The 106,813-nt window shown below is 37.7% G+C and carries 103 protein-coding genes and 1 tRNA gene; 45 read left to right on the top strand and 59 right to left on the bottom strand.

All coding sequences use genetic code 11. The annotated features are described in order from the left end of the window. The coding region (locus U859_RS31665; RefSeq protein WP_162799989.1) for an IS3 family transposase at nt 1-129 on the top strand (129 nt) is incomplete at its 5' end. A gap of 69 nt (nt 130-198) precedes the next feature. Here the strand turns inward: U859_RS31665 and U859_RS0118545 are convergent. The 3 genes from U859_RS0118545 to U859_RS0118535 form a co-directional block, all read right to left on the bottom strand. Further along, entirely contained in the window at nt 199-816 is a 618-nt protein-coding gene (locus U859_RS0118545) for a porin family protein (RefSeq protein ID WP_025144821.1), read from the bottom strand. 72 nt (nt 817-888) lie between these two features. Continuing rightward, nucleotides 889-2,106, bottom strand: a complete 1,218-nt coding sequence (gene chrA, locus U859_RS0118540) for a chromate efflux transporter (RefSeq protein ID WP_025144820.1) — start codon at nt 2,104-2,106, stop codon at nt 889-891. Nucleotides 2,107-2,157: 51 nt separating this feature from the next. Further along, nucleotides 2,158-2,493, bottom strand: coding sequence for a tetratricopeptide repeat protein (locus U859_RS0118535; RefSeq protein ID WP_025144819.1), 336 nt, complete (start codon nt 2,491-2,493; stop codon nt 2,158-2,160). Nucleotides 2,494-2,622: 129 nt separating this feature from the next. Here U859_RS0118535 and U859_RS0118530 point away from each other — a divergent pair, with 129 nt between their 5' ends. The 6 genes from U859_RS0118530 (at nt 2,623) to U859_RS32040 (ending at nt 8,263) form a co-directional block, all read left to right on the top strand. After that, the gene (locus U859_RS0118530; protein WP_025144818.1) at nt 2,623-3,360 is read left to right on the top strand and encodes an electron transfer flavoprotein subunit beta/FixA family protein; all 738 of its coding nucleotides are present in this window, start codon (nt 2,623-2,625) and stop codon (nt 3,358-3,360) included. 101 nt (nt 3,361-3,461) lie between these two features. Continuing rightward, nucleotides 3,462-4,430, top strand: a complete 969-nt coding sequence (locus U859_RS0118525; RefSeq protein WP_025144817.1) for an electron transfer flavoprotein subunit alpha/FixB family protein — start codon at nt 3,462-3,464, stop codon at nt 4,428-4,430. Between the two features lie 51 nt (nt 4,431-4,481). Next, nucleotides 4,482-5,096, top strand: a complete 615-nt coding sequence (locus tag U859_RS0118520) for a bifunctional nuclease family protein (protein WP_025144816.1) — start codon at nt 4,482-4,484, stop codon at nt 5,094-5,096. Nucleotides 5,097-5,280: 184 nt separating this feature from the next. Continuing rightward, on the top strand, nt 5,281-6,660 hold the full coding sequence (locus U859_RS0118515; protein ID WP_025144815.1) for a nucleoside permease: 1,380 nt from the start codon (nt 5,281-5,283) through the stop codon (nt 6,658-6,660). 18 nt (nt 6,661-6,678) lie between these two features. Then, a complete protein-coding gene (locus U859_RS0118510; RefSeq protein ID WP_084153106.1) occupies nt 6,679-7,800 on the top strand; it encodes a DUF3667 domain-containing protein in 1,122 nt (373 codons plus the stop codon). Between the two features lie 247 nt (nt 7,801-8,047). Next, a complete protein-coding gene (locus U859_RS32040) occupies nt 8,048-8,263 on the top strand; it encodes a hypothetical protein (RefSeq protein WP_162799988.1) in 216 nt (71 codons plus the stop codon). Nucleotides 8,264-8,600: 337 nt separating this feature from the next. On the opposite strand, the gene U859_RS0118495 is transcribed toward U859_RS32040, so the two are convergent. The 12 genes from U859_RS0118495 to U859_RS0118440 all read right to left on the bottom strand — a co-directional run bounded on the left by U859_RS0118495 (nt 8,601) and on the right by U859_RS0118440 (nt 22,369). Next, complete coding sequence (locus U859_RS0118495; protein ID WP_025144812.1) at nt 8,601-9,890, bottom strand: citrate synthase; 1,290 nt, start codon at nt 9,888-9,890, stop codon at nt 8,601-8,603. 133 nt (nt 9,891-10,023) lie between these two features. Then, complete coding sequence (locus tag U859_RS0118490; RefSeq protein WP_025144811.1) at nt 10,024-10,554, bottom strand: DUF3347 domain-containing protein; 531 nt, start codon at nt 10,552-10,554, stop codon at nt 10,024-10,026. Nucleotides 10,555-10,651: 97 nt separating this feature from the next. Further along, nucleotides 10,652-11,203 (bottom strand): hypothetical protein, encoded by a 552-nt coding sequence (locus U859_RS31225; protein WP_025144810.1) that lies wholly within the window; start codon nt 11,201-11,203, stop codon nt 10,652-10,654. 153 nt (nt 11,204-11,356) lie between these two features. Further along, nucleotides 11,357-11,857: a hypothetical protein gene (locus U859_RS0118480; RefSeq protein WP_025144809.1), complete on the bottom strand. Its 501-nt coding sequence runs from the start codon at nt 11,855-11,857 to the stop codon at nt 11,357-11,359. Between the two features lie 116 nt (nt 11,858-11,973). Next, nucleotides 11,974-12,903, bottom strand: coding sequence for a tRNA (adenosine(37)-N6)-dimethylallyltransferase MiaA (gene miaA / locus U859_RS0118475; RefSeq protein ID WP_025144808.1), 930 nt, complete (start codon nt 12,901-12,903; stop codon nt 11,974-11,976). Then, the gene (locus tag U859_RS31220) at nt 12,903-13,685 is read right to left on the bottom strand and encodes a hypothetical protein (protein ID WP_025144807.1); all 783 of its coding nucleotides are present in this window, start codon (nt 13,683-13,685) and stop codon (nt 12,903-12,905) included. Before U859_RS31220 ends, miaA begins: the two co-directional genes overlap by 1 nt. A gap of 54 nt (nt 13,686-13,739) precedes the next feature. Then, on the bottom strand, nt 13,740-14,102 hold the full coding sequence (locus tag U859_RS0118465; RefSeq protein ID WP_025144806.1) for a hypothetical protein: 363 nt from the start codon (nt 14,100-14,102) through the stop codon (nt 13,740-13,742). A gap of 53 nt (nt 14,103-14,155) precedes the next feature. Further along, nucleotides 14,156-15,250 (bottom strand): MBL fold metallo-hydrolase, encoded by a 1,095-nt coding sequence (locus tag U859_RS0118460; RefSeq protein ID WP_025144805.1) that lies wholly within the window; start codon nt 15,248-15,250, stop codon nt 14,156-14,158. A 131-nt stretch (nt 15,251-15,381) separates the two neighbouring features. After that, entirely contained in the window at nt 15,382-16,908 is a 1,527-nt protein-coding gene (locus U859_RS0118455) for a SusD/RagB family nutrient-binding outer membrane lipoprotein (protein ID WP_025144804.1), read from the bottom strand. Between the two features lie 10 nt (nt 16,909-16,918). Next, nucleotides 16,919-20,224 carry a SusC/RagA family TonB-linked outer membrane protein gene (locus U859_RS0118450; RefSeq protein WP_029985940.1) on the bottom strand — a complete coding sequence of 1,102 codons (3,306 nt, stop codon included), beginning with the start codon at nt 20,222-20,224 and terminating at the stop codon, nt 16,919-16,921. 278 nt (nt 20,225-20,502) lie between these two features. Then, the gene (locus U859_RS0118445) at nt 20,503-21,660 is read right to left on the bottom strand and encodes a FecR family protein (RefSeq protein ID WP_025144802.1); all 1,158 of its coding nucleotides are present in this window, start codon (nt 21,658-21,660) and stop codon (nt 20,503-20,505) included. 121 nt (nt 21,661-21,781) lie between these two features. Then, nucleotides 21,782-22,369 carry an RNA polymerase sigma factor gene (locus tag U859_RS0118440; RefSeq protein WP_025144801.1) on the bottom strand — a complete coding sequence of 196 codons (588 nt, stop codon included), beginning with the start codon at nt 22,367-22,369 and terminating at the stop codon, nt 21,782-21,784. A 693-nt stretch (nt 22,370-23,062) separates the two neighbouring features. On the opposite strand from U859_RS0118440, the gene U859_RS0118425 reads away from it, so the two are divergent. Continuing rightward, nucleotides 23,063-24,079, top strand: coding sequence for a LacI family DNA-binding transcriptional regulator (locus U859_RS0118425; RefSeq protein WP_025144800.1), 1,017 nt, complete (start codon nt 23,063-23,065; stop codon nt 24,077-24,079). Between the two features lie 21 nt (nt 24,080-24,100). On the opposite strand, the gene U859_RS31215 is transcribed toward U859_RS0118425, so the two are convergent. Continuing rightward, nucleotides 24,101-25,033, bottom strand: a complete 933-nt coding sequence (locus U859_RS31215; protein ID WP_025144799.1) for a helix-turn-helix domain-containing protein — start codon at nt 25,031-25,033, stop codon at nt 24,101-24,103. 99 nt (nt 25,034-25,132) lie between these two features. Between U859_RS31215 and U859_RS0118415 the strand changes: the two genes are divergently transcribed. Further along, nucleotides 25,133-27,205: a TonB-dependent receptor plug domain-containing protein gene (locus tag U859_RS0118415; protein WP_025144798.1), complete on the top strand. Its 2,073-nt coding sequence runs from the start codon at nt 25,133-25,135 to the stop codon at nt 27,203-27,205. A gap of 26 nt (nt 27,206-27,231) precedes the next feature. Then, entirely contained in the window at nt 27,232-28,302 is a 1,071-nt protein-coding gene (locus tag U859_RS0118410; protein ID WP_025144797.1) for an HmuY family protein, read from the top strand. A gap of 253 nt (nt 28,303-28,555) precedes the next feature. Here the strand turns inward: U859_RS0118410 and U859_RS0118405 are convergent, their stop codons facing one another. The 4 genes from U859_RS0118405 to U859_RS0118385 all read right to left on the bottom strand — a co-directional run bounded on the left by U859_RS0118405 (nt 28,556) and on the right by U859_RS0118385 (nt 32,224). Continuing rightward, nucleotides 28,556-28,735: a hypothetical protein gene (locus tag U859_RS0118405; RefSeq protein ID WP_010602585.1), complete on the bottom strand. Its 180-nt coding sequence runs from the start codon at nt 28,733-28,735 to the stop codon at nt 28,556-28,558. Nucleotides 28,736-28,918: 183 nt separating this feature from the next. Next, the gene (locus tag U859_RS0118395) at nt 28,919-29,503 is read right to left on the bottom strand and encodes a biliverdin-producing heme oxygenase (RefSeq protein WP_025144796.1); all 585 of its coding nucleotides are present in this window, start codon (nt 29,501-29,503) and stop codon (nt 28,919-28,921) included. 86 nt (nt 29,504-29,589) lie between these two features. After that, nucleotides 29,590-30,009 (bottom strand): response regulator, encoded by a 420-nt coding sequence (locus U859_RS0118390; RefSeq protein WP_025144795.1) that lies wholly within the window; start codon nt 30,007-30,009, stop codon nt 29,590-29,592. Between the two features lies 1 nt (nt 30,010). Beyond that, the gene (locus tag U859_RS0118385; protein ID WP_025144794.1) at nt 30,011-32,224 is read right to left on the bottom strand and encodes an ATP-binding protein; all 2,214 of its coding nucleotides are present in this window, start codon (nt 32,222-32,224) and stop codon (nt 30,011-30,013) included. Nucleotides 32,225-32,371: 147 nt separating this feature from the next. Here U859_RS0118385 and U859_RS0118380 point away from each other — a divergent pair, with 147 nt between their 5' ends. Further along, complete coding sequence (locus U859_RS0118380) at nt 32,372-32,740, top strand: response regulator transcription factor (RefSeq protein ID WP_029985936.1); 369 nt, start codon at nt 32,372-32,374, stop codon at nt 32,738-32,740. Nucleotides 32,741-32,743: 3 nt separating this feature from the next. Here the strand turns inward: U859_RS0118380 and U859_RS0118375 are convergent, their stop codons facing one another. From U859_RS0118375 to U859_RS0118365, 3 genes are read right to left on the bottom strand one after another with little or no spacing between them, the layout of a single operon-like run. Then, nucleotides 32,744-33,550, bottom strand: a complete 807-nt coding sequence (locus U859_RS0118375) for a mechanosensitive ion channel family protein (RefSeq protein WP_025144792.1) — start codon at nt 33,548-33,550, stop codon at nt 32,744-32,746. A gap of 19 nt (nt 33,551-33,569) precedes the next feature. Next, the gene (locus U859_RS32035; RefSeq protein WP_162799987.1) at nt 33,570-33,722 is read right to left on the bottom strand and encodes a hypothetical protein; all 153 of its coding nucleotides are present in this window, start codon (nt 33,720-33,722) and stop codon (nt 33,570-33,572) included. A gap of 18 nt (nt 33,723-33,740) precedes the next feature. After that, nucleotides 33,741-34,109, bottom strand: coding sequence for an STAS/SEC14 domain-containing protein (locus U859_RS0118365; protein ID WP_025144791.1), 369 nt, complete (start codon nt 34,107-34,109; stop codon nt 33,741-33,743). Nucleotides 34,110-34,251: 142 nt separating this feature from the next. Between U859_RS0118365 and U859_RS0118360 the strand changes: the two genes are divergently transcribed. Further along, on the top strand, nt 34,252-35,370 hold the full coding sequence (locus tag U859_RS0118360) for an alpha/beta hydrolase (RefSeq protein ID WP_025144790.1): 1,119 nt from the start codon (nt 34,252-34,254) through the stop codon (nt 35,368-35,370). A 91-nt stretch (nt 35,371-35,461) separates the two neighbouring features. On the opposite strand, the gene U859_RS0118355 is transcribed toward U859_RS0118360, so the two are convergent. Continuing rightward, a complete protein-coding gene (locus U859_RS0118355; protein ID WP_025144789.1) occupies nt 35,462-36,232 on the bottom strand; it encodes a Ku protein in 771 nt (256 codons plus the stop codon). 128 nt (nt 36,233-36,360) lie between these two features. Between U859_RS0118355 and U859_RS0118350 the strand changes: the two genes are divergently transcribed. Continuing rightward, nucleotides 36,361-38,631 carry a glycosyltransferase family 4 protein gene (locus U859_RS0118350; protein WP_025144788.1) on the top strand — a complete coding sequence of 757 codons (2,271 nt, stop codon included), beginning with the start codon at nt 36,361-36,363 and terminating at the stop codon, nt 38,629-38,631. A 436-nt stretch (nt 38,632-39,067) separates the two neighbouring features. Here the strand turns inward: U859_RS0118350 and U859_RS0118345 are convergent, their stop codons facing one another. Then, nucleotides 39,068-40,540, bottom strand: coding sequence for a glycoside hydrolase family 130 protein (locus U859_RS0118345; RefSeq protein ID WP_025144787.1), 1,473 nt, complete (start codon nt 40,538-40,540; stop codon nt 39,068-39,070). Nucleotides 40,541-40,688: 148 nt separating this feature from the next. On the opposite strand from U859_RS0118345, the gene U859_RS0118340 reads away from it, so the two are divergent. After that, nucleotides 40,689-41,765 (top strand): sensor histidine kinase, encoded by a 1,077-nt coding sequence (locus U859_RS0118340; RefSeq protein WP_025144786.1) that lies wholly within the window; start codon nt 40,689-40,691, stop codon nt 41,763-41,765. Here the strand turns inward: U859_RS0118340 and U859_RS0118335 are convergent. Beyond that, the gene (locus tag U859_RS0118335) at nt 41,758-42,849 is read right to left on the bottom strand and encodes a metallophosphoesterase family protein (protein ID WP_025144785.1); all 1,092 of its coding nucleotides are present in this window, start codon (nt 42,847-42,849) and stop codon (nt 41,758-41,760) included. The two genes, U859_RS0118340 and U859_RS0118335, sit on opposite strands and share 8 nt — an antisense overlap. A 220-nt stretch (nt 42,850-43,069) precedes the next feature. Between U859_RS0118335 and U859_RS0118330 the strand changes: the two genes are divergently transcribed. Beyond that, a complete protein-coding gene (locus U859_RS0118330) occupies nt 43,070-44,272 on the top strand; it encodes a DUF763 domain-containing protein (protein ID WP_025144784.1) in 1,203 nt (400 codons plus the stop codon). A 311-nt stretch (nt 44,273-44,583) separates the two neighbouring features. Here the strand turns inward: U859_RS0118330 and U859_RS0118325 are convergent, their stop codons facing one another. Next, nucleotides 44,584-45,582, bottom strand: a complete 999-nt coding sequence (locus U859_RS0118325) for a PorP/SprF family type IX secretion system membrane protein (protein ID WP_025144783.1) — start codon at nt 45,580-45,582, stop codon at nt 44,584-44,586. Beyond that, nucleotides 45,582-47,954, bottom strand: a complete 2,373-nt coding sequence (locus U859_RS0118320) for a gliding motility-associated C-terminal domain-containing protein (protein ID WP_162799986.1) — start codon at nt 47,952-47,954, stop codon at nt 45,582-45,584. Before U859_RS0118320 ends, U859_RS0118325 begins: the two co-directional genes overlap by 1 nt. A gap of 452 nt (nt 47,955-48,406) precedes the next feature. Between U859_RS0118320 and U859_RS0118315 the strand changes: the two genes are divergently transcribed. Beyond that, entirely contained in the window at nt 48,407-48,817 is a 411-nt protein-coding gene (locus U859_RS0118315) for an organic hydroperoxide resistance protein (RefSeq protein ID WP_025144781.1), read from the top strand. A gap of 414 nt (nt 48,818-49,231) precedes the next feature. Then, entirely contained in the window at nt 49,232-49,720 is a 489-nt protein-coding gene (locus tag U859_RS0118310) for a hypothetical protein (protein ID WP_025144780.1), read from the top strand. Nucleotides 49,721-49,779: 59 nt separating this feature from the next. On the opposite strand, the gene bioB is transcribed toward U859_RS0118310, so the two are convergent. From bioB to U859_RS0118280, 6 genes are all read right to left on the bottom strand, one after another. Next, nucleotides 49,780-50,781, bottom strand: a complete 1,002-nt coding sequence (gene bioB, locus U859_RS0118305) for a biotin synthase BioB (protein WP_025144779.1) — start codon at nt 50,779-50,781, stop codon at nt 49,780-49,782. 109 nt (nt 50,782-50,890) lie between these two features. Then, the gene (mgtE, locus tag U859_RS0118300; protein ID WP_025144778.1) at nt 50,891-52,240 is read right to left on the bottom strand and encodes a magnesium transporter; all 1,350 of its coding nucleotides are present in this window, start codon (nt 52,238-52,240) and stop codon (nt 50,891-50,893) included. A 92-nt stretch (nt 52,241-52,332) separates the two neighbouring features. Further along, nucleotides 52,333-52,635, bottom strand: coding sequence for a type II toxin-antitoxin system RelE/ParE family toxin (locus tag U859_RS0118295; protein WP_025144777.1), 303 nt, complete (start codon nt 52,633-52,635; stop codon nt 52,333-52,335). Further along, complete coding sequence (locus U859_RS0118290) at nt 52,628-52,879, bottom strand: type II toxin-antitoxin system ParD family antitoxin (protein WP_025144776.1); 252 nt, start codon at nt 52,877-52,879, stop codon at nt 52,628-52,630. Before U859_RS0118290 ends, U859_RS0118295 begins: the two co-directional genes overlap by 8 nt. Before the next feature lie 61 nt (nt 52,880-52,940). Further along, nucleotides 52,941-54,062 carry a magnesium/cobalt transporter CorA gene (corA, locus tag U859_RS0118285; RefSeq protein ID WP_025144775.1) on the bottom strand — a complete coding sequence of 374 codons (1,122 nt, stop codon included), beginning with the start codon at nt 54,060-54,062 and terminating at the stop codon, nt 52,941-52,943. Between the two features lie 3 nt (nt 54,063-54,065). Next, on the bottom strand, nt 54,066-54,677 hold the full coding sequence (locus tag U859_RS0118280; protein WP_025144774.1) for a WbqC family protein: 612 nt from the start codon (nt 54,675-54,677) through the stop codon (nt 54,066-54,068). Between the two features lie 39 nt (nt 54,678-54,716). On the opposite strand from U859_RS0118280, the gene U859_RS0118275 reads away from it, so the two are divergent. Together U859_RS0118275 and U859_RS0118270 are read left to right on the top strand one after the other, a co-directional pair. After that, nucleotides 54,717-55,589, top strand: coding sequence for a lysophospholipid acyltransferase family protein (locus U859_RS0118275; protein WP_025144773.1), 873 nt, complete (start codon nt 54,717-54,719; stop codon nt 55,587-55,589). A gap of 5 nt (nt 55,590-55,594) precedes the next feature. Then, a complete protein-coding gene (locus U859_RS0118270; RefSeq protein WP_025144772.1) occupies nt 55,595-56,608 on the top strand; it encodes a glycosyltransferase family 2 protein in 1,014 nt (337 codons plus the stop codon). A 345-nt stretch (nt 56,609-56,953) separates the two neighbouring features. Here U859_RS0118270 and aroQ read toward each other — a convergent pair whose 3' ends face one another. Then, a complete protein-coding gene (aroQ, locus tag U859_RS0118265; protein ID WP_025144771.1) occupies nt 56,954-57,370 on the bottom strand; it encodes a type II 3-dehydroquinate dehydratase in 417 nt (138 codons plus the stop codon). 61 nt (nt 57,371-57,431) lie between these two features. Between aroQ and xerD the strand changes: the two genes are divergently transcribed. Continuing rightward, the gene (xerD, locus tag U859_RS0118260; RefSeq protein WP_025144770.1) at nt 57,432-58,331 is read left to right on the top strand and encodes a site-specific tyrosine recombinase XerD; all 900 of its coding nucleotides are present in this window, start codon (nt 57,432-57,434) and stop codon (nt 58,329-58,331) included. 190 nt (nt 58,332-58,521) lie between these two features. Here xerD and prmC read toward each other — a convergent pair whose 3' ends face one another. Further along, complete coding sequence (gene prmC / locus U859_RS0118250; protein WP_025144769.1) at nt 58,522-59,391, bottom strand: peptide chain release factor N(5)-glutamine methyltransferase; 870 nt, start codon at nt 59,389-59,391, stop codon at nt 58,522-58,524. 81 nt (nt 59,392-59,472) lie between these two features. On the opposite strand from prmC, the gene ribD reads away from it, so the two are divergent. The 4 genes from ribD (at nt 59,473) to U859_RS0118230 (ending at nt 63,010) form a co-directional block, all read left to right on the top strand. Beyond that, the gene (gene ribD, locus U859_RS0118245) at nt 59,473-60,528 is read left to right on the top strand and encodes a bifunctional diaminohydroxyphosphoribosylaminopyrimidine deaminase/5-amino-6-(5-phosphoribosylamino)uracil reductase RibD (protein WP_025144768.1); all 1,056 of its coding nucleotides are present in this window, start codon (nt 59,473-59,475) and stop codon (nt 60,526-60,528) included. Further along, a complete protein-coding gene (locus U859_RS0118240) occupies nt 60,525-61,391 on the top strand; it encodes a DMT family transporter (RefSeq protein WP_025144767.1) in 867 nt (288 codons plus the stop codon). The genes ribD and U859_RS0118240 overlap by 4 nt, the downstream gene beginning before the upstream one ends. After that, nucleotides 61,378-61,992: an IMPACT family protein gene (locus tag U859_RS0118235; RefSeq protein ID WP_025144766.1), complete on the top strand. Its 615-nt coding sequence runs from the start codon at nt 61,378-61,380 to the stop codon at nt 61,990-61,992. The genes U859_RS0118240 and U859_RS0118235 overlap by 14 nt, the downstream gene beginning before the upstream one ends. Before the next feature lie 157 nt (nt 61,993-62,149). Then, nucleotides 62,150-63,010, top strand: coding sequence for a nucleoside phosphorylase (locus U859_RS0118230; RefSeq protein WP_025144765.1), 861 nt, complete (start codon nt 62,150-62,152; stop codon nt 63,008-63,010). Nucleotides 63,011-63,218: 208 nt separating this feature from the next. Here the strand turns inward: U859_RS0118230 and U859_RS0118225 are convergent, their stop codons facing one another. Next, nucleotides 63,219-63,614, bottom strand: a complete 396-nt coding sequence (locus U859_RS0118225; RefSeq protein WP_025144764.1) for a DUF1398 domain-containing protein — start codon at nt 63,612-63,614, stop codon at nt 63,219-63,221. A 3-nt stretch (nt 63,615-63,617) separates the two neighbouring features. Further along, nucleotides 63,618-64,667 (bottom strand): aldose epimerase family protein, encoded by a 1,050-nt coding sequence (locus tag U859_RS0118220; RefSeq protein ID WP_025144763.1) that lies wholly within the window; start codon nt 64,665-64,667, stop codon nt 63,618-63,620. A gap of 76 nt (nt 64,668-64,743) precedes the next feature. On the opposite strand from U859_RS0118220, the gene U859_RS0118215 reads away from it, so the two are divergent. From U859_RS0118215 to U859_RS0118200, 4 genes are all read left to right on the top strand, one after another. After that, nucleotides 64,744-65,895 (top strand): galactokinase, encoded by a 1,152-nt coding sequence (locus tag U859_RS0118215; RefSeq protein WP_025144762.1) that lies wholly within the window; start codon nt 64,744-64,746, stop codon nt 65,893-65,895. A gap of 94 nt (nt 65,896-65,989) precedes the next feature. Next, complete coding sequence (locus tag U859_RS0118210) at nt 65,990-66,520, top strand: RNA methyltransferase (RefSeq protein ID WP_025144761.1); 531 nt, start codon at nt 65,990-65,992, stop codon at nt 66,518-66,520. 122 nt (nt 66,521-66,642) lie between these two features. Then, nucleotides 66,643-67,305, top strand: coding sequence for a YdeI/OmpD-associated family protein (locus tag U859_RS0118205; protein ID WP_025144760.1), 663 nt, complete (start codon nt 66,643-66,645; stop codon nt 67,303-67,305). 236 nt (nt 67,306-67,541) lie between these two features. Beyond that, nucleotides 67,542-68,825: an OmpA family protein gene (locus tag U859_RS0118200; RefSeq protein WP_025144759.1), complete on the top strand. Its 1,284-nt coding sequence runs from the start codon at nt 67,542-67,544 to the stop codon at nt 68,823-68,825. A 262-nt stretch (nt 68,826-69,087) separates the two neighbouring features. Here U859_RS0118200 and U859_RS0118195 read toward each other — a convergent pair whose 3' ends face one another. Continuing rightward, nucleotides 69,088-70,386: a DEAD/DEAH box helicase gene (locus U859_RS0118195; protein ID WP_025144758.1), complete on the bottom strand. Its 1,299-nt coding sequence runs from the start codon at nt 70,384-70,386 to the stop codon at nt 69,088-69,090. Nucleotides 70,387-70,713: 327 nt separating this feature from the next. On the opposite strand from U859_RS0118195, the gene U859_RS32030 reads away from it, so the two are divergent. Together U859_RS32030 and U859_RS0118185 are read left to right on the top strand one after the other, a co-directional pair. After that, nucleotides 70,714-70,875 (top strand): hypothetical protein, encoded by a 162-nt coding sequence (locus tag U859_RS32030; RefSeq protein ID WP_162799985.1) that lies wholly within the window; start codon nt 70,714-70,716, stop codon nt 70,873-70,875. A gap of 927 nt (nt 70,876-71,802) precedes the next feature. Next, complete coding sequence (locus tag U859_RS0118185) at nt 71,803-72,828, top strand: LD-carboxypeptidase (RefSeq protein ID WP_025144757.1); 1,026 nt, start codon at nt 71,803-71,805, stop codon at nt 72,826-72,828. Between the two features lie 92 nt (nt 72,829-72,920). Here U859_RS0118185 and U859_RS0118180 read toward each other — a convergent pair whose 3' ends face one another. After that, nucleotides 72,921-73,574, bottom strand: coding sequence for a PepSY-associated TM helix domain-containing protein (locus tag U859_RS0118180; protein WP_037505598.1), 654 nt, complete (start codon nt 73,572-73,574; stop codon nt 72,921-72,923). 1 nt (nt 73,575) lies between these two features. Then, nucleotides 73,576-75,099, bottom strand: a complete 1,524-nt coding sequence (locus U859_RS0118175) for a DUF2271 domain-containing protein (protein ID WP_025144755.1) — start codon at nt 75,097-75,099, stop codon at nt 73,576-73,578. A gap of 248 nt (nt 75,100-75,347) precedes the next feature. On the opposite strand from U859_RS0118175, the gene U859_RS0118170 reads away from it, so the two are divergent. From U859_RS0118170 to U859_RS0118145, 6 genes are all read left to right on the top strand, one after another. Further along, on the top strand, nt 75,348-76,493 hold the full coding sequence (locus U859_RS0118170; protein ID WP_025144754.1) for a methionine aminotransferase: 1,146 nt from the start codon (nt 75,348-75,350) through the stop codon (nt 76,491-76,493). Nucleotides 76,494-76,512: 19 nt separating this feature from the next. Next, on the top strand, nt 76,513-77,316 hold the full coding sequence (locus U859_RS0118165; protein ID WP_029985933.1) for a nitrilase family protein: 804 nt from the start codon (nt 76,513-76,515) through the stop codon (nt 77,314-77,316). Between the two features lie 231 nt (nt 77,317-77,547). Next, nucleotides 77,548-78,582 (top strand): N(4)-(beta-N-acetylglucosaminyl)-L-asparaginase, encoded by a 1,035-nt coding sequence (locus U859_RS0118160; protein WP_025144752.1) that lies wholly within the window; start codon nt 77,548-77,550, stop codon nt 78,580-78,582. Between the two features lie 33 nt (nt 78,583-78,615). Continuing rightward, nucleotides 78,616-79,494 carry a YegJ family protein gene (locus tag U859_RS0118155; protein ID WP_025144751.1) on the top strand — a complete coding sequence of 293 codons (879 nt, stop codon included), beginning with the start codon at nt 78,616-78,618 and terminating at the stop codon, nt 79,492-79,494. Between the two features lie 20 nt (nt 79,495-79,514). Beyond that, nucleotides 79,515-80,282 carry a copper homeostasis protein CutC gene (locus U859_RS0118150; RefSeq protein ID WP_029985931.1) on the top strand — a complete coding sequence of 256 codons (768 nt, stop codon included), beginning with the start codon at nt 79,515-79,517 and terminating at the stop codon, nt 80,280-80,282. A gap of 289 nt (nt 80,283-80,571) precedes the next feature. Further along, nucleotides 80,572-81,096 (top strand): hypothetical protein, encoded by a 525-nt coding sequence (locus tag U859_RS0118145; RefSeq protein WP_025144749.1) that lies wholly within the window; start codon nt 80,572-80,574, stop codon nt 81,094-81,096. Nucleotides 81,097-81,789: 693 nt separating this feature from the next. Here U859_RS0118145 and U859_RS0118140 read toward each other — a convergent pair. Further along, nucleotides 81,790-82,776, bottom strand: coding sequence for a D-alanine--D-alanine ligase (locus tag U859_RS0118140; RefSeq protein ID WP_025144748.1), 987 nt, complete (start codon nt 82,774-82,776; stop codon nt 81,790-81,792). 210 nt (nt 82,777-82,986) lie between these two features. Here U859_RS0118140 and U859_RS0118135 point away from each other — a divergent pair, with 210 nt between their 5' ends. From U859_RS0118135 to U859_RS0118105, 7 genes are all read left to right on the top strand, one after another. Next, nucleotides 82,987-83,757 (top strand): PASTA domain-containing protein, encoded by a 771-nt coding sequence (locus U859_RS0118135; protein ID WP_025144747.1) that lies wholly within the window; start codon nt 82,987-82,989, stop codon nt 83,755-83,757. Between the two features lie 18 nt (nt 83,758-83,775). Further along, nucleotides 83,776-84,831: an endolytic transglycosylase MltG gene (gene mltG, locus U859_RS0118130; protein ID WP_025144746.1), complete on the top strand. Its 1,056-nt coding sequence runs from the start codon at nt 83,776-83,778 to the stop codon at nt 84,829-84,831. Then, the gene (locus U859_RS0118125; protein ID WP_025144745.1) at nt 84,831-85,235 is read left to right on the top strand and encodes an acyl-CoA thioesterase; all 405 of its coding nucleotides are present in this window, start codon (nt 84,831-84,833) and stop codon (nt 85,233-85,235) included. The genes mltG and U859_RS0118125 overlap by 1 nt, the downstream gene beginning before the upstream one ends. A gap of 12 nt (nt 85,236-85,247) precedes the next feature. Beyond that, nucleotides 85,248-86,237, top strand: a complete 990-nt coding sequence (locus tag U859_RS0118120; protein WP_025144744.1) for a YihY/virulence factor BrkB family protein — start codon at nt 85,248-85,250, stop codon at nt 86,235-86,237. Nucleotides 86,238-86,331: 94 nt separating this feature from the next. Then, a tRNA-Ser gene (locus U859_RS0118115) sits at nt 86,332-86,416 on the top strand. A 72-nt stretch (nt 86,417-86,488) separates the two neighbouring features. Beyond that, nucleotides 86,489-86,935, top strand: coding sequence for a kinase (locus tag U859_RS0118110; RefSeq protein ID WP_025144743.1), 447 nt, complete (start codon nt 86,489-86,491; stop codon nt 86,933-86,935). Continuing rightward, nucleotides 86,925-87,680, top strand: a complete 756-nt coding sequence (locus tag U859_RS0118105; protein ID WP_025144742.1) for a tRNA(His) guanylyltransferase Thg1 family protein — start codon at nt 86,925-86,927, stop codon at nt 87,678-87,680. The genes U859_RS0118110 and U859_RS0118105 overlap by 11 nt, the downstream gene beginning before the upstream one ends. Before the next feature lie 369 nt (nt 87,681-88,049). Here the strand turns inward: U859_RS0118105 and U859_RS31210 are convergent, their stop codons facing one another. Genes U859_RS31210 through U859_RS0118090 form a run of 3 tightly spaced genes read right to left on the bottom strand, consistent with a single transcriptional unit; the run spans nt 88,050 to nt 89,283 of the window. Continuing rightward, a complete protein-coding gene (locus U859_RS31210) occupies nt 88,050-88,361 on the bottom strand; it encodes a hypothetical protein (protein ID WP_025144741.1) in 312 nt (103 codons plus the stop codon). Next, nucleotides 88,337-88,618 carry a hypothetical protein gene (locus tag U859_RS0118095; protein WP_025144740.1) on the bottom strand — a complete coding sequence of 94 codons (282 nt, stop codon included), beginning with the start codon at nt 88,616-88,618 and terminating at the stop codon, nt 88,337-88,339. Before U859_RS0118095 ends, U859_RS31210 begins: the two co-directional genes overlap by 25 nt. A 47-nt stretch (nt 88,619-88,665) precedes the next feature. Then, nucleotides 88,666-89,283, bottom strand: coding sequence for an SRPBCC domain-containing protein (locus tag U859_RS0118090; protein WP_240183070.1), 618 nt, complete (start codon nt 89,281-89,283; stop codon nt 88,666-88,668). A gap of 160 nt (nt 89,284-89,443) precedes the next feature. Here U859_RS0118090 and U859_RS0118085 point away from each other — a divergent pair, with 160 nt between their 5' ends. Further along, nucleotides 89,444-90,418: a GlxA family transcriptional regulator gene (locus U859_RS0118085; protein WP_025144738.1), complete on the top strand. Its 975-nt coding sequence runs from the start codon at nt 89,444-89,446 to the stop codon at nt 90,416-90,418. Between the two features lie 78 nt (nt 90,419-90,496). Here the strand turns inward: U859_RS0118085 and U859_RS0118080 are convergent, their stop codons facing one another. From U859_RS0118080 to U859_RS0118020, 13 genes are all read right to left on the bottom strand, one after another. After that, nucleotides 90,497-91,198 carry a sulfite exporter TauE/SafE family protein gene (locus tag U859_RS0118080; RefSeq protein WP_025144737.1) on the bottom strand — a complete coding sequence of 234 codons (702 nt, stop codon included), beginning with the start codon at nt 91,196-91,198 and terminating at the stop codon, nt 90,497-90,499. After that, nucleotides 91,195-91,623, bottom strand: a complete 429-nt coding sequence (locus tag U859_RS0118075; RefSeq protein ID WP_029985927.1) for a FixH family protein — start codon at nt 91,621-91,623, stop codon at nt 91,195-91,197. Before U859_RS0118075 ends, U859_RS0118080 begins: the two co-directional genes overlap by 4 nt. Before the next feature lie 106 nt (nt 91,624-91,729). Continuing rightward, the gene (ccoG, locus tag U859_RS0118070) at nt 91,730-93,100 is read right to left on the bottom strand and encodes a cytochrome c oxidase accessory protein CcoG (protein ID WP_029985926.1); all 1,371 of its coding nucleotides are present in this window, start codon (nt 93,098-93,100) and stop codon (nt 91,730-91,732) included. Next, complete coding sequence (locus U859_RS0118065) at nt 93,084-94,052, bottom strand: cbb3-type cytochrome c oxidase N-terminal domain-containing protein (protein ID WP_025144734.1); 969 nt, start codon at nt 94,050-94,052, stop codon at nt 93,084-93,086. Before U859_RS0118065 ends, ccoG begins: the two co-directional genes overlap by 17 nt. Continuing rightward, complete coding sequence (locus tag U859_RS0118060) at nt 94,039-94,221, bottom strand: hypothetical protein (RefSeq protein ID WP_025144733.1); 183 nt, start codon at nt 94,219-94,221, stop codon at nt 94,039-94,041. The genes U859_RS0118065 and U859_RS0118060 overlap by 14 nt, the downstream gene beginning before the upstream one ends. A 3-nt stretch (nt 94,222-94,224) precedes the next feature. Next, the gene (ccoN, locus tag U859_RS0118055; RefSeq protein ID WP_025144732.1) at nt 94,225-96,366 is read right to left on the bottom strand and encodes a cytochrome-c oxidase, cbb3-type subunit I; all 2,142 of its coding nucleotides are present in this window, start codon (nt 96,364-96,366) and stop codon (nt 94,225-94,227) included. A 72-nt stretch (nt 96,367-96,438) separates the two neighbouring features. Continuing rightward, the gene (gene ccoS / locus U859_RS0118050) at nt 96,439-96,618 is read right to left on the bottom strand and encodes a cbb3-type cytochrome oxidase assembly protein CcoS (protein ID WP_025144731.1); all 180 of its coding nucleotides are present in this window, start codon (nt 96,616-96,618) and stop codon (nt 96,439-96,441) included. Continuing rightward, nucleotides 96,615-98,999 carry a heavy metal translocating P-type ATPase gene (locus U859_RS0118045; protein ID WP_025144730.1) on the bottom strand — a complete coding sequence of 795 codons (2,385 nt, stop codon included), beginning with the start codon at nt 98,997-98,999 and terminating at the stop codon, nt 96,615-96,617. The genes ccoS and U859_RS0118045 overlap by 4 nt, the downstream gene beginning before the upstream one ends. 12 nt (nt 99,000-99,011) lie before the next feature. After that, nucleotides 99,012-100,358, bottom strand: coding sequence for an oxygen-independent coproporphyrinogen III oxidase (gene hemN, locus U859_RS0118040; protein ID WP_025144729.1), 1,347 nt, complete (start codon nt 100,356-100,358; stop codon nt 99,012-99,014). Next, nucleotides 100,358-100,786 (bottom strand): hypothetical protein, encoded by a 429-nt coding sequence (locus U859_RS0118035; RefSeq protein ID WP_025144728.1) that lies wholly within the window; start codon nt 100,784-100,786, stop codon nt 100,358-100,360. The genes hemN and U859_RS0118035 overlap by 1 nt, the downstream gene beginning before the upstream one ends. Before the next feature lie 267 nt (nt 100,787-101,053). Continuing rightward, nucleotides 101,054-102,085 carry a response regulator gene (locus tag U859_RS0118030; RefSeq protein ID WP_025144727.1) on the bottom strand — a complete coding sequence of 344 codons (1,032 nt, stop codon included), beginning with the start codon at nt 102,083-102,085 and terminating at the stop codon, nt 101,054-101,056. Between the two features lie 10 nt (nt 102,086-102,095). Continuing rightward, nucleotides 102,096-103,298 (bottom strand): PAS domain-containing sensor histidine kinase, encoded by a 1,203-nt coding sequence (locus U859_RS0118025; RefSeq protein ID WP_025144726.1) that lies wholly within the window; start codon nt 103,296-103,298, stop codon nt 102,096-102,098. 57 nt (nt 103,299-103,355) lie between these two features. Then, entirely contained in the window at nt 103,356-105,137 is a 1,782-nt protein-coding gene (locus U859_RS0118020; protein WP_025144725.1) for a hypothetical protein, read from the bottom strand. A gap of 375 nt (nt 105,138-105,512) precedes the next feature. Between U859_RS0118020 and U859_RS0118015 the strand changes: the two genes are divergently transcribed. Further along, on the top strand, nt 105,513-105,878 hold the full coding sequence (locus U859_RS0118015) for a hypothetical protein (protein WP_025144724.1): 366 nt from the start codon (nt 105,513-105,515) through the stop codon (nt 105,876-105,878). 13 nt (nt 105,879-105,891) lie between these two features. On the opposite strand, the gene U859_RS0118010 is transcribed toward U859_RS0118015, so the two are convergent. Then, nucleotides 105,892-106,731 carry an AraC family transcriptional regulator gene (locus U859_RS0118010; protein ID WP_025144723.1) on the bottom strand — a complete coding sequence of 280 codons (840 nt, stop codon included), beginning with the start codon at nt 106,729-106,731 and terminating at the stop codon, nt 105,892-105,894. Between the last annotated feature and the right edge of the window lie 82 nt (nt 106,732-106,813).

Raw genomic sequence — 106,813 nt, 5'->3', positions numbered from 1 at the left:
TACTTGTCAGTAGAGGAGTTAAAGAATGATATTGATGAGTACATCGATTACTATAACAACAATAGGATTAGGTTGAATCTAAAAGGAATGAGCCCGGTTGAATACCGAGCTCAAATCCTAAATAATTAATTATTAAGTTTGTCTAAACTTTTGGGGGCAGTCCACTTTCATCTGAGGCATTTTTTATTTAATGAAATTCTACAAGCTAAAAAGGAACCCCGCATTTAAACTTGATCTTCCTGTTCTGATGCGGTAACCTTGGTTTTGTTTAAACAGATCAGTAATACCCGATTGACCGTCAGCTTCTAACAATACCTTTACCTTACTGGTTATCGGTAATTTTACCCCAATCCCCAAATCGAAACCAATATCCCGGTTGTGCACAAAATCTTTTAAATCTGTACTGAACTTTGATTCTTTCGCATCTAACAAAATACCAAAATATGGCCCAAAGTTTAAGTACCAGTTTCTTTTCTTTCCAAAATGCCAGTTGGCCATTACAGGAATGGTTAAGTAATTAATCTCGTAATTGGTTACAAAACTCTGCCCGTTATCCAGATTGGTTAAATAGCCATTGTCCCATCCTTTTTGGTCATAACCAATTTTAGCTTTAATGCTCCACCTGTCTGAAAAAAAATAATCCCCTACAGCAGTTACGTTAAAGCCACTTCTGAAATCGCTATTGGTCTGCGTACTCGTTGTAACAGTAGCTGCATTATAGCCGACGTGCAATCCTACTTCAAAACTGTTTTTTTCCTGGGCCTGGGTAGTTACCCCTAGCCCGCTTAATAATAGAAGCGTTAATAGTTTCCTCATAATTTATCTGATTTTAAATTTTGCCGAAGATATAACTAAATCTTCTTTATTAGAAAACAGCGTTTAAGAATACTAAAAAATATAAGCAAGCAGGATTCCGGCCAGTACAATAACTGGCGGACTTACTTTCGTAAAGTTGAGTAGTAAAAATGTAGCCACCATAATACCCAAAAAGAGCCAGTTAAATCCCATTGGAATTAATAGCAGTACAAATGCAGCAATAATGAAACCTACACTTACTGCGTTGATTCCTGATAGGCTATGACGGATCCTCGAAATCTTTTTCAGGTCATCCCAAAAAGGTACAATAAACAAAACCAGGATCAATCCAGGCAAATTGATACCGATTACGCCAATTAATCCACCTAAAATCTGTCCCCACATGCCATACCCAAAATTTTTCATGCTCAGAGCCCCAAGATAACTCGTAAAAGAAAATGTAGGTCCGGGTAAGGCTTGCTGAAGGGCAAAACCCGATAGAAATCCTGATGAAGGCAAATAATGTTTCATCTCTACAAACTCGGTAAACATCAATGGAACAAGCACCTGCCCTCCTCCAAACACCAATATTCCGTTACGGTAAAAATTTTCGAGTAAACGGATGGGTAAACTAAAAGGTGATGTTCTATTGATAATGGCACCAACCAATGCAAATAACAGCAAAGCACCTAAAAAGTAGATCATCTTTTTGGGGTTAATGTTCGAAAAAAGCTTAACCCTCAGTTCTGTTTCTTCTTTTGGAGTTTCGATGGCTGAAGAAATCATTCCACCGATTAAAATAGATAGTGGAAATACATATGCATTCCTTAAAACCAGCGTAGCAATTACCGAAGCAATGGCTAAAAAGATAGAAACCTGTGAGGATAACACCTTTTTACCCAGTTTCCATGCTCCGTAAGCCACAATGCCTAAAGCTATGGGCTGGATATATTCTAAAATATCGTTAAATTTTTGTTTTTGATCCAATAAGGCATAACTAATGGCTGCAAAAGTCATAATTGCCGCCGTAGGCAAAATCCAGATCAAAAAGGTAATAATAGCCAATTTTAGCTTACCAACTTTCCAGGCAATCCCTACCAGTGTTTGTGTAGATGCCGGTCCTGGTAAAACCTGAGCCAGTGCATTTAGTTCTAACAGCTCTTCTTCGGAGATAAACTTCGTACTTTGAACAAAATACTTTAGCAACAATGCCAGGTGTGCCTGTGCGCCACCAAAAGAAGTGAAGGTAAAAAAAATTACATTTCGGATAAACAGCCACTGTCTTTTAGCAGCGATGGGTTTGGTTTGCATTAATTCAAAAACTAATAACTGTTAACTGAAAATTGACAACTGGAAATGTGCTTAATCATCTTCATAATCTAATCCGGCAGCCGAGTTGTAGGCACCTTGTAATTCAGAGAAGGCATGCATATCCCGTTTATTCCGGGCCACTTGCATTCCTTTCTGGTAGGTTTCGATCGCTTTCTCTTTTTGCCCGTCTTTTTCCAGTAATTTACCTAAATGATAATAAGTTCCTACATAATCAGGATGTTTATCGGTTAACTGAAGGTAAAAAGAATAAGCCTTTTCTTTATCATTTAGATTGTTATACTCTGTGGCTAAGGCATATAGTATAAACGGATCGTTAGCATCGCTTTCTAAAAATTCCAATAACTTACTTAAACGGGTAGATGACATTTTATTTCCTTGCTTTTTTAATTAAATTTGCAGAAAGACCTTATATAATAATGATATCATATATGAATCGATTAACAGCGAACAATTATAGTCCTGGATCGTTCATTAAATAAAAACCACTATTAACATATGAAAATATTAGTTTGTATCAGTAACGTGCCAGACACGACGACAAAAATAACTTTTACTAATGATAATACCGAATTCAATACGTCGGGAGTGCAATATATTGTTAATCCTTATGATGAAATTGCTTTATCAAGAGCCATCGAGCTAACCGAAGGCGGTAAAGGAACAGTAACCGTAATTAACGTAGGCGAAGCAGCCAACGATCCAACCATTAGAAAAGCGCTGGCAATTGGTGCAGATGATGCCGTTAGGGTAAATGCAGCTCCCAGAGATGCTTATTTTGTTGCTAAACAGATTGCTGAATATGCTAAAGATAAAGATTTTGACATCATTTTAACCGGCCGCGAATCTATTGATTATAACGGTAACCAGGTTGCAGCTATGGTTGGCGAATTTTTAGATATTCCATCGGTATCAATCATTAAAAAATTAACTTTCGAAGGCGATACCGCAACTATTGAAAGAGAAATTGAAGGCGGTAAAGAAGTATTAACCGTTTCTGGCAAATTTGTGGCAAGCTGTGCAGAAGGTGTGGCCGAGCCAAAAATACCGAACATGCGTGGTATCATGAGTGCCAGAACAAAACCATTAACAGTGGTTGACGCGGTTGCTATTGAAGAAGTAAGTAAAGTAACGAAATATGAAACTCCTGCTCCACGTGGTACGGTAAAGTTAATTCCAGCCGATCAAACAGAACAGTTGATCAGCTTGTTACATAGCGAAGCTAAGGTGATATAGTTGGCAGTTAGAAGTTTTCAGTTGTTAAATAAAGAGATAATTAATAGTATCAATTTCATTATAAATAAAATTCCCCTTTCAGGGGATTTAGAGATAAATATATGTCAGTATTAGTATATGTAGAGCAAGCTGAGGGTAAATTCAAGAAATCTGTTTTTGAAGCCGTTTCTTATGCCAAAGCCATTGCCGATCAACAATCAACTCAGTTAACCGCTATTTCTATTGGTGATGTTGCAGAAAGTGAATTAAAGGAATTAGGCAAATATGGCGCGTCTAAAGTGCTAAATGTAAGCGCCGATCAGTTAAAAACTTTCGTAAACCAGGCTTATGCCAGCGTTATTGCTGCTGCAGCCGAAAAAGAAGGTGCTGATATCGTTGTTTTATCTAACTCATTCTCAGGAAAAGGTTTGGCGCCGCGTATTGCAGTAAAACTTAAAGCAGGTTTGGCTGACGGAGCTGTTGAATTACCTAGTAATGATGGTAAATTTGCGGTAAAGAAAACAGCTTTCTCTGGTAAAGCATTTGCCATTACCGAATTAACTTCTGCTAACAAAGTAATTGCTTTAAATCCAAATGCTTTTGGTGTTAAAGAAAATGCAACTGATGCCGTTATAGAAACCTTTGCTGCAGATATTAAACAATCAGACTTAGGTACTTTAATTAAAGATATTGTAAGGGCTACTGATAAAGTTTCGTTACCGGATGCAGAGCTGGTAGTATCAGCAGGCAGAGGTTTAAAAGGACCAGAAAACTGGGGAATGATTGAAGAGCTTGCCGCTTTATTGGGCGCAGCTACGGCTTGTTCTAAACCAGTTTCTGATGCAGACTGGAGACCTCACTCAGAGCACGTTGGTCAAACCGGTATTGCCATCAGTCCGAACTTATACATTGCAATCGGTATTTCTGGTGCCATCCAGCATTTGGCAGGTGTAAGCTCATCTAAAGTTATTGTAGTAATCAACAAAGATCCTGAAGCACCTTTCTTTAAAGTGGCTGATTATGGCATTGTTGGCGATGCTTTTGAAGTGGTACCAAAATTAATTGAAGCATTAAAAGCACATAAGGGATAATTTCTTATAGACCTTACAGGTTTTAAAAACCTGTAAGGTCTTACCATTAATATGAAAAAAGTAAAATTAGATATTGTAGGTTTATCTTACAGCCAGACTCAATCTGGTGCTTATGCCCTTGTTTTAGGAGAAGTAAATGGTCGCCGTCGTTTGCCAATAATTATTGGTGCTTTTGAAGCACAGGCCATTGCCATAGAAATTGAGAAAATGACTCCTAGTAGGCCATTAACACATGATCTGTTTAAGTCGATGGCTGATACTTTTCATATCAACATCCAGGAAGTGATTATTTACAACCTGGTTGATGGTGTTTTTTATGCAAAGCTGATCTGCAGCGATGGCAAAAACACCCATGAGGTTGATGCCCGTACCTCTGATGCTATTGCTTTGGCCGTGAGGTTTAATGCCATGATCTATACCTACGAATTTATACTTGCTTCTGCGGGGATCGTAATCGAAGGAAATGATTTTCTTTTCCTCGAAAATATGGATTCGTTAACAAAAGAACCCGAAGCAGACAGCTTGCCAAGTGCTGGCAAACAACCAGGCTTTGGCGATCTTACGCTGGAAGAACTTCAGCAAAAACTACAGGAAGCCATAGCAGAAGAAGCTTACGAGAAAGCCGCAAGGTTACGCGATGAACTTAATAAACGCGGAAAATCTTAATTTTTCTTTAAAAATATCCAACAGATCAATATCCCATCAGATTTTCCTAAAAAATCAATAAATAAAAAGCTAAATACCAAAATGAGCTACATTGTTTAAAATAATTTAAGCTCATTTTGGATTATCATTCAAAATAGTTCTATATTCAGCTTTTACTTTCAATAAATCAAACTAAACTATTATTATGAACGTTAAGTTTCGCTTAACTATAATGAGTTTCATGCAATTCTTTGTATGGGCTGCCTGGTTAATTACGATTGCAAATTACTGGTTTGGAACCAAACAATGGGACGGTGCAGATTTTGGGATCATTTTTTCTACCATGGGTATTGCATCCCTATTTATGCCAACCATAACAGGTATCATCGCCGATAAATGGATAAATGCAGAAAAACTCTATGCCATTTTACACATACTTTATGCCGCTACTATGTTCTACCTACCTCAGGTAGAAGATCCACATACTTTTTTTTGGGTGATATTGGTAGCCATGTGTTTTTACATGCCAACCATTGCCTTAAGCAATTCGATCAGTTACACCACTTTAAAAAATGGCAATTTCGATGTCGTAAAGAACTTCCCTCCCATTCGGGTTTGGGGAACCGTTGGTTTTATTGCGGCCATGTGGATAACCAATTTAACAGGCAACAAAGCAAGTGCAAATCAATTTTATATTGCAGGCGTGAGCGCTTTATTATTGGGTCTATATTCTTTTACGCTTCCTGCATGTAAGCCTTTAAACTTAATCAGTGAGAAAAAAACATTTGCTCAAAAGTTGGGATTAGAGTCGTTTAAACTTTTTGCCGATTACAAAATGGCATTGTTTTTCATTTTCTCTATGTTTTTGGGGGCAGCCTTACAACTCACAAATGCCTATGGTGACGTCTTTTTAGATGAATTTAAATTATTCCCTGTTTTTGCTGATTCCTTTGTAATTAAGTATTCTACCATCATCTTATCTATCTCACAAATATCAGAAACATTGTTCATCCTCGCCATTCCATTCTTTTTGAAAAGGTTTGGGATTAAATGGGTAATTGCAATTGCCATGTTTGCCTGGGTGTTACGTTTTGGTTTATTTGCCTTTGGCGATCCATCGGCCAATCTATGGATGATTATTACCTCGTGCATTGTATATGGTATGGCTTTCGATTTTTTCAATATATCGGGTTCGCTGTTTGTAGAAACTTCTACCACACCAAAAATACGTTCATCAGCACAAGGTTTATTTATGATGATGACCAATGGTTTTGGTGCCGTATTTGGCAGTTTAATATCAGGCTGGATGATCAGTAAATATTTCACCACTTATTACACTAATATCGGTTCCTTATCAAAATATGTAAAAAGCGAAGCGGATAACGAGCATTTACTTAAATTTTTAAAAAATAAAGGCATTAGCATATTGCAGAATGGTGATTTAAGCAGGGCCTTAGATGTAAAAGATTGGCACAATATCTGGCTATCGTTTACCATTTATGTTTTAGTAATTGCTGTTGTTTTTGTGGTTATTTTTAAACACAAACATACCCGTGCAGAAGTAGAAGCCATTAATCATTTATAATAAAGTACATTTCATCTCATGTCAGCTGGTAAGTATAGAAAAGAACATAATTGCTTAAACTGCGGTTCCCATGTCGAGAAACACTACTGCAGCTCCTGTGGCCAACCAAATTTAGAATTAAGAGAAAGTTTCTGGACTTTTATTAGTCATAGCATTGCTCATTATTTTCACTTCGACAATAAATTCTTTCAGACGCTATCTCCTCTGTTAACAAAGCCCGGACAGGTTACGCTCGATTATTTAGCTGGTAAAAGAGCCCGCTACATCAATCCGGTGAGCATGTACATCTTTGTATCCATTGTATATTTTTTGGTGGTTTATTCGCCAAAACATGTAGAAAAGGATCCAGAACATGATGATATCAGTATTGAAAGCAAAAAAGGCGATGATATAAGTGATAGTGTAAAAAATGCGCTGAAACTTACAGGAGTATCTAAAACTATTGCAGATAAAGCCACAAAATCGATTAACAAGGCAATTCAAAAGAAAGCATTTATAAAATTAGGCTTTGCTGATCAGGAAAAAGAATTAAGCAGGCTTAAATCAGAAAACATAACGCTTAAATCTGATTCTATTTCGGATATACTGGAAGAATATAATGAGATCCATATTGAAAGGAACGATAGTACCTATGCAGCCTATTTATCTCGTCAGAAAAAATTACCTGTGGCTGAGCAAGACAGTTGGTATGAAAGGTTGATCAAAAAACGGGCGATTACCATTGGAGAGAAATCGGAAGTGATCCAGGAAACTTTAGAGCATAACCGCCCAAAGCAATACTTTTTATTGATGCCTTTACTGGCATGGTTTATTATGCTCAATTTCAGAAAAAACCATATCTATTATTTAGATCACCTGATTTTTACCATTCATGGGATGATGGTTTATTTTATCATTTCGATTATTACCCAACCTATTATGAAACATGTGTTTGGGGAGCATTCTATAGTAAGTAATATTCTTGAGGTTGTTGTAACCGTATATTTGTTTTGGTACATGTTTAAGGCACTTACTGTTTTTTATCAACGTAAAACCTGGAGTACAATTTTTAAAATCTTCTGGATTTTAATTTTGTATGCTGTTGCTTTTAAGCTATCAGAAATGGCAATGATCAATTTGATTTATTACGTAGCTACTTAACAGAATCGCTATTTCGAGGATTATTTATTTAATGCACATGGCGTTTTCTTTTGCAAATGGTGTGCTGCGAGGGATCGTCATTCCCAACCTGATTGGGAATCGTAATGTAATAAGCTTTAAGATTAGCTTCGCTGAGCACTTTGGGATTACCGCCTGCACCTATCGTGTGGACACAAATTACTGAAATTATTTTTAGTGCTCTCTGCCGCACGGCATCAAACTTTTGAGGCATCAAAAGTATGCAAAAATGCTTCATCAATCCAGCAATGAGCCTTTGCTCAATCTCATGCGCATCAAAAAAACAGCGGCACTTTGTTTTGTGTTCAATACTTTTTTTAAAAAAAATCCATCGAAAATGAACACAAAACCACTGCGTTTCAGGTTTGGTGCTGCCAATTTACCTAAACTGCAACTGTTTTTTTTGATTTCCCCGGCTCTTGGGATTGACAGCGTCCTTGGTTAAATTCCGTGCTTTATTAAAGTGGGTTATCAAGATGCCTAAACTATTTTTAAAAGAAATGTGATCACACATTAATTCTATGTGAAAAAAAAATATGAATTTTAGAATTATAACCTAAATAAGTGGCCTGTATTCTAAAAGACCACTTTAGATCCAAAAAAAAATGCAAATTACGTCGATTTTACTTCACAGCTATTCAAAAAATCTAACTTAAAAAAGCTCTCTCCTCAGACTTCGGAATTATGCTGCAGTCGATATAAGGATCAGCCGATAAAAAAAAATAAATGCACAAAAAAACCACCCGATATTTTCGAGTGGTTTTTTTATGCGTTTATTGCAATTATTTTCTGTCTTTAAGCTCAACAAATTCTCTATCAGTTTCGCCAACATAAATCTGACGAGGACGACCTATCGGCTCTTTGTTCTCATGCATTTCTTTCCATTGTGCAATCCATCCAGGTAAGCGACCTAAAGCAAAAAGAACGGTAAACATCTCTGAAGGGAAGCCTAAAGCACGGTAAATAATACCTGAATAGAAATCTACGTTTGGATATAATTTACGGTCGATAAAATACTGATCGGTTAAAGCTGCTTCTTCCAGTTTTTTAGCGATCTCTAAAATAGGATCATCAATACCTAAATTTTCTAAGATATCATCACATGCTTTTTTAATGATTTTAGCTCTTGGATCAAAGTTTTTGTAAACCCTGTGTCCAAAGCCCATCATACGGAAAGGATCATTTTTATCTTTCGCTTTAGCAATCCATTTCTCTGTATCACCACCATCAGCTTTGATCAGCTCGAGCATATCAATAACAGCCTGGTTTGCTCCACCATGTAGCGGTCCCCAAAGTGCAGCAATACCTGCAGCGATTGAAGCATATAAATTACAGTCAGATGAACCTACAATACGTACCGTAGATGCCGAACAGTTTTGCTCGTGATCTGCATGCAGAATCAGTAATTTGTTCATCGCATTTACAACGATCGGGTTTACATCATAATCTTCAGTACGTTGGCCAAATGTCATCCAAAGGAAATTGGTAACATAATCATATTTATTTTTTGGATAAATAAGCGGGTGGCCCAATGATTTTTTATAAACAAAAGAAACAATGGTTGGGAATTTAGCCAATAACTTAATAATGGTTAAATCCTGCTCTTCTGCGGTTTGATTTGGCTTTAAACATTCAGGGTAAAATGTAGAAAGTGAAAATATTAATGAACCCAATTGCCCCATCGGATGCGATCTTGACGGATAACCATCAAAGAATTTTTTCATATCCTCATGGATCAGGGTATGTTTGCTGATATCGGCCTGTAAATCTTCCAGTTGTTTTTGCGTTGGAAGGTCGCCGTAAATAATCAGATAAATCACTTCTAAGAAACTTGATTTTGCTGCAAGTTCTTCAATAGAATAACCCCTGTATTTTAAAATGCCTTTTTCACCATCTAAAAAAGTGATTTTACTTTTTGTAGAACCCGTATTTTTAAAACCAGTATCTAAAGTTACAAAGCCTGTAAGATCTCTTAGTTTTGAAATATCAATGGCCTTCTCATCTTCTGTTCCTGTTATTACTGGCAATTCTATTGTCTTACCATCAACTTTAATCTCTGCAATATCTGACATATTATTGTATTGTGTTTATAGCTTTCTAAATTATATAAAATTAATATACATGCATAACAAATCTGTTAAATTAATATGAATAATTGGTCAAAATGACGTAACAATCATGCTTAATTATACATCTTTTGAAATTTTATTTTGCCTTGATCTCCTCAGCCACTCTTCCACACTCCAGCATTTCTTTACCATAATAAGGATTCCTGATTTCTTTTTCAGTTGATAACCAGTCGCCTCCATCTCCTTTGTTTGCCATGGGGCAATGCTGAACATAAATAGTGCCTTTTTCAATTTCGGCTCCTTTTAACAAAGCGATTAAATCGGCACTTAAAACGGTAAAATCTTTCCGTTGCGAAATGAGGTCACTGCTCGCTGCAATTTTACTGGCAACAGCAGCTGTTGGTTCACAGCCTTTATAGGCAGCCAAACTGGTTTGTAACTGAACAGCAGATTTTTGGGCATTTGCAGCATCAGATTTTACCAGCGCGTCTTTTAAAACCACGTATTGGTTAAAAATTGCTGATTTCTGTTTGTCTTTTATTGCAACTTCGTTTTTAACTGCAACTGAATCTGTTTTTGTCGAGTCTGTAGCTGCTGTAGAATTTTTATTTGCCTGGTTGCAGGCCATTAAAGCAGTAAGTATGGCTATTCCGAATATTCTTTTCATTGTATTTGGTTTTCGGCTCAAAATAGCAATTAAAATATTAAATCAATAAAAAAGTCCCGATTTTCATCGGGACTCGCAAGATATTATGATGTTTTAATTATAATTTGAAATTATATCCCAGTCTAAGGTTAAACTGTCCTGTTTTCATGAAGTAAAGATCAGAAGCGCTATTGTTTACATAACCTTCGTATTTTACACCAAGATCCAGGCCGTTTTTCCATTCGTAACCTAAACCACCAGTATAAATAAAGTTCATGTTGGCGCCGTCTTTAATGGCCAATCCAGATCCTAGCTCAGTGCTTAAATACATTCTTTCAATCGGGAATACCCTAACACCACCTAATAAAGGAATAAATTCGAACTTAAGCGGACTTCCTTTCCATTTCAGTCTGGTATAACCACCAGAAGCAGTAAGCGCTACATAAGGACTTAAATCATACTGAAGTCTTACGTCTGCACCATAACCATAATCCATTTCAGAACGGTCAGGAAATAAACCACCATTTACGCCAACACCAATTTTGAAAGCCATGCCGCTTCCGGTTGTCATTGGCTGTGTCGAATCCATTGTTTGTGCTTTTAAATTTGATGTGGTTAAAATTGCCAATGCGGTTAAGCTTGTTGCAAAAAGTTTAGTAATTGTTTTCATTGTCAGATATTTTAAGTTATTAATTAAGGGTTTAATTCATATACGTTAAAATATCATTTGTGGATTTTGATATTTTCATTTTTTTCAGAATGTTATGAAATAAAAAAAGCCCCCTTAAAAAGGAGGCTTTCAGTATTATTTGGAATTAGCTGTTTACAAGCTGAATCCGTAAGCTAAACGAATACCGGCAAATCCAATGCTACCATTATTTGAATAACCTTCATATTTCGCGGCTAAATCTAAGCCATTACTCCATGCGTAACCAATTGCTGGAGAATAAACAAATGATGTTCCAGAACCTTTGTTTGTTCCAAAGCCTGCACCAAGTTCTGCTAAACCATAAGCACCGGCACCAGAATCATTAAAGAAGTATTTTGCTCCAGCTTTAACAGGGATAACACCAAAACTTCCACCTCCGTAAGAGTCTTTAATAGAAAAGTTATTGTATCCTGCAGTCACAGGAATAGACAGTTGTTTATCAACATTAAATTGATACCTAATATCTCCACCTAACACCAAACCGTACCCAGTAGATGTACCAGCGCCAACATTTAGTCCTATTCCTAGATTACGAGATTGTGCATTTGCATTGGTAGAAAAGAATAATGCCACTACAGCTGCTGAAGTAGCAATGATTTTAGTAATTGTTTTCATTTTAAGGATGATTTTGAGTTAAAACTAATATGCTTCAACAAACACAAAGGTTGTGCCAAAAGGGCTTTTTCAAGGTATTTCACCTCATAAACCAACCTTAAGATGACTAATCTATATTAATTTAATTGAACTGAAACTTTTTCTAAAATCAACTGTTTTAAATGGTTTGTTGAAGCAACTGCATCAAGCCAGATAATGTTTACATTGTCCTTTTCCATCTTTCTGAAAAACGTATTTTGCCTTTTGGCGTACTGGCAAATGGCAATGCCCAGTTTAAGTTTTAACTCCTCTAAGGTAAACAGCCCATCCAGGTAATTCACAATAAACTTATATTCCAATCCGTAAAAAATTAAAGTTTCTTTACTGATACCATCCTTAATTAACTGTTCTACCTCTTCGATCAGTCCAGAGGCAAACCTTTCATCTAACCGCTTCAGGATTTTAGCCCTCGTGAATTCCACTTCATTTTTCAAACCAAAAATGATGGGTTTAATTTCTGGCCTTTCAACTGTTTCCAACTTATGGTCTTTTAAGTACTCAGCTATTTCTAAAGCCCTGATTAATCTCTTTTTTGAAGATAAATCAACGTGATCAGTATTTTGATTTTTATCACTTTGTATTTTCAAAATCAGTTCATCTTTGGATAATAAATCCAGCTGATCTCTCAACTCCTGATTAACGGGTATTGCCGTAAAAGTTTGATTTTGAAGTAAGCTATGGATGTACATTCCCGTGCCACCGCAAAGGATAGGAATTTTTTGTTGCTCGGTTATAATTTCAAAAGCTTTGTAAAAATCGTTTTTAAAGGCATCTACATGGTAACGCTCGCCTGGTTCTAAAATATCGATCAAATGATAAGGAATAATTTTTCCGTTTATCTCATATTCCTGCAGGTCTTTACCCGTACCAATATCCATGCGTTTAAAAACCTGGCGGCTATCTGCACTGATAATTTCTCCACCTAAGGCCTCTGCAACCTGCACAGCAAGTTTTGTTTTACCTGATGCTGTTGCACCTAAAATAATGATGAGGTTATGGCTGTTCATTAAAATTTAAGGATGAATTTTAAACTTCCTGTATTGAATACTTCTGTAGCTGAAAGCTGGTTATCCTTTTTTAGTTGTCGGTTTAAATTTTCGTCGAGTATATAAATTTGAGGTTCCAGGATGGTGGTTTGTATAAACCCTAAGGTAAGGTAGGCCTCTCCTGCCGACCAATCGCAATCTGCATAAGTCATCAGATCATTGGGTTTATAGGTTTCTGCAAAATAAGTAATCAACTTACTTAATCCACCGGTAATGGAGTGGCCAGCTTTAACGCCAAACCGGATCAACTCTGCAGATTTGTAATTTTCGGTATGATTCATTTTTCTCAGTGCAGAAAAAGTGGCGACCGCAACAAGTTCATCTTTTTCAAACAAACCGATTTTATAACGGCTGCTCACGGGGCCTTGCAAATGGTTTTCGATTAAAAAAGCATCAGCAACAGGTTTGGTAATTTTAGCAGCCTTTGTTTTTCTACCATGAATCCTGATATTCTGCCCAAGTAACGATTTTATCCTGGCCACAACATGATCAGGCCTTGACAGCCAAACATCTTCCCAAAGGTGAATGAGTTTGATATTTTTTCGGCAATATTTTTCTTTAAGTCTGATTAAATCATCTGGTTTGAACTGATTATCTAAATGAACCAAATTGATCAGCAATTTTTTATCCACCTCTAAGAGCTGAAATTCATCAACCAAAAAAAAATGGCATTCAATTTTATGGTTAGCCAATGCTAAACTTAATTGTTGATGCCAGTTATAATCAGGATTTAAAATGTTCAATCAGCAGAAGGTTATGGAGAAAAATTATCTGCTGCAAATTTAACCATCAAATTTCTAAATCCATTCTTTTTCTTTAAAGTTGGTATGGATAATTTCGACCAGGGTTTCTACTTCCTTTAATTTAGTATCGTCCAATTGCGCAATTTTTAATCCATCGGTATTTTCACCGAAAGAAGTAAGTTGTTGGTTGGTTGAAGAGAATTCGCTTGTATTGACCTTAACTTCTACCTCGTTCCCGTTAATATAAACACCTGTAAAAAAGCGTTCTGTAACCTTTTCACCGTCTAACTCTATATTTTTCTCGCTATATAAATCGTAGCCGGTTTCGGAGTTTTCGTGTACCGTGTATCCCCTCGTAGCGTAAGGTTGTATTCCTGCCCTAATGGTTTGAAAAATTTCTACAAGATCAGTTTTCATAATTCGATTTGAGTTTAGAAATTAAACACCAGTAGTACGTTATTGTTTAGTTTTTATTCTGTTAACCACCATTTCTCGCTAGGGAAATTTCCATTTAATAGAACGGTTTCACCTAATTTTGGGGTTACTAACGGAAAAGTTTTTACCGATGCAGCTGCAACAACACGTTTGATAGGTTCGTTCCACGGGTGCATGGCGAGGCTAAATTTACCCCAATGCACGGGCATCAATACCTTAGCTTTTAAATCGATGGCAGCCTGCACCGTATCTTCAGGAAACATGTGAATATAAGGCCAATATGCATTATACTGACCGCATTCTAATAGTGCCAGATCAAACGGACCAAATTCCTCTCCTATTTCTGCAAAGTGTGTATCGTAGCCTGAGTCGCCGCCTAAAAACAGTTTATAGTTAGCAGTTTGCAATACGAAGGCTGACCAAAGGGTCTGATTTCTTTTAAATTTCCTACCGGTAAAATGCCTTGCAGGAACAGCAGTTATGGTCAGATTGTTGAATAAAGTAACAGACTGCTTCCACCCTAATTCATTTATTTTTTCTGTTTGAATCCGCCATCGCTCTAAATGAGCACCTACTCCCAAAGAAGTCACAATGGTTTTGGCCTGTGGTGCAATTTTTAAGATACTTTGATAATCCAGATGATCGTAATGATCATGCGTGATCACCAGGATGTCAATATCTTTAAAATCTTCGGCATTTACCACATCAGTTCCTTTAAAAGCTTTACTACCTATAAACGAAAATGGTGAAGGTGTTTGACTAAATACCGGGTCGACCAAAATCCTCAACCCCTCTACCTTGATCAGGTAAGAAGAATGACCGAACCAGATGATTTCTGGAGCATCGCTTTTTGGCTTTCCTGAGATATCGGGCGTTACAAAAGGGAGTGCTTTATCTGGCGATTTATTGGGATGCTTTTCAAAAAAGAATGCTTTTAAAATTTTAAAAAAGCTTACACCCTCGGGCTGCATTGGAGTAAATGACAGATTTTGCAAAGCGCCTTCCCTATAATTGGGCAATTGGTGGATTTTCGTTAACCTTTGATTTTTGGGTAAACGGCCAAAAACCGGGAGATTGATGATTACAAAAAATGCAATAACCAGAACTAAGATGATATACAATGCGATCATTTCGATTAAAATAAAAAACCAAAGTAGGAATATGCTTTTAAAAAAACGGGGGCGCTGATATATTTGACGAATGGATTACTTCTTACAAAAAAGTCCTTCCGGATTTGGAAGGACTTTAGAAAGCGTAAAATTTATTTTAAAAGCCACATTACTCCATCTGTTCTATCATTTCCATCGTATTGCCTGTTCAAAGCAGTTTTTAAATTTTCCAAATTATAATTGTATTCTTCACCTGGATAAGTATAACGAACAGGGATGTTGTTTTTATCAAAAGGATTGGTACTTGTTGCCGGATTAACAGGTAATTTCGGATAACCAGACCTCCTGAATTCATAATAAGCATCATAAGGATATTGCATAAAGTACATCAAATACTTTTGTATTGCAATCTGCTTTAATTGCTTATCGGAAGCTGCAGAAAAGGCAACGTTTACGTCGGCAAGGTAAGTTCCAATGTATGCCGGGGTAATCTTTTTACCGCTGTGGTATTTCACATCATCAGGTGTAACATTTACAACAAAATTCATGGCCTGTTTTACGCCTTCTTCGTAATAATTTTTAGCCGTTCCGGTTGCCCAACCCCTTACAATTGCCTCTGCAATAATAAAATTCTGCTCAGCAAAGCCTATACGTACCAAAGGTTCGCCAGGAGCATAACCTGTATAGCGCAAATTAAGCTGTGAATACTTTTTAGAAGTATATGCGGCTGATACACTAGAAAATACAGCTGTTGGGTCGGTACCTATATAGGCATCAGCATCGCTGGGTAATTTTCCTTCTGTTTGTAATTTATATACCGATGGCGCGGCATAGTAAAACAACCTGTAATCGTTATATTTTTTCAAAGTATCTGTCATTACAGAGGAAACCATAGCATAACTCGTAAACTTACTTATCGTACTATTGAACCAGTAAATTTGGTTTGCTTTATCAGAAAATACCAATTGCAGGTTATCACTATTGCTGCGTAATAAAGGTTGGGTGGTTAAAATTTGAGCAAAGCTTTCTTTAATTTTTAAATCAGGGTCGGTTTCTTTTTTAGATAGACTGATTAATACTTTTAAGCGAAAAGCATTAACAACCCTTCTCCAATTATCTACATTACCATTAAAAACAGGATCTCCGGTAAAGTTTTTCGCTGCTGCAAAAGAATTTGCCGATGTTTCTAAATCTTTTAATACTTGTTGCATTACCTGCTTTTGAGTATCGTATTTGGGCTGTGTATTTCCAGTTTCGCCATTCAATGCTTCCGAATAAGGAATATCTCCTACATTTAATGATAAATAATATAATTTATAGGCCTTAATAAACATACCCAAACCAGTGTAAGCTGGTTTATCAGCCGCGGCCGCTGCATTGATCATTTTTTGAACATTGGTTAATATCGTTATGGTACCAAAACCTGCACTTCCATAATTATTATACTGCTCGCCCTGTGGTAATTCTCCCCAGGCCATCTGTTTACTGGTCATTGCCGAAGATGTTTTATTTCCTTCAGATGGACGTGTAATGTTTAAAATCAGGTTGGTGGCTAATAAAGAAGCTGTGGTAGTAACAGGCGAATTTGGATTGGTATTGATTTCATCAAACTTTTTACACGATTGAAAAAGTATTAAGTTCATCAGCACCAAAAAGAATATTTTATGATATGTTTTCATTTTCGTTGTTTTAAAAGTTAGCTTTTACATTAAAACCCATATATCTTATTGAAGGTGAATTCAGGTTATCTCCTCCAACATCCGGATCTGAGAATTTCCACTCCTTAGTCCATAATAACATGTTCTGACCAACAAAACCTATAGACGCACTCTTCATCCCCGCGTGTTTGATAAATTTTGCCGGGATATTATAGGTTAAGGAAAGCTCCCTTAACTTAAAGAAGGTTTGGGTAAAGTAATCCTGTACACCACGGTAGTTCCTTGAGTAATCCTCATACGATATAACATCGGTACTTGGTGCAAACACACGGGTATCAGTAAGAATATTACCGTAAGTATCTCTGGTAGTTGTTCCTGAAACTACTTTAACACCATCGAGTTTAAAAGTTTCTTTACCGTTTACTACTTCATCATATCTCCAGCTGTTATCGCTATCAATATGAGTACCCGAGCTCCACATGTATCCCACCATATTATTGTAAGCCTTACCACCAACCCTTCCATCAAATGAAAAAGACAGGCTCAGGTTTTTATATTTGAAGGTATTGTTAAAACCCCATATCCAATCGGGATCTGAATAGCCCAATACAGTAGCACGTGGACTATCAGTAGGATATCCGTTTTGTAAAATTAGTTGTCCGTCTGGTGCCCTGTCATATTCATTGCCACTTACCCAGTCGTACCTGCTCCCTTCGGTAACCCATTGTTGTTTACTTGAGTAAACCGGATCTAATTTGGCATAATACCGTCTGTTAGTCGACCAGTTCAATCCCGTATTCCAGCTAAAATTACCGTTAGATATTATCGTTCCGTCGGCCGATAATTCTACTCCTTTTCTTTTTAACTCTTCTTTTGTATTGATTAATACGCTGTTAAAGCCAGAACTACTGCTTACCGTTGATGAAATTGTTCTATTGTAATATAAGGTGTTAAAATAGGCTGCATCGAGATGTATTTTATTCTTTAAGAATGCGAAAGCTGCACCATATTCATAACTTCTATTGGTTTGTGGTAAAATATCTGCCCCTCTAATTGAAGTAGGATAACTGCTTGTGCTTGCTCCATTCCAAACATTAGTATTAATGCTGTAGCTATTGTTTAAGTCATAAACGCCTAGATCAAATTTTGTTTTTGTCCATGAACCGCGTAGTTTGGCCATATCTACCCAATTTGGAAATTTAATTAATTCAGAAACAATAAAACTGCCCGAAACCGATGGATAAAAGAAAGAACGTTGTTGCGAAGATAAGGTAGATGACCAGTCATTTCTACCGGTTACATCTACAAAAGCAATGTTTTTATAAGAAAATGAAGCTTTTCCGTAGAAACTATTTACCTGTTTTTTGCCAATTTGACTGTCCTTATCAGCTATTTTGTAATAGGATGTACTTTTAACTGGATCTACAGAGGCTGAGAGCGCGTAAAAACCCGGCACTGTTATTCCATTCTGGGTTTCTACATTAAGGTAATTTTTTTCTCTGTAATATATTGACCCACCTATTAAACCATCAACCCGAAAATCGCCAATTTTTCCATTAGCCGTTAATATTAAATCGTTATTAATGTTAAATGCATCGGTTTTGGTTATACTATAGTAACCTTTTTTATTCCAGCCACCTACCGCACTAATGGCATTTCTGTATTCATTGGTTTGCGAGTAGGTATCAATGCCAGAGCGGAAAATAGCCTTAAACCAGGGTTTAATATCATAGCTCGCATTAACATATCCGTTGGTTAGGTTATAATCATCGCTACGCAAAATTTCGTTCGCAATAAAGTAAGGATTATCATACCAGGTATTTTCCATCCAGTTTTGCAATATGTTTTCTTTACCGGCAACCCAATAATTTTTATAATCGCGTACATCATATTCAGTTCCCGACCATACCACCAGGTTATATAAATATCCGCCACCACCATAGCCTGTACCTATATTGTTAGGGAAATACCTTTTATTAAAAGTAAAACCACCGTCTAAACTAAAATTGCCTGCTTTTATATCGCCGGAGATACTGGCAATAATTTTATTCAGTTTGGTGTTTGGATATTGCCCCTGGTTATACACATGAGAAAATGAAGCACGCATACTTCCGTTTTTACCGGATTGACTGATGCTCAAATTGTTATTTAAAATAAAGCCCTGTTGTAAAAAATTGGCCAGATTATCTTTTCCTTTTGATACCAATGGCATATCTTCGAATTTATATGTACTGGGGTTATATTGACTTGCTGTTCTGCCAATATCCAGTTTATCTCCCCAAACATAATCTCCTACGCCATACTTTCCTCCACTGCCCGAACTATAGGAAGATTGCACCTCAGGAAAGGCCAAAAAGCCAGACGAAAACATGTTACTGCTATTAAAACCTACCACGAGGCCTCCTTCTTTATTTCCTCGTTTGGTAGTTACCATAATTGCACCATTACCGCCCCTGTTGCCATATAAAGCAGATGCTGTTGCTCCTTTCAAAACGCTGATGTCTAAAATATCATCAGGAGAAATATTATCGATAGATAAACTGGTGTACGGCACTCCGTCAACAACCAATAATGCGTTAGCACCCCGAAGCTCAATGGAGGGATTGGCCGCAAACTCTGTGCTGTTTTTAATATTTAAACCGGCAACTTTCCCGGTTAAGGATGTGGCTACATTCACTCCTTTAGCCGATGTTAATGTATTACCTTCTACTTTTTGTACCGCGTAGCCTAATGATTTCTCAGAACGTTTTATACCTAAAGCTGTAACCACCACGTCGGTTAAATTACTTACAGTCGGTACTAAAGAAATGTTGTAATTTTTACTATCTCCTACAATAATTTCCTGAGAAGTGTAACCGATATATGAAACGACCAGGGTTGCACCTTTCGATGCATTTAAAGAGAACATACCGTTTGCATCAGTTGTTGCACCGATTTTTGACTCTTTTACCAAGATACTTGCTCCTACAATTGGCTGACCAGTTTCGTCGGTAACTTTTCCGTTTATGATTTCAAAAAAAACCGACTTATACACAAGATCATCGTTTTTTTTTCTTAACACTATCGTTTTATCGAATATTTTATAACTAAGCGGTTGATTTTTGAGACATAAGTCCAAAATCTGCTCAACAGGTGAATTTGTGACATTAACAGTAACTTTCTGCGTTTTAGAAAGTTCTAAATTATCGTATAAAAAAACATACTCGCTTTGTTTTTCTATCGACTTGAAGATGACCTCCATTGAAACATTTTTTTGTTTCAATGTAATATTCTGACTGTAAACACTTGCGCTTACCTGGCAGAGGCTTGCTAATAAAAATATTGTTGTTAATTTCATCACCAATATTAATTGTGCAGGTTTACACCGCATCTTAAATACGGTGTTTAAGAAAGTACTAAAATTCATGATTGAATTTGGGGTTAAAACATTATAGCTTAGATAACTTATTGTATTCTGCGTACAGACTGATCTGGCACAGAACTCGTTCATCTCTAACTGCAACAGGAAATGGTACGAACATCTCTTGTCTCCTTTATTAGAGAGATAACTTGAATGGTTTTTCTGTGTATATTATTTCTTCATATCTTTTCGGTTAATAGTTTGTTGGTTTGGTTTTATTTAGGGTTTACAGTGATCTGGTTGTGCTCTATCTGACAATGAATGCCCGAATAAGAAAGCATCTCGATAAGTTTTGAGGCATTAATGCTTCTTGGTATTTTGCCGGTATATTGTTTGTTTGGAATAGCGCCATTATAACTCACATCGGTATTATACCAGCGCGAAACCTGCCTCATTACCGACTGAAGATCCGATTTCTCAAATTGGAAATATCCATTTTTCCATGCGATTATGGCCTCAGGATCTTCAACTTCATTTATCTTAATCAGCTCAGATTTTCCATTAATATTAGCTTGCTGGCCAGGTTTTATAATTGCTTTTAAATTTCCCTTTTTAATTTCGATACTTCCTTCCAGCAATGTGGTGCGCTGGAATTCTTCATCATCGTATGTATTTATATTAAAATGAGTTCCTAAAACTTTAATATCAGATTGATCGGTGTGTACAATAAATGGTTTCACTTTATTTTTTGCCACCTCAAAATAAACTTCCCCACTAACCTCCACTTTGCGCTCATTACCCGCAAAAGCCATCGGAAATTTAATTGAAGAACTTGCATTTAACCATACCTCAGTTCCATCAACTAAGATTAAATGATACTGGCCACCACGGGGTGTACTTACGCTATTAACTGTTGCAGTTTTAGCATTCATATTACCCACGAAACGGTAAAGCAGCTCGCCACTTTTTGTTTTGATCACCTGAACACCCGATTGGTTTGCAATCCGGCCATCTGAAGCGTTGTTCAAAACAATTTGTGATCCGTCGGCCAATAACAATATAGCGTTGTTCCCTCCAGGAATTATTTTCGATTTAGTTGTTTTAAAAGAACCTGTTGGCAAGGCGGCGTTTTCCGTTTGTTTTAAATACACATAGATTCCCGCCAGCAAAGTCACAATAAAAATGGCGGCTTTAAAAAACATCGAATGGTATAACTTAATCTTTTTTGGATTTTGCTTGTTTTTTTTACCTTCAATTGTCGAAGTAATTTTTTCAAAAACCTGCTCCTTTACCCTTGCCTCATTAAATTGAACCGGAGTTAATTCTTCACCACCAATACCGTCATACCACTGCTCAACCAATTTCTTTTCATCTGGTGTAGCAGTTTGGCTGTTGTACTTTTTAATTAAAAATCTAATTTCGTCAGGTTTCAAAACTGGGGCTTTTGTAATGATATACGGTTACCTGATAAAAAGTACCATACGGTTGTGATAATTATTAAATTATTTTTGATATGTACTGTGGTCGCTTTAATACAGCCAGAAAGAAGAGCTGTTATAAATGTTTGGCGATAAACAGGGCAAGCATGGCCAAAGAAGAATCGTAGGCTTTAACCCTCAAACGCAGACGTTGATAAGCCATTTGGAGCTGATTTTTTACCGTCTGCTCTGATAATGACAAATCTTCTGCTATTTGCCGGATAGAAAGATCATCTTCTCTTTTTAGCAGGTAAATTTCTTTCATGCGCAATGGCATGCGCTCTACTTCTGCATCGATAATGTTTTTTAATTCTTTTTCGAGGATGCTATTCTGAGCATGAACATCAGCAGGAACTGCTCTTGAAGTTACACTTAGCGCATATCTCAAGCGAACCTCGTCTTTTTCGTAAAGCTTTAAGATTTTATTGCGAAGAATTGCAAATAAATAAGCCAATACACTGCCTTCGGCGTCTAAAAGTTCGATCTTGTCCCATAAACTCACAAATACATCTTGTACAAGATCTTGGGCAAGTTCACTACAATTAACCTTTTTATATGCCTTTTTGTAAAGTGCACTCCAATAAGCATCAAACACGAGGTTAAATGCCTTATTTTTATTCATTTTTACCAGAAGAAAAAAATTACTTTCTAATTCTTCGTACATATACAATCGATAAACAACTAATTAAGGTTTTTAAAGAATGTCAAAGAAAGGACATCACTATTAACCCAATGTTAAATTTAATAAATATTAGATATGGTTTATTAAGGCTAAAGTTTACTGCAGTGTAAAAATGTACGGATCGATTACGGAATGATAATGTTTTATGGAGTTTTAGCCTTATGGTGCTTATTTTCTGCTATTATGATCTATTTTGGTTAAAAATTCTTATTGAAGGCATTATATTAATCGTCAAAAAAACAGTTTTATTAACAAAAAATGCTGTTAAAAAAACAACTAAATTATATACCTTTGATTTGGGTTAACATATAGCTTAGATAACTTATTGTATCCTGCTTGCAGGAGCATAACCCTTTTAACGAGGAGTGGTACGAACACTTCTCGTTTTTTATTATAAACACCCCTCAAAAGAGGGGCATTTTTGTTAATCATTGGGGGTGTGCCTTTATAAATACGCATTAATTTTAATGCCTCATTTTCATTTTAAACAAATCAAATTGTTTTCTACCTATAAATTTGATGTCTTTAATTCCAGGAATTATGTTCGTTTCGTTCCCCGAATGTATTGATATTTATAAGTTGGAGAAAAGAAATGAGGAAAAAAAACAACGCAAACGTTTGATTAATTTTGTAATATTACATATTGAAGAAATTTAATGTAGTTTAGCACTTACAATGCAATCGAAGCCAACCACAATCAAAGAAATAGCCAGGATTTTAAACATTTCACCTTCTAGTGTTTCAAGAGGATTACATGATCATCCCAGTATCGGAGCAGTAACGAGAGAGAAAATTAAACAACTGGCCAAGTCTCTAAATTATGAGCCCAATAATGCTGCAATCCTTTTTCAAAAAGGTAAAACCTACACGATTGGTGTAATTTTGCCCGAACTTTCTGAGCATTTTTTTTCTATCGCCATATCAGCAATTGAGGATGAAGCGATCAAAAAAAATTACACGGTTATTTTTGCCCAGTCGCACGATAATTATGAGCAGGAGGTAAAACTCGTTGAAAAAATGAAAAATCAGCGCGTTGATGGTTTACTGGTATCCATTAGTAAAGACACCTCAAAATTTGATCATTTTGAGAAACTAAACTCTTTTAATATCCCAGTAGTATTTTTCGACCGCATCCCTCCTTTTAAAAATGTACATTATGTTGCCTGCAGTTTAGAAAGTGCAACCATAAAAGCGGTTAATTATCTCCTTAAAAAAGGTCATAGAAGTATTGGTATGATTAACGGTCCAAGTACTTTATATGCCAGTGAAGAACGTAAAGATGGTTATATGCAGGCCATTAACTTTAACCGCTTAAAGTTTGATCCTTCATTGGTGGTAAACTGCGATTTAACCGAGCAAGGTACTATTGAGGCAGCCGACCAGTTTTTAAACCATAAAAGAAAACCTACGGCAATTGTTGCATTTAATGATTATGTAGCACTTTTTCTGATCAAATATTTCAAAAAGCTCAATGTGATCAACGATTTTGATATCGTGAGTTACGCCAACTTACCCATTATCAGTTATCTGGATAATTCGCCAGTGGCATCTGTTGAACAATATCCCTATTTACAGGGACAAAAAGCGGCAAACATCCTGCTGGATCTGATCCACAGTCCGAATTCGGAGAACCAGGCCTATTACAATACCATTGTAGAATCAGACCTGATTGTGAACGAAGTAAAAGAGTAAACAAACGTTTGCGCTGAGTTTTTAGTTTTTATTTAAACTACCGGGCAAAATGTGGTATTTCTTTTTAAAAGCAGCAATAAAATGCTGTGCATTTTTGTAGCCTACTAAAAAAGCAACTTCGTTTACACTCTTTTTTTCTTTCGACAGGAAGTAATGTGCTTTTTCCATCCTGATTTTATACAGGTAACCAAACACCGTATGCCCGGTTAATTCCTTAAAACCTTTCTTAAGCTTATAATCGTTAATGCCCGCTTTACGCGAAAGTTCTATCAATGAGCTTGGCCTTTGCAGATCGTGCTCTACCAGTTGTTTTGCCAGCATAATTTTATTGATATCTTCCTGTTTAAAAGTGATGCTTTGCTGCTCCTGATTCTGGTTAAGGTACATAATGATCAAATCTAATATCCTGGCTTCTAAAAACAAGCGTTTCGCTTTCCCCTCATGTTTGCAATCAATAATATGCTGTAATATTAGACTGGTTTCAGGTTTAATGGACTGTTGAAATCCTTGTGATAGCAGCGTAAAAGGTTCGATTGCGGCCATATTATCAAAATAGCTTTCTGTAAATTGTATGTAAATCAATTTCGTTTGCTCAGTTGCCTTGAATACTATTTTATCAATACATCCTAAATTAATGTCTTGTTCGTGCTTATTAAGTGAAAAGAAATTATCCTGTTGAGTGCTGGAATTATAGTTAATTTCACCACTGAGGCAAAATAAAAAACCGACAAGCTGCTGGGAAGATTCGAAAAGAAAATCTTCAGGCAAATCAGGATTGATTTTTATTAAACTCATGTGGGTGCCCTTAAACCACTTCTCTTTTATCTCCAGACTTGCATTTTCGGTTTTATAGTCAAAAGCAAATTCGTCAACCGGATTATTGCCTTCAAAATTATCAGGATAAATGTTTTTGTAAATGGTATTTCCGTTTGCTGAGCCTTTAATTTCCATCATGATTTAATCCGTTTAGCGGTATTAATTATCCGTTTAACGTTATCTGTTTTTTATGATTATGCACAAATTTGCACAATTATTTATAATTAGTCTAAATAAATGAGAATATATTTATCAATTGCCTTATCGCTTTGCGGATTTGTTACTGTGGCTCAAGAAATTAAAGTTGATACCACCAAGGCAAATGATTTAAAAGATGTAGTTGTTACTGGCCAATATGGGCCACAAACTTTGAGAAACTCTGTTTATAACATCAGAACCATTACTGCTGAACGGATAAAACTTAGGGCTGCTACCAACGTGCAGCAGGTTTTAAACACTGAACTGGGTTTTCGCTTTAGTAATGATTTAACATTGGGCACCACCGATATCCAGCTCATGGGAATGACAGGAAGAAACGTTAAAATACTTTTGGATGGGATACCTATGGCAGACCGATCGGATACACGCGAAAGTTTAAACCAGATCGATATTAATACCATTGAGCGGATTGAGATTGTAGAAGGGCCGATGTCGGTAGTTTACGGAGCCGATGCATTGGCAGGAGTAATCAATATTATCACTAAAAACCCGACAAAATCAGCTTTAAATCTATCTGCAAGGATTCAGGAAGAAACTGCCGGCAACGAGTATGAAGCTTTATCAGGAAAAGGAAACCACCTCCAGAATTTCAGCGCCAGCTGGAAAAACAACCATTGGAGTATACTGGCAGGTTTTACCCATAACGATTTCGGCGGATGGAATTTGGCAAGCAAAACAGCCACTATAGGCGAAGTTGCTGCAGTTACCAACCGATGGAAACCAAAAGAACAATATCTGGGCAATACCAAAATCGGCTACCGCAATAACAATTTCAGCATCTGGTACCGTTTAGATGGGCTGAAAGAAGATATTGATGTACGAAATGGATTAAACCCTAACACTTATAAGGGATTACTGCAAACCTATACCACGCATCGGTATACGCAGCAGCTTCAATCTGAATACAAAATCAGCAATAAGCTACAATTTTCGGCTATTGCAGGTTATACCAATCTCGACCGCGCTACCAAAACGGTTATCCACGATTTTACCAATAACACCGAAGTCTTATCTACGGGCGCTGGTGAACAGGATATTGCAAAATTTAATACTACCAATTTTAGGGCTACAGCCATTTACAGCTTAGATAAATCGGTTTCCTTTCAACCTGGTTTCGAATACAACAGAGATGCAGCTAGCGGACAAAGAATCAAGGGATCGCCAGTAATTAATGATTATGCAGCATTTATTACCGCCGAAATTAAACTAGGTGATATGGTAAATATCAGACCAGGATTAAGGTTTATCAAAAATTCTATTTATGATGCCCCTCCTGTAATTCCATCATTAAATGCCAAATTTATTTTATCCCAGGATCTGGATCTGCGTTTAGCTTACGCAAAAGGTTTCCGCTCCCCTGCCCTTAGGGAACTATATTATGATTTTGTTGATGCCAGTCATAACATTTTAGGAAATCCTGATCTAAAAGCAGAAGAATCGAACAGTTTTAACGGCTCTTTAGTTTGGACAGGTATCCGCCACAAGGATGTTGAATTCCGCTCTACCTTAACTGGTTTCTACAATTTGGTTAACAACAGGATTGACTTTGCTACTTCCCCTACTGATAATACCGTAACTACCCTCGTTAATATATCGAGATATAAAACCACAGGCGCTACACTGGATAATGTTTTCACTTATAAAAATAATCTTCAGGCCTCACTTGGTATATCTTACATCGGCAGGTATAGTGGTTTCAGTAGCGATAGTAATGTTGAAATACCTGAATTTGTATGGGCTACGGAAATCAATTCGAACATTACTTATACGTTTCCTAAAATACGTGGTAGTATCAGTTTATTTTACAAATACACAGGAAGCTTGCCGAGCTATCAGCTTTCAACAGAGAATAGTGTCAACAATATAAAACTGACAAAAATCGGCGATTTCCATACTGCTGATTTAATGTTAAACAAAAACCTCTTCCGTTCGCTAACCATCAATGCAGGTGTTAAAAATCTATTTAATGTTACCCAATTAACCAATACCTCAACTGTAACTGGCGGTGCGCATAGCGCAGGCGGTGCTGTACCTTATAGCTATGGCCGATCTTATGTATTGGGACTAAGCTATAACCTGGATGTACTTTAATCATAAACAACATAATTACAATAAACATGAACAAATTTAACTCAACACTCACTATTGCACTTTTGGCGATAACCTTTACAGCTTGTAAAAAAAACACGGATGAACCTATCATAGTTGTTCCACCATCTGATGGAAGTACTTTAACACTTAATGGATTGGTAGGTACCGAACTAGGAAGTGCGGCAGGAAATAGTGTTTATGTAGATTTTAGTACAGATAAACAAACTCCAGTGCTGCGATCTTCCTGGGATTTAGGTTTTTATAGTGGAGCTGATTTCAGGGTTATTTTAAATAATACCACAGGCGCAGGTGCAAAGGTAATTACCGCATCTAATGCAAGTCTTGCTACAGTAAGTGAAGCAGATACCTTGGGTTTAACGCTAGCTGTTAATCAGGCCAACCCTGCGAATACGGATTTTGCTTATTTCGATGCGATTAACGGCAATCTTTCAAGCACCGTAATTCCGGTAGTTTCTGCTACAGCTGCTGATAATAAAATTATTATTTTAAACCGTGGTACGGGTGGCGGTATTGCTGCTCGATCATGGATCAAGCTTAAAGTAACCAGAAATACATCGGGAGGTTACACTTTACAGTATGGCAAAATAAAAGAAACAACAAATTTTACAACTGTTGATATTCCTAAAGATGGAAACTTCGATTTCAAATTCGTTTCGCTTACCAATGGCGCAATTGTTAATGCGCAGCCAGAGAAAGCCAATTGGGATTTGGTTTGGACTTACTCTGTATATCAAACCTTGTTCTCAAATGTTTTGGTACCGTACAATTTTTCTGACCTGATTTTCTTGAATAACTCGAATGGTGTTAGTGCAGGCGTAGTAGCAACAACCACTGTGAGTTATGCAGACTTTAAAGAATCGAACATTAGCGCTGTAAATTTTAAAAACGAAAGAACTGCTATTGGTTCAGATTGGAGAAGCACTTCACCTGCAACAGGCGTTAAAACAGATATTTTTTATGTAATAAAAGATGCAGCAGGCAATGTTTACAAATTAAAATTCATTTCTATGGGCGCTGGAGATGCAGGCACGCGTGGTAAACCAGTAATCGAGTATAAATTGGTTAAAAAAGGATAATTCGTAGAAAGACTTCTGAAATCTGATGTGCTATATAACGATCAAATTTCAGAAGTTTCGATTAAAAAAATATGTTTTGTTAGTTGGATATAGGCTCTCCGCGATGGGGAGCTTTATCTTTTTAGGGGCTTTCTTAAAGACTTACGAGGTCTCATTTGCGTGCTCCTCATCAGGCCTGATAAGTCTCTATCCTACCTAAACGCAAAAAGGGCCCTGGCATACCAGAACCCTTTTTGTTTCTACTCGCGAAATATTATTTTCCAGAGTTTTTCTTGTCAGTTACTTCTGCACGGATTTCTTGTGCTAAAACTTTAAGATCTTGCATTGCTTTACGCACACGAGTACCAGCAGCTGCATTGCCAGCATTATAAAATTTTTCTACATCTGCTTCAATAGCAGCAACAGCAGCTTTAACTTTTGAGAATTTTTCCATCGCTAATTGATGTTTTTAAGGTTTAAAAAATTTATTTTTTCAATAATACATATTTACCTTGAATTAACAACAGAAAGCAAATATTTATTTGAAAGAAGTTTTGCACATTTTCACAATCAAAAAAAATGCCCTGAAACTATTACAGGCCTATTTTTTACATTTAGAAGATCAAAATCCTAGGAGCTAACTGAGTTGTTTTGATAAGTTGATGAGGTTATTAAAGGTTTGGTTGGCGCTGTTAATGCAACGTTCGTAATCGGTCTCTACAACACGTTCATTCAGCACAGAAACGAATTTTTTCCATTTGGTGCTTAACTCTTCGCCATAAACCCCGTAGTAATTTAAACCAGCTTCATGATCTTTAAAGTTCGGATTAGCCAAAATATGCCTTTTAATCACGTTTCCGCCCAATGTTGCGCCTTCCAGCACATATAAAGCGCCTAAAACTTCTGCAGTATTTTTTTGTGGAAGATACAGTTCAAAATTTAAACCAGGCAAAGTTAAACTATCAATGCCCCAATAATTTAAGTCTTTTTCTAATGCAGCAAGCTTTAGCCTGCTATTCATTTCGAGTGCTGCGGCAATATCAGCATCAAGCATATTGGCTAATGTATTTTCTGATTTTTGATGAATGATATAATTAACCATCAACAGTTTTTTATACTGATCGATGCTTAATGAATTGTTCATAATTTCGTTTACAAACATTAGCGATTCTAATGCTTTATGGTTTTCTGCAGTTTCTGCCCTCAATAAATTGGCAATCATATCGTGGTATTATTTTTTTAAAATGATCTTAAAAAGAAAAGATCCGGGTTTAATACCCGAATCTCCCTATAAATGTTTTATAAATTCTAATTTAGCCTTAAATGTTGATTAAACCAAAAATCGTGTACGGAATGCACACACTTCACCAGGTTTTCATATCCATCAGGCTTCGTCAGGTAAGCGTTGGCCCCAAATTCTATCGATGCTTTTACATCATCAGGATTATCTGATGTAGAAAACAAAATTACAGGAACTGTTTTTAGGTAAGGAATATCACGGATAAACTTTAACAGATCAAGTCCAGATAAACCCGGAAGGTTTAAATCCAGCAAAATCAGCTTTGGTTTTGTTTTAGTATCTGCAAAATTCTGTAATTTCTGTAAAGCTTCTGCCCCATCCTCAACAATGGTTAAATTAAGTGTTTCTTTCACTTCCTGTACGGCACTTTGCATAAAAAATGCATAATCTATATCATCTTCCACGTAAAATATATCCGGCGTTTTCATTTTATTTGTTTTTAAAAGCTACGTAAAAAGTAGAACCTGCGTTTAACTTACTCTCAAACCAAACCCTTCCGTTGTGTTTTTCTACAACCCTTTTTACAATAGCTAAGCCTACTCCTGTTCCCTCAATATCCTTAACATTGTCCATGCGTTTGAAAAGCTCAAACACCCTGTCGTAGTATCGGTTATCAATTCCTATACCGTTATCTTTAACTGCATAAACAACCTCTCCTCCATCGATATAACCAGTAACCTCTATTTTGGGCTTATCGGCCATTATAGAGTATTTTACAGCATTACCGATCAGATTTGTAAAAACCTGAGCAATCATTGTTTTATCGCCATTTAAATCCGGCAATTGCCCTAAAATCAGTTCGGAGTTGTCTGCTTTAAAAGCCGTCAGCACTTCATTTTTAATTTCTTTTAACAACGGATCCATCTCAACCGTTTCAAAAATGACATCAGAACGCCCAACCCTGGCCAGATTCAGGATTTCTTTGATTAGAAAGTTCATCTTATTGGCGCCATTCAAAATCCTGTCTAACATCTTTCTACCGCCTTCATCAATGCTTTTATTTTTCAGCAACAGTTCAGCATAAGTTTTTATAGAGGTTAATGGCGTTCTTAAATCGTGGGAAATGGTATAACTAAAAGTGTCCAGTTCTTCGTATGCGGCCTGCAGTTTTTCGTTGAGCTGCCTGATTTCGTTGGCTTTTTTATTGATATCGGTAATGATAATCTCGCGGATTCGTAACACAGAAGCAATTTCTTCTGCAAGCCATTTTTCAGAAGTATTATTAACCACCTGTGACCAGATTTCGAAAGATTTTCTTGGTGATAAACTTAACAGGCCATTTTCAGACGGTGTTGCTGGTTTTTCGGGATTCCCGGCCCAGTTTACATTACTGATAATTTCGGGCTTGAACCAGATGATCATTTCGCCCAGTTCTTTGTTTAAAGTGCAGGAAAGAATCCCTGCAGCAATAGATTTGTATTTTTTAGCCGGAGAATGAATTTCAGGTAAACGATGTGTATAATAAATCGATTCGTCACTCGAAATTTTTAGCCAATTGGAAAGTTCCCATATTTCATCATATGATGGTACATTTCCAATGGTTTTAAGTTCATTTTCGAAAATAATAGCCACACCACCAGCTTTGGTTACATCTAAAATACTGGTTTTATGTGTAGTTATGGCTTCAACCAGGTATTTATCGCGGTTTAAATGCTCTGATAATACATTGGCAGTATCTTTAAACTGTTTTATTACTTCAGCATCTTCTTCTTCCTGGCGGTACTCTAATGCTGAAGAAAGAATCTGTCCGATTAGTTTAGAGCCTTCCCGTGCTTTATAATCGATAAATTTTGGACTATAGTTATGACAGGCGATTAAACCCCAAAGCTCACCATGCGAGATTAAGGATATACTAAAACTCGAGTGCACACCCATATTTTTTAAATATTGAATGTGTATTGGTGATACCGCGCGCAAGCCGCCGTTGGTTAAATCGAGCGGTTGATCTTCTTTAAAGGTGATAATTGGCGAATCGTTGGTATTTACATCTGCAATTAACCTGGTTAAATTGAGTTTATACAGTTCTCTTGCCTGCTTAGGAATATCAGATGCCGGATAATGCAGACCAAAAAAAGGTTCTAGGTTATCTTCCTTCTCTTCTGCTACTACCTCACCATGACCATCATCCAAAAATTTATAAATCATGATCCGATCGTAATTGATCAGTTTTTTAACTTCGAGTGCAGCACTGCTTAATAATGCAGAAACACTCTTGCCCTGGAGCATTGACGAGGCAGATCGGCCTATCGAACTCTGAATATCATATTGTAAGGTTACGGGCTCAAATTCAAGCAACCAGTTATCATTTGAAGGAGAAATAATCAGGTAAAAAGGATTTCCATTAATCTCAACCGGATGAGGACTAATGGCATCAAAACTTTTGCGGATGATCCCCAACTTCAACAGATCTTCAATGTCAAATTCAGGATTGTGCTGTTGTATAAAATGATTTAAGCTGGAAAGCGACTGATTTAAAAGGTTTTTTGCCTGTTCTTTTAAAAAATCTCCTGTATTTTCGCTGAGATAAGTGATAGAAAAAGTGTTCTTATCAACCGCTATAAGAAAACCATGTGATTGAATTTTACCGGGGATATGAATCGGTTCCCGATCACAATTGGTTAGGTCTACAGAAAATTTAGTCATACGATATATTAATGTTGCAAAAATATTAGATTTAACGGGCTAACAAATATAAAGCCTATTTTTAGAATGTCTCTAATTTAGAGAATTCGGTTTTAGGATTTGTTTTTTATTATATATTTGTTTGAAATTTAAACAATCATCCAAAACTTGGCCAAGAAGAATATTTTGGTTATCGAAGATAACCATGCAATCCTAGATGTAATCACCCTTATTTTAGAAAGCGAAGCTTTCAACGTTGCCGGATTAAATAAAGGAGCAGATTTTATTACCCATGTTCGTGAGCTTAATCCTGATGTGATTATCATGGACATCATGCTTCCTGATGCTGATGGTAGAGTGCTTTTAAAAGAACTTAAGGATACCGCGGCTACAAAACATATTCCTGTATTAATGATTTCTGCCCGCTATAATGCGAACAATTATGCTGTTGATGATTTACTTGCCGATGATTTTATGGCAAAACCGTTCAACATAGATGAATTAATGGATAAAATTTATGCTTTATTAAGAAAATAGTCATTATTCGGGCATTCCAGGTAATTTTATTCCCCCCAGTTTCAAATTTTTCATCAGTATTTCTAAAAACGAAAGTTTGGTATCGGTAAAACCATGTGCATTTACCCAAAGATTTAAGCTTATTTTAAAACCGCTGTCTTCCAGTGATGATACACCGATTCTTCTTTCTGGTGTCTTCAAACAATTTTTAAACTCATCAACGGTTTTATTAAATATAGCTACCACCTGATCATAATCAATGCCATAACTAAATTTCATTTCTATATCCAAACGCCTGCTCCCTTCCCTGCTGATGTTGATAATGACTTCGTTAGATAGTTTTCCGTTTGGAATAACTACGGTTCTATTATCGAATGTTTTAACAATGGTATAAAATATCTGTATGGATGTTACGGTTCCCTCCTGACTTTGAGCAATAATATTATCGCCTACAACAAAAGGTTTTAACAGCAAAATTAATACGCCACTCGCAAAGTTCTGTAGTGTACCTGATAATGCCAGGCCCGCAGCCACCCCAATACCACCAATTAATACGGTTAAGAAAGTGAGCTGAATGCCGATAATCTGCATTACAGTAAGTACCAATAGAATTCTTAAGGTAATGATCATTAAACTGGTAAGGAAAGGTCTTAACGATGGATTTACATCCTTACGGTGCATACTACCCTGCATCCATTTTCCCAATAGTTTAATCAGCCATAAGCCCAAAATAAGTATGGCTATGCCTAAAATTACAGACGGCCCTTTATCAATTATCCAATCGTAGGCTTTATCATAAAAATGATCAATATTATCAGCATCAATCTTCATGTACTAGGAATTTTATTTCTTAAGGTTTCTTATTTTTTACGGGAGCATCTTTGGTTACATTTACTTTTTTGGCATCTTTAGCTGATGTTACTTTATCATCAGCACCTTTTGCTTTTGTGTTTTTCGGTGCGGTAGCCTTGCTACTTTCTTCGGCTGTTTTAGTATTTTTCATAGTTTATTTTTTTAAACATTAATCTTCAGTATCCAACCAGGCTTTCGCTTCTTCTAATTCTTCGGGCTTAAAGCCTTTCGATTTACCTGGTGTAGCAACAGTGAAGATGTCGGTAAACCATTCAACACCTTTTTCTGCGCTAACCACAGCGATCTTTTTCCATCTGGTAAAATTCTGGATGCCCGCTTTGGCATCTTGTATCCAGGCTCCTGCAGTGAAGTTTTTCACATCTGTCTCTAAAACAAGCAGGTATCTTATTTCTTTAAACCGCTGCGCTGTTCTTTTCAGGCCGGTTAATAATACATCCTTAATATCGTCGCTGGTTACTTCTCCAGTTGCCCTTACGCCAAAAATATGATCTGGCAGTCCTGTTATTTCCGTTAGCATATTTATATTTTCTATAAGAACAAGTTAATTCACCAAGATGTTTGCTATTTAGTTAAATTCTAAAAAGTTGTAAGGCAGCAAAAACACTTATTTGATTGATACTGTTATAGAAGCATATTAAAATAAAACATAAAAATAACCTATGAAAACCTACACATTAAAACTTAGTGCAGTGATATGCGGCATGGCAGTTTCGCTTGCGGCATGTACGAGCAGCACAAAAACAACTACCACAACAGATTCGACCATAATTGATTCTACCACAGCGGCAGGCTTAAAACCTGCAGGCCCGGCACCCGAATGGGGCAAAACCATAAAACCCGAAATGCAAACGGTAATTGAAAAACTAAGCAGTTATGGTGATAAACCCATTGAAACCTTAAGCGCTACTGATGCCCGTAAAAACCATACGCCAACTGACGCGGTGATGGATCTTGTGAAACAGAATAATATTACCATTCCTACACCAAAAGTAGATACAATGGGTAAAGATATTGATGTTAGTGGCGGAAAAATCCACTTACGCGTTTATACGCCTAAAGAAGGAAGCGGCCCCTATCCATTAATCGTATATTACCACGGCGGTGGTTTTGTAATTGCTAATTTAGATGTATACAATGCATCGGCACAGGCTTTGGCAGAGCAGGTTGGCGCTGTTGTAATTTCGGTAGCTTACCGCTTAGCACCTGAAAACAAATTCCCTACTGCACATAACGACGCATTTGCTGCTTACGAATGGGCAGTGAAAAATGCGGTGAGCTTAAAAGCCGATCCCGCTAAAATTGCAATTGTAGGTGAAAGTGCCGGAGGAAATTTGGCGGCCAATGTATCGATCATGGCCCGTGATAAACACATCATGATCCCAGTACACGAAGTTTTGGTTTATCCGATTGCACAAGCAGATATGAGTACAGCATCTTATAAAATGTACGAAAAAGCAAAACCATTAAATAAAGCCATGATGGGCTGGTTTACAGAAAAATATTTAAACACGATGATTGAAGCACAAAATCCAAAAATCTCGTTAGTTAATGCCAATTTAAAAGGTTTACCGCCTACCACCATTATTACTGCAGAAATTGATCCTTTACATGATGATGGCGTAATGCTGGCCGATAAATTAAAAGCTGCAGGCGTAAAGGTTGACAGTAAAAATTATGAAGGGGTAACACACGAATTCTTTGGAATGGCTATCCTGGTGCCAGAAGCAAAAGCCGCACAGGCTTATGCAGCTGATCAATTGAAAGCTGCTTTTAAATAGTTAAATCTTTCTGGAGCAAAACCTAAGGTTTAGCTCCAGAAAGATTTCGTTTAGCGCTTGGCGTAAAGCGTTTACAAATCGCTTAACACTCCTATGCTCCTTTCTTCGACCCTAAACTCTGCATCAACTGATCGTAAAGATCATCACTCGTTGCTTTCTGAGGTTTCATCTTTTTAACCGTTGCCCGTTTACCTTTTGCTTTCGCCCTGATAATTTTTAACAGTTCATTACTATAATCATCTTTAAATGAGCTCAGGTCAAATTTTGAACTATATTGTTTAATTAGAGCTAAACCAACATCCATTTCCTTTTTGGTAATGGTTATATCATCTACTTTATTGATCTCTGATAAACTTCTGATTTCCTGTTCGAACCTGATTTTGGTAATCACGATCACGTTTTCCATGGGATGAATTACGCAAAGGTTTTCGGTATTTCTGAGTACAAACCTGGCAATACCGGCTTTCCCTGATTTTTCTAAGGCTTTTAATAATAAACCATAAGCTTTTTTTCCTTGTTTCTCTGGCTCGGTATAATAAGAAGTTTCGTAATAAACCGGATTGATTTCTTTAAGATCCACAAAGTTTTCGAGTTCGATAATTTTGGTCTTTTCGGGAGCAGCTTCCTCAAAGTCGTGCTTATCCAGTACAATATATTTGTCTTTCAAAAAATAGCCTTTTACTATCTTCTCGTAAGGGACTTCTTTGTGGGTATTTTCATTTACCCTTAAAAATTTAATTTTTGCATGATCGCGTTCGTCGAGCATGTCTAAATCGAGGTTACTGTTTTGTACACCTGAAAACAGCTTGATTGGGATGTTTACCAAACCGAACCCGATAGAGCCTTTCCATATTGATCTCATCGTAGTTATTGTTTACTTACTAACAAGAGCCTAAATAATATTGTTTTGGGTTTATTAAGCGTAAATTGAGGAAATCACAAACTATTTAGATAATACGATGTTATTTAAGTATCAACCCTATTTGAAATATGAAAATAGCCTATATATCTACCTACCCTCCACGCGAATGTGGTTTGGCTACTTTTAACCAAAACCTGGTTAATGCATTAAGTTTAAATCCTGCCTATAACCCACAAAACAGTTTTGTTGTTGCCTTAAATGAATCTGATGATATAAATGAACATCAGTACCCTAAAGAAGTAAAATTCGTAATCCGCCAGCAAAATCAGCAGGATTATATCGAAGCTGCAAATTTTATTAATAACAGTGATGTAGACAGCTGTATTATTGAACATGAGTTTGGCATTTATGGCGGTAATAGCGGTGTATTTTTATTATCGTTGATCAACAGTTTAAAAAAACCGTTTATTACCATTCTACATACGGTTTTAAAAGAACCAAATTTTATGCAGCAGACCATCATTAAAGAGATTGCAATAAAATCTTCAAAAATTGTGGTGATGAGCAAAAAAGCAGTGCTGTTTTTAACCAGCATTTATCAAATTCCAAAAGCATCAATTAAATTAATAGAACATGGTGTACCTGATTTGGAACCGGTTCCGAATAATGAAATTGCACAGAGCGAATTATTTAAAAATCGTAAAGTGCTGTTTACTTTTGGATTGATCAGTAGAAACAAAGGTTTAGAAACAGTAATTAAAGCTTTGCCTGAGATTGTAGCACAACATCCTGATGTTTTATATGTGATTTTGGGCAATACCCATCCCGGTGTAGTAAAACACAATGGAGAAGAATACCGTGATAGTTTAAAAGCACTTGCAAAAGATTTAGGCGTAGAAAATAACATTGCCTTCGTTAATAAATTTGTTTCTGAAGAAGAGCTGCATCAGTATTTAACGGCTTGTACCTTATACATTACACCGTATTTAAACGAGGCCCAGATTACCAGTGGTACTTTATCGTATGCCATTGGCGCAGGTGCAGCTGTTGTTTCTACTCCTTACTGGCATGCACAGGAGCTCCTGGCAGATAACAGGGGGAAACTATTCGACTTTAAAAACGACTCACAACTGGCCAGTATTGTAAATGATCTTTTAAGTGATAAAGATAAATATCAAAAACTGAGACAGAATGCTTACGAATATGGTTTAAACCTCCGTTGGCCTGCCATTGGTACGGTGTATCTGAATGTGTTAAATGAAGCCTTGACCACTGGAAAAAAAGCAGAAAGGATTACTCCTCCCATTATCGATATTGAAAGTATGCCAGTGCTAAACCTGAACCATATTTCCTTATTAACCGATGATACCGGAATTATACAACATGCCAGATTTGGCATTCCAAACCTAAAAGAAGGATATTGTATTGATGATAACGCAAGGGCTTTGATTATGGCTTTAATGGCTACAGAGCAGGGAGAAAACCCAAAAGCATTAAGGTTTATGCCAGTGTACCTGAGTTTTATCCAGTACATGCAAACAGATAATGGCAACTTCAGGAATTTTTTAAGTTTTAACCGTAATTACCTGGATGAAGTAGGTTCTGAAGATTCTTTCGGCCGCACCATATGGTCTCTTGGGTATTTGGTTAACAGTGCGCCAAATAATTCTTATCGCGAGTTCGGAAGAGAGCTGTTTTCGCACTCTGTTCCACATTTTTCAGCGTTAAAATACATTAGAGGTAAAGCGAATACCATTATCGGATTAGCTTATTACTTATGTGCACATCCTGGAGATGAAATGATCGTTAAAGAGATTAACTTGCTTGCCAGCTCATTGATTGCCTCTTATAAAGAACATAAAGATGGCGAATGGCATTGGTTTGAAGATATTCTTACTTATGATAATGCCATACTTCCGCTAGCACTACTTCACCATTATGAGGTTACCGGAAATGCAACATCCTACAAAATTGCGATGGAAAGCATTGCATTTTTAAACAGTTTCTCTTTCGAAAACGGATACCTTAATCCCGTTGGAAATGCAGGCTGGATGAAGAAATATGGCAAAAATCCAATTTACGATCAGCAGGCTTTAGAAACCATGGCAATGGTTTTACTCTATGCCAAAGCTTTCGAGATTACTAAAGATGATCAATACCTGAATTTAATGCACACAAGTTACCAATGGTTTTTAGGCAAAAATAGCCTGCACATTCCATTGTACGATTTTGAAACACACGGTTGTGCAGATGGCTTACAATTTAATAGCGTAAATAGAAACCAGGGAGCTGAAAGTACGCTGGCTTATTTTATTTCACATTTGGCCATCCTTAAAGCTGCAGAAGCAGAATACGAAACATTATCTTCTCCACTGGTAGAGGCAGATAAATATAGTTAATATTAAATTTGTCTTGGAAATACTAAAAGCTGGCTCAGAAATGAATCAGCTTTTTTTTTGTAGAAATAACCCAGCCAATGCTTAAATGAGATATCTATAGCAGAATATAATAGAATGATCGTCATCTCTACCGGAGCAACGCGAATTGGAGAGATCTATTAAGACAGATTTAGTTTCGCTGAGCAATCTTAGTCTCGACTGCTTTGCACCCGATAGTTATCGGGTTCGCTCAAAATAACTCAGGTATCAATATTATTTTGAAAATCAGGGTTCGGTATGCTTCGGGCTTTCCGTTCTATCAGGTTTATTTAAACTGAGCCTTTGGTTCTTAGGATGTTAGATTCATACCTGCCCAGGTCTGTGTCTTCACAGAACCGAAATTTTGATTATAATAATGGTCTGTGAGGACACAGACCATTGAAAAGAAATATCATAACTATTTATCGTTATTCTCTAACAACTTATTCAATAGCAGTTCTAAATTTACCGTTGCAAAAGAAGAACTGTAATCCGATAATCCATAAGGGATAATTAGCTCCCCGTTGCTGATGATCGATCCGCAGGAATAAACCACATTGGGCACATAACCTTCGCGTTCATCATTATTCGGGATAATTAAAGGCTCTTTTAAATGACCAATCTCTTTACTCGGATCTTCCAGATCCAATAAACTTACACCAATACAATACCTGCGCATCGGACCAACCCCATGGGTAATCACAATCCAGCCTTTATCCGTTTCAATTGGCGAACCGCAGTTACCAATCTGTACCAGTTCCCAATCGTAACGCGGTTGTTTCAACAGGATTGGGTTTTCCCACACATTAACCTTATCCGAAAACATCAGGTAATTGTTCCAGCCATCTATGCGGCTCATCATTACATATTTTCCTTTAATTTTTCTCGGAAATAAAGCCAGGTTTTTATTCTGTGCGCCATCACCATAAAGTGGGATTACCTTGAACTCATAAAAATCTTCAGTTTGTACCAGTTTAGGGATAATTAAAGAGCCATCAAAAGCGGTATAAGTCGCATAATATAATACCTTACCATCGTCTTTAACAAATTTCACAAAACGGGCATCTTCAATCCCTTTGCGTTCAAATTCAGAAATCGGAAAAATCACCCGGTCCGAAATATCGGTGTCTTTAGAAAAACTAATGGTATGGTAGGTATCCGACAGCCAAAGTACTTTATCGTATTCAATCAAACGGGTCGGATTTTCCTTATGCAGGCTTTTCGAATCTTTTATAATATTGCTCAAACTGGTATATTCAAACTTATCGTCCAGTTTCGCTTCAATTTCTTCTAATACAGAAGGATCTATCTGCGCATAAGCTGCCTTTTTCAGGAAGAGTTTTTTAACGTAAATGGCATTTTTAACCACTTCAGCCTCATCAACATAATTCCCTACAGGTAAAACCTGGATATTGTTGTTTTTATCGATCAAAGCACGGCGGAAAACAATGGAAGAAATATGCCCTTCGCCTACAGCCCTGAAACTGATAATTACCCGTTTTTCACCTTCTACCAGGTCAGTCTGGTCGGGATCATCGACGATGCTCGGGTTAAAAAATGCTGCCGATTCAATCGAATATTCGTGTGTAAAATATGCCCCGATAAGCAACCTGGTATATTCATCAACATCTTCTAATTCGGTACCCAGGGCAATAAACTGCTTTTTTAATTTTTTACAGTGACGGGTCAAAATCTTGGTGATGTTCCGGTGCCTTTTAGAATATTCCTGCAAAATAGGCGAAATCAGCGAAAACACCTTTTCGTCCGAAAACTCTAAAACCTTTCTAATTACTTCTAATGCTCTCTCCTCTCCGTTGAAAAAAAAACGGGCAATAACTCTTTTAGTATCCGGGTTAACCTTAACCGGTTTACGCTCTATGTATAATCTCATCGTTTAAGCTGTTTTGATAGTAATTTTACGCTTTGCCGCACTATTTTACCGCAAAATATATTAACGGAATTTACGACTTAATTGTTTACATTATTATCATAATCTTTACCTTTAGTTTTTTCATTCTTATCCTATCAAAAAGGCCTACATGCATATCGATCAAGCAGAAAACAACCAACATTCAAACGAAACCTTGCGTGTAGCAAAATTAACTTATTACGATATCCTGGATACACCCGCCGAAAGTGCTTTTGATCAGTTAACGCAATTGGCTGCAGCCATTTTTGAGGTTCCTTTTGCAGGTATCTGTTTTACAGCTGCCGAAAAAACATTTATAAAATCGCAGATCGGTTCATCATCGTCTAATGGATCTGTATTTTATGTGCAAGCACCAATCATCACTCCTGATGGTTTTGATATTGGTCAGATTTACGTTGCTGATGACCAACCCAGAGAGGCTACAGAGAAACAATTCAATATGTTGAAATTATTGGCTGATATGGTGATAGAAAAGCTGGAATCGAGGATTGCGATCAGGAAAACATTTAGCGCTTATGACGACCGTTTACATGTGCTTATCCACGATCTTAAAAACCCCATGACCACCATTTCGCTCCAATCTGAATTATTGGGAAGAATACCCGGTGTTGATGAAAGGGTGTTGACAATTGCAGGAAAAGTAAATGCACAAGCTAAAAGAATGATCGATAACCTGAACGGTATATTAAGCAGCGCACGTAAAGAAACGAACTCTTTTAAGCCTAAAAAAACAGAAGTTGATCTGAAAGAAATACTCGAAGAGGTAAAATTCGATTTAGATTTAATTCTTAAAAGAAAAGCCCTAAATATCTCCATCAATATCGAAAATCCATTAAAAATATTTGGGGATCTGGATAAGCTGAGGGTTATTTTTAGCGAACTGATTAATAATGCAATTAAATTTTCTCCTAAAGGAGAAAAAATTACCATATCTCATCAAATAGCTGAAAATGAAATTACTATTGCGATAAAAGATCATGGTGTTGGCTTAACTGCTGAAGATTTAGATAAAATTTTCCTGAAATTCCCTAGATTGAGCGCTGTAGCTACCGAAAATGAAAATGTTTATGGCTTAGGACTGATTACGGCTAATGCGCTGATAGAGATCCATAAAGGAAAATTGTGGGTAGAAAGTGAAGGAAAAGATTTAGGGACAACTTTTTTTGTATCGCTGCCCATTAAATAGCCTTAAATAAATCACTTAATTTCATTTCTTCAAGCAACACCCTTTCCGGTTTGGCATTTTTATGGTACGACCACTTAATTAACCTGATAAAACCGTTTTCGATCTCAATTCCGGTAATATCGCCATCGCTAAAACAACAACATCCGCTGTTAAAATACCACGGCTTGTATTTGCCAAGGCGTGGCGGCTTATCTTCTTCTCTAATCCTTTTGTGCAATTCTTCATTTAAAAAAGCAAGTTCATCTGTATTTTTATTTTTTTTCGCATACTTTATTTTCACATAAATTCTTTCCAGATGTGTTAATGAAGCGAAAACTGGCTGGTGCGTATGCCCGGTTATTAAAGCCATATTCTGTTGCTCCGCTATCCAGCTGTACATCATTGCATTATGTGCAGTTTTAAGCTGATTATCGTAAGCTGGCGTATTGGGATTAATTTGAAGGTAAGCTTGTAAAGGTGCCCAGATGGTGCTCACAAACCACTTGCTAAACCAGTTTCCATCGCTTTGTAAATCACCCTGATGTCCGTGAGTGAGGAAAATATCAAATTGCCTTACTTCCATTTTCATTCTCAATATAGCACCCTCATAAATTGGGATTTTCTTCCCATAGATCCTGTTGAGGTTAAAACCTGCCAAAGGATCATTGTCCCAATACAGATCGTGGTTTCCAAATATTTTGGTAAAGCGATTTTTAGCGATAAAAGTTTTCTCTGCTTCAAAAGTATCTTTATTATGCCTGATTACCGATTCCAGTAAATTCTCCCAGAGTTCTTCACTGTCGCCTAAATTGATGTAATGAAAATCATGTTGATTGTAATGCTCAAGCGCTTTTAAATAGTTTTTTTCTGCGAGCGTAAAGTCGTCGGCATAATCGCGGGCACCCTTGTGCTGGTCGGATAAAATGATGAATTTATCGGCATCGGTAATTTCAAAAATCAAACCACGTTTCCCGGGTTCCTGATTAATGGTTTTGTAAAGCTTACTTAAGGCATTGTGAATGCGTGCACGGTCGGGCCTCGAACCAAACTTATTCGACATGCGGATGATCCAGGAACTAAATAGGCGTTGTAAGAATTTCCGCATGTATAAAAATGGAGCTTTACGATTAATGAAGTTTATAAATTAACAAAAAATATTGTTAATCGTTTTTCTTGTTGCGTCATTCCCAATCAAGTTGGGAATGACGAGCGACTTAGAAATTCTTGTATTCTGGATGGAAAATTAAACTGTTTTATTTCTGTATTTCCATGATTTCCATAGTAAAATTAGTTTTATCAAATACATTTTACTAAATTTGTTAGTATTGAAAAGATCAGGAAACGCAGACTTACCCCTACACTATGGCCATGTACCACCGTGGCTTGCTACACGTATGGCAACCCTTGGCCTTGCAATAACTGAAGCCATTATTTTAGAATATGGAAAAGCAGAGGTGATACGCCGCTTAAGCAGTCCATTTTGGTTTCAAAGTTTGGGAGCCGTAATGGGTATGGATTGGCATTCGTCTGGCATTACCACTTCAGTAATGGGCGCTTTAAAGAAATCCATCAATCCACTATCTAAAGAACTGGGCATTTATATCTGTGGTGGAAAAGGAAAACACAGCAGGGAAACCCCAAACGAGCTGTTAAGAATAGCCGACAAAACGGGTTTAAATGGTACTGAACTTGTCCGGGCAAGTAAATTGAGCGCCAAGGTCGACAATACAGCCATTCAGGATGGTTTTCAACTATACCTTCATAGTTTTATTCTAAGTAGTGATGGCGATTGGGCGGTAGTACAGCAAGGCATGAGCGATAGCAGTTCGACGGCAAGAAGATACCATTGGCATTCTGAAAATTTAAAATCGTTTGTAGAAGAACCACATACGGGTATTTGTGGTATTAATCAGGGTAAAATTTTAAACCTGACTTCAAATGATGCAGACAAAACCCGACAAAGCATGATGAGCATCACAGCCGAATCGCCAACGCGTATGCTGGGTGAAATACAAAATTTGGTATTGCCTAATCATCATGATGTGAGATCGAAAGATATAGACTTAAAACGCCTGGGAAGTATTTTATGGCTGGCACAGGAAAAGAAACCCAATGATTTTGAGGAATTGCTGTTGCTTGAAGGTATGGGCCCAAGAACATTACAATCAATGGCTTTAGTGAGTGAAGTAATTTATGGTACACCCTCACGGTTTACTGATCCAGCCCGTTACTCTTTCGCCAATGGCGGAAAAGACGGACATCCGTTCCCGGTACCCGTAAATGTGTACGACGAAACGATAAAAGTTTTAAGAAACGCGGTAGAAAAGGCAAAAATAGGCAACTCGGATAAGCAACAGGCAATAAAATCGTTGCATCAAATTGCACGCAATGCGGAAAAAGATTTTGTACCCAATATGGATTTTGAAAAGGTTATCCAAAAAGAAAGGGCTGATAGCTGGAAATACGGAGGCAGAACAATTTTCGGAAAAGAAAAGCCACCAGGTAATGAGCAGTTGAAGCTGTTTTAAAAATTGATGGAAGAAGTGATATGTAAGATGGGGATCAAATAACCAAAGTTCAATGATCAATGCCTGGCGTATTAGAATCTACCGATAAATTCTTAATGTCCTTAATTTCTTAATGGTCAGGAAAACGGAATTAAGTCAGGAGTCAGATGTCCGAAAGTCCGAGCATATGGAGCAGAGAAAAACTATTTCAATCAAGCTTTGTGCCTTTGTGGTTAAAAAGAATAGCCACGGAGGCTCAGAAAACACTGAAGATTAAACGCCTTGGCTATCAACTATAAAACCATGATCCATCGACCTAAAAACAACTACTCTTAAAACCTAGGGCAAGGCACTTTAAAACCCTTAAAATTATTATGCCGGTAAATGAAAGACAGTTCATAAGTACGTGGTGTAGCGCTTAATAATTTACTCCCGTAAACCGTATAATTCATTCCGGCGCTGATATTTCCCATGGCCACGCCAATATAGGGATAAAATGAAGCTTCGTTAAATTTGTACCACATGCCAAAATTCAGCTTCATTTTGGTTTCATCGCCAGGTTTGAGTCCTAAAACAGTTCCAAAAATCACATCCCTGTTATTTTTTTGGGCATTGTAAACCCCTGTTACATTTAAATCTACATTGTTGTTTAGAAGATAAAGCAAACCAAAATTAACGGTTTTCCGTGCTGAAACAATATCGGTACTATTACTTAATAGCGCTTCCTGAGGCTTTGTAAGGTGATATTGCGCATAACCAACGGCAAAACTCCAATAATCGAAGCTGGCGGCAAAATTGGCACCAATATTCAGGTCGAAATACGATGTTTTATCATTTTTTAAATCAAGATAATTGGGCATCGAACTATTAAAACCTCCCTCACCATTATATTGAGAAGCAAAAGTAAGTTTATTATAATCCAAATACTTCGAGACATATGAAACCTGTGGCGCCAAACCGAATTTAAACCGGTGCTCCTCATCCATATACTGATAATAAGAAACACTGGCACTGATGTATTGCGATTTTAAGGCTTTATTTAAAGATTCATCAAACAATCCACTCAATCCCAGGCTGAAATAGCTATTGATGAAATTTTCATCTTCAACCAATTTCAAATCGCCCGAAACACTATAGGTATTGTAGGGATCGCCAAGATTACCCCATTGTTGCCTGGTATTGGCAGCCACACGATAATCGCCATCAAAAAAGCCTGTAAATGCCGGATTTAAAGTTAAAGGAGCCGCGAAGTATTGCGAAAACTTCGGGTCTTGTGCCGAACAGCATATTGTAGCCAGGCACAAAAATAAAATGAGTAGCGGTCTGTGCATTATAATATGAGTATAGTTTTTCCTTTTGATTGAAATTTACCTCCAAATGTGTCAATTCCTTCTGCAAACCACGAAAAGGTTTCTAAAGGCTGCATTTGGCTTTTAAACTGCCCGTCCCAGCCCCCATTGGCTAAAGTGTCACTCTGATAAACCAATATCCCCCATTTGTTGTACACCTTAAAGCTGATCAGTTTCTGGATGCTCACTAAAAATGGATATAAGCGGTTATTGGTATCTTTTTGAGGGGTAAATGCGGTTGGAACAACAATTTTGGGCTGAGGCAGAATGTCTACTTCTATCGGAGCAGAAGTTATACATCCATTTTCGTTCTGGATAGAAATGTAATAAACTCCTGCCTTGTTCACTTTTGTGGGATCAGCTATGGGACGTTTTAAATAGGCATCTTCAAAATAGCCAATCTTTACGAAGGCACTGCTTCCTTTGGTAATTTCTGATGCTGTTAAATCTACAAAACCATTATCAAAAACTGCTTTTGGTTTATGCAGCACGATGATTGGAGCGGTATTAAAATTCACCTGTATTTTACCCGTAGTAAAACATCCTCCAACATTTGCAGCTTTAATGTAGTAAGTGCCAGCTTTTGCAATTGCTTTAGGAAAAGTAATCTTATTGGTTAGTGCCTCATCGTAAAAAAATGAATAGTTTAAACCTGTTGTTGAACCAGCATAAAGCGCTGGATTAGTAATATCTACTTTATCAGGAAAACAAGCCAGCTCAGGATTTTTAACATGAAGCACAGGCAAATCATTGATCACAACCTCTATTTTATCACTAACCATGCATCCTTCAGCATTAATTGCCTTTACATAATAAGTTCCCGGTTTTTCAATATGTGATGGGTCGGTAAGCAGATCACTCAATTCCTGATCCTTATAAAAACTGTACTTAAAGCTTACATCACTCCCTGAAAAGAGATTGGCTGAAGTAATATCTACTTTTCCCGGAATACATACAGGTTTGGGATTGGTCACTTTTAAAACGGGCTTATCCTTAACAGTTACATCAATAGAGATGATTTTACTGCAACCGATTTGGTTGGAAAGTTTGATAAAATATCTGCCCGTTTTATTGATGTGCTGTGGATCGGAAATGACTTTCGTAGCTGCCTCATCTAAAAAATAAGATCGGCTAATCCCTTCTAAAGTACCGAGATATAATGCTGAATTTGTAATGTCGACACTTTCCGAGTAACAAACCGCATCTGGATTTTTGGTACTGATGTTTGCCGCGTTGAATATCGAAATATCGATTGGAACCACACTTTCGCAGCCTTTATTATTGGTTCCTTTAATGTAAAAAGTTTTATCTGCCACTATTTTAACCGGACCATTTATAAGCTTGGTTAAATCTTTATCTTCATAAGCCAGATAAGTAAAACCTTCAGATTTGTTGAGAATATATTTCGGATCTAAAAGGTCAATTTCAGCACCTTGGCATACCACATCTTTCTTTAAAACCTTAAGCTCATAATCTATCCCATGAATTACTGTACTTACTGTGCTAGGGCAGCCAAAACCTGTATAAGGAACTAAATCAAGCAAAATGCGAGAGCCATCGGCAGGTTTTGGTTTAATATTAATCGACTGTTCGGAACCATATTTTATTGACCGGTCTGCACTATACCAGTTATAAGTTTGGTAACCACTCGGGCCTGATAAACTAACCGCATCGGCACTGGCACAATAAGTATTGCCGGTAACTAAATCTCCATATACATTATTGATATCTACATAAGCATAGCCAAAATGCTGCCCCCTCGAACAATCGGTACTGATAAATTCGATAAGCAGTTGCTTGCCCTGATAGCCGGATAAATTAATGGTTACGGGCGACCAATCTTTATAAATAACACTTTCGTATGCTGCTGATTTTTTGAAGCCTGGCAATGATGAAGTAGCCACATATTCAAATGATGCACATGGAATGTATTCATTCTTCTCCACATCTTTTATTCTGGCAATAAACCGGGGTTGTTCAAAGGGTTCGTGATCGGGATCTTCTAAAACAACCGCATATTGATAGGTTAATGTAAATTCCGGCCGATCGGCTGGAACAGTCATCAGGTATGATATTCCATCAATCTGTGCACCGGTAACATTGTTTCCAAGCTTAACCGAATAGTTTCCGCCAGAAGGTGGGATCAAATGAAAACCACCATAAGGATCTACGAGGTTTTTGTTACTAATAATGGTATGCCTTCCCGAAATTGGTTTGGGTACTTCATTCATCGTGACTACATTCTGATTATTTTCGATTGCAATAGAGCCTGCATAAATCTTCCAGTTCTGAAAATTTCCATTTTCAAATCCGATATTCTCCGGAGAGGATTGCGCACATAATTTAGATGGCATAGCAAAACTTGCTATAAGCAACATCAGAAACAATCGATTTAACAACGGGATGATTTTAAACAGTTATGATATAAAAATATCGTTTTAGTATGTTCAGCGCTTTGGTGTCAAGATAAAGCAGCGTTTTTTTACACGAAACCCGATACCAATAAATGAGTATAATAAACCATTTACTTTCACCGAATTAATAGAATACAATAACTGTAATCAACTGATTTTTAAGCCTATTTAAATTATCCTAGTCTATCCTACAATAAATTATTGTACTCATTTAATCTGGATTTTTAGAGGCTTATGAGCTGATGAAACATGTGGTTTTTTACATGAAATGACTGTAAGTTATTCATACAATTGTCATTTATACGCGTTAAAGTATGTTTAAGCAGTCTTTGAAGTATATAAAAACAAAGACAACTATAATTTGTTAATCTAAATCAATTAAGAATATTATTATGGAAAAGCTATATACGGCTGAAGTAACAGCTACTGGAGGAAGAGACGGACACGTTAAATCGAGTGATGGAATTTTAGATTTCGATTTAAGAAAACCAAAAGAACTGGGTGGACAAGGTGGTGCAACCAACCCTGAAGAATTATTTGCGGCAGCATGGGGACCGTGCTATTTAGGTGCCTTAGGTTCTATAGCCGAACGCGAAGGTGTTGATGTTAGCGAAGCTAATGTTAAGGTATTGGTTTCGTTTAATAAGGATGGGAATTCATTTGCGCTTTCGGCAGATCTGGATGTACATATCCCTGGAATCTCTCATGAAGAAGCACAATCCTTAGCCGATAAAGCACATAGGGCCTGCCCATATTCTAAAGCGACAAAAGGAAATATAGAAGTAAGGGTAACTGCAGTATAAGGTGTCATAGCTGTTTACCATTCAATTTTGTGGCTGAAAGAAATATCTGGAACCACAAATGGTCCGAAACAAAAAAGTCCCGGTTTTAATCGGGACTTTTTCATGAGTTAACATTTAGTCTTAATGAATTATCATCAAAAAGACTTCACTCCCGCTTTAGTCGGCCTATCAAGAAGGAAAACCTTGATTCGTAAAATTCATATTTTTACCTATCTTGGCTAATATTTAGCTCTTAGTATAGTTGCACAATCCCTGGTGCATAAATTTAATATCCCAATTTTTATTTATTAACCTGAACGTCTTCTTTAGAAGATGTGACTGCGATTATACGAATATCGGCGTTCACCGGTATCGCTAAAGTTATTTTTGCGTGAAAAAATAACGGAAATTTTCTAAACAAATTAATATTAAAAAATGAGATTAACTAAAATGTCTAAAACTATTGTTCTTGCAGCAACAGTGTTTTTCGCAGCATGCAGTGGTAAAAATACCGAATTGGAGAAAGAATTATCAGCAGAACATTTAAAACTGGAAAGCGAACACAAAACCTTAGAAGAGGCTCATGCCAAATTAGAAACCGGCCATGCCGAATTTGCTAAAATTCATGGAGAATTAAAAGAAGCAGCGAGCAATAAACATGCTAAAATTGAAGCTGAGCATGGTAAATTACTGGCAGAACATACGCAATTAATTGAAAAGCATGCCGAGCTTATTAAGTTACATGCTGATTTGGAAAAAGAACATGCTGCTGGCGGAAATAGTGATGAGCAAATTAAAGCTGACCATGATAAAATGAAAAAGGAAGACGAGCAGCTGATGGAAGAGCATAAAAAAATTGAGGCTGAGCATAAATTGATTACAGAACAGGATCAAAAAATAAAGCAGGAAGATAAAATAAAATAATAAATAAAAAACGCAGGCTATTAGCCTGCGTTTTTTATTTGATTTCGTTATATTTTTAATTAAACAGCTTCTTCTGCAACTCTTGTATTCGCCGGGCGGCCATTTTTAAAGGCATCGCGGGTTTTTAAGCCTAATAATTCAAACATCGCCATATCATCTACAAAAGCAGGATTTGGCGTAGTTAATAATTTATCGCCTGCAAAAATAGAACTTGCGCCTGCCATAAAACAAAAAGCCTGCTCTAAAGTACTCATCTCATTTCTACCTGCGGATAAACGCACTACTGAGTTTGGCATAACAATACGCGCTGTAGCAATCATCCTTACCATATCCCAGATTGGAACACGTGGCTGATTTTCTAATGGTGTTCCTTTTACCGGAACCAAAGCATTAACCGGCACCGATTCAGGGTGTTTTTCCATGTTTGATAAGGTCTGCAACATCGAAACACGATCTTCGACCGTTTCACCTAAGCCGATAATACCTCCGCTACAAACTGTTAATTTCGCTTTACGTACGTTTTTGATGGTATTTAAACGGTCATCATAAGTTCTGGTTGAGATGATGCGTTTATAATCGTCTTCCGAAGTATCAATATTGTGGTTATAAGCATATAAACCAGCATCAGCTAAACGTTGTGCCTGACTTTCGGTAAGCATACCCAAAGTACAGCAAACTTCCATATCCATATCATTAACAGCTTTAACCATTTCAATTACACGGTCAAAATCGCGGTTATCGCGTACTTCGCGCCATGCAGCGCCCATACATAAACGTGATGCGCCACCTTCTTTAGCTTTAACTGCAGCACTAACCACCTGGCCAACCTGCATTAAAGGCTGTACTTCTAATTCGGTATGGTAACGGGCAGCTTGCGGGCAATATGAACAATCTTCGGCACAACCTCCGGTTTTGATTGAGATTAATGAACTTACCTGAACTTCATTGTAATCTTTATTTTCCCTGTGGATGCTAGCAGCTTCATAAACCAGATCCAAAAATGGCCTGTTGTAAATTTCGTATATTTCTTCTTTTGTCCAATCGTGTTTTGTTGTTTGCATGTGGATCAGATTTTACAGATTTAATTTTATTCGTCTTAGTTAATTAACAGGTGCTGTATCCAGTCTTTCGGATAAAGATACCGAAATCCAAAAATCAAGCAGATCCTGATTATAGTAAAAGTTTACTGGCCAATCCTAAAATTAACAGGAAACCAAAAACGTCGGTAAAAGTAGTAATAATTATAGATGATGCAATGGCAGGATCGATACCTACCCTTTTTAAAATAAGCGGGATACCTGCACCGGTGATGCCTGCAATGATCAGATTACCCGTCATAGCCAGGAAGATAACTAAACCAAGCATCGGGTTTCCATCGAAAAAGAAAGCAAAAATAAATACGATTAATCCGTTAGATGCACCGTTGATTAAACCTACAGTAAACTCTTTTAAAACAGTTCTGTAAGCTTGTTTATCTGTTAAATCGTAAAGTGAAATACGCCTCACGGTTACAGCAAGCGCCTGGGTGGCCGCATTTCCGCCCATTCCGGCAATAATGGTCATGTAGGCTGCTAAAGAAGGGATCAATTTAATGGTCGGATCGAAATAACGCACTACCGATGAAGCTAAAAAAGCCGTACCGAGATTGATAATCAACCAGGGCAAACGCGATTTCACCGCTTCTACCCAATTACCACTTAATTCTTCATCTTCTGATACCCCTGAAATTTTCAAGATATCTTCGGTACTTTCTGCCTCCATTACATCGATCACGTCATCGAAAGTTACCCTTCCCAATAATTTCTGGTGTTCATCTATTACCGGAATGCTGGTTAAGTTATATTGGGAAATCAGGTTGGCTACTTCCTCCTGGTCGGTATCAGGATGAACATAAACGGCATCTATTTTAACCAGTTCGGTTATTTTGGCATTGTGTTTTGCTTTGATGATATCTTTTAACGAAACAATGCCTTTAAAAATCTCCTCGTCATCTACCACGTAAATGGTATAAAACTCCTCCATTTCCTCACTTTGGCGGATGATCTCGTCAATTGCGTCTTTTTTGGTGAGGTTGATGTTTACACAAATCAGTTCTGTGTTCATCAAACCACCGGCGGTTTTTTCGTCGTAGGTTAAAAGGTTCCTGATTTCTGAAGCATGATCTTCTGTCAGATCTTCCAGAATTTCTTTCTGCTCGTGGTCTTCCAGTTGCGAAATAATATCTGTTGCATCATCATAATCCAGCTCCTCAACAATTTCGGTACGTTTATCGGGGTGAAGCTCAAAGAGTAAATCCTCCGGATGGGATTCTTCATCCATTTCCGAAATAATTTCGGAGGCGATCTCTGCCGGAAGAAGGTTTATAATATGCCGCTGTTCGGATTTATCCAAACGTTCGAACAAAATCGCGATTTCTGAGGCATGGTATTCCTCTAAAACTATTTTCAAAGTTTCATCACCAGCTAAAATTGCATTTTTAACCTTGAGTACGTCGCTTTTATCTATTTCGAATGACTGCATCTATAACCTAACCAAAACGCCCTAAAGCTACAAATATTAAAAATTGATTTTTTACAATAATTGATTTTTAATGCTAACCATTTACAGTACAATTAAAGTTCTGACATTTTAGATCCTAAATCCATCTTAGCATGTAAAATTCTAGCTATTTCGATTTCTCCATTATCAATTATCAGATAGAAAATGATATGTTCACCAGCTTTGAATCCTAATACATTTTGGTTTGTCTCCTTATAATTTCTACCTATTTCAGGTTTCTTTGCAATCTGAGTACAAAATCCAATCAGTAACTTATAATATTTGTCTGCTTGATTTTCAGACCAAACATCATAAGTGTAATCCCAAATTTCACTTAAATCTTCAAGCGCTTTGTTACTAAGAGAGAACTTAGCCATTTTTCCTCTTTTTGGCTTTCAACATTTCAAGATGTTTTTTCGGATCAAAATCCTTAACCATTCCACTATCAATTCCCACCTGAAGCGCTTCTCTTAAAATTTTGATCTTGTTTTCTTCATCTTCCAATAATCTTAATCCTGCCCGAATAACCTCACTTACATTTTTAAATCTTCCTTCGGAAATTCTTTCATCAACAAAATTTTCAAAATGATCTCCTAAAGCCATAGATGTATTTCGTCCCATTGTTTTAATCTTAAAATATTACTAAAGTTACCAAAAACTGGTACATTTTAAAAATAAAGTTTTATTTAAACCAACCTTTACGCCAAAAATAGATCACCTGTAAAACTGCGATCACTGCCATCACAATCCAGGTGTATAAATAACCATGTGCCGCATATAATTCAGGCATGTTATCTTTCAGTATTTTTCCTGTTGCCGGATCTTCCCTGCTGAAGTTCATCCCGTAAATCCCTGCAATAAAGGTTAATGGAATAAATATGGACGAAATGATAGTCAATACCTTCATAATTTCGTTCATCCGGTTGCTGATGATCGATAAATTCATATCAATATTGGCTGAGGCAATCTCCTTTAACGATTCTATAAAATCAATGATCTGGATGCAATGATCATAAGCATCTTTCATATAGGTTTTGGTCAGATCGGATATTAAAGGACTATCGGTACGGATAATATCATTTAACTTATCCCTTTCTGGCCATGCTACTTTCCTTATGGTAATTAATGATCTTTTAATGGCCTGTGTATCGTACATGATCCTTTTATCAGGATGATCATATAGGCGGTCTTCAATTGCATCCAATTCTTCACCCCAAAAATTCAAAAGCGTAAAATAATTATCTACAATTACATCCATAATGGCATACATCAAATAACTGCTGCCACCGATGCGGATATTACCCTTGCCTATCTCCAAACGTTTCCTAACCGGTTCGAAACAATCAGCATAACTTTCCTGAAAGGTAATTAGTGTCCGTTCTGATAAAATAAAGGAGATCTGATCATTGCAGAGTACATTATCTTCACCTAAATATAGATGCCTGCTTACTGAAAAAATATACTTATCATTATCGTATTCATCCAGTTTGGGTCGCTGATATGAACTGGTGATATCTTCAAGCACGAGCCTGCTAATGTCCAGTTTAGCATATAAGGTTTCAAATATATTGGGATCAGCCAGGCCTTTGATATCGAACCAGTAATAAAAATCTTTGTTCTCAATCAGTTTATCAATGTTATTGATATTTTCCAGTTCGGTTTTCTTATAACTTTTATCATTATAAGTATGCAATACAATGAGCGGCTTTAACGCCTCTTCATCAATGGCGTACAAACCCGGGCTGGTACCAGGGGCAGGAACTTTATAGTGTTTATGGCGATTGCGTGGCTTGTTTTTTCCCATATGTTACAAATATAGCCGGGCCTGTGGCCCCTGGTTAAATAACAGATCAACAATACTTAAGTTGGGTAAGAATTGATGTTTATCTTCAAAAACCTGATAATATGGCTTATTGTTTACAATATCTTCCTGTTTTTTAGGGTTCATAATGGAACGGAAATCCAATTCTGGTTGGATATTATCAAAATACTCGCTCGTTACCTCAAAACTTTTATTCAATTTTAGTTTTTTGTTCAGCCACTCTAAAAGTTCGAAATTATAATCGAACAGAAATTCGAACTTGTTTTGGTAAAAGCGTGATAGTTCATCTTCGTAAAACTCGAAATAAGCAGAACTCCTGTAGCAACTTTCTAAACTCAACCAATGTAAACGCTGCCAGTTAAAATCGTAACTAATCCGTACATCCTTCATTTTCGTATGTGTTTTAGCACCCTTAACCACAGGGACGGTAATATCCAATTTGCCATTAGGCGAATAAATACTGGCCCTGTTACGGTAAGTCTGCTTTGCTAAATGTTCATGTTTTTCAATTAAAAAATCTTCCCCAAGCTTTTGCAATAAACTAAAATAACCTACTGGTGGAAGATAAAATAATGGAAGTATAGCTGTATTCTGCATTTGAAAATTTATGTTTGTAGCTGAAACGTTTTAAAAATAATGATTAAAAGAGGGATTGCGCACATTGGCGTATTTTTTTTATACCTGTTGTCGCTGCTCCCCCTGCCTTTGCTGTTTTTTTTTGCAAGATTACTATATTATCTGCTTTATTACGTTATAGGCTATCGAAAAAAAGTTGTCAGACAGAATTTAACCCACTCTTTTCCAGAAAAATCTGTCACTGAAATTAAAGCTATAGAGAAAAAATTCTTCCTGTACTTAGCCGAACTTATTTTTGAAATCATCAAAATGACCAGTATTTCGAAAGCTGAAACGTTAAAAAGGGTAAAGTTTACAGGCTTGGAACAATTGGAAGTTCATTTTAAAGCCGGAGAAAGTGTACTGGCCTGTACAGGCCATTATGGCAACTGGGAATTAGGCACTTTAGCACTTGGCTTGAGCATTTCGGCTAAAACCATGGTTATTTTTAAACCCATCAAAAATAAAATTTTCGAAACCTGGTTCGATTGTATGCGCACCAGGTATGGAAACATTTTCATTGCTATGCGACAAACGCTACGCGGCATGGCGGCTTACAAAAATGAACCTACGCTTTTGTGTTTTGCGAGCGATCAGTCCCCTACCAGAGAAGAAACCAAATATTTCGTAGACTTTCTGCATCAACCTACTGCAGCACTTTTAGGTGTAGAAAAAATTGCAAAATCTACCAAAAGACCGATATATTACTTTAAGGTAAATGTGGTAAAAAAAGGTTATTACCATATAGAAGTGTTGCCCATGTGCCTCGAACCTGCTAAAATGGACGAATTTGAGATTACTGACCTGCACTTTAAATTTTTAGAAAACATTATAAAAGAACAGCCACAATACTGGCTCTGGAGCCATAAGCGCTGGAAATTTAAACCCGAATAAAAAGAATGAACCCATCAGTAGCCGTTGTAATTTTAAACTGGAATGGAAAAGCGTATTTAAAGCAGTTTTTACCCGGAATTTTGCTTTCCGAATATGATAACCTACAAATTGTTGTGGGCGATAATGCCTCAACAGATGATTCAGTTTCATTTTTGCAAGAAAATTTTCCAACTGTTAAAATTATCCAAAACGATCAGAACTATGGATTTGCAGGAGGCTACAATAAAGTTTTAGAACGTGTAGAGGCCGATTATTTCATTTTGCTCAATTCGGATGTCGAAGTTGTTCCAAACTGGATTAAACCTATCATTAGCCTAATGGAAAGTGATGCCCAGATTGCAGCTGCACAGCCTAAAATTAAATGGCAACTGAACAAAAACCAGTTCGAATACGCAGGAGCTGCCGGAGGTTATCTTGATATTTATGCTTTTCCTTTCTGCCGTGGAAGGCTTTTTAATGTTTATGAGTTTGATAACGGTCAATATAATGAACAAAAAGAGGTATTTTGGGCTAGTGGAGCTGCTTTTTTTATTAAAAGCAAATGCTGGAGAGAAGCTGGTGGATTGGATGCCGATCTTTTCGCCCACATGGAAGAAATAGACCTATGCTGGCGCTTAAAAAACCTGAACTACAAAATTATGTATTGTCCGGATGCTGAAGTGTATCATGTTGGCGGCGGAACTTTACAGACGGAAAATCCATTTAAAACTTACCTCAATTTCAGGAACAACCTCATCATTATGCAGAAAAACCTCCCTGCAGGTGATGCAATTTTCAGGATTACCATCCGAATGTTTATCGATTTTATTGCCTGGTTGCACTTTTTACTCACCGGAAAACCAAAATTCACCATGGCAGTAACTAAAGGACACTGGCATTTTCTTAAATCCTTATCAAAAACAAATAAAAAAAGAAAATTGATTCAAAAAGAGTACGCCAAACATACCGGTGTATACAATAACAGCATTGTTTGGGCATTTTTTATTAAGAAAATTAAGTATTTTTCGAAGTTGAAATAAGGGTTTCGTCATTTCCACAGATTATTTTTTTTAAAAAAGGAATGATGGTAACAGGTATAGTCGAATCGTCATTTCGACCCCAGTGGATAAATCTTTTAACATACCCTATAGATTTCTCCATTTCGCTTAGCAAATACTAACAGATTCAATAGGAAAGTTCATCATTGCGAGAAGGTATGATAGCCTGCCCCGACTTTTTGGGGAAGTAATCTTTCATACTTGAAAGCCATGCTACAAAGATTGCTTCAGCCCATGAAAAATTGGCTTCGCAATGACGATCACCTGTAAACTAAAATTTTGAGTGCTGTCAGATGTTACCATCTGACAGTTTAATATCAGAATAGATTAAACCAATAAACTTTCGATCGCCAAACGGTAACCTTTCATTCCAAACCCTGTTAAAACACCCTGACAATTTTTCCCCGTCAACGAAACGTGGCGGTATTCTTCACGGGCATAGATATTCGAAATATGAACTTCAACAACAGGCGTTTTAATAGCAGCAATAGCATCTGCAATGGCCACAGACGTATGCGTATAACCACCAGCGTTAAGCACTACACCATCATAACTGAAACCCACTTCATGCAATTTATTAATAATTTCACCCTCCACATTACTTTGGTAGTATTCAATTTCGATTTCCGGATAAACTGATTTTAATTCTTTAATATAATCTTCAATGCTGGTATTTCCGTAGATAGATGGCTCACGAACACCCAATAAGTTTAAGTTTGGCCCGTTAATAATTTGTATTTTCATTGTCTGTTGTAACGTTAAATGTTGTAACGTTGCAATGTTATAAAAAATCTCATATAAAAGCATGCTTTGGCCATCATATATTAAAGGGTTTAAGTCGTATTTAAAGCTGGAGCGGTCATTATCCGGTAATTCTGTTGAAGCTTATCTAAACGATATTGGCAAATTGACACAGTATTTTCAATCCTTAAATGAAGAGCCAAAACTGACAGACATAACCATAACTAACTTAAAATCTTTCATTTCATGGTTAAATGAACTGGGCATGCTGGCAAGTACACAGGCCAGGGTAATATCGGGACTGAAAGCTTTTTTCTCCTACTTATTGCTTGAAGATGTAATCAGTAATGATCCTACCGCATTATTGGAAGCACCCAAACTGAGTCGAAAATTACCTGACACGCTTAATATCCACGAAATTAATGAGCTGATTGCTGCAATAGATGCTTCAAAACCAGAAGGGATGCGCAACAAGGCCATTATGGAAGTATTGTATGGCTGTGGCTTACGTGTTACCGAGTTAACAGAACTCAGAATCTCCAGCTTATTTCCTCAGATCGAATTTATCAAAGTAATTGGAAAGGGAAATAAAGAGCGTTTGGTACCCATTGGAGGTGTAGCCTTAAAACTGCTTGACATTTACATTAACGAAGTTAGGGTGCATGCAAACATTAAAAAAGGAAACGAGGATTTTATATTCCTAAACCGCTTTGGGGCTAAGCTCTCACGGATTTCTATTTTTAACCTGATTAAAAGCCTCGCGTTAGCCACCGGATTAAAGAAAACGATTAGTCCGCATACTTTTAGGCATTCTTTTGCTACGCATTTAATTGAGGGCGGCGCCGATTTGCGCGCAGTTCAGGAGATGCTGGGCCATTCGAGCATTACCACCACAGAAATTTATACACACATTGATAGAGATTATTTGAGAGAGGTAATTACGCAATTTCATCCGAGGGCTTAGTTGTTGATGGTTTTTAGATCATGGTTAATGGTTAAGGTGCCTACCCAAAGCGATAATTTTCCATGTTTTCCAAGCATCTGTGGCCATTTTTTTTACCAAAAAGGCACGAAGACACAAAGTTGGATTTAGTGTGTCCTCATTCGCATCATATCTTCAGACTTTCGGACCTCTGACTTCCGACTATTCTTCATCATATCTCCGCTCTCACCATCCTATCCTTTCCCTGCATATCCTTTCTTAACTCAATATTAATAAAACCTTTATCGTTTAACATATCAACTGTTTCTTTACCTAAATGTTCATTAATCTCAAAGAAAAGCTGTCCATTTGACTTTAAATTGGTTTTAGCAAAATCAGCGATTGCTTTATAAAAAATCAATGGGTTTTCGTCACTTACAAACAAAGCCAAATGGGGTTCGTGTAAAAGTACGTTATTATGCATTTCAATTTTTTCTAAATACCTGATATATGGCGGATTACTTACGATGATATCAAATTTTTCTTCAGATTGAAATGTTAAAATATCTGCGTTAATAAAATTGATATCTACACCAATTTGCCGGGCATTTTGTTTTGCAACTGCGATAGCATCAGCAGACACATCTAATGTAGCTACCCGGATGTTCGGTAGGTGTTTTTTAAGGGTGATTGGTATACAACCGGAGCCGGTTCCGATATCTAGTAGACTCAGCTTTTTCGGGGGGGCAAAACTGTTAACTGAAAACTGTGAACTGCAAACTGAGATTATCCATTCAACCAATTCCTCTGTTTCAGGTCTTGGTATCAATACATTTTCGTTAACTTTAAAAACCAGACCATAAAAATGAGCTTCTTCTAAAATATGCTGAATGGGTTTTCCGATCTGCAAATCGTTAAGAATGCTCAAAAATTTCTGCATATTAATGAAACTGACATCTGCATCTTTCTGGATCATTAATATACCGGGAGACAAAGCTAAAACCTGTTCAGCAGCCAGGCTAAATAATGTTTTCGCCTCATCGCTTTCGTATAAAGGTGCAAGTTCCAATTTATAATGCTCTTCGAGCGCTCCTATGTTCATGTAAAGCAAAATTACTTATTTGAGATGATAACAAATCTGTTTTGATAAGCCTATGACTCTTTTTTTACTACTTTTGCCCTAATGAGCGATGAATTCTTTATAAAACGCTGTTTGGAACTAGCCGCCTTAGGTATGGGCAACGTAAGTCCGAACCCAATGGTAGGCTGTGTAATCGTACTGAATGATAAAATTATTGGCGAAGGTTATCACCAGCAATACGGAAAAGCACATGCAGAACCAAACGCAATAAAAGCGGTATTCGATCAGTATGGAGACGAAGCTGAAAACCTACTCAAGCAGGCCACTGCTTATGTTAGTCTTGAGCCTTGTGCACATTTCGGCAAAACTCCTCCATGTGCAGATCTTTTTGTAAAACACCAGATCAAAAAAGTGGTGATCGGTAATAGAGATCCTTTTTCTAGCGTTGATGGCAAAGGCATCGAAAAACTTAAAAATGCTGGTATTAAAGTTATAAGCGGCATTTTAGATGAAGAATGCCGTTACCTTAACAGAAGATTTTTCACTAGGATACAACAGCAAAGGCCTTACATCATTTTAAAATGGGCAGAAACAGCCAATGGTTATTTTGCAACAAAAGATGGTCATCAAAAGTGGATCAGCGGCGCTTTGGCCAAACGATTGGCGCATCAGTGGCGTACTGAAGAAGATGCCATCTTGATTGGCAAACAGACCGCCATAATGGACAATCCACAGTTAACGTCACGAGAATGGCCAGGCAAAAACCCCATCCGCTTGGTGATTGATAAACACCTCCAGGTTCCGCAATCCAATCATATCTTTAATAATGAAGCGAAAACCATCATTTTCAATGAGGTTAAAACGGATGTTGCAGATCATATCCATTACATCCAAATGGAAGACATGCATTTTTACCTGGCGCAAAAGATTGCTTTCCAGCTTTATTTAATGGATATACAATCGGTAATTATCGAAGGTGGAGCGAATATATTAAATCAGTTTTTATCTGCTAATCTTTGGGATGAAGCCCGTATCTTCACCTCATCAAACAGCTGGACGGATGGCGTTCCTTCACCCACCATAAATGGAAACCTGAAGGAACATATCCAGGTTGAAAATGATAAACTCTCTATCTATATAAACGACATAAATAAATGATTTACATTATCTTAAGCATCTGCTGTAGTGTTACAGTTGCTATTTTATTAAAGCTTGCCAAACGGTACCAGATCAGCATCATCCAGGCCGTTACCGTAAATTACCTCGCTGCATTAACTTTATGTTTTCTTTTCTTTAAACCAGAAATAAAACTGGTTATCCATAGTGCCCCATGGCCAATCTACATCGCTTTGGCGGTACTATTGCCGTCAATATTCTTATTTCTGGCCGCATCTGTTAAAAATCTGGGGATTGTTAAAACAGATATAGCACAACGTTTGTCACTGTTTATTCCCATACTGGCAGCATATTTTATTTTTAAAGAAGATTTTAACGATTATAAAATCATTGGTTTAGCAATCGGTTTTGTAGCCATTATCTTAACCTTTCTTCGTAAATCAGATCAAAAAGAGGGCAAAGGGAATTTATTATATCCTATAATGGTTTTTGTTGGCTTCGGCGTAATCGATGTACTTTTCAAACAGATTGCCCTGTACAAAGAACTTCCTTACACCACCTCACTTTTTACCGTTTTCTGCCTTTCGTTCATTGTATCGCTGCTAATTGTAATCACTATGGTCATTTCAGGCAAAATAAAATTACAATTGGTTAATGTTGTTTGCGGACTAATTTTAGGTCTCTTTAATTTCGGGAACATACTCTTCTACATGAAAGCACATAAGGCACTGGCAGAAAATCCATCTACGGTATTTGCCGCTATGAATTTAGGCGTTATTATTGTTGGAACCCTGATAGGCGTAATTGCTTTTAAAGAAAAGTTAAGTAAACTCAATTATGCAGGAATAGTTTTGGCTATCGCAGCTGTTATCTTTATAACCCTATCGCAAAATGCTGTTCGATGATTCGTATAAAACCATCGAAAATGCTTCAGAAGGTATATTTCGTGATAAAGGCAGCAAATTTATCGCTTATGCCTACCCAATCCGCAGTGAAGAAGAAGTAAAGCCAATTATTATGAACCTGCGGGTTGCAAATGCAAAGGCCAATCATTTCTGTTATGCATATCGTTTAACGCCTAATCGTTCTGTTTTTAGGGTAAATGATGATGGTGAACCTTCTGGTACCGCAGGCAGGCCAATCCTGAACTGCTTATTATCAGAAGACATTACCAATATATTAATTGTAGTTGTACGGTATTTTGGGGGCACTTTATTGGGCGTTCCAGGTTTAATTAACGCCTACAAAAACGCTAGTATAGAAGCCATTAACGCTTCAAAAATTATTAGCAAAACGGTTAATGATGTGTATGAAGCCCATTTCGAATACCTGCAGATGAATGATGTAATGAAATTGAGCAAAGAGGAAAATTTACAGATTTTAGCACAGGAGTTTGACATCAATTGTATCTTAAAATTTGAGGTAAGAAAATCGCAACTCAACCAGGTTTTAAGTAAATTTGATAAAATTGAAGATGTTAAACTAAAATATCTCCACACCATTTAATAACTACAGATGCAGGTCTGCGTTGATCAGTGAAATCTGCGGGAACAAAAAAATGTAAAAAGGGACTAGAACTTATTTTAATAACCACAGATAAAAAGGATCAACACAGATAAATCTGTTTTTACGAGCGAGATCTGCAGGCAAAAACAAACCAAATATGAAAATATCCGAAAGCGACTTAATCATCAATCCTGATGGCAGCATATACCACTTAAATCTTCTGCCCGGAGATATTGCCGATACCGTAATTACTGTTGGAGATCCGGACCGCGTTGGCGAAGTGAGCAAGTATTTCGACCAGATAGAATTTAAAAAAGGTAAACGGGAATTTATAACCCATACCGGTTATATAGGTAAAAAAAGGGTTACTGTACTTTCAACGGGTATTGGTACAGATAACATTGATATCGTTTTTAATGAACTGGACGCACTGGTAAACGTCGATTTCGAAACCCGTGAAATTAAGAAAGAGCTTACCTCACTAAATATTATCCGGGTAGGCACATCAGGAGCTGTACAACCTGATATCCCGATGGGCACTATCTTAGCCTCTTCTCATGGCTTAGGAATGGATGCTTTAATGAATTATTACCTGCAGCAACTATCTGGCGATGAGCAACTTTTAATGGATGACATCAAGATACATTTTGGTCATTTAAAAAACATCAACCCCTACTTAACCGCTGCAGATGAAAGTTTGTTAAATACTATTGGCAAGGACATGGTTCATGGCATTACTGTTACAGCCCCAGGTTTTTACGCTCCACAAGGCAGAATAGTAAGGGCAAAAAATGCAGTTCCTGATTTTATCGGACTTATTAATAGTTTTCAGAGCAACCGGTACCGCATTACCAATTTAGAAATGGAAACAGCAGGGATTTACGCTTTAGCTAAAGTTTTGGGACATAAAGCACTTTCAGTAAATGCTATTTTGGCCAGTCGTGTAAAATTCGAATTCAGTAATGAGCCTAACAAAATTGTAGAACAAGCCATTAAAACGGTTCTGGAAAGGATTTAATTAAGGCGGATTAATCACCAATATAACCTCAGATGTACTAAGATCTCTTAGGTGATAAAAAACAACTGATCGCTATATTTATAAAACGCTAAAATAAACAATCAGAAGAGTCACCAATAAAAATGGAAAAGTCAGATGGTAACATCTGACTCCACTAAAATAGCTCATTATAGCATAGTAAGAGGGCCCGAAATTTCGGGCCTTTTTACTATGCTATTCGTATCTTCTCTTTTACCAGTTCATTTCCTTCTGTATCCAGATAAGTGCAGGTCATTTCTTCCAGATCGGTTACCCATTTCTCCACTCCCGCATCTGCAGCCTGTTTACAAAAAGTAATATAATCTGTTTCACCTTGTTGATGAACTTTTAAAGCATGCTCCAACTTTCCGGCAGAAGATTCTTCATTGATAATTAAAGCTGGATATTCATCAGGACTCACCTGTTGCGCATTATCTTCGTCATCAAAATAGATAGATAAACCATTGCTTACATAAACATCGTTCCGCTTAACACCCAATTCCTTAATTTCTTTTATAAACTGCGGGAAATCTGCACCAGTTTTAATTTTTGATTCTGCTGCCCGGATGTTTTCGATGGTGAACATAATTTATTTATTTAATGAAACTTTATAAATGGTGGTTTGCGTATACAAATCTTCTGGTCTTAATATGGTACTTGGAAATTCAGGGATGTTTATTGCATTGGGGTGATGCTGTGTTTCTACACAAAAAGCACCATAGCTGCCGTAATCCCTTCCGCCCTTACCATTTTTAACATCCAGATACTTTGAGGTATAAAGATGTGCTACAGGTTCTGTTGTATATACGCTTAAAACTAAACCACTTTCTTCTTCAATTGTTTTAGTTGCCAGCGATAAATCACCGTAGATTTTATCCAGAACATAAGTTTGATCGTAGCCCTCTTCCTCATCCCAATCCTGCCCTATCGCTTTAGATGTTGTAAAATCCATGTTTGTGCCTTCAACAGGGATTAATTTACCCGTAACCGAATAATTACTGTCCTGTTCAAGGTAATTTGACGCGAAAATCTGCTGTTTATGGTTTTTAATATTTCCACCATTTGGTGCCAGGTTAAAATAACCATGGTGTGTTAAATTAATTGCAGTAGCCTGATCAGTTTCTGCTTCATAACTTAAAATCAGCTCATCATTTTCAGTAAGTTCGAAAGTAAGATCAATAATCAGATTGCCAGGGAAATTCTCTTCACCATCCACACTTTCGTATTGTAAGGTAACAGATGACTGTTTTCCTTCGCCTACTTCAATAACATCCCAAACTTTTTTGTCAAAACCTTCTATACCACCATGTAAAGTGTCGGTACCTGCATTTTGTGCCAGTTGATAATCTTCTCCATCAATAGTGAAGCGGCCATTTTTAATGCGGTTGGCATAACGCCCTACAATAGCACCTAAATATGGGTAATGAGTTAAGTAATCTGGATTAAGATATTCGTCGAAAATTTCGAAACCCAGTACAATATCCTGCATCTCGCCTTTGGCGTTTTTAACGATGAATTTATTAATAATCGCACCATAATTAAATATTTTAACATAAGTGCCTTTACTATTGGTTAGTTCGATTGCGATAACTTCTTCGCCATCAATAATTTTTCCGGTAGGTATTTGCTGAACGCTCATAAATTGTAACTTAGGGCTTTTGTTTCCTAAACAAACATACTATTATTAATGCTTTTAATAAATATATTTTAGCCAAATGAACATTAACCTTGAGGAAAAATTTGCCGAGCAATACGATAAAAAGTCCGACGCTATATATTTTACACCTGGCCGTGTTAACCTCATTGGCGAACATATAGATTATAACGGCGGTTTAGTAATGCCCTGTGCTATAACCCTTGGAACCTGGTTGGCCATTGCCCCGAATAACGATCACAAATTTAGGTTTAAGAGCCTGAATTTCGAAATTGAAACCACTGTTGAAAGTAATATTCTAAATGAAAAAGACGGTAGTAATTGGGCAAATTACCCTATAGGTGTAATTAATGAAATGATCAGAGATGGGAAAGAAATTACCGGACTGGATTTCTTGTTTTATGGAAATATACCTATTGGATCGGGACTTTCTTCCTCAGCATCAATTGAGATTGCTACGGCTTATGCCTTAAACGATTATTTTAACCTGGGTTACGACCGATTGGAACTTGTTAAGATGGCTAAACGGGTGGAAAATGATTTTATTGGCCTTAACTCAGGCATAATGGATCAGTTTGCTGTTGCTTTTGGCGAAAAAAATAAAGCAATTGTTTTGGATTGCGAGACTTTAAAATATAAATTGGTTGATGTTGACCTCGGCAACTATGTTTTGGCAATCATTAACACCAATAAACCGCGCGAACTGGCCGATTCTAAGTACAATGAGCGTGTTGCAGAATGTCAAACAGCTTTAAAGTTATTGAATGAAGAAATTACACTTCACTACCTTTGCGAACTTAATGCCGAGAAATTTGCACTGCATAGTCATGTAATTACCGATGAAACCATATTAAACCGGGCTACTCACGTGGTAAAAGAAAACGACCGGGTACATTTGGCTGCAAAAGCTTTAAACAGTGGTAACCTTGAAGAATTTGGCCGCTTGATGTACGCTTCGCACCAATCTCTAAGAAACTTGTACGAAGTAAGTGGAAAAGAACTGGATGCTGTGGTAGATTTTTGCACAGATTATGAGCATGTAATTGGTGCCCGAATGACGGGTGCAGGGTTTGGCGGATGTGCCATCGCTTTATTGGAAAAAGGTTACGAAGAAGATTTTGCAAAGTATTTAACAGATTATTATGTAGCTAAAATTGGTTATCATGCAGCCATTTATATCAGCGAAATTGGTAGTGGCCCAACTAAGCTATAAAAATATTAACCACAGATGAACATCGATAAATACAGTTCAGAAATTATATCCAATTGGTGTAATCCTTCCATCTGTGAAATCATTCTAAAAAATAATGAGAAAATTAAAATTAGACGAGTTAAACCGTCCGGATATTGAAGCGTTTAAGGCACAGGAAAAGTTGCCTGTTGTAGTGGTTTTGGATAATGTGCGTAGTATGCACAATGTAGGTTCCATATTCCGTACTGCTGATGGCTTTGCCTTAGAAAAAGTGATTCTTTGTGGCATTACTGCACAGCCACCACACCGTGAAATTGAAAAAACAGCCTTAGGTGCCACCCAATCTGTAGATTGGATTCACTATACAGATACTTTGCAGGCTGTTGATGCACTAAGTGCTTTAGGTTATGAAATTATTGCTATTGAGCAGGCTGAAAATAGCACAATGTTAAATACCTTTCAACCCGATCCAAATAAAAAATATGCACTGATTTTCGGAAATGAAGTTGATGGCGTGAGTGATGAAGTAATGGCAAAAATTGATGAGTGTATCGAAATCCCACAATTCGGAACAAAACATTCGTTTAATATCGTAATTTCTGCCGGGATTGTATTCTGGGATTTCTTTGCTAAATTAAGATTGTAATCATCTATTTTTCACCACAAAGAGCAAGGAGAAAAAACACAACGGACACAGCGTCGATAGAAATAAAAATCTGAAAAATTATTCAGTGTTTCCATGCCTCCGTGCTTCTTTAAACTTCAGAAATGGAAAATTTGTTATTAAAAAAACTTCAGGTAAAATCAGGCTATATAGTTAAGGTAATTGATGCGCCTGAATATGCAGCAGCTATATTTGGTAACATTCCATTTGATATTGCCTTTAAATACGATGAAGAAGCAGATTTTAACGCATTAATTACCTTTACTGTAAATAAAGATCAGCTTCACCAACAGATTAAAAACAATCTGAAGCATATTAATGCTAAAACCATTTTCTGGGTAATTTATCCCAAAAAATCCTCAAAAATCAAATCCGATCTTGATCTGATGAAGAGTTGGGAAGAACTGAATACTTTTGGCTTAACACCTTGCGCCTCTGTAGCTGTTAATGAAACATGGACTGCCTTACGCCTAAAACTCATCGACGAAGTAAAACCATCAGGAATGAGAAACGACCATATAAAAACTAACCCATATGGTGAATATATAGATCCGGTAAATAAAATCGTTAAACTTCCTGATGATTTACAAGCAATTTTGATTGATCATCCCCAGGCTTTAGCCTATTTTAACCAGCTTGCCTATAGCCATCGGAAAGAATATGTACTCTGGGTACTTTCAGCAAAGCAAGAAAAAACACGTATTAACAGAATCGAAAAAACGTTGGATATGCTGTTAAACGATAAAAAAAATCCTTCAGACAAATAGAATTTCAACTATTAAAAAATGATCCCAAAACCTGTTTTGTATAGAAAACTATACAAAAACTCCTTCAATCTATATCGTTAAGTAACTTTTTTGTGAAATAAATTTAACATGCTAATCTTCTGATAACATGCTATTTGCATAAAAAATATAGTATTTGGCAAGATTTTTTCTTAGTCCATGCAAAACAGTACGATAAAAAAACTGTTAAGACACTAATATTTAAAAAATAGAAGAACATGAATACGAGAATTACAAAATCAACAATGTTGGTTGCACTATTAGGTTTATCATCACAATTGTTTGCCCAGGAGACACCAACTACAACAAGTACCACAACAGGTACAAGATTTGGAGAAAAATCTTTCCGTACCTGGAGTGTAGGTGTACATGGCGGAATTTTATCTCCTAATACTATCTTCGGATCAGGAAGTGTTAGAGCAAAAGAATTTAAAAGTATCGGTTACGGTGCAAATGTTAGAAAACAGATTTTACCATCATTAGGTTTACAAGCAGATTTCTTAAGAGGAAACATTAAATCTACGAATGGAACTACCGATTTTCAACAAAGCGTTGAATGGTCTGGAGCATTAACAGCTGTTTTTAACGTTGCCAATATCAACATTAACAACGAAAACGCAGTTTTAATTCCATACTTAAAAGGTGGTGCGGGTTACATGTCGTCTGACTACAGCACAAGTGGTGCAATTGTAAGCGAAAGTAAAGGCAGAGAAGGTTGGTTTATCCCGGTTGGTGCAGGTGTTAAATTAGGTGTTGCAAAAGGAATCAACATTGATTTAGGTTATGATGTTAATTTCATCAAATCTCCTGAATCTTTACCAAAAAGCAGATTTGCTTATGCTCACGCAGGTTTAGAATTTGCTTTGGGTAGTGCAGACAAACCTCAGTTGCAAAATTATAGCGCATTAGCTAACTTACGTAAACAAAGTGCTGAAGAAAGTTCTGAATTAAGAAGAGCGCTATCAACTGCTGAGCAAAATGCACAACGTGATAGAGAGCAATATGCTAAAGATCTTGGTGATGACGATAACGATGGTGTAGCAAACAAATTTGACAAATGTCCAGGTACTGCAGCTGGTACTGTTGTTGATGGTTCAGGATGTCCTTTAGCAGCTCCAAAAACGATCATTAAAGAAACTACAGTAATTACTGAAGCAGACCGTAAAGTAGTTAGAGATGCAATTTCTAACTTAGAATTCGATTTAGGTAAATCAACTATCCGTTCTAAATCATTCGCTACTTTAAACCGTGTTGCTGGTTTATTGGTAGAGAAAAACTTTAGCTTGAAATTAGCTGGTCACACTGATAATACTGGTGGCAGAGAGTTAAACTTACGTTTATCTAAAGACAGAGCTGAATCAGTAAAAGCTTACTTAGTTTCTCAAGGTGCAAATGCATCAAGAATTGAAGCTACAGGTTACGGACCTGATCAACCAATTGCAACAAACAAAACTGCAGCTGGTCGTCAACAAAACCGTCGTGTAGAGTTTACTTTATACTAGTCGTAAATAACGATTAAATAAAAAGCTCCTCAGATTAATTTCTGAGGAGCTTTTTTGATATATTGATGAATGATTGCAAACAATAAACGGAACAATATTCGAATTAAGATTTCCGCCTGCGCGGGAATGACGCATGAGGTAGAGTGCTACGATTTTATTGTTTGCGCTCGTTTCCAAACGAGTGCAGAAATAGTGCTACGATTTTATCGTTGTAAACGATAGACTATTCAACGTTAGTTAGAAACGAGCATTAGCCTATTATCTACGACAATCCCTTTTTATTTTTATAAGTCATTTTGGCTTTAGTACCGGCGCTGTAATTATAGTTTTTTAAGTTACTGGCTTTCTTTTCATGAAAAGCAGCACCACGTTCAGCATCTTCATCTTCTTCGGCAGTTTTCTTTTTCTTGGGCTTGGCGCCTGCATCAACCACTTTTAAATCTTCTGGTAATTCCATTACCTCCAGTTTCTGTCCGATGGCCTGTTCAATTTTTTTCACCTCTATCAATTCAATATCGGTAGAGAAAGTAATCGCCACTACATCTTCATCACCATGTTTTACAATGCGCTGAATTAAAGTTTCTTTCTGTTCAGGTAATTCTAAGTGCACGATAAAAGGAATACCTTCGATATTTAGTTCTCCTAAATTCTCATTCGCAACAATTAATACCCGTGCATCCGGATTCTCTTTAAAATCTTCAATGTCATCATAGCCTTTATCATCAAAAAACAATGAACGGTAAATACTGATTTCTCCTTCTTTACTATGATTAAAATTTTTATATACGGTTTGTACGGTTAACCTTGTATTTACGAAAACAACTACTTTATCAAAAACTTCGGTATCGTTTAACAATAAAGTTAACAGATTAAGCTTGGTTCTGAAATTTGGCACCTGATACAACATTTGCTGGTGCACTTCAGCTTGTTTCTCGCCAATTTCGTCTACTTCAATCGTTGAAGCAGAATCTTTCATGAAAGGCGAAATCATAAGATTTAACTTTTCGTGCATTACTTCCGTAAACACCACATGTTGTGATTTATATGCACTATTAGCCAGTTCTACAACCGGCAACTGTAAACCTTTTTTCACAATCAGTTCTGCATTATCAACAATAAACAACTGGATTTTATTGGTATTTAATGCCAGTTTCAGGTATAAAGCACGGGCACGATCGGGTACTGCAACAATAATATCACAACCATCGGTTATCTCGTTCATTTGAGTGTCAACGGCACCACGGCTATCGATTCCCAAAATCCTGAAAGTACTGTTTCGGTTAAGCAGTTTAAACTGTTCCAGCACATAATCTACATGTTCTGCATCGGGCACTAAAATTAAAGCTCTTGGTGCTTCTTCAAAGGCATACTTTAATTTCATTAAAGTTGCTAAAACATAGGTTGTTGTTTTTCCCGAACCCTCCGGCCCCACCGCTATAACATCTTGTCCACCTAAAATACGCGACATGGTTTTGGCCTGGATTTCTTTTGGAGTTAAAAATCCTGCATCAGTCATTGCCGCTACAAGTGGTTTGCTAAGTTTTAATTTATCTAAAGACACAATTACTATTTTAATGATTGAACTGCAAATATCCTTAAAATAATTAGCTTTTCTGAAATTGAATTTAAAGCCACTTAAATGAACACGACTAAATTAAAACGATTATTAAATTTTGCAGTTGATTACTTGTACTAAAAAATTGCATTAATTATAAATCTACGCCCTTATACAGCAATTAAAATAAAAAATAATCTCCTGATAATGAATAAATTATAAGATTATCAAAAATAAATACTACTAAATCCATAGATATTATATACTTATTTCTATATTTGCTCAACATTAATCACAAAGAAAACAATGTCGAACAATTAAAACGCTAAAATTATGTCAATCTATTTTCAATATCCCACTATAGATGAATATCAGGCGCTTACGCTTCCATTAAAAACGGAAGAAGATCAGCAGGGATATTTAAAGAACGAAGATAGTTTAATTAAAGAACAGATTTTAGAACTGAGGGATTATTTGGCATTAAAACAGTTATAAAAACAAGGCCAGTTGACCGATTGGAAGGCTGGGGTTTTAAACCCTTTACAATGGTTCGAATCCATTACTAGGCCGCAAAGTGTATCTCATAGCACTTTACCTGATTCTGCTCAATCAGGTAAGATTTGGTTATCTTATATTTGTTTTGTTGTTAGCAAAGGCTATCCGCGAGGGATAGCCTTTAACTTTTAAAGCATTAATCATTATACTCCATTTTTTTAAATATTTAGAAGCGCAGTTTCAGTGCTTATGGTAAAGGTTTGTTCCTGCTGTATACTGCAATCTTTTTGGACAGTTTTCTAAAATAAAATATAACGGTGCCAAAAAGTATTTCCGTTTCCATCAGGGCTATTTAGCAGATACAGTGATTTAAAATATAATTATCTCATAAAAGTTATTTTATGGCGACCAAGTTATCCTTGAGAGATAGCCCTTAATTTTATATAGTTACTATCATTCTGGGAATTAATTTGTTTTTATAAAATCAATATCAGTAACAGATTTTTATTGTCAAATGGTGGGCTGCATGAGGTCGTCATTGCGAGAAAGGCTTTTTCAGCCGACGAAGCAATGACGACCCATCTATTGGAATCTGTCAATAATGGTACAGCAAAGGATCTCTATTAACAAAATCACCTTTTTCAAACACTGAACAGTCAAATAATTAAGAAACTACCAGACCTGAAATTTTTCTGCATATAACTGACAGATTCCTCTATGCGTTCAAAACAACAAAAACATTTTTTTCTAAAATCTCAAAACATTTTATTTCAAACGTGGTTATCTATATAATTCACATTATACTAATCTTTTACAGATTAATTTGTTTGGTTTAAAAAAGGGATTTATGGATATAAATCCCTTTTCTTTTATGCCAAAATTTTAAATCCTATATTCGCTCCATCAACATTTACATTCCTATTTTAGATGAACCGAAAACACTTCCTTTCTTCATTTATCGCAGCTGCAACTGTATTTCCTGCTTTTAAAACACTGGCAAATACAGTAGAAAATGAAAGTTCATCTTTTAAAATCCCACCCTATTTAAAACCCGGCGATACGATTGGAATAACCAGTCCGGCGGGATACATTACCCTGGAACAGATTCAGCCCTCGGTTTTACAAATGCAAAGCTGGGGTTTTACCATAAAAATTGGCGATACCATTGGCAAACGCGATTTTACTTATGGCGGAACAGACGAAGAAAGGTTAGCAGATTTACAGCGTATGCTTGATGACCCGAATGTAAAAGCCATTATGTGTGCCCGCGGCGGATACGGTCTGGTACGCATTATCGATCAGCTCGACTTCTCTTCCTTCAAAAAAAATCCAAAGTGGATTATCGGTTTTAGCGACATTACGGTTTTACATTGCCATTTGGCTAAAAATTATGGCATAGCCTCCATCCATTCTAAAATGTGCAACAGCTTCCCCGACGACTGGAGCAAAGCAGAGCAGATACAGATTGAAACCATACTGTCTATCAAAAACGCTTTAATTGGTGAGCCAATGGGTTACACTGCCCCTGCCAGTATTAATAACCAGCCCGGCAAAGTTGACGGCATTTTGGTTGGTGGAAACCTGAGCATCATCGAAACCTTAGCGGGAAGCAATTCTGATTTAAATACAAAAGATAAAATACTTTTTATAGAAGATACGGGCGAATACCTTTATAGTATAGACCGGATGCTGTGGAATTTAAAACGCAGCGGAAAACTAAAAAACTTAAAAGGATTAATTGTTGGTGGTTTTAAGGTTAAACCTGATGATGCCGGTGAAGAATTTGGCAAAACCATTTATGAAATCGTTTTAGAAAAAGTAAAGGAATACAACTATCCTATCGCTTTTGATTTCCCCGTGGGGCACCAACGGAATAATTATGCTTTAAAATGCGGTGTAAACCATACGCTAACCGTGAAAGAAACAGGTTCAATACTACAAACAATAGCTTAATTAATAGCCTGTTATTAACCATATAGAAAAATAGATGTCCTAAGGCGATATTTGGGTAGGTTAATTAAGTCACCTGAGAACATCTAAGTTAATTAAGGAACAAATAATTTGTAGATCAAATAACAGATTATTGTTCCAACTGCCGCGATAATAAAGCCGCTTAATCTTTTCTTTTTAATAAAACAGATCAGAATAATACCTGAGATGGATACTAAGGTCATAAGTACGGCAGAAATATCGATAATCCACGACCATGCCTTACCCGAATCCCTTCCTTTGTGTAAATCGTTAATTACGGCCACCGCACCAAACCTGGTGGTGGTTAATTCGTATTTACCTGTTTCGCGGTCGATAAAAGAATCGGCAAGATAACCGGGCCCGTTAAAAGTTAAACTGAGTTCGCGGTCGTCGATTCTAAAATCGCTCAATGCGCCTTTAACCTGGTGTTTGTTCCTGAAAAATTCAACAATTTGTAGCTTATTTATTTTATTGGTATCTGCCTGGTTTACCCATTTTAAATTTACCGAACCAGAATCTTTAGCAACTACTTCTTTACCAGATGTAAACCAATCGGCATGGTTTAAGGTTAAGCCCGATACCGCAAAAAACAGCAATATGGTAAAGCTCACCATTGATAAATAAATATGCAACCAGCGCGATAATCCAGCTAAACGCTTTTTTCCCTTGCCTTTTCCGCTATCCTTTTTTACCGGCTTTTTCCCAAGGCCATTAGGGGCAGCGATCATATTATTTTGCGATTTTTCTGTAGTCAAGGGATGCAGATGCTAATTCTGTATTTGGGGTTAATTCTACTTTTTGTGCGGAGCCTGTAAATTTCATTTCTTTTGAAATAACCTGATAAGTTCCATGTTCGCGGGCCACTTCAATATAAACAGTATATACACCAGCTTTTACTAATTTTCCGCTATCATCTTTTCCATCCCATGATAAGCTGTATTTACCGGGACCTCGGGTAGCCGAACTGGTTGAGCTCAATTTCCCTTCCGCTCCTTTTCTAAATTCATCGCCATTTACGCGGTTCCACGATTTCAAATCAGGCAACCAGCGTGGTTTATTATACCAGATGGCCAGGTTACGTACCGGTGTTTTTGCAGCATCTTCAACCCAAACCGCAACAAAGGGACGGCGAACACGTTTTCCATCGGTTGATTCGATATTGGCTAGTTCTAAATTTACGATCAGTTCGTATTTCGTATTCCAGGGTTTATCTGCTTTATTAACTTTAGCTGACGTAATTGCTGGCTTATCTGAGGCTAATTCATATTTCGCCCAGGTTTTGCTTTTAATTTCTTTACCGTTTTTAGTCACCAATAGGTAGGCAATATCATTTCTATTTGCGGTTATAGCCTCGATTTCTGAAACTGATAATACATTAAAAGAAGTAGCTAAAGCACCTGCTTCACTGGCATCAGCAGCAATAACGGTAGCGCTGATAATTTCTGATGCTGGGTTTCCTGTACGTGGATCTACAATGTGCGAGTACCATTTTCCATTTACATTAAAACCCCTGCGGTAGTTGCCACTGGTTGCCACCGCCATATTGGAAACTTTAACCTTATTCAAAGCTGCTTCATTCTCTGCATCAGCTTTTGGATTGGCAATTTCTATGTTTTCTGATTGGTTTCCTTTAATCACCATGTCGCCGCCAATATTCACCACTACGTTTTCGATACCGGGAGTTTGAATGGCCTGATCAGCAGCTTTATTAATGATATAACTTTTAGCAAAAGAGTTTAAAGCTAACGGCACCTCATCTAAACGGGTAACGGTTTTATTTTTCTCATCCAGTATATAATGTTGTTGTTTAACCAGGTTAACTGCGGTCTCCAACTCATTGGCCGATGGTAAGCGGTTTTCGGCCGAAGCTTTTTTCCAAACATTGCCAATAACCGCTGCAGATGCATCAAGCGCACCGTTGGTTAAATTTTTATAGTGCTCGAACTGTTGCAAAACCTCAAATAATTCTGGTGAAATTTTAGTTGTTTGTTTTCCGTTTTTCATCCATTTGCTAAACTCGCTAGTCGGTTTGTAAGCACTTAAAATATCGTCTAAACGATCTATTTCCTTAAGTGCATGCTCTTCGGCCAGATTGGCATCTGCCTGATTACTTGCTTTGAATTTCAATTCTAAAGAAGTGCCCAACACATTTTCATAGTTGGAGACAAATGTTCTTAAAGCTTTTTTAGGACTCACAAATGCTGATGCAGTGATGACCACTAAAAATACGGCGGCTAAGTGTTTAAATTTCATTTAGGAATTTTTGAGATTTTAATGCAAAGAAAATAGTTTATCTGGAATAATTTTAAATAAGCTGAAATATATTTGAAATAATACAAATATGTTCATCAGCAGCTTATTTGGTTCTGTATTTATTTTTATTGACGCGAATTGAAACAAAGGGTTTAATAAGCTTAGCTTAAATTTTAGTGTAAGTCATTTGATCATATTGGCAATCCTGTATAAGCATTAAGCTTTTTTTTCCTATTTTCGCTTATACGATGCTGAATATACAATCTAAACTTCCTGGTGTAGGTACCACCATTTTTTCGGTGATGAGTAAACTTGCGGCAGAACACAATGCCATTAATTTATCACAAGGATTTCCTGATTACGCCTGCGACCCAGTGCTTATTGAATTGGTAAACAAAGCCATGAAAGATGGTTTTAACCAATATGCGCCAATGCCTGGCGATAATTTTTTAAAAGAAACCATTGCAGAGAAAGTTGAAAAACTTTATCAAGTAAAATATAATCCAGAAACGGAAATAACCGTTACAGCAGGTGGAACGCAGGCCATTTTTACCGCATTGGCGGCCATCATTAATGCGGGCGATGAGGTGATAATTTTCGAACCTGCTTATGATAGTTATGCACCTACTGTAAAACTTTTGGGTGGTTTGGTTAAAACCTACGAACTTGCCCCTCCTACCTACGGTATAGATTGGGACATGGTTAAAAAGCTGTTTACGGCTAAAACCAGGATGATTATCTTAAATACGCCACAGAATCCTACCGGGAGTATTTTATCATCAGACGATATGCAATCGTTGATTAAACTGATCAGTGGTACCGATATTTTAATTTTAAGCGATGAGGTTTATGAACATTTAATTTATGATGAACAAAAACACCAAAGTGTAATGCTCTATCCTGAATTAAAGCAGCGAAGCTTTATTGTGGCCTCTTTCGGCAAACTTTTACATGCTACCGGTTGGAAACTCGGTTACTGCCTGGCACCTGAAAAACTCATGAAGGAATTTAGAAAGGTACACCAATTTAACGTTTTCAGCGTTAATAGTCCCATGCAGCAGGCTATTGCCGAATACATTAAAGAACCGAAAAATTATACTGGATTAGCCAGTTTTTTTCAACAGAAACGTGATTATTTCAGAGATCTTTTGGCCGAGAGCCGTTTTAAACTTTTGCCTTGTAACGGTTCTTATTTTCAGTGTGCAAGCTATAGCGATATCAGCGATGAAAAAGATACCGATTTTAGTATGCGCTTAATTAAAGAATTTGGAGTAGCCACCATTCCTGTTTCGGCATTTTATCAGAAATTGACCGACCATAAAATCATTCGCTTCTGCTTTGCCAAAGAAAATGCTACACTAGCCCAAGCTGCAGAGAAATTAAAAAACGTTTAACCAGTTTAAAACATTAAAAATGGAAGCACCTGTTTACACTCAAATAGAAAACCTGAAAGTAACTGTCTTTCAAGCTTATCTCTTTTGGGAAAACATTGAAAAAAACCTTTTAAATCTGGCGTTGAGGCTATCGATGGGTGTCAGGGAAAAAACCGACATCATTATCTTGCCCGAAATGTTTAATACCGGTTTTAGCATGAATTCGGAAGCATTGGCTGAAGAAATGGGTGGAAAAACCATGCAATGGATGCAAAAAATGGCAGATCTGTACAATTGTGTGGTTACAGGAAGCTTAATTATAAAAGAAAACGACCAATATTATAATCGTTTAATCTGGATGGAACCAGATGGCAAACATCAGCATTACGATAAACGCCATTTATTTGGTATGGGTGATGAAGATGAGCATTTTAGTCCGGGCAAAGAGAAACTTATTGTTGAGCTTAAGGGCTGGAAAATCAGACTGGCCATCTGCTACGATCTACGTTTTCCGGTTTGGTTACGAAATGTAGATCAGGAATACGACATTTTGCTTTTTGTTGCCAATTGGCCTGATAAACGCTCGGCACACTGGAAAGCGCTTATTCCTGCCCGGGCTATCGAAAACCAAAGTTATGTGATTGCCGTAAACCGTGTTGGACATGATGGCAACCAGATTTATCATAGCGGACTATCCATGTGTTTAGATCCTTACGGAAATACCGTTTATTACAAGCCAGAAGATGAGGATTTATACACTTTTAGCATCAATTATGAAGAACTGGTTAAAGTGAGAAGGCAGTTCCCGTTTTTAAAGGATGCGGATAGGTTTACGATTGATTAATTAATAACCAATAATCAAATCGCAATGTTCAGGCAATAAGTAAAACGATTAATGAATAATGACCAATATTCAAATCACAATAATCAGAACATTAAGCCATTAAACAATATAGATTAATAATAACCAATATTCAAATCACAATCTTCAAACAGGATTAGTCGATTTAACAATTTAACAATTCGTCAATCAAACAATTAACCAGTTAACCAATTTAAACAATTAACCAAACTAATGTTTAACCGCCGTAAATTTATAAAAGCATCTGCCCTATCTGCCGGATTGCTTGCCATTGATAAAAGCAGCATAGCTGAAGTGCTTCCTCACAAAGATTCAAAAGCAGCAAATTTCCCGATTGTGATTTCTACCTGGGATTTTGGTATTGCAGCAAATGCTGATGCATGGAAAGTATTATCAAAAGGCGGACGTGCGATAGACGCTGTAGAACAGGGTGTCTGGGTTCCGGAAGCAGACGAAAAAAATCAATCGGTGGGTTATGGTGGGCTACCAGACCGTGATGGACGAGTAACCCTTGATGCCTGCATTATGGATGAACAAGGCAATTGCGGTGCTGTTTTAGCACTCGAATATATTAAACACCCCATTTCAGTAGCCCGTAAAGTAATGGAAAAAACGCCCCATGTAATGCTGGCCGGCGATGGCGCTTTGCAGTTTGCCTTGGAACAGGGTTTTAAAAAAGAAAATCTCCTAACTCCTGCAAGCGAAAAAGCATGGAAAGAATGGTTAAAAACGGCAAAATATGCGCCGGTAATGAATATTGAAAATAAACTTTACGAAAAAGCAGCGCCGCAAAAATTACCAGGAAATCAATATAACCACGATACCATCGGGATGTTAGCGATTGATGCAAAAGGAAACATTTCTGGCGCCTGTACCACCAGTGGTATGGCTTATAAATTACATGGACGGATTGGCGACAGTCCGATTATTGGTGCAGGTTTATATGTAGACAATGAAATTGGTGGCGCAACCTCCACCGGTGTGGGTGAAGAAGTGGTAAGAAATGTAGGTTCATTTTTAGTGGTGGAACTGATGCGCCAGGGTTATAGTCCGGAAGCAGCCTGTAAAGAAGCCGTTATGCGCATCATCAAAAAGAAACCAGAAACAGCCAAAAACATACAAGTCGGCTTTTTAGCCATCAATAAAAAAGGAGAATACGGCGCTTATGCCATTCAGCAAGGCTTTAGTTATGCAGTTTGCAATGCAGAAAGACAAGATTTATTGATCAAGGGAAAAAGTTATTACTAAGAAATCCATCCAATAGAATAAACTCAATTTAAAATGGGCCTACTATCTAAAATTTTTGGAAAAAAGAATGTAGAAGAACGTAAGGACGAACCCGACATGGTTTATGTTCCAAACGAAGATGAACGCATGAACTGGGCAATTGAAAAGGCGAATTTAACGCTTTGGTATTTTGAAGAAAGTCTTGCCCATCCTCAGCCACATCATGCCTATTTCTCTGTTAAAGTTCATATTATAGATGGCGAAAATAGCGAGCATATTTGGCTTACTGAACCTCATTTTGATGATGAAGGTAATCTTTTTGGTACAGTAGGTAACGAACCTGTAAGTGTGGGTACGGTTAAACTAAACCAGAAGATTGGGATCGATCGCGACCTGATATCAGACTGGATGAGTATTGAAAATGGCCGACTAATTGGCGGTTACACCATAAGAGCGGTCAGAGACGGTATACCTGAAAAAGATAAGGCCGAATTCGACAGTAGTGTAGGCTTGTATATTGATGAAGGTGTAGATTACTTCAGGGCAAACGCTGATACTCCGGAAGGTGCAATATTAGCCCTGGAGAATGCTTATAATGCTAAAGATCTTGATGCTGCAATAACATTTAAAGATTTCTTTGAGGAAGCAAGAATCATGCTTTCCAAATTGAAAATGGAGTTAGATAACGACATCATCACTGAAACAGCAGAAGTACTTAAATTATCTTTTATCAATAGTATGGAAGAACATGGCTTTCCTGATTTTTCCGGTCTTCAGAATGCTTTTCCTGAACGGCAAAAAATTGATGACTCCCATTGGGTAATTACTGAAGTATGCTGGTTTCCGGATGGTGGAAAATCAACTCAGCTACTCAATACCTATAAATCGCCAAAAGGCTGGGTTGTTTTAGGCCCTGTAGAAACAGAAGAATAATTCAAATTATATCCATTTAAATGAAAAGTGATTCAATCACAAAAAATGCCTGTTTAGAAGTTTGCGCAAATTCCTATGCTTCAGCATTGGCTGCTCAAAATGGCGGTGCTAAAAGGGCTGAATTTTGCGATAACCTGGCCGAGGGCGGTACTACACCAAGTTATGGTCAGCTGGCATTAGCCAAGAAAAACCTGTCCATCGAAATCTGGCCGATTATCCGTCCGAGGGGTGGCGATTTTTTATATTCCGACACAGAATTTGAGTTAATGAAAGAAGATATAAAAATCTGCAAATCATTAAATTGTGAAGGTATTGTTATAGGAATACTGAAAGCAGATGGTGCAATTGACAAAGAAAGGTGTGCCGAACTGATCGAATTGGCTAAACCAATGGCTGTAGCTTTCCACAGGGCTTTTGATATGAGTAACGATATGGATCAGGCACTGGAAGATCTAATCGAACTCGGCATCAAAAGAGTGCTTACTTCTGGTGGTGCATCTTCAGCCCCATTAGGTGCAGAAAAACTATCTCAATTGGTTAAAAAGGCAAATGGCAGGATCACAATCATGCCTGGTGCCGGAATAAATGAAGGCAACATCCAGCAACTCATTAACCAAACGGGAGCAACAGAATTTCATGCTTCGGCAAAGGAATTTGTGGCCAGTAAAATGAAATTCAGAAATACCGAAACCAAAATGGGTAGTATTGAGGATGAATATCGTTACGAATTAACTTCTGAAATTAAAGTTAAAGCTTTAGTTGATTGTATTAATCAGATTGAGCACTAATAAATTATAAGTTCATTGAAACAGGGAGCTTCAATGAACTTATATGTCTTATATGGTAACATTATAGCACCTGTTTTTAAACCATATAAGACATGTAAGAAAATTAAGCTCCAAGATATCTTAACGCATCTTATTAATTCGAAAGCGTTGTAGTTCAATCTTGAATCTTTCATGTCTGAATTTTCTTTCTCTTCTAATTATTTGAAAATCTCCCCTTTAAATGAAATATTTTAATTTGTAAAATCATGTTTTTTTATATTTTTGGGCAAAAATCAAACAAACAAAAAGTATGAGGAAAATCATCATTTTAATGACTCTCGTTTTAACTACATTTTTTGCCAAAGCGCAGGTTGATGTAATTACAAAACACAATGGAGAAACAATCAAAGGTAAAGTTGTTAAGGTAGAAGAATACGATGTTGTATTTAAATACGATGGAGAAGATTCTGACAATACCTTAGGAAAGTATGCAATCGAAAAAATTGTTTACGGTAAAAGCGGAAGAGTAGAAAATATTACCGAAAAAATTGTAGTATCTACCGAAGAAGACTGGGAAAAGGTTGTTATTTTAGAAGACAAAGCAGCTTCAACAGGCTTAAAAAAAGTAGAAGAAGTTAGGGGTAAAACTGGTTTGATTAACTACCACACCGGAAACACAGGCGATAAAAAAGCAGAGAAAAAATTAAAAATGGAAGCTGCTAAAATTGGTTGTCCGTTTATTTTCTTAACTGACGATAAAAGCACAGTAGGTTCATCATCTAACAGAATGGGTGGTTCGCAAAACATTAAAAAAGGAATTGCTTACAAGTATTAATCTTTTAAAAACTATCAAAAAAAGAGGATATCCGGGAGGGTATCCTCTTTTTTTAAACCATATAAGACATAAGAGAAAATATAAGCTCAGTACGGCTAATTTTTAATATCCCAAAAGAGTTACATTTTCCGTGTTCTCAGTGTCTCCGTGGCAATTCTATCTTTTTTGCGCTTGATTAACGCGATGATCTGTGAGGACACAGACCATGGTATTTTGAGTAATGTTTATTGAACTTATGTGTCTTATATGGTAAAACATTATAGCACTTGTTTTTAAACCATATAAGACATGTAAGAAAATATAAGCTCAGAGCGGTTATTTGAGAAACCGGAAAAGAGTTATATTTTCCGTGTTTTCAGTGCATCCGTGGCAATTCTGATTAACGCGATGGTCAGTGAGGACACAGACCATGGCATTTGAGTAATGTTTATTGAACTTATGAGCTTCAATTAACTTATATGTCTTATATGGGAAAACATTATAGCACCTGTTTTTAAACCATGTAAGACATGTAAGAAAATATAAGCTCCAGCGCTAATTTTGAGCAACCCGTAACAAGTTATATTTTCCGTGTTCTCAGTGTCTCCGTGGCAATTTTTAATTTTATGCGCCTCATTTGCGCTTAATGACCGTGATGGTCTGTGAGGACACAGACCAAGGAATTTGGTCGAAATGACTATTTCACTCAATGCATTAACCCAATGTTTCCTTCATTAAACGGGTATAAAACTCTTTAAGCGATATGCCCATCGCAGCTACCTGTTGAGGGATAAAACTTGTGGCCGTTTGTCCGGGGATGGTATTGATTTCGATAAAATAAAATTTTCCTGTTTCGTGCTCCAGGAAATAATCTACACGCACCACTCCCCTGCAATTTAGCTTTTTATATACATCAGTAACCACTTGTTGCACACGTTGCAATTCTTCCTCATTCATGCGGCCAGGCGTAATTTCTTCTGTAGCACCAGGCGTATATTTCGCTTCAAAATCAAAAAATTCATTTTGTGGGATCACTTCTGTTGTGGGTAAAACAATGATTTTTCCTTCGGCACCAAAAACACCGATCGAAAATTCCCTTCCGCTTACAAATTCCTCAATTAAAATCTGGGTATCTTCTTTAAAAGCCTTTTCAATGGCTTCGTCAAGGTCATCGGCGTGTTTTACCTTACTCATGCCAATGCTGCTCCCGCCACTATTGGGTTTCACAAAATAAGGCAGTCTTAAATCCTGTTTAATCTGGCTTAAACTGTAATTTCCGCCTTTAAATATCTGAAAGGATTTCGCAGTATACAAGTTATCAATCCCTTCAACTATGGCCTTGGTGTAACCTTTGTTCATCGTAATTGATGAAGTTAAGGCATCGCAGGTGGTGTACGGAATACTGAGCATATCGAAATAGCCCTGTAATTTTCCATCTTCACCAGGCGAACCATGAATGGCAATAAAAACCCCATCAAACTTTATCCTGCGGCCATCAAGCGTTAAGGAAAAATCATTTTTATCAATTTCAATCTTTACAGAATCAGCCGGCTCATAAAACCATCCTTTTTCGTTCAGCATAATTTTATAAACATCGTATAAATTAGGGTCGATGTTCTGGGCAATTGTTGCTGCACTTTTTACCGAAACAACCCATTCGCCTGTGGTACCGCCTGTTAACAACGCAATAGTTTTCTTCATGTCAGAAATCCTTTTATAAATAGAAATTGAATATAAATATATCCCCAAAAATATAAATATCTTTGTGCTTTGATCACATTAACGGAACAATTATTGAAGAGAGAGGGATTGAATTAGCGAATGATTGGATGGCGATTTAGATTCTATAATTCAATCAATAATTAAAATAGTTACATTTGAGCTTATACGCATAAACCCCATTTAAGATACATGTCTAAATTTATAGATTACTTAAAAACCAAATCGTTTAGAAACAACATTTTAGCTGCCGTAATTACCGTTATTGCATTGCTCCTGATTGCATTTTTTAGCTTAAGATATTACACCAAACATGGTGAAGGATTAAATGTGCCTATGGTAAAGGGTCTTTCTTTTGAACAAGCAGTAAAAAAACTGGAAGATGCCGGATTAAAATACGAAGTAGATTCTGTTTTTATCATGGATCAGCCTGCCGGGATTGTAATTGACCAGGATCCTGACCCCAATACTTTTGTAAAAGATAACCGTACCATTTATTTAACCATTAATGCGGGTAAAACACCAAATACAAAATTCCCGGATATTGCGTTTAAAACCTTACGTGAAGCGCAAGCGATTATTGAAAGTTCGAGGTTAAAACTGGGCGATACCACCTATAAACCGGATGTAAGCCGTGATGTGGTACTGGAAGCCTCTTTTGGCGGTCAACCGATTGCTGCAGGACAAATTGTTCCGGTAGGTTCGAGGATTAACCTGGTACTGGGTGATGGCCGTGGAAATGAAGAAGTAGACATTCCGCAATTGATGGGCTTAACCATGGATGAAGCGAAGTTTAGTTTGAGGGGCTCGAACCTCAGTTTAGGTACCATTATTTATGAAGGAGCAGTAACCGACAGTGCTGCTGCCATTATTATAAAACAAGACCCCATGTTAGTTGATTCGTTAACAAAAGTACCTTTAGGCACTAAAATCAACATTACACTATCCAATAAACAACAATAACATACGCATACGATACAGATGACTGAAGTAGAAAAAAAGACCACGAGCACAGGCAAAAAAGCCGCAATTATAATTGCGCTGATTGTTATTCTAATTGCCGGTTACTTTGCGCTGAACATTTACAGGCTTTACTTTGCCCCTAACATTACCGAAAATCAAAAATATTTATATATCAAAACGGGTAGTAGCTATGACGATCTGCTTGCCGAAATCAAAAAGAAAGACCTGGTAAAGAACATCGGATCTTTTACTGCCGCTGCCGGAAAAATGAACCTGGCAACAAGCGTTAAACCCGGCCGTTACCGTTTGAAAAAAGGCATGACCAACCGCTCGCTGATTAACCTGATCAAAGCCGGAAATCAGGATCCTGTTAAACTGAAATTCCAGAATATCCGTAAGAAAGAAAATTTTGCGGCCTACCTGGCTAGTAACCTTGAAGCCGATTCGTTAAGTTTTATCCGTGTATTAGATTCAACTGCATTGATCAGCAAATACGGCTTCAACCAGGATAATGTGTATGCGATGTTTATCCCGAATACTTATGAAATGTACTGGAATATCTCGCCGGTTGACTTTTTTGAGCGCATGCACAAAGAATACGATAAATTCTGGAATGCCGACCGTAAACAAAAAGCGGCAAGCTTAAATCTTACGCCTGCACAGGTATATACCTTAGCCTCCATTGTTGATGGCGAGGCGCTTTACGATAAAGAAATGCCCATTATCGCCGGTTTATATTTAAACCGCCTGAACAAAGGCATTTTATTACAGGCCGATCCGACGGTGATATTCGCCAATAACGACTTTACCGTAAAAAGGGTGACCGGAAAATTATTGCAGGTGCAATCGCTTTACAATACCTATAAATATGCAGGTTTGCCTCCGGGCCCGATTATGATGCCAAGTATTAATGCCATTGACGCCGTGTTAAACCGTGATAAAAACAATTACATTTACATGTGTGCCAAAGAAGATTTCTCGGGTTACCATAACTTTGCTGAAACCAAGGCAGAACACGAAATCAATGCAAAAAAATATCGCGAGGCTTTAAACAAAAGAAATATCTTTAAATAATGTATAGCCACAGTACAAAAATCAGGGTGCGCTATGGCGAGACCGATCAGATGGGTTATATGTATTATGGCAATTATGCACAGTACTACGAAGTGGGCCGTGTAGAAATGTTGCGGAGTTTAGGCATGAGCTACAGTTCTATGGAAGCTGACGGCATTATGATGCCTGTGTTGGAATTAAAATGTAAATACATTAAACCTGCCTTATACGACCAGGAGATTACGGTTAAAACCATTGTTAAAACTTTGCCCGGCATCCGCATTTTCTTTGAGTATGAACTGTACAATGAAAATGAAGAACTGATCAACATTGGGGCGACAACGCTTGTTTTTGTAGACATGAAGAAAAACAAGCCCACCAACCCTCCCGAAAACTTTATGGAAAAGTTATCGGTATTTTTTTAATTAACAGCTACAATGGAATGGTTACACCGGCAATTATTACATCTTAAGCTCTATTCCAGATTTATAGAATGGACTAAGGGATGTATTTTGCCCGGATTTAGCCCGCTTCCCTTATATACGGTTGCTACGTTTTTCTTCCGCGAAATCGGTAAAGATGCACTCGTAAACAAATCTTCGTCGCTGGCTTACAGTTTTATGCTGGCCATTTTCCCGGGCATTATCTTCTTGTTTACCTTAATTCCTTTTATCCCGATAAAGGGTTTCCAGGATCAGCTTTTAAATCTGATCCAGCTGGTACTGCCACATAATGCCTTTGATGCCTTTGAGACCACACTAAAAGACATCATCAAAAAGCAGAATACGGGTTTGTTATCTTTCGGTTTTTTATCGGCACTCTTTTTTGCGACCAATGGAGTTAAAAACCTGATGAAGGCCTTCAACAAATCATCATTGATTATCGAAACCAGGGGCTGGTTAAAACAACGTTTAATTGCATTGATCTTAACGGTTATCATCTGCTTTTCAATCATCATCTGCATCAGTGCGATGGCTTTAGGCGAGGTTCTGCTAAACAAAATCAATGATGAACTACACTTAAAAGATAGTTTTTTGGTTTATACCATCAAATTTACCAGATGGGCACTATTAGCGATTCTGTATTTCATTACCATTTCCATTTTATACCGCTACGGACCCTCGCACACCAAAAAATGGCGCTTGTTTAGCGCCGGCTCGTGGTTAGCTACCATTCTGGCCTTTCTTACCATCTGGGGATTTTCTTTCTACATCAATCATTTTGCCTCTTACAATAAGGTTTATGGCTCCATCGGGACGCTGATTGTAGTGATGATCTGGCTTTACCTCAATTCGCTCATTTTATTGATCGGTTTTGAACTGAATGCCAGCGTTGACGTAAGCAAACGGAGTGTTAAAATTATCCGCCCTACCTTCAACCTGTTCAAAAAATCGGAGCCGATTGAAGAAAACATCCGGAAGAAATAATTTTTTCTCCCTCTGTGTTAAGTAATTATCAAGTTTATATAAAAAAAACGCTTTCTGAGTTTGCAGATTTAAGCTGAGTTTGTACTTTTGCAGCGGAGAGCTGGCAGAGTGGTCGAATGCGGCAGTCTTGAAAACTGTTGACTGTAACAGGTCCGGGGGTTCGAATCCCTCGCTCTCCGCATCAAATGAAAGGAAGAATTAACAATAATTCTTCCTTTTTTTATATCCATAAAAACCGAATCATTAGGAAGATGGAAGCAATTATATTTTGTGGCATTCAGGCAACTGGAAAAACTACTTTTTTCAAAGAGAAGTTTTTTAAAACGCATGTACGCATCTCCCTAGATTTATTAAACACGAGAAATAAGGAACTCAGGTTTATTGAAACCTGCATCCTCACCTCTCAACCTTTTGTGGTTGATAATACGAATCCTTCTCTAGAAGAAAGAGCAAAATATATAACCATTGCCAAGGCAAACAAATTCAAAGTAACGGGATATTATTTTCAATCAAAACTGACTAATGCTGTCGAACGTAATAATCAACGATTTGGCAAAGAGAAAATTCCTGAAATTGGTATTAGGGGAACTTTTAAAAAGTTGAGCTTACCATCAATGAATGAGGGTTTCGACGAACTATATTATGTAACGGCTGAAAATAACTCTTTTACTATTAAACTATGGTCGGATGAAATTTGATGATTTGGATGCTAAGATGAGGGTTTATGAAACCGCTCAGGATCGTTGTATTTTGCCTGAGATGTACATGATTGCCAGAATTGATGGCCGGGGGTTTACCAGGCTTACCAAGGAAGTGCACCAGTTTGAAGCGCCGTTTGATGAAAAATTTCGGGATCTGATGGTTGAAACCGTAAAACATCTGATGAACTGCGGTTTTAATATCATTTATGGTTATACGCAAAGTGATGAAATATCGCTGCTATTTCACCCAAGTGAAAATCTTTTTGGGCGAAAGGCAAGAAAATATATTTCCGTTTTGGCTGGCGAAGCCAGTGCTAAATTTTCCTCAATTTTGGGAAATGTTGGCGCATTTGACTGTCGTATATCTGAACTTCCCAATAAAAAATTAGTTGAAGATTATTTCAGATGGCGCAGCGAAGATGCGCACAGGAATGCCTTAAATGCACATTGTTACTGGAGGTTGAGACAGAATAATCATAGCAGAAACCAAGCTTCTTCTAAAATTGAAGGAATGAGCATTGCGGCTAAAAATGAATTACTATTTCAATATGGCATCAATTTTAACAACCTCCCTGCCTGGCAAAAAAGAGGAATCGGTTTTTATTGGAAGAATATAAAAAAAGAAGGGTTTAATCCCAAAACCAGTGAATATGTATCGGCAGATAAACGGGTGCTGTATACTGATTTCGAGTTGCCAATGCGTGAAGAGTACAATAATTTTATACTTGATTTTTTAGAATAGTATTGCCCTTTCTAGTGCAAGTTTAGGTTACTTAGGCTTAGATGACTTGTGCTTTCGTTAAACAATGTATTAATTCATTTAAAAGCCTTAAAGCACAAGTCAATCAGCCCACATCAGGCCTAATCACTAAGACTTATGTTAATGAGGATTCATTTTGTCAGTCTGAGCGTAGTCGAAGACCTTTTTTGATTAAAGATTAATTGTTTACCATATAAAATATAAGATCATGTAAACTTATATTTCTTATACGGTAAATCCTTCGACTTCGCTCAGGATGACCTAAGTGCTATTCTGCGTCAATCAATTTAAATCTGCGGGAACCAATCAAACGAAAGGTTTGCCCGCAGATCACACAGATTACCGCAGATTTTAAAACACCGCCACACCTTTGCCGGTTTGAATATAACTGAACAGGCTTTTTTCAATTAAACTTTGCCAGGCGACTGAACACCCACCATAACATTCGATCGCTGGTACAAGCCCCTGGTGTGTGAAAGTTAACCTGGTTTTGTCTCCTTCAGGACTGATCTCGAATAAGGGCATCGCTTCGATATAGGTAGTGCCTTCAACCGGCATAAAAGTATATTCGGGCAGGCGGTTAAAAAGATAAGCTGAATAATAAAAACGGGCACTCAGTTCCTCAAACTGTTCGGCGGTTAAACGATTTTCGTATCTACCCACTCCTTTTTATCGGTCACAAAGTTGATTTCGCTTTCTGTTACCAGCCACACCACTTTTTTTCCGGGCAGTGATTCGATCACTTTTTGTTTAGAAAAATGAACGTCGCCCATTTGATAGGTAAATTCATCATTTAATTCTCTGGTATCTCCCTTAATTTCTCCCTGCCACCATTCGCTAACCTGATTGATGTCATTAAATACTTCTTCCGCAGATTTATCAACCACAATTGAAGTGTTATAATCTTTTTGCTGTTCCATTTTATTTCAATAAACTGATCATTGTTTTCCCAATATTGGTGCGCGTATTATTTATCTGGTAAACCCCATTTTTTAACAAGTTCTGCGTTAAGGCCACCTTCTTTGCCATTGGGTTTTCCTGTTCCTGTTTCAATAAAATTCTTCAGGCTGCCTTGAATGTAGCCAGTCCATGCATCATGGCAAACTTTATAACATTCATATTCGGGTACCAAACCCTGGTGTGTAAATACAATTTTGGTTTGCTCGCCCTCCAGGATTAACTCAAAAATCAATTTCGTACCAATCCATTCTTTTTTATCTTTCACAAAATTGAACTGATTATCTAATACCAGATAAACGAGTTTTTGACCGGGAATTTTTTCGATAAGTTTCAGTTTACACAAATGCACATCCTTATAATGGTAAAAAAAGGATTCATTGAGTACATCGCTTGGGCCCTGAATTTCTTCCGACCACCAGCCCCTGAAGTTTTGGATGGCCTTAAATGCTGTTTGGGGATCTTTGTTTACCACAATCTGTGTGGTGTAGTCTTTGTTGTTCATAATTGTTTTTTTTAGGTGAGTGGTTTCTGTTAATTCTTTTTGTTGGGCAGGCTTTCCTGTCGGATTTTGGCAGCTGAGCAGTACTGTTAATATAAGCGGTGCAATCGTTACGTTTATTTTCATTTCTTTCGGTTTTTGAGGCATCAGCTAAAATCAATGACCATCTTTTCTAGTTGATATACAAAGTAATAGAGGATTTTATAATTTGCCAGGGTGTTAAATAGACAATATAGCGGGTTGATTTGGACAACAGTATAACTTATCTTTGGGTAAATAAACAGCCATGAAAAACCTGACGATTATCGTACCCAATGGAGAGAATAATTTGAGTAGCATTACCGGAACCTACGAGATTTTTTCGAGGGCAAACCTGTACTGGAAAAACAATACAAAACAGGAGCTGTTTAACATCCAGCTGGCGGGGGTGTCGCAACAGGTGAATTTTAATGCGGGTCTGTTTTCCGTTAAGCCACACACCACGATCGCAGAAATTGCGAAAACCAACCTGATTATTGTACCCTCCCTCAACCACAATTACGAACTTGCGCTGAAAGAAAATGAAGCCTTGGTTACCTGGTTGCAACAACAGCATCAACTGGGTGCTGAAATTGCGACCATCTGTACCGGTACGTTTCTGCTTGCAGCGTCGGGCTTGTTAGATGGAAAGGTTTGTTCTACACACTGGTCAGTTGCTGAAAATTTTCGACTGATGTTTCCGCAAATAAATTTGCAAACGGATCACCTGATTACGGATGAAAGTGGCATTTATACCAATGGCGGAGCTTACTCCTTTTTAAACCTGATTTTGTACCTGATCGAAAAATACTACGACAGGCAAACTGCTATTTATTGCTCCAAAGTTTTCCAGATCGAGATCGACCGCAGCACGCAATCGGAGTTCACGATTTTTAACGGTCAGAAAAAACACGAAGATGAAATTGTGAAACAGGCCCAAAACTATATTGAGCATAATCTGGAAGAAAAAATCACAATCAGCGACCTCTCTTCAAAATTCAATGTTGGCCGCAGGAATTTCGACAGAAGGTTTATCAAAGCAACCGGAAACACCCCTATTGAGTATGCGCAACGGGTTAAAATCGAAATGGCTAAAAAAGCTTTTGAAACCAGCCGAAAAACAATTAATGAAGTGATGTACGCGGTGGGTTATGCAGATGTTAAAGCATTTCGTGAAGTGTTCAGGAAATATACTGGCTTATCGCCTTTAGATTACAGGGGGAAGTATAATAAAGATAGATAGTTCATTGGGTTAATTGTTTAAATTGGTTAATCTGTTAACTGGTCATTAGTAACTGCAAACGGCCAACTGAAAACTTATCTACCTGCATTCTATCGAATGTCCATAGCCACCTGTATTTTTTGGAGACAAAAACGGAATACCCAGATCAGCCGACCGCATAATGAGTAAAGCTCCCATAAAAAGCATGAGCCAGGGGATAAGCTTATTGGTATTAAAACGGATGTACTTTTTCAAAAAGATACCGCCAAGCGAGATCATGAGCATTAATGGTGTAGTACCGAGACCGAAAAGAAACATAAATGTAGCACCCGATTGAACATTCCCAGTATTTAATGCTGTTGCAAGGGCCAGGTAAACCATTCCACAGGGGATAATGCCGTTAAGCACGCCTGCAAACAATCCCCATAATTTTAAGTTGAACACCTTCCCCATTAATTTGCTGAGCGGGTTCATAGCCTTTAACTGAAGCGTTGAAAACCTGTTTCTATAACTTTTATTAAACTGTAAGGCGGTGAATAGAATTAATACGGAACCAATAAGCATGCTCAACGTTTTCTGATCGCTGAAAAGGCGTATGCTGTTTCCTAAAACACCGACCAGCAAACCTAAAATGGTATAAACAGCAATTCTACCCAGCTGATATAAGAAAAGCTGAACCGCACTATCAAAAAAATCCTGCTTTCTGAATGGCATGCCCAACATAATCGGTCCGCACATTACCGCGCAGTGGAGGCTTCCGAACAGTCCCAATAAAAATGCCAATGGCAAATAGTCTGTCATAAGGTAATGTTATTTTTAAACAGATATGCTTTGCCCTCGGCACGCCATGATAGGTTGATAAACCACATTCCCTTAGCCATTTTTGTTCTATCAACCAGGATAAGATGCGAGGTTCCGGTGGTGCTTCCTTTCCGTTTAACATCATCGTCGCTGTTGGCAGGCCGCATCAGTACCAGCTCATATTGCGCACTGTCTTTTAACTGTATTACAATTTGGGTATCGGTAATGGTAATTTTAGGCTTCGCATCGTCATTTAATACATTCTGTTTGGCATCGTATTCTGCATTGTAATTGATTCCCTTTTCGTAATAATTTTCTTCGATCAGGGCATCCCTACCGTGCACATGGAACATGTAAATTACCATCCCCACGATAAACATCATAAATGCAACCATCCCCATTACTATTTTTGTTCCCCAGTTCATACGTTTTGTTTTTAAATTAATGATTGAATTTTGAATGAGTGAATGTTTAAAGGCAAATCCCATATTCGATCGTTAACATTCAGTCATTCTCTCACTCTTCATTCAATCATTCGCTTTCCGGCTGTGCGAAAAAACTAGTTGTTGCGGTACTCAAAACCTCGCCATTGGCAAGTACTTCGAAAACCGCATCTGTTTTATATTTTTTAATCGAACTATTTTTCCTGACCAAAAAGAACGTGAGGTGCACGGTTCCTTCTTTAGGCAAAACAGTTGCATGCTGAATAAAATCGATCTGATCACCACTATCCTGCGACCTAAAAGAAAATTTGACCGCCTTATTGGTTTTGTTCACCAGCTCTGCATTGTACAGGTTACTGGTTTTATCAGTCCCCCTGCTTTGGTATAAAGTACCGCTGGCCCTTAAAACGGTGGTCTGGATGTTTTCTCTCTTATAAATCAGTGAAGAGAAAACCATTAATACCACGAATAAAACCGCAGCATAACCGTAAGATTTTAAACCAATTTTATAAGGTTTGCGATCTGCAATAAAATCCTGATTAAAGAAACCGATCAGGTTTTTGGGTTTACCTATTTTCAACATGACTTCGTTACACGAATCGATGCAAACGGTACAGTTCACACATTCAAGCTGTGTTCCCTGGCGGATATCAATACCCGTAGGGCAAACCTGTACACAGAGTCCACAATCAATACAATCGCCAGTTTTCTGTTCCAATGCATTTCGTTGTAAACGTCCGCGGGGTTCGCCCCTGGTAAAATCGTAAGCTACCACGAGGCTCTGGTTATCAAGTAACACCCCCTGAAGCCTACCATAAGGACAGATTACAGTACATACCACCTCGCGTACATAGGCAAATACGCCATAAAATATAAGGGTAAACAGCCAGATGGATATAAACCCCGAAACATGGCCCGCAATGGGTTCAGTGATAATTTTAAGCAGTACATCCGAACCGATCATATAAGCCAGAAAGGTATTGGCAATGGCAAAAGAGATCAGCAGGAAAATGAAATGTTTGCTTCCTTTTTTCCTTATCTTTTCTGCGTTCCAGGGGCCTTCGTCAAGTTTCTTTTGTTTACTGGCATCGCCCTCAATCCAGTATTCTATTCTACGGAACACCATTTCCATAAAAATGGTCTGCGGACAGGCCCATCCGCACCATAGCCTGCCCAATACCACTGTAAAACATACAATGAAGATAATAAAGATGAGCATGGCGAGTGCAAAAAGGTAAAAATCCTGCGGGGTAAAAATCAACCCAAAGAAAACAAATTTCCTTTCGATGAAATTCAGCAGCACCAGTTGCTCGCCATTGAGTTTTAAAAACGGACAGGAGAACAAAAATAACAGCAGGGCATAACTTACCCATTTCCGGTAGGTGTATAATCTACCCGATGGTTTTTTAGGGTAAATGAAATTCCTGCCCCTGCTTTCCGGTTTATTTTTTGGTAACATCGGCTTGATTTACACTGTCCTTCGCTGCTTTCATCTCATTATCTTTCATGTCTTTCGCCTCATATTTTTCGCCCTGTGGGGCTTTGGCACCAGCAGGGTTGCTTCCTTTTAACGACAAGATAAAATTAGCAACCGCACTGATCTGTTTAGGGTTAAGGTTTTTCTCCCAACTGATCATTCCCTTTTCAGGAACACCATATTTAATGGTTTTAAACACATTATTGATGCCGCCGCCATGCAACCAGTAATCATCGGTTAAGTTCGGGCCAATCACCCCCTGGCCTTTATCGCCATGGCAAACTACACAGTTGGTGTTAAATATGGTTTTCCCATCTGCCAGTACAGCTGGGGTATTATCAAATTTTACGGAATTTTCATCAATGGTATTGGCTGATTTTTCGAGATAAGCTGCTTTTTCTACCTGTGCCTTGGCCATTTCATTTTCATATTCTTTATCCTGCAGATCGCCATAACCACCGATGTGGTAATAAAAGAGATAACCAGCAGCGAAAATCATCGTACCAAAAAACAGGAAGTTGAACCAGGCCGGTACCGGATTGTTCAGCTCTTTGATGCCATCGTAAGCATGATCAATTACCAGGTTCTTTTCTTCTTCAATAGGTTTTAAACCCAATAATTTTGCCCAGACAGAAGGTTTTACCGTTTTCTGTTTTAACCAGCTATCGTAATCGAGCACCTCCTCTTTTACAGGTTCGCTGTATGGAGTAGGGTTTAACTGTTCCTGGTACATTACCTTAAAAGCATTAAGCAGCGTTACCGAAACAAAAAGCAGTACCAGCGCAAAAAGCAAAAGCAATACAATGAGTATTTCAGATTGGCTAAGTCCTAATCCAGGCTGAGAAGGTATTACAGCCTCTGCAGTTTTCTCCTCAGCAGCAGATGCTACAATTGATAAAAACAGGAACGATAACAATAGTTTAATCTTCTTCATATACATCAGGCTGGTTTTCTTGTAAAGGAATTTCGCTCATTACTTCAATATGTTTTTTACTTAATTTGAGCAGGTAAACGCCCACGATTACAAAAAACACCATGAACATAAGCAGAGAGGTAACGAGGTATATTTCGCCACCGGCTAAATTTTTGATCTGGTTGAACATATTTTATTGATTTGAAGGAATGGTTTCTTTATTGGCTTTAATATCGGTACCCAAACGTTGCAGGTAAGCGATGATGGCCACAATTTCACGGTCGCTTTTAACTTTAATGTTGTTCTGCTTCAGGTCTAACGCAATTTTTTCGGCCTGAATTTTTAAATCATCATTGGCATGTTTGTCATATCCTTCGGAATACGGAACGCCCAATGTTCGCATGGCCCTGATTTTACTGGCTGTGGTAGTGATATCCAGTTGCTGTTCAATAAGCCATGGATATGGCGGCATAATACTTCCCGGCGACATTGAAGTAGGATCAACCAGGTGATTGTAATGCCAGGCATCAGAATACTTTCCTCCTACACGATGAAGATCTGGTCCGGTACGTTTACTGCCCCATAAAAAAGGGTGATCGTAAACAAATTCTCCGGCCTTGCTGTATTCGCCATAACGTTCTGTTTCTGAACGAAAGGGTCGCACGGTTTGTGAATGGCAGTTTACACAACCTTCCCTGATGTACAAATCCCTGCCCTGCAACTCGAGCGCGGTATATGGCTTTACGCTTGCAATAGTCGGCACGTTAGATTGGATCGTAAAAGTTGGCATCATCTCTACCATTCCCCCAATGAGGATTATGATCAGCGAAAGCACCATAAATTTCATTGGTTTACGCTCCAATACCCTGTGCCAGGCTTTATCGGCAGGACTACTGTCTACTATAATTTTGGTTAAAGGCATGGCTTCGGCCGGTTCATTGGCTACAAGTTTAGCCCCAAGCATGGTTTTGGCCAGGTTATAAGTCATTACGATTACACCTGTTAAATAAAGAGCGCCGCCAACTGAACGTAAAACATGCATCGGGATAATCTGCAGGGTCGTAGCCAGGAAATTAGGGTATTTCAATAAACCTTCAGGGGTAAATTCTTTCCACATCAAACCTTGTGTAAAACCTGCCCAATACATCGGGATGGCATAAAAAAGGATGCCCAACGTACCGATCCAAAAGTGGAAACGCGCCAGTTTTTTAGAGTAGAGTTCGGTTTTATAAATACGAGGAATTAACCAGTACAATACACCGAAAGTTAAAAAGCCATTCCAGCCCAAAGCGCCAACATGTACGTGGGCTACAATCCAATCGGTAAAATGCGCTACCCCATTAATCTGTTTTAGCGATAATAAAGGACCTTCAAAAGTGGCCATACCATAAGCGGTAAGGGCAACCACCATAAATTTAAGGGTCACATCTTCTCTTACTTTATCCCAGGCGCCACGAAGGGTCAATAAACCGTTGATCATACCGCCCCAGCTTGGTGCGATTAACATGATGGAAAAAGCAACGCCTAATGATTGTGCCCAACCCGGTAATGAGGTGTACAATAAGTGATGGGGACCGGCCCAGATGTAGATAAAAATGAGCGACCAAAAGTGCAGGATGCTCAGTTTATAGGAATAAACAGGTCGGCCAGCCATTTTTGGCAGGAAATAATACATCATACCCAGGTAAGGAGTAGTGAGGAAAAATGCTACGGCATTGTGCCCATACCACCACTGCACCAATGCGTCTTGTACGCCTGCATACAGATAGTAGCTTTTCATAAAAGAAATGGGCAGCTCAAAAGAGTTTACAATGTGTAATACCGCAATGGTAACAAAAGTGGCGATGTAAAACCATATCGCCACATAGAGGTGGCGCTCTCTCCTTTTAATAATGGTACCGAACATATTTATGCCGAAAACCACCCAGATGATGGTAATGGCAATATCGATTGGCCATTCAAGTTCGGCATATTCGTGTGAGGTGGTAAAACCCAGCGGAAGGGTAATTACGGCCGATAAGATAATGAGCTGCCAGCCCCAAAAGTGAATCTTGCTGAGCACATCGCTAAACATCCTGGCCTTAAGTAACCGCTGAAGCGAATAATAAACACCCATAAAAATGGCGTTTCCCACAAAGGCGAAAATAACGGCATTGGTGTGCAAAGGCCTTATCCTGCCAAAAGTGGTGTACTGGCTGCCCATGTTCATTGCCGGTTTAAAAAGTTGCATGGCAACAAGCAGTCCAACGGTCATCCCTATAATTCCCCAAACCAGGGTGGCAATGCCAAAGTTTCGAACAATCCTGTTATCGTAAGTAAATTTTTCTAGCTGCATAATAGAAGCGGAATTTTGTATGTTTTGTACACCAAAGGTATCCTGCGGCAGGCAGATAAAGGATGATGGCGGTTAGCTGGAAAAGTGATCTTCTTCACTTTTTTCGGAAATTACCTCATCATCGAACAATACGCGAATACCCGGTGTATGCACGTCATCGTTCTGACCAGTTTTATAAGCCCAAAAGAAGGCACCCAGAAAAATAAGTGCCATTAAAACGCTGCAGCCCACCAAAAAGTAGAGGATATTCATATCAGTTTATTTTTACGGGCAAACCAGCGGGTGGCGAGGGTGGTGAATAATATGATAGTAACAGTACTAACGGGCATCAGCACCGCAGCAACCAATGGATAAAGTGTTCCCTGTACGGCATAAAAAATACCAATACAGTTGTAGGCAATGGCAATGACAAAACTTATTTTAATCACTTTAAGTCCATCTTTACTAAGCTGGATAAAATGCGGCAGAAGATTCAAGCCACCACCCTGCAGAATGGCATCGCAGCCTGGGGTAAAATTATTAATGTTATCCGTTATGGCTATCCCAAAATTACTCTGCTTTAAGGCGCCCGCATCATTTAAGCCATCGCCGAGCATCATTACTTTATTCCCGCTTTCCTGGAGGTTTAAAACGGCATCCAGTTTTTGGTATGGCCGTTGATGGAACCTGATGGTAGTGTTTTCCGGAAAAATGGTTGTCAGTATGGAACCGTCCTTATCCGTATCGCCCGATAAAACCTGAAGGTTAAATTTGGAGAGTTTCGAAACCAGCTGTGCCAGTCCGGGCCGCCATTGCTGTTTGATATCAAAACAACCTTTATAAGTATGGTCGATCACAATGTGCACCCCGCTTTCCCCAGCAGATTTTACGGTTACAGGCAACATCGATAAATGTCCGGCATAGATAGCATGATGGTTGATCTGAGCCGATAAACCTTTACCCACCACTTCCTTATAATCGTTAAGTGAATAAAATCTTTCTACGTTTAAAGCCTTTAAAATATGCCGGCTTAAAGGATGGGTGGAGTTACGCAACAACGAAGCCACAACCCGTTTTTCTTCGTTTGTTAAGGATCCGCTAAAAGAAATTTCGGCATTTTCATTACTGGTTAATGTACCTGTTTTATCAAAAATCAGGGTATCGCATTTGGCCAGTTCTTCAACGGCATCAGTATTTTTTACATAAAACCCTTTCTTATCAAAAACAGATAAGATTGCGGATAAAGTGAATGGCGTGCTTAAAGCCAGTACACAGGGACAAGCCACAATAATAACCGCGGTAAATGCCGACCAGGCTTTGTGACTATCGTGCTCAAACAACCAATAAGCTGTAGCCGCAAATGCGATGAGAAAAACACCTAGGCTGAAATATTTCGCGACAGAATCATTAAAATTCTGTTTTTCGATGTTGTTTTTATAATTATCGTTATTCCAGAGTCCGGTAAGGTAACTCTGCGAAACCGGTTTGATCACTTCGAGTTCTATGGCTTCGGTGGTTTGCCTCCCTCCTGCATAAATGATTTCGCCCAGCACTTTATGTATAGGCTCCGATTCGCCGGTAACAAAACTCATATCCACCCATGCATCGCCCTTCATTAAAATGGCATCTGCAGGCACCAGTTCTCCATTTCTAATCCACAACCTGTCGCCGGTTTTAATTTCGTTAATGGATACGGGTTTTTCTTTACCGTTTTGCAATGTGGTTACCGCAATTGGGAAGTATGAACGATAATCGCGGTCGAAAGAAATGTGGTGATAGGTATGCTGTTTGAGCCATTTCCCCATAAGGAGCAAAAAAACCAAACCGGTTAAGGTATCGGCAAAACCTGGCCCGGTGGCAAAAATGACTTCAAACGCGGTGCGTAAAAACAATACCGCAATAATCAGTGCCAAAGGCGTATCTAAATTGATGTGTTTGTGTTTGATACTGGTAATGGCAGAGGTAAAATAATCACGGCCGCAATAAAAAGCAGCAGGGATAGAAAATGCCAGGTTTAACCAGCCGAATAAGGACTGAAACTGTTTTTCAAAACCCGAAAGGCCAAAATATTCGGGAAAACTAAAAAGCATCACATTACCCATTAAAAATCCTGCAACAGCGATTTTCAGTACTAAAGCTTTATCAACCGAACTGCTGTGCGCTTTTACCACATCCTGAAGACTGATTAAGGGTTCGTAACCAATCTGGTTTAAGGTTTCTACGAGCTGCCTCAAAGAGATTTCCTCATGATTGAAGCTTATGGTAACCTGTTTTTTAAGGAAATCGATCCGTGAGCTGAAAATAGCGGGATTGATTTTATACAGGTGTTCCAATAACCAGATGCAGGAGCTGCAGTGGATGGCGGGGATGTAAAAGGTAATAATGCCCGAACTTTCATGTTTGTAATCGAGCAGCTGATCAATAATTTTAGGCTCGTCGAGGTAGGCTAAATGGCTTTCATTTTTTAACTGCCTGCCTGGATTATTGTTGTATACATAATAATTGCATAAGTTGTTTTCGGAAAGGATCTTGAAAACAGACATACAACCCGCACAGCAAAAATCTTTATCTTCTGTTTGATATTTTACCTTGGGCAGATCCTCTCCACAGTGGTAGCAAATGGCTTTGATTGTGGTTTTACTTTGATCTTCCATTGTAATTATTTTTTAAATTGATGAACTGAATAATTGGGTTTTCGGCTGCTTAAGCCATAATTTTTCATCAAATGCCATACAAACATTTCTTAAGAAAGATTTTCCTTTTGTGGTAATGCTGATTTCCTTTTCGGTTACACTGATCAGTTTATCGAGCAATAAGGGTAAAAGCCTTTTATATACAGCTTCAGGAATACCTTCATTGTAAATGGTATTTTCTTTACACATGATGTTGAGGATGTGTTTTCTCACCTCCAGATCTTTATCAGTTAGGAAATGTCCCTTTTCTACAGGCAGTATTCCCGATTCCATTTTATCCAGATAAGCCTCTACCGTTTTAGGATTCTGTGCAAAAGCTGTCCAACTGTCGCTGATGGAAGAAACCCCTAATCCAATGAGCAAGTGGGTATGCTGATTGGTGTAGCCCATAAAATTCCGGTGAAGACTCTGTTCTATCATCGCCTGGAATAAAGAATCACTTTTCAGCGCAAAATGATCCATCCCCACATCTTTATAGCCTGCATCATCAAGCAATTTCCTCCCTAAATGATAAAGTGCAAATTTTTCATCCCCCACAGGGATATCTTTTTCGGTATAATGCCTTTGGCCGGGTTTTAACCAGGGCACATGTGCGTAACTGTAAAATGCAATGCGATCTGGTTGCATTGCAATAACTTCATTTATGGTGTCCGTTAATCCATAAATACTTTGTCCCGGAAGGCCATAAATCAAATCAAAATTAACCGAAGTATAGCCGATTGCCCTAGCCTGTACCGTAATTAGCGCAACCTGCTCCGGCGTTTGAAAACGGTTGATCAAAAACTGTACTTTGGGATCAAAATCCTGAATACCAAGGCTTAACCTTTTAAAACCAAGTTGGTAAAGCGTTGTTAAATGTTCAATGGTGGTATTGGCCGGATGCGCCTCAAAAGAGAGTTCGGCATCGGGAGCCAGGATTGCATTTTGCATAATGCCGTTAATGAGGAGCCCGAGGTTTTCTGCACTAAAAAAAGTTGGTGTTCCCCCACCCAGGTGCAGTTCTTTTAGTTTGGGTTTCTCTTTCAAAGCATCTACATACATGTTCCATTCAGCAAGTACAGCGAGGATGTATGGCACCTCAACCGAATGGTTTTTGGTAATACGGGTATTGCAGCCACAGTAGGTACACAGGCTTTCGCAAAATGGAAGGTGGATGTACAAACTTATCCCTTCTTCTTTATATGTGATATAGGTTTTGGCTACCGTTGTTAACCAATCTTTTCGATTGAAGTTTTCATTGTCCCAGTATGGTACCGTTGGATAACTGGTGTATCTTGGCGCAGCAATATTATATTTTTTAAGCAGTGCAGCAGTTTCCATTATTTTAACGCTTTAATGGTTGCACATTCGTTCTGGCAGCAGCAGGCTTTACCTACGCATTTACCCGCAGCCCATTGATCGAGATTTTTAACCACCTGTTCCATCCTTAATTTAGGGTCAGCATCTTTTGATGCCAGTGGAACATTTGCGACTTTCATTCCGGCAAAACCTGCGGCTTTTAAGTCAAGGTGGTCGGTTTCGGAAGATGAGGTGGCAATGTATTTGATACCAAGCGCTTTTAGCCCCAAAATCATGGCTTCGCTGAGGTCGTCGTTATTAAAAACCAACAAGGCTTCCTTTCCGGTTGCAAATGAAAGCGTATCGGCGGTTAAGCTGTTAGCAATGATCGTAATATCGTGTTTTTTATAATTGGCCAGTACCAACCATTCCTTTTCATCGGGCTTAATGTTGTAAGCTATAGCTTTCATATACAGTATTTATGTATACAAAACTATGGGCTAACGGTAAGGTAACAGATGAGAATGCTTAGAGAAAAAAATGATACTCGTTACTTTTTTTAGTCTGGAGTCTTGAATCCATAGTCTTGAGTTGATTGACTAATGATCAATAAATTAAGTTGGGAGTTGATTAACCGAGTTGACATGAACTAATGTTCAGTTAACCAATTTAAACAATTAACCAAATAAACTAATGACCAATAAACCAATGACTAATGAACCAACGACTAATGAACGCTATTGTTTAATATTCCTCAGTTTTTCGATAGATAGAATATTAATGGCATTACCAGTTTTATCAATCAGTTTTTCGTCTTTAAAATCAGCCAGCATTCTGCTTACCGTTTCGCTGGCCGTACCCACCAAGGCGGCAAGATCATCGCGTGAAATACGGATGGTGCAGCTATCAGCAATGCCATCGCCAAATTTTGTTGCAACCTGCAGCAATGCTTCTGCTACACGCTTCCTTACCGAAGAGTAGGCCAGCTGAAGCATTTGTTTTCCCTTATCGCGTACGTTTCCGGATAATAAATGGATAAAGGTTTTGGATACCGCCTGATGATTGAGCAGGTATTCCATAAAATCGGCTTTGGGAATCTGGATAATTTCTGATTCGGTTAAGGTTGCTGCATTTTCGGCATAAACTTCACCATTGCATAAACTTTCGTAGCCAAAAAAATCACCATCGTGGTAAAGCCCTGACGAAAGTTCCCTGCCATCCTTAAAACGTTTGTAGGTTTTCACTTGCCCTTTGCTTATATAATAAAGGTGGGCTGGTTCATCGCCTTCAACGTAAATAATCTGTTTATTACCCACGGGTCTTGATTTTCCTTTTTTACGGAGTTCATCCATTGCCGTTTCACTATCGTTTGCAACCGAGTTAAAACCTGCCGATTGCTGTTTTTTCTTAAACCTGCTTTCTATTGCCTTAAAAAGTTCGATGTCGTCAAAGGGTTTAGTAAGGTAGTCATCTGCCCCCATTTCCATTCCTTTCCGCATATCTGCCCGTTCTGTTTTTGCGGTGATGAAAATAAAAGGAATATTGGCGGTTTTCGGATTTTTGTTCAAAAGATATAAAACGCCATATCCATCCAGTTCAGGCATCATGATGTCGCATAATATTACATCTGGCAGGTGCTGCAAAGCCATTTCAACACCTACCTTACCGTGTTTAGCGGTAAAAGTTTCGTATCCAGCCAGATCGAGCACTTCGGCAGTACTTTCCCTGATGTCGTTATTGTCTTCAATTATCAAAACTTTCTTACTCATGGAATGGATCTTAAACTTTAAATTCTTTGTTAAACAGGAAAATAAGCGTAAAAACCGCACCCGAATTTTGTTCACTTTGGCAGCTTACCGTTCCATTCATCAGGCCTACATATCTTTTTACAATATTAAGGCCTAAACCCGTACCAGGAATATCGCCGGTATTATGCGCCCTGAAAAAAGGTTCAAACAGGTTGTTATGATCAGCTTCCGGAATACCAATACCATTATCTTTTACTTCCAAAATCAGTTCATCATCCTTTAAAATGGAATTGAACTGGATGAGCGTATCCTCTCCAGAATATTTTATCGAATTCGAAATCAGGTTGATCACACAGTTTTTCAACAGGTTTGGATCGAGATATACTTCAGCTGTTGTGCCGGTATGTTCGTAAATAATATGCTGATTCTGTTTGGTCATCATTTGCATCTCTTCTGCTATTTCTTCGGCAAAGCTGATGATGTTAAAAGATTGTGCAGATGCTTCTACTTTCCCTGCTTCGAGTTTTTCAAGCGAAAGAAAATCGTTTAAGATCGTAGTGAGGTTATTGATCGAATTTTTGATTTTTAAAGTATGTTTTTCTACACTGGCCACATCATGTTTGGTGGTGTATTTATCAATCAGGGAAGCCGACAACTGAATGGAGCTTAGCGGTGTTCTAAATTCATGCGAAGCCATAGAGACAAACCTCGTTTTAAGCTGATTGAGTTCTTTTTCCTTCTGAAAAAGTGCCCGCATGTTTTCTTTGGCCATTTCGAGTTCCGACACCAGCTTAACCAGATCCTGCGTACGCTCCTTAATTTTAACCTCTAATTTTTCTGTATAACTTTTAATCTGCTCTTCGTTGGCTTTTTCCTTACTCAGATCGTGGATAAAACCCGTGTAGATTTTACGGTCGCTAAATTTGATCTCGCTAACGCCCAGCCTGAATGGAAAAACCGAACCGTCTTTACGTTTACCAGAAACCTCTCTCCCAATACCGATAATGTGTTTCTGCCCGGTATGTTCGTACCTTGACAGGTATTCGTCATGGCTCGAATGATCGGGCTCGGGCATTAAAACCGATACGTTTTTACCCACCAGTTCTTCCCTTCCATAACCAAAAAGCTCAAGTGCAGCGGGGTTTAAATGTTCTATAATCCCCCTATCATCAATGGTAATAATCCCATCAATGGCATTTTCAATAATTGCATCTAAAAATTTCGACCTATCCATTTAACGCTTCAAGTATATCGTTGTAAATATAGAAAAGTTATTACCGATCTTTTTTCCTTATCCAACAATTAGTGCATCCAGTTTATCTTTCGATTTCGCCAGCTGTTCATATAAACCTTTTAGCTCTCCTGAGGCCTGATCTGCAACTTCATTAAAAAGTTTTTTGTAATAATTAATCCCTTCAGCCAGTTGCTGTTTAAATCCATTTAACTGTTTTATTTTTTTATCGCTGAAATTCTGAAGCTGCTGTTTAATATCCTGCTGAAGATAATCAATATAAAGATTAAGCTCTTTGATAAATACATGCGGTCGTTCTACTTGCTTCAGGAGGTCGATTTTACCATAAATATGGTCAACCATTTCATCAAATGAATATACATCAGAAAAATAGGCCAGGTTTGGCCCGGGGCAAATGGCTACTGCAGTACTTTCTTTAGGTTTAAGGATGTTATATTTTAGGTAAGTGGAAGAACAAAGTCCTTCGCAAAGGCAAACTTTTTCGGTGATCAGGTTAAATTGTTTTTGGTATTCATCTGCCGATAGCTCAGTTGTTTTAAGGCTTTTTATTTTTAGATGCTGATATTCCCGCGATGCAGTACAAATGGCCTGTTCGGTAAATTCGGTATTGTTGCAGAGGTATTTCTTGGTGCAGGGACTTCCCGGCCTGCCTTTTTCGATCCTTTCTGCCCGCTGAAGGTCCATTGTACTGTTTTTAAAATTATTAAACCGGATACCAAGCGGAGAAGCACCACTCAAGTAAAAATCGTCCTCTTTTGCAGCAGCTAACTGTGTTAATGTACCGGCATCTACGTTGGTTACTTCGGGCACCAATAAAAACGGACTTCCCCATCCAATGGCATCAAGATGGTAATGTTGCAACAGAAATTTATGCTCTGCCGCGGTTCCGATTCCGCCTTGCGCCGTGATCCGTTGTTTAGGCTGTTTTTCGGTATAGATTCCTTTTTGTGCCAGGGCAAGTTTATACATGTTAAAAAGCTCCTGGTACATATCGCTTTTTTTATTTTTAAATTCTTCCAGAATTGGTCCCAGCAAATAGCCTTCTGTGGCAAACGCGTGGCCACCACAGTTTAAACCCGATTCGATCCTGAATTCTGATACCCATAGTCCTTTTTTCGCCAAAAACTTAGCCTGAATCAGGGCCGACCTGAAATCGCTTACTTTTAAGATGATTTTCTTTTTCAGCAAAGCCTTTTCATCTGGAAAAAAGTCTTCAAAATTTTCTATGTAACTGTATAATTTCGGGTTCATTCCCGCAGAAAGCACCACAGAAGCACAGAGTTTACTTTCGGCAAAACCACGCAATGCAGATAATGCATCAGTATTTGTATCGCCCGAATATTCGCCATGCAAATAGTTCATTTTATCTACCTTGGCCATGATATTTACATCTATGGTGCCCATGCGCATGGCATTTTTCAGTACCGATTGAAAGGTTTGCTTTGCTTCTCCCTCGGGATACTCCATCATCAGTTCGTAACCACGTTTTAACTTTGAAGTATCGGGCAAAAGCTCGAAATAGCGGCAAATATCACTCCCCTCAGTAAATTCCTGCTGTTTTAAAGCTTTAAAATCCTGGTTGATGCAATCGGATAAAAAGTTGAGGTATGCGGTAATGCGCCGGCTACGGCTATCGGTTTCATCTTTAGCAATCGCCTTAAAATCAACCGATCTGTTTTGTGAGTGATATCCATGCATTCGCTCTACCAATTCATCATCAACGATAGATAGTACAGAAGAAATGCCATACCTGGCAACTTTTAATGGGGTATCAATGGAATAACCCAGGCCCAAAACGGGAATATGGAATGAATGTAGCATGGTGTTTCTTGATGTAAATCGGCTTTCTATATATCGCGAAAGGCCAAATATTTTCTACAGCAAAACTACCTTGCTTTAATGGATGTAGTGATGATGAGACTCAAACCAAAAAATGAGCACGATCACTTTTTTTGGTCATTAAGGTTGGCTGCCTTGATGATCAAGATTAAAAATCTATTTTTTTGACTCCTATTGTTCGCATCAAGCCCATCAGTTTTTAAGATGCAGAACAATTTTTGAGGGGACAGTATATCCAGAAGTATAAATCTTCATTCGACTGTTTGCAGTACATAATTAGACTAATTATCATTACCAGAAAACTTAACGACAAACAGTGTCTTTTATTTAATTTCACCTTAAACATTAACAGAGAAGATGAGCGTACATATTGGACTGATGATATGGAAGGAAATGAAGCAACAGGGTGTTACTGTTTCTTCATTGGCGGATAACCTTGCGATAAGCAAAACAAAAACGCAGGAGATTATAAACAGTGCAAGCTTAGACATTAGTTTACTGGTAAGTATCAGTGAGATATTAAACTATAATTTTTTGGCCTATTATGAAAATGGCCAGCTCTTCTCTAACCTTTCTCATGAGGAAAAAAGAAAATCGCAGGAAGAAATTAAGCGGTTAAAAATGCTGATCAGCGAAAAAAATAAAGCGATCGAGTTAAAAGAAAAAATGATTCAGAACCTTTCACACACCGTTTCTATACTGGAAAAGGGGCAAATGTACTAAACTGCGGAAATAATCAACTCGCAACTGAACTCCTAAAGGCTTTAAGGCTCATTCCCTTTTGCGATTTGAAGAATTTGTTTAAGTGGCTTTCATCGGTAAAACCGAGTTCAAAAGCAATTTCATTGATGCGCATATCGCTAAAGCGCAAACGGGCCTCTATTAGTTTAATCCTTAAATTGGCAATATACTGCTGCAGGGTTTCGTTAGTCTGTTTTTTAAAATACTTACCAAAATAGTTTTCCGAAATGCCGAATTCGATACTTAACTTTTCGGCCCTTAGCTTCTCCGGACTATAAATATTGGCCTGTATGTAGTTTAAAAGTGCCAATGTTTTTTGTTCCGAATCTTCTTTAATGTTGGCTGGCAGGTATTTGGCAATATTACGTGCCACCAATAAGATCATCGTATCAACCATTTTGCCAATCAGTTCTTTATTGTAAAGATCACGCTTTACATATTCTGCAATCATGGCTTCGGTAAGCGAATTAATTAAAGGTTTATCCGAAAAATTTTTAAGGATACAACCGGGCTGGTGACTGGCATTTTGAAGGATATACTCTAATCTTTTCACGTCATCGGTATGAAAATCCTTAGAGCGTAAGTACACATTCCCAAAGCGCAGAAAGAAAAATTCAGTCGTAGTTTCTATTTCAAATGAGTGGCAATCATCTGGTGTAATTAAGAACATGTGTCCGGCCCGGTAATCAAATTTGTTGTTATTGATGCACTGCTTTCCGGTACCCGAGAGGATATAAACCAATTCAAAAAACAGATGTTTATGGCCATTTTTAGGGCATTCATCTAATTTTTGATAACTAATTTCGAAGGGCTCGTATAAAGTTTCGCTATTCATCTTACACTAATTAAGGCGCAAATTTACCAATTAAAAGCAAATTTATACCGTATTATAAAACTATATCAGTTTATATTTGCCA

This window comes from Pedobacter jeongneungensis, assembly GCF_000633455.1.
In the GTDB taxonomy this organism is placed as follows: Bacteria; Bacteroidota; Bacteroidia; order Sphingobacteriales; family Sphingobacteriaceae; genus Pedobacter; species Pedobacter jeongneungensis_A.
The sequence above is the reverse complement of the archived record's forward strand: the minus strand, read 5'-3'. Positions and strand labels throughout refer to the sequence as shown.

Bases quoted from the DNA above. Each gene is read 5' to 3' on its own strand.
- U859_RS0118415 (WP_025144798.1), top strand. From the start codon at position 25,133: ATGAGAATATATTTATCAATTGCCTTATCGCTTTGCGGATTTGTTACT.
- U859_RS0118075 (WP_029985927.1), bottom strand. From the start codon at position 91,623: ATGAACTGGGGAACAAAAATAGTAATGGGGATGGTTGCATTTATGATG.
- U859_RS0118270 (WP_025144772.1), top strand. From the start codon at position 55,595: ATGAACCCATCAGTAGCCGTTGTAATTTTAAACTGGAATGGAAAAGCG.
- mltG (WP_025144746.1), top strand. From the start codon at position 83,776: ATGACTGAAGTAGAAAAAAAGACCACGAGCACAGGCAAAAAAGCCGCA.
- bioB (WP_025144779.1), bottom strand. From the start codon at position 50,781: ATGCAAACAACAAAACACGATTGGACAAAAGAAGAAATATACGAAATT.
- U859_RS0118220 (WP_025144763.1), bottom strand. From the start codon at position 64,667: ATGAGCGTTCAGCAAATACCTACCGGAAAAATTATTGATGGCGAAGAA.
- U859_RS0118185 (WP_025144757.1), top strand. From the start codon at position 71,803: ATGAACCGAAAACACTTCCTTTCTTCATTTATCGCAGCTGCAACTGTA.
- U859_RS0118480 (WP_025144809.1), bottom strand. From the start codon at position 11,857: ATGAAAACAATTACTAAAATCATTGCTACTTCAGCAGCTGTAGTGGCA.
- U859_RS0118385 (WP_025144794.1), bottom strand. From the start codon at position 32,224: ATGACTAAATTTTCTGTAGACCTAACCAATTGTGATCGGGAACCGATT.
- U859_RS0118180 (WP_037505598.1), bottom strand. From the start codon at position 73,574: ATGATCGCTGCCCCTAATGGCCTTGGGAAAAAGCCGGTAAAAAAGGAT.
- U859_RS0118365 (WP_025144791.1), bottom strand. From the start codon at position 34,109: ATGCTAACGGAAATAACAGGACTGCCAGATCATATTTTTGGCGTAAGG.
- U859_RS0118460 (WP_025144805.1), bottom strand. From the start codon at position 15,250: ATGATCGCATTGTATATCATCTTAGTTCTGGTTATTGCATTTTTTGTA.
- U859_RS0118315 (WP_025144781.1), top strand. From the start codon at position 48,407: ATGGAAAAGCTATATACGGCTGAAGTAACAGCTACTGGAGGAAGAGAC.
- U859_RS0118140 (WP_025144748.1), bottom strand. From the start codon at position 82,776: ATGAAGAAAACTATTGCGTTGTTAACAGGCGGTACCACAGGCGAATGG.
- corA (WP_025144775.1), bottom strand. From the start codon at position 54,062: ATGGGAAAAAACAAGCCACGCAATCGCCATAAACACTATAAAGTTCCT.
- U859_RS0118335 (WP_025144785.1), bottom strand. From the start codon at position 42,849: ATGCGGAAATTCTTACAACGCCTATTTAGTTCCTGGATCATCCGCATG.
- U859_RS0118120 (WP_025144744.1), top strand. From the start codon at position 85,248: ATGGAATGGTTACACCGGCAATTATTACATCTTAAGCTCTATTCCAGA.
- U859_RS0118205 (WP_025144760.1), top strand. From the start codon at position 66,643: ATGGAAAATTTGTTATTAAAAAAACTTCAGGTAAAATCAGGCTATATA.
- U859_RS0118105 (WP_025144742.1), top strand. From the start codon at position 86,925: ATGAAATTTGATGATTTGGATGCTAAGATGAGGGTTTATGAAACCGCT.
- U859_RS0118150 (WP_029985931.1), top strand. From the start codon at position 79,515: ATGAAAAGTGATTCAATCACAAAAAATGCCTGTTTAGAAGTTTGCGCA.
- U859_RS0118375 (WP_025144792.1), bottom strand. From the start codon at position 33,550: ATGAAGATTGATGCTGATAATATTGATCATTTTTATGATAAAGCCTAC.
- U859_RS0118440 (WP_025144801.1), bottom strand. From the start codon at position 22,369: ATGTACGAAGAATTAGAAAGTAATTTTTTTCTTCTGGTAAAAATGAAT.
- U859_RS32030 (WP_162799985.1), top strand. From the start codon at position 70,714: ATGTCAATCTATTTTCAATATCCCACTATAGATGAATATCAGGCGCTT.
- U859_RS0118175 (WP_025144755.1), bottom strand. From the start codon at position 75,099: ATGAAATTTAAACACTTAGCCGCCGTATTTTTAGTGGTCATCACTGCA.
- U859_RS0118455 (WP_025144804.1), bottom strand. From the start codon at position 16,908: ATGAAAACATATCATAAAATATTCTTTTTGGTGCTGATGAACTTAATA.
- U859_RS0118095 (WP_025144740.1), bottom strand. From the start codon at position 88,618: ATGGAACAGCAAAAAGATTATAACACTTCAATTGTGGTTGATAAATCT.
- U859_RS0118110 (WP_025144743.1), top strand. From the start codon at position 86,489: ATGGAAGCAATTATATTTTGTGGCATTCAGGCAACTGGAAAAACTACT.
- U859_RS32040 (WP_162799988.1), top strand. From the start codon at position 8,048: ATGCTTCATCAATCCAGCAATGAGCCTTTGCTCAATCTCATGCGCATC.
- U859_RS0118325 (WP_025144783.1), bottom strand. From the start codon at position 45,582: ATGCACAGACCGCTACTCATTTTATTTTTGTGCCTGGCTACAATATGC.
- U859_RS0118290 (WP_025144776.1), bottom strand. From the start codon at position 52,879: ATGGGACGAAATACATCTATGGCTTTAGGAGATCATTTTGAAAATTTT.
- hemN (WP_025144729.1), bottom strand. From the start codon at position 100,358: ATGGAAACTGCTGCACTGCTTAAAAAATATAATATTGCTGCGCCAAGA.
- ccoS (WP_025144731.1), bottom strand. From the start codon at position 96,618: ATGAATATCCTCTACTTTTTGGTGGGCTGCAGCGTTTTAATGGCACTT.
- U859_RS0118275 (WP_025144773.1), top strand. From the start codon at position 54,717: ATGATTAAAAGAGGGATTGCGCACATTGGCGTATTTTTTTTATACCTG.
- U859_RS0118450 (WP_029985940.1), bottom strand. From the start codon at position 20,224: ATGAAATTAACAACAATATTTTTATTAGCAAGCCTCTGCCAGGTAAGC.
- U859_RS0118080 (WP_025144737.1), bottom strand. From the start codon at position 91,198: ATGACAGACTATTTGCCATTGGCATTTTTATTGGGACTGTTCGGAAGC.
- U859_RS0118520 (WP_025144816.1), top strand. From the start codon at position 4,482: ATGAAAAAAGTAAAATTAGATATTGTAGGTTTATCTTACAGCCAGACT.
- U859_RS0118280 (WP_025144774.1), bottom strand. From the start codon at position 54,677: ATGCAGAATACAGCTATACTTCCATTATTTTATCTTCCACCAGTAGGT.
- U859_RS0118410 (WP_025144797.1), top strand. From the start codon at position 27,232: ATGAACAAATTTAACTCAACACTCACTATTGCACTTTTGGCGATAACC.
- U859_RS0118295 (WP_025144777.1), bottom strand. From the start codon at position 52,635: ATGGCTAAGTTCTCTCTTAGTAACAAAGCGCTTGAAGATTTAAGTGAA.
- U859_RS0118310 (WP_025144780.1), top strand. From the start codon at position 49,232: ATGAGATTAACTAAAATGTCTAAAACTATTGTTCTTGCAGCAACAGTG.
- U859_RS0118200 (WP_025144759.1), top strand. From the start codon at position 67,542: ATGAATACGAGAATTACAAAATCAACAATGTTGGTTGCACTATTAGGT.
- aroQ (WP_025144771.1), bottom strand. From the start codon at position 57,370: ATGAAAATACAAATTATTAACGGGCCAAACTTAAACTTATTGGGTGTT.
- U859_RS0118135 (WP_025144747.1), top strand. From the start codon at position 82,987: ATGTCTAAATTTATAGATTACTTAAAAACCAAATCGTTTAGAAACAAC.
- U859_RS0118535 (WP_025144819.1), bottom strand. From the start codon at position 2,493: ATGTCATCTACCCGTTTAAGTAAGTTATTGGAATTTTTAGAAAGCGAT.
- U859_RS0118060 (WP_025144733.1), bottom strand. From the start codon at position 94,221: ATGTTCAACCAGATCAAAAATTTAGCCGGTGGCGAAATATACCTCGTT.
- xerD (WP_025144770.1), top strand. From the start codon at position 57,432: ATGCTTTGGCCATCATATATTAAAGGGTTTAAGTCGTATTTAAAGCTG.
- miaA (WP_025144808.1), bottom strand. From the start codon at position 12,903: ATGAACAGCCATAACCTCATCATTATTTTAGGTGCAACAGCATCAGGT.
- U859_RS0118030 (WP_025144727.1), bottom strand. From the start codon at position 102,085: ATGAGTAAGAAAGTTTTGATAATTGAAGACAATAACGACATCAGGGAA.
- U859_RS0118545 (WP_025144821.1), bottom strand. From the start codon at position 816: ATGAGGAAACTATTAACGCTTCTATTATTAAGCGGGCTAGGGGTAACT.
- U859_RS0118170 (WP_025144754.1), top strand. From the start codon at position 75,348: ATGCTGAATATACAATCTAAACTTCCTGGTGTAGGTACCACCATTTTT.
- U859_RS0118210 (WP_025144761.1), top strand. From the start codon at position 65,990: ATGAGAAAATTAAAATTAGACGAGTTAAACCGTCCGGATATTGAAGCG.
- U859_RS0118155 (WP_025144751.1), top strand. From the start codon at position 78,616: ATGGGCCTACTATCTAAAATTTTTGGAAAAAAGAATGTAGAAGAACGT.
- U859_RS0118510 (WP_084153106.1), top strand. From the start codon at position 6,679: ATGTCAGCTGGTAAGTATAGAAAAGAACATAATTGCTTAAACTGCGGT.
- U859_RS0118340 (WP_025144786.1), top strand. From the start codon at position 40,689: ATGCATATCGATCAAGCAGAAAACAACCAACATTCAAACGAAACCTTG.
- U859_RS0118515 (WP_025144815.1), top strand. From the start codon at position 5,281: ATGAACGTTAAGTTTCGCTTAACTATAATGAGTTTCATGCAATTCTTT.
- U859_RS0118025 (WP_025144726.1), bottom strand. From the start codon at position 103,298: ATGGATAGGTCGAAATTTTTAGATGCAATTATTGAAAATGCCATTGAT.
- U859_RS0118320 (WP_162799986.1), bottom strand. From the start codon at position 47,954: ATGCCATCTAAATTATGTGCGCAATCCTCTCCGGAGAATATCGGATTT.
- U859_RS0118355 (WP_025144789.1), bottom strand. From the start codon at position 36,232: ATGAGATCAATATGGAAAGGCTCTATCGGGTTCGGTTTGGTAAACATC.
- U859_RS0118090 (WP_240183070.1), bottom strand. From the start codon at position 89,283: ATGAAAATAAACGTAACGATTGCACCGCTTATATTAACAGTACTGCTC.
- U859_RS0118145 (WP_025144749.1), top strand. From the start codon at position 80,572: ATGAGGAAAATCATCATTTTAATGACTCTCGTTTTAACTACATTTTTT.
- U859_RS0118010 (WP_025144723.1), bottom strand. From the start codon at position 106,731: ATGAATAGCGAAACTTTATACGAGCCCTTCGAAATTAGTTATCAAAAA.
- U859_RS0118015 (WP_025144724.1), top strand. From the start codon at position 105,513: ATGAGCGTACATATTGGACTGATGATATGGAAGGAAATGAAGCAACAG.
- ccoG (WP_029985926.1), bottom strand. From the start codon at position 93,100: ATGTTACCAAAAAATAAACCGGAAAGCAGGGGCAGGAATTTCATTTAC.
- U859_RS0118465 (WP_025144806.1), bottom strand. From the start codon at position 14,102: ATGAAAACTGATCTTGTAGAAATTTTTCAAACCATTAGGGCAGGAATA.
- U859_RS0118235 (WP_025144766.1), top strand. From the start codon at position 61,378: ATGCTGTTCGATGATTCGTATAAAACCATCGAAAATGCTTCAGAAGGT.
- U859_RS0118390 (WP_025144795.1), bottom strand. From the start codon at position 30,009: ATGAAAACGCCGGATATATTTTACGTGGAAGATGATATAGATTATGCA.
- U859_RS0118490 (WP_025144811.1), bottom strand. From the start codon at position 10,554: ATGAAAAGAATATTCGGAATAGCCATACTTACTGCTTTAATGGCCTGC.
- U859_RS32035 (WP_162799987.1), bottom strand. From the start codon at position 33,722: ATGAAAAATACTAAAACAGCCGAAGAAAGTAGCAAGGCTACCGCACCG.
- U859_RS0118240 (WP_025144767.1), top strand. From the start codon at position 60,525: ATGATTTACATTATCTTAAGCATCTGCTGTAGTGTTACAGTTGCTATT.
- ribD (WP_025144768.1), top strand. From the start codon at position 59,473: ATGAGCGATGAATTCTTTATAAAACGCTGTTTGGAACTAGCCGCCTTA.
- U859_RS0118085 (WP_025144738.1), top strand. From the start codon at position 89,444: ATGAAAAACCTGACGATTATCGTACCCAATGGAGAGAATAATTTGAGT.
- U859_RS0118395 (WP_025144796.1), bottom strand. From the start codon at position 29,503: ATGATTGCCAATTTATTGAGGGCAGAAACTGCAGAAAACCATAAAGCA.
- U859_RS0118165 (WP_029985933.1), top strand. From the start codon at position 76,513: ATGGAAGCACCTGTTTACACTCAAATAGAAAACCTGAAAGTAACTGTC.
- U859_RS0118360 (WP_025144790.1), top strand. From the start codon at position 34,252: ATGAAAACCTACACATTAAAACTTAGTGCAGTGATATGCGGCATGGCA.
- U859_RS0118345 (WP_025144787.1), bottom strand. From the start codon at position 40,540: ATGAGATTATACATAGAGCGTAAACCGGTTAAGGTTAACCCGGATACT.
- mgtE (WP_025144778.1), bottom strand. From the start codon at position 52,240: ATGCAGTCATTCGAAATAGATAAAAGCGACGTACTCAAGGTTAAAAAT.
- U859_RS0118230 (WP_025144765.1), top strand. From the start codon at position 62,150: ATGAAAATATCCGAAAGCGACTTAATCATCAATCCTGATGGCAGCATA.
- U859_RS0118525 (WP_025144817.1), top strand. From the start codon at position 3,462: ATGTCAGTATTAGTATATGTAGAGCAAGCTGAGGGTAAATTCAAGAAA.
- U859_RS31215 (WP_025144799.1), bottom strand. From the start codon at position 25,033: ATGATGGAAATTAAAGGCTCAGCAAACGGAAATACCATTTACAAAAAC.
- U859_RS0118065 (WP_025144734.1), bottom strand. From the start codon at position 94,052: ATGAAGAAGATTAAACTATTGTTATCGTTCCTGTTTTTATCAATTGTA.
- ccoN (WP_025144732.1), bottom strand. From the start codon at position 96,366: ATGCAGCTAGAAAAATTTACTTACGATAACAGGATTGTTCGAAACTTT.
- U859_RS0118495 (WP_025144812.1), bottom strand. From the start codon at position 9,890: ATGTCAGATATTGCAGAGATTAAAGTTGATGGTAAGACAATAGAATTG.
- U859_RS0118125 (WP_025144745.1), top strand. From the start codon at position 84,831: ATGTATAGCCACAGTACAAAAATCAGGGTGCGCTATGGCGAGACCGAT.
- U859_RS0118160 (WP_025144752.1), top strand. From the start codon at position 77,548: ATGTTTAACCGCCGTAAATTTATAAAAGCATCTGCCCTATCTGCCGGA.
- chrA (WP_025144820.1), bottom strand. From the start codon at position 2,106: ATGCAAACCAAACCCATCGCTGCTAAAAGACAGTGGCTGTTTATCCGA.
- prmC (WP_025144769.1), bottom strand. From the start codon at position 59,391: ATGAACATAGGAGCGCTCGAAGAGCATTATAAATTGGAACTTGCACCT.
- U859_RS0118215 (WP_025144762.1), top strand. From the start codon at position 64,744: ATGAACATTAACCTTGAGGAAAAATTTGCCGAGCAATACGATAAAAAG.
- U859_RS0118405 (WP_010602585.1), bottom strand. From the start codon at position 28,735: ATGGAAAAATTCTCAAAAGTTAAAGCTGCTGTTGCTGCTATTGAAGCA.
- U859_RS0118045 (WP_025144730.1), bottom strand. From the start codon at position 98,999: ATGGAAGATCAAAGTAAAACCACAATCAAAGCCATTTGCTACCACTGT.
- U859_RS0118425 (WP_025144800.1), top strand. From the start codon at position 23,063: ATGCAATCGAAGCCAACCACAATCAAAGAAATAGCCAGGATTTTAAAC.
- U859_RS0118225 (WP_025144764.1), bottom strand. From the start codon at position 63,614: ATGTTCACCATCGAAAACATCCGGGCAGCAGAATCAAAAATTAAAACT.
- U859_RS0118530 (WP_025144818.1), top strand. From the start codon at position 2,623: ATGAAAATATTAGTTTGTATCAGTAACGTGCCAGACACGACGACAAAA.
- U859_RS31225 (WP_025144810.1), bottom strand. From the start codon at position 11,203: ATGAAAACAATTACTAAACTTTTTGCAACAAGCTTAACCGCATTGGCA.
- U859_RS0118035 (WP_025144728.1), bottom strand. From the start codon at position 100,786: ATGAAAGCTATAGCTTACAACATTAAGCCCGATGAAAAGGAATGGTTG.
- U859_RS0118350 (WP_025144788.1), top strand. From the start codon at position 36,361: ATGAAAATAGCCTATATATCTACCTACCCTCCACGCGAATGTGGTTTG.
- U859_RS0118020 (WP_025144725.1), bottom strand. From the start codon at position 105,137: ATGCTACATTCATTCCATATTCCCGTTTTGGGCCTGGGTTATTCCATT.